The organism is Pseudorhodoplanes sp. (assembly GCF_050250235.1).
Lineage (GTDB): Bacteria > Pseudomonadota > Alphaproteobacteria > Rhizobiales > Xanthobacteraceae > Pseudorhodoplanes.
Genome location: NZ_JBFWPA010000001.1, coordinates 169,727 through 256,580, shown reverse-complemented (window position 1 = coordinate 256,580; position 86,854 = coordinate 169,727). Strand labels below are relative to the sequence as shown.

General features: G+C 61.9%; 80 protein-coding genes (1 of these 80 only partly in view). 40 read left to right on the top strand and 40 right to left on the bottom strand.

The features are described from left to right. From AB7F49_RS01220 to AB7F49_RS01205, 4 genes are all read right to left on the bottom strand, one after another. On the bottom strand, positions 1–355 hold a 355-nt coding region (locus AB7F49_RS01220; RefSeq protein WP_428519450.1), incomplete at its 3' end, for an ATP-binding cassette domain-containing protein. A gap of 52 nt (positions 356–407) precedes the next feature. Then, positions 408–1,490 carry a hypothetical protein gene (locus tag AB7F49_RS01215; protein WP_428519448.1) on the bottom strand — a complete coding sequence of 361 codons (1,083 nt, stop codon included), beginning with the start codon at positions 1,488–1,490 and terminating at the stop codon, positions 408–410. A 99-nt stretch (positions 1,491–1,589) separates the two neighbouring features. Beyond that, positions 1,590–2,267, bottom strand: coding sequence for a TetR/AcrR family transcriptional regulator (locus tag AB7F49_RS01210; protein WP_428519446.1), 678 nt, complete (start codon positions 2,265–2,267; stop codon positions 1,590–1,592). A gap of 190 nt (positions 2,268–2,457) precedes the next feature. Beyond that, complete coding sequence (locus AB7F49_RS01205) at positions 2,458–3,165, bottom strand: TetR/AcrR family transcriptional regulator (RefSeq protein ID WP_428519444.1); 708 nt, start codon at positions 3,163–3,165, stop codon at positions 2,458–2,460. 232 nt (positions 3,166–3,397) lie between these two features. Here AB7F49_RS01205 and AB7F49_RS01200 point away from each other — a divergent pair, with 232 nt between their 5' ends. The 6 genes from AB7F49_RS01200 (at position 3,398) to AB7F49_RS01175 (ending at position 9,228) form a co-directional block, all read left to right on the top strand. Beyond that, on the top strand, positions 3,398–3,904 hold the full coding sequence (locus AB7F49_RS01200) for a cupin domain-containing protein (protein WP_428519442.1): 507 nt from the start codon (positions 3,398–3,400) through the stop codon (positions 3,902–3,904). A 25-nt stretch (positions 3,905–3,929) separates the two neighbouring features. Then, the gene (locus AB7F49_RS01195) at positions 3,930–4,916 is read left to right on the top strand and encodes a Bug family tripartite tricarboxylate transporter substrate binding protein (RefSeq protein ID WP_428519440.1); all 987 of its coding nucleotides are present in this window, start codon (positions 3,930–3,932) and stop codon (positions 4,914–4,916) included. A 34-nt stretch (positions 4,917–4,950) separates the two neighbouring features. Next, positions 4,951–5,922 carry an NAD-dependent epimerase/dehydratase family protein gene (locus AB7F49_RS01190; RefSeq protein WP_428519438.1) on the top strand — a complete coding sequence of 324 codons (972 nt, stop codon included), beginning with the start codon at positions 4,951–4,953 and terminating at the stop codon, positions 5,920–5,922. Between the two features lie 19 nt (positions 5,923–5,941). Further along, entirely contained in the window at positions 5,942–7,174 is a 1,233-nt protein-coding gene (locus AB7F49_RS01185; RefSeq protein ID WP_428519436.1) for a M24 family metallopeptidase, read from the top strand. Between the two features lie 63 nt (positions 7,175–7,237). Then, positions 7,238–8,206, top strand: a complete 969-nt coding sequence (locus AB7F49_RS01180; RefSeq protein ID WP_428519434.1) for a Bug family tripartite tricarboxylate transporter substrate binding protein — start codon at positions 7,238–7,240, stop codon at positions 8,204–8,206. 62 nt (positions 8,207–8,268) lie between these two features. Then, positions 8,269–9,228, top strand: a complete 960-nt coding sequence (locus AB7F49_RS01175) for a hypothetical protein (RefSeq protein ID WP_428519432.1) — start codon at positions 8,269–8,271, stop codon at positions 9,226–9,228. Between the two features lie 99 nt (positions 9,229–9,327). On the opposite strand, the gene AB7F49_RS01170 is transcribed toward AB7F49_RS01175, so the two are convergent. After that, positions 9,328–9,990 (bottom strand): MarR family winged helix-turn-helix transcriptional regulator, encoded by a 663-nt coding sequence (locus AB7F49_RS01170; RefSeq protein WP_428519430.1) that lies wholly within the window; start codon positions 9,988–9,990, stop codon positions 9,328–9,330. A gap of 157 nt (positions 9,991–10,147) precedes the next feature. On the opposite strand from AB7F49_RS01170, the gene AB7F49_RS01165 reads away from it, so the two are divergent. The 3 genes from AB7F49_RS01165 to AB7F49_RS01155 all read left to right on the top strand — a co-directional run bounded on the left by AB7F49_RS01165 (position 10,148) and on the right by AB7F49_RS01155 (position 13,502). Further along, positions 10,148–11,764: an FAD-dependent oxidoreductase gene (locus AB7F49_RS01165; protein WP_428519428.1), complete on the top strand. Its 1,617-nt coding sequence runs from the start codon at positions 10,148–10,150 to the stop codon at positions 11,762–11,764. Then, complete coding sequence (locus AB7F49_RS01160) at positions 11,761–12,747, top strand: Bug family tripartite tricarboxylate transporter substrate binding protein (protein WP_428519426.1); 987 nt, start codon at positions 11,761–11,763, stop codon at positions 12,745–12,747. Before AB7F49_RS01165 ends, AB7F49_RS01160 begins: the two co-directional genes overlap by 4 nt. A gap of 119 nt (positions 12,748–12,866) precedes the next feature. Beyond that, on the top strand, positions 12,867–13,502 hold the full coding sequence (locus AB7F49_RS01155) for a histidine phosphatase family protein (RefSeq protein ID WP_428519424.1): 636 nt from the start codon (positions 12,867–12,869) through the stop codon (positions 13,500–13,502). Between the two features lie 133 nt (positions 13,503–13,635). Here AB7F49_RS01155 and AB7F49_RS01150 read toward each other — a convergent pair whose 3' ends face one another. Both AB7F49_RS01150 and AB7F49_RS01145 read right to left on the bottom strand, forming a co-directional pair. Next, positions 13,636–15,981, bottom strand: coding sequence for a xanthine dehydrogenase family protein molybdopterin-binding subunit (locus AB7F49_RS01150; protein WP_428519422.1), 2,346 nt, complete (start codon positions 15,979–15,981; stop codon positions 13,636–13,638). A gap of 16 nt (positions 15,982–15,997) precedes the next feature. After that, positions 15,998–16,696: a GntR family transcriptional regulator gene (locus AB7F49_RS01145; RefSeq protein ID WP_428519420.1), complete on the bottom strand. Its 699-nt coding sequence runs from the start codon at positions 16,694–16,696 to the stop codon at positions 15,998–16,000. A 187-nt stretch (positions 16,697–16,883) separates the two neighbouring features. Between AB7F49_RS01145 and AB7F49_RS01140 the strand changes: the two genes are divergently transcribed. From AB7F49_RS01140 to AB7F49_RS01110, 7 genes are all read left to right on the top strand, one after another. Further along, positions 16,884–18,128: an ABC transporter substrate-binding protein gene (locus tag AB7F49_RS01140; RefSeq protein ID WP_428519418.1), complete on the top strand. Its 1,245-nt coding sequence runs from the start codon at positions 16,884–16,886 to the stop codon at positions 18,126–18,128. Positions 18,129–18,203: 75 nt separating this feature from the next. Next, on the top strand, positions 18,204–19,064 hold the full coding sequence (locus AB7F49_RS01135) for a branched-chain amino acid ABC transporter permease (RefSeq protein WP_428519416.1): 861 nt from the start codon (positions 18,204–18,206) through the stop codon (positions 19,062–19,064). Between the two features lie 3 nt (positions 19,065–19,067). Further along, positions 19,068–20,000, top strand: a complete 933-nt coding sequence (locus AB7F49_RS01130; protein WP_428519414.1) for a branched-chain amino acid ABC transporter permease — start codon at positions 19,068–19,070, stop codon at positions 19,998–20,000. Then, positions 19,997–20,743 (top strand): ABC transporter ATP-binding protein, encoded by a 747-nt coding sequence (locus AB7F49_RS01125; RefSeq protein ID WP_428519412.1) that lies wholly within the window; start codon positions 19,997–19,999, stop codon positions 20,741–20,743. The genes AB7F49_RS01130 and AB7F49_RS01125 overlap by 4 nt, the downstream gene beginning before the upstream one ends. Then, entirely contained in the window at positions 20,730–21,482 is a 753-nt protein-coding gene (locus AB7F49_RS01120) for an ABC transporter ATP-binding protein (RefSeq protein ID WP_428519410.1), read from the top strand. Before AB7F49_RS01125 ends, AB7F49_RS01120 begins: the two co-directional genes overlap by 14 nt. Before the next feature lie 12 nt (positions 21,483–21,494). Beyond that, on the top strand, positions 21,495–22,259 hold the full coding sequence (locus AB7F49_RS01115; protein ID WP_428519408.1) for an SDR family NAD(P)-dependent oxidoreductase: 765 nt from the start codon (positions 21,495–21,497) through the stop codon (positions 22,257–22,259). 179 nt (positions 22,260–22,438) lie between these two features. Next, a complete protein-coding gene (locus AB7F49_RS01110) occupies positions 22,439–23,461 on the top strand; it encodes an LLM class flavin-dependent oxidoreductase (protein ID WP_428519406.1) in 1,023 nt (340 codons plus the stop codon). Between the two features lie 65 nt (positions 23,462–23,526). Here the strand turns inward: AB7F49_RS01110 and AB7F49_RS01105 are convergent, their stop codons facing one another. Beyond that, positions 23,527–23,991, bottom strand: a complete 465-nt coding sequence (locus tag AB7F49_RS01105; RefSeq protein ID WP_428519404.1) for a MaoC/PaaZ C-terminal domain-containing protein — start codon at positions 23,989–23,991, stop codon at positions 23,527–23,529. 461 nt (positions 23,992–24,452) lie between these two features. On the opposite strand from AB7F49_RS01105, the gene AB7F49_RS01100 reads away from it, so the two are divergent. Continuing rightward, complete coding sequence (locus tag AB7F49_RS01100; RefSeq protein ID WP_428519402.1) at positions 24,453–25,700, top strand: acyl-CoA dehydrogenase family protein; 1,248 nt, start codon at positions 24,453–24,455, stop codon at positions 25,698–25,700. A gap of 133 nt (positions 25,701–25,833) precedes the next feature. On the opposite strand, the gene AB7F49_RS01095 is transcribed toward AB7F49_RS01100, so the two are convergent. Beyond that, positions 25,834–27,057, bottom strand: coding sequence for a D-alanyl-D-alanine carboxypeptidase/D-alanyl-D-alanine-endopeptidase (locus AB7F49_RS01095; protein ID WP_428519400.1), 1,224 nt, complete (start codon positions 27,055–27,057; stop codon positions 25,834–25,836). A 182-nt stretch (positions 27,058–27,239) separates the two neighbouring features. After that, complete coding sequence (locus AB7F49_RS01090) at positions 27,240–27,422, bottom strand: hypothetical protein (protein ID WP_428519398.1); 183 nt, start codon at positions 27,420–27,422, stop codon at positions 27,240–27,242. Positions 27,423–27,765: 343 nt separating this feature from the next. Here AB7F49_RS01090 and AB7F49_RS01085 point away from each other — a divergent pair, with 343 nt between their 5' ends. The 19 genes from AB7F49_RS01085 (at position 27,766) to AB7F49_RS00995 (ending at position 49,866) form a co-directional block, all read left to right on the top strand. After that, the gene (locus tag AB7F49_RS01085) at positions 27,766–29,007 is read left to right on the top strand and encodes an ABC transporter substrate-binding protein (RefSeq protein ID WP_428519396.1); all 1,242 of its coding nucleotides are present in this window, start codon (positions 27,766–27,768) and stop codon (positions 29,005–29,007) included. 201 nt (positions 29,008–29,208) lie between these two features. Then, on the top strand, positions 29,209–30,342 hold the full coding sequence (locus AB7F49_RS01080; RefSeq protein WP_428519394.1) for an iron-containing alcohol dehydrogenase: 1,134 nt from the start codon (positions 29,209–29,211) through the stop codon (positions 30,340–30,342). A 131-nt stretch (positions 30,343–30,473) separates the two neighbouring features. Then, positions 30,474–31,310, top strand: a complete 837-nt coding sequence (locus AB7F49_RS01075) for a helix-turn-helix transcriptional regulator (RefSeq protein WP_428519392.1) — start codon at positions 30,474–30,476, stop codon at positions 31,308–31,310. Between the two features lie 170 nt (positions 31,311–31,480). Further along, positions 31,481–32,494, top strand: coding sequence for a branched-chain amino acid ABC transporter permease (locus AB7F49_RS01070; protein WP_428519390.1), 1,014 nt, complete (start codon positions 31,481–31,483; stop codon positions 32,492–32,494). A gap of 1 nt (position 32,495) precedes the next feature. Further along, a complete protein-coding gene (locus AB7F49_RS01065; RefSeq protein ID WP_428519388.1) occupies positions 32,496–33,581 on the top strand; it encodes a branched-chain amino acid ABC transporter permease in 1,086 nt (361 codons plus the stop codon). A gap of 2 nt (positions 33,582–33,583) precedes the next feature. Then, positions 33,584–34,369, top strand: a complete 786-nt coding sequence (locus AB7F49_RS01060) for an ABC transporter ATP-binding protein (protein ID WP_428519470.1) — start codon at positions 33,584–33,586, stop codon at positions 34,367–34,369. A gap of 7 nt (positions 34,370–34,376) precedes the next feature. Continuing rightward, entirely contained in the window at positions 34,377–36,590 is a 2,214-nt protein-coding gene (locus AB7F49_RS01055; RefSeq protein WP_428519386.1) for an ABC transporter permease, read from the top strand. Between the two features lie 3 nt (positions 36,591–36,593). Next, entirely contained in the window at positions 36,594–37,439 is an 846-nt protein-coding gene (locus AB7F49_RS01050; RefSeq protein ID WP_428519384.1) for a phosphoenolpyruvate hydrolase family protein, read from the top strand. A gap of 37 nt (positions 37,440–37,476) precedes the next feature. Beyond that, positions 37,477–40,410, top strand: a complete 2,934-nt coding sequence (locus AB7F49_RS01045) for a flotillin domain-containing protein (RefSeq protein WP_428519382.1) — start codon at positions 37,477–37,479, stop codon at positions 40,408–40,410. A gap of 4 nt (positions 40,411–40,414) precedes the next feature. After that, a complete protein-coding gene (locus AB7F49_RS01040; RefSeq protein ID WP_428519380.1) occupies positions 40,415–40,852 on the top strand; it encodes an SRPBCC family protein in 438 nt (145 codons plus the stop codon). 6 nt (positions 40,853–40,858) lie between these two features. Continuing rightward, positions 40,859–41,314, top strand: coding sequence for an SRPBCC family protein (locus AB7F49_RS01035; RefSeq protein WP_428519378.1), 456 nt, complete (start codon positions 40,859–40,861; stop codon positions 41,312–41,314). After that, positions 41,314–42,135, top strand: a complete 822-nt coding sequence (locus AB7F49_RS01030) for an FAD binding domain-containing protein (RefSeq protein WP_428519468.1) — start codon at positions 41,314–41,316, stop codon at positions 42,133–42,135. Before AB7F49_RS01035 ends, AB7F49_RS01030 begins: the two co-directional genes overlap by 1 nt. After that, positions 42,135–42,620, top strand: a complete 486-nt coding sequence (locus AB7F49_RS01025) for a (2Fe-2S)-binding protein (protein ID WP_428519376.1) — start codon at positions 42,135–42,137, stop codon at positions 42,618–42,620. The genes AB7F49_RS01030 and AB7F49_RS01025 overlap by 1 nt, the downstream gene beginning before the upstream one ends. A gap of 10 nt (positions 42,621–42,630) precedes the next feature. Beyond that, positions 42,631–44,322: a xanthine dehydrogenase family protein molybdopterin-binding subunit gene (locus AB7F49_RS01020; RefSeq protein ID WP_428519374.1), complete on the top strand. Its 1,692-nt coding sequence runs from the start codon at positions 42,631–42,633 to the stop codon at positions 44,320–44,322. After that, positions 44,322–45,344, top strand: coding sequence for a xanthine dehydrogenase family protein molybdopterin-binding subunit (locus AB7F49_RS01015; protein WP_428519372.1), 1,023 nt, complete (start codon positions 44,322–44,324; stop codon positions 45,342–45,344). The genes AB7F49_RS01020 and AB7F49_RS01015 overlap by 1 nt, the downstream gene beginning before the upstream one ends. A 5-nt stretch (positions 45,345–45,349) precedes the next feature. Next, positions 45,350–46,231, top strand: coding sequence for an AAA family ATPase (locus AB7F49_RS01010; RefSeq protein ID WP_428519370.1), 882 nt, complete (start codon positions 45,350–45,352; stop codon positions 46,229–46,231). Continuing rightward, complete coding sequence (locus tag AB7F49_RS01005) at positions 46,228–47,346, top strand: vWA domain-containing protein (protein ID WP_428519368.1); 1,119 nt, start codon at positions 46,228–46,230, stop codon at positions 47,344–47,346. Before AB7F49_RS01010 ends, AB7F49_RS01005 begins: the two co-directional genes overlap by 4 nt. A gap of 58 nt (positions 47,347–47,404) precedes the next feature. Further along, entirely contained in the window at positions 47,405–48,253 is an 849-nt protein-coding gene (locus tag AB7F49_RS01000) for an MBL fold metallo-hydrolase (RefSeq protein ID WP_428519366.1), read from the top strand. 26 nt (positions 48,254–48,279) lie between these two features. Then, entirely contained in the window at positions 48,280–49,866 is a 1,587-nt protein-coding gene (locus tag AB7F49_RS00995; RefSeq protein WP_428519364.1) for an isochorismatase family protein, read from the top strand. A gap of 19 nt (positions 49,867–49,885) precedes the next feature. On the opposite strand, the gene AB7F49_RS00990 is transcribed toward AB7F49_RS00995, so the two are convergent. From AB7F49_RS00990 to AB7F49_RS00965, 6 genes are all read right to left on the bottom strand, one after another. Further along, positions 49,886–50,626, bottom strand: a complete 741-nt coding sequence (locus tag AB7F49_RS00990) for an SDR family NAD(P)-dependent oxidoreductase (protein WP_428519362.1) — start codon at positions 50,624–50,626, stop codon at positions 49,886–49,888. Positions 50,627–50,917: 291 nt separating this feature from the next. Next, positions 50,918–51,676: a GntR family transcriptional regulator gene (locus AB7F49_RS00985; RefSeq protein WP_428519360.1), complete on the bottom strand. Its 759-nt coding sequence runs from the start codon at positions 51,674–51,676 to the stop codon at positions 50,918–50,920. Between the two features lie 108 nt (positions 51,677–51,784). Then, complete coding sequence (locus AB7F49_RS00980; protein ID WP_428519358.1) at positions 51,785–53,407, bottom strand: class I adenylate-forming enzyme family protein; 1,623 nt, start codon at positions 53,405–53,407, stop codon at positions 51,785–51,787. 15 nt (positions 53,408–53,422) lie between these two features. Continuing rightward, positions 53,423–54,319, bottom strand: a complete 897-nt coding sequence (locus AB7F49_RS00975) for an alpha/beta hydrolase (RefSeq protein ID WP_428519356.1) — start codon at positions 54,317–54,319, stop codon at positions 53,423–53,425. A 37-nt stretch (positions 54,320–54,356) separates the two neighbouring features. Then, complete coding sequence (locus AB7F49_RS00970; RefSeq protein WP_428519354.1) at positions 54,357–56,057, bottom strand: hydantoinase B/oxoprolinase family protein; 1,701 nt, start codon at positions 56,055–56,057, stop codon at positions 54,357–54,359. After that, positions 56,054–58,111: a hydantoinase/oxoprolinase family protein gene (locus AB7F49_RS00965; RefSeq protein ID WP_428519352.1), complete on the bottom strand. Its 2,058-nt coding sequence runs from the start codon at positions 58,109–58,111 to the stop codon at positions 56,054–56,056. The genes AB7F49_RS00970 and AB7F49_RS00965 overlap by 4 nt, the downstream gene beginning before the upstream one ends. Before the next feature lie 141 nt (positions 58,112–58,252). On the opposite strand from AB7F49_RS00965, the gene AB7F49_RS00960 reads away from it, so the two are divergent. From AB7F49_RS00960 to AB7F49_RS00945, 4 genes are read left to right on the top strand one after another with little or no spacing between them, the layout of a single operon-like run. Further along, positions 58,253–61,225, top strand: a complete 2,973-nt coding sequence (locus AB7F49_RS00960) for a xanthine dehydrogenase family protein molybdopterin-binding subunit (RefSeq protein WP_428519350.1) — start codon at positions 58,253–58,255, stop codon at positions 61,223–61,225. Continuing rightward, positions 61,222–62,049: an FAD binding domain-containing protein gene (locus AB7F49_RS00955; RefSeq protein WP_428519348.1), complete on the top strand. Its 828-nt coding sequence runs from the start codon at positions 61,222–61,224 to the stop codon at positions 62,047–62,049. The genes AB7F49_RS00960 and AB7F49_RS00955 overlap by 4 nt, the downstream gene beginning before the upstream one ends. Beyond that, the gene (locus tag AB7F49_RS00950) at positions 62,037–62,546 is read left to right on the top strand and encodes a (2Fe-2S)-binding protein (protein ID WP_428519346.1); all 510 of its coding nucleotides are present in this window, start codon (positions 62,037–62,039) and stop codon (positions 62,544–62,546) included. Before AB7F49_RS00955 ends, AB7F49_RS00950 begins: the two co-directional genes overlap by 13 nt. After that, positions 62,546–63,535, top strand: coding sequence for an NADPH:quinone oxidoreductase family protein (locus AB7F49_RS00945; RefSeq protein WP_428519344.1), 990 nt, complete (start codon positions 62,546–62,548; stop codon positions 63,533–63,535). The genes AB7F49_RS00950 and AB7F49_RS00945 overlap by 1 nt, the downstream gene beginning before the upstream one ends. Positions 63,536–63,551: 16 nt before the next feature. Here the strand turns inward: AB7F49_RS00945 and AB7F49_RS00940 are convergent, their stop codons facing one another. From AB7F49_RS00940 to AB7F49_RS00825, 24 genes are all read right to left on the bottom strand, one after another. Continuing rightward, positions 63,552–64,250 carry an ABC transporter ATP-binding protein gene (locus AB7F49_RS00940; RefSeq protein WP_428519466.1) on the bottom strand — a complete coding sequence of 233 codons (699 nt, stop codon included), beginning with the start codon at positions 64,248–64,250 and terminating at the stop codon, positions 63,552–63,554. Further along, positions 64,250–65,017 (bottom strand): ABC transporter ATP-binding protein, encoded by a 768-nt coding sequence (locus AB7F49_RS00935; RefSeq protein ID WP_428519342.1) that lies wholly within the window; start codon positions 65,015–65,017, stop codon positions 64,250–64,252. The genes AB7F49_RS00940 and AB7F49_RS00935 overlap by 1 nt, the downstream gene beginning before the upstream one ends. Next, on the bottom strand, positions 65,001–65,951 hold the full coding sequence (locus tag AB7F49_RS00930) for a branched-chain amino acid ABC transporter permease (protein ID WP_428519340.1): 951 nt from the start codon (positions 65,949–65,951) through the stop codon (positions 65,001–65,003). The genes AB7F49_RS00935 and AB7F49_RS00930 overlap by 17 nt, the downstream gene beginning before the upstream one ends. Positions 65,952–65,955: 4 nt before the next feature. Further along, complete coding sequence (locus AB7F49_RS00925) at positions 65,956–66,870, bottom strand: branched-chain amino acid ABC transporter permease (RefSeq protein ID WP_428519338.1); 915 nt, start codon at positions 66,868–66,870, stop codon at positions 65,956–65,958. A 56-nt stretch (positions 66,871–66,926) separates the two neighbouring features. Beyond that, positions 66,927–68,093 (bottom strand): ABC transporter substrate-binding protein, encoded by a 1,167-nt coding sequence (locus AB7F49_RS00920; protein ID WP_428519336.1) that lies wholly within the window; start codon positions 68,091–68,093, stop codon positions 66,927–66,929. Between the two features lie 605 nt (positions 68,094–68,698). Next, the gene (locus tag AB7F49_RS00915; protein ID WP_428519334.1) at positions 68,699–69,601 is read right to left on the bottom strand and encodes a DUF1989 domain-containing protein; all 903 of its coding nucleotides are present in this window, start codon (positions 69,599–69,601) and stop codon (positions 68,699–68,701) included. A 9-nt stretch (positions 69,602–69,610) separates the two neighbouring features. Beyond that, complete coding sequence (locus tag AB7F49_RS00910; protein ID WP_428519332.1) at positions 69,611–70,576, bottom strand: DUF1989 domain-containing protein; 966 nt, start codon at positions 70,574–70,576, stop codon at positions 69,611–69,613. Further along, on the bottom strand, positions 70,573–70,806 hold the full coding sequence (locus tag AB7F49_RS00905) for a hypothetical protein (protein ID WP_428519330.1): 234 nt from the start codon (positions 70,804–70,806) through the stop codon (positions 70,573–70,575). The genes AB7F49_RS00910 and AB7F49_RS00905 overlap by 4 nt, the downstream gene beginning before the upstream one ends. Beyond that, a complete protein-coding gene (locus AB7F49_RS00900) occupies positions 70,803–72,095 on the bottom strand; it encodes a Zn-dependent hydrolase (RefSeq protein WP_428519328.1) in 1,293 nt (430 codons plus the stop codon). Before AB7F49_RS00900 ends, AB7F49_RS00905 begins: the two co-directional genes overlap by 4 nt. 95 nt (positions 72,096–72,190) lie before the next feature. Next, entirely contained in the window at positions 72,191–73,096 is a 906-nt protein-coding gene (locus tag AB7F49_RS00895) for a LysR family transcriptional regulator (RefSeq protein ID WP_428519326.1), read from the bottom strand. Continuing rightward, positions 73,093–74,517 (bottom strand): dihydropyrimidinase, encoded by a 1,425-nt coding sequence (hydA, locus tag AB7F49_RS00890; protein WP_428519324.1) that lies wholly within the window; start codon positions 74,515–74,517, stop codon positions 73,093–73,095. The genes AB7F49_RS00895 and hydA overlap by 4 nt, the downstream gene beginning before the upstream one ends. Continuing rightward, positions 74,517–76,061 carry an amidohydrolase family protein gene (locus AB7F49_RS00885; protein ID WP_428519322.1) on the bottom strand — a complete coding sequence of 515 codons (1,545 nt, stop codon included), beginning with the start codon at positions 76,059–76,061 and terminating at the stop codon, positions 74,517–74,519. Before AB7F49_RS00885 ends, hydA begins: the two co-directional genes overlap by 1 nt. 36 nt (positions 76,062–76,097) lie before the next feature. Beyond that, a complete protein-coding gene (locus AB7F49_RS00880) occupies positions 76,098–77,522 on the bottom strand; it encodes an AtzE family amidohydrolase (RefSeq protein WP_428519320.1) in 1,425 nt (474 codons plus the stop codon). Continuing rightward, complete coding sequence (locus tag AB7F49_RS00875; protein ID WP_428519318.1) at positions 77,519–77,716, bottom strand: hypothetical protein; 198 nt, start codon at positions 77,714–77,716, stop codon at positions 77,519–77,521. Before AB7F49_RS00875 ends, AB7F49_RS00880 begins: the two co-directional genes overlap by 4 nt. Continuing rightward, positions 77,703–78,488, bottom strand: coding sequence for an ABC transporter permease (locus AB7F49_RS00870; protein WP_428519316.1), 786 nt, complete (start codon positions 78,486–78,488; stop codon positions 77,703–77,705). The genes AB7F49_RS00875 and AB7F49_RS00870 overlap by 14 nt, the downstream gene beginning before the upstream one ends. 5 nt (positions 78,489–78,493) lie before the next feature. After that, positions 78,494–79,291, bottom strand: coding sequence for an ABC transporter ATP-binding protein (locus tag AB7F49_RS00865; RefSeq protein WP_428519314.1), 798 nt, complete (start codon positions 79,289–79,291; stop codon positions 78,494–78,496). Next, positions 79,291–80,244 (bottom strand): ABC transporter substrate-binding protein, encoded by a 954-nt coding sequence (locus tag AB7F49_RS00860; RefSeq protein WP_428519312.1) that lies wholly within the window; start codon positions 80,242–80,244, stop codon positions 79,291–79,293. Before AB7F49_RS00860 ends, AB7F49_RS00865 begins: the two co-directional genes overlap by 1 nt. Before the next feature lie 264 nt (positions 80,245–80,508). After that, positions 80,509–81,168, bottom strand: a complete 660-nt coding sequence (locus tag AB7F49_RS00855) for a flavin reductase family protein (protein ID WP_428519310.1) — start codon at positions 81,166–81,168, stop codon at positions 80,509–80,511. A gap of 22 nt (positions 81,169–81,190) precedes the next feature. Beyond that, a complete protein-coding gene (locus AB7F49_RS00850) occupies positions 81,191–81,958 on the bottom strand; it encodes an aspartate/glutamate racemase family protein (protein WP_428519464.1) in 768 nt (255 codons plus the stop codon). Between the two features lie 498 nt (positions 81,959–82,456). After that, positions 82,457–82,882, bottom strand: a complete 426-nt coding sequence (locus tag AB7F49_RS00845) for a PaaI family thioesterase (protein WP_428519308.1) — start codon at positions 82,880–82,882, stop codon at positions 82,457–82,459. A 47-nt stretch (positions 82,883–82,929) separates the two neighbouring features. Then, complete coding sequence (locus AB7F49_RS00840) at positions 82,930–84,207, bottom strand: serine hydrolase domain-containing protein (protein WP_428519307.1); 1,278 nt, start codon at positions 84,205–84,207, stop codon at positions 82,930–82,932. A gap of 29 nt (positions 84,208–84,236) precedes the next feature. Next, positions 84,237–85,235 carry an MBL fold metallo-hydrolase gene (locus AB7F49_RS00835; protein WP_428519305.1) on the bottom strand — a complete coding sequence of 333 codons (999 nt, stop codon included), beginning with the start codon at positions 85,233–85,235 and terminating at the stop codon, positions 84,237–84,239. Between the two features lie 69 nt (positions 85,236–85,304). Further along, entirely contained in the window at positions 85,305–86,282 is a 978-nt protein-coding gene (locus AB7F49_RS00830; RefSeq protein ID WP_428519303.1) for a Bug family tripartite tricarboxylate transporter substrate binding protein, read from the bottom strand. A 59-nt stretch (positions 86,283–86,341) separates the two neighbouring features. Then, a protein-coding gene (locus AB7F49_RS00825; protein ID WP_428519301.1) for a D-2-hydroxyacid dehydrogenase crosses the window boundary here: on the bottom strand, positions 86,342–86,854 show its 3' portion. The gene runs 423 nt beyond the window's last position; only the last 513 of its 936 coding nucleotides appear in the window; the start codon falls outside the window, past its right edge; its stop codon occupies positions 86,342–86,344.

Below are 86,854 nucleotides of genomic sequence, written 5' to 3'. Positions count from 1 at the left end.
CGAACAGGCGTCGCACCGGCAGGCCGCCGAGCGCAATGTTCTCGGCGATCGAGAGTGCCGGGACCTTGCACAATTCCTGCGGGATGGTGTCGATTCCGGCGGAGATCGCATCGCGCGGATTGGCAAAGCTCCTCGGCTCGCCGGCTATCTCGATCCTGCCGGAATCCGCGCGATGAACGCCGCCAAGAATGCGGATCAGAGTCGACTTGCCGGCACCATTCTCGCCAACAAGCGCATGCATCTCGCCGAAGTCGAGCGAAAAGTCGACATCGTCAAGCGCTCTCGTCGCCCCGAAAGCCTTCGTCAGTCCTGTCACGGCGACGGCAGCCTGGGGCGTCTGCTGGTTCGGCGACACGCAACCCCTCTTTCTTTTGCGCGCCAGAAATCAGTCTTCGGTCGACCAGGCGTCAGGCAATCCGCACCCGTTCGACTTTCATTTTTGGATCAACGACACGGCCCTTGTCGATGATGACCTCGTTGTCGAGCATGACGGTACAGTCGCGCATCGGCACGTCGTAATGGCCGCGCGTGGTGCGTTTACCGCCGCCCTGCGAATTCGGCCCCGTCGAGAACAGGAAATTGCCGGCGAAGACCCGCGCGCCGGCGCGGTGCCGCTCCGGCTCGTCGCCGTTCATTGCAAGCGAATACCAGCGCGCCTGAGGATTGAGCCCCCATCCAAGATGAGAAAGGGCGTAGGGGTCGCGGTCGTTCTCGTCGGCCTTGCCCTCATCCAGCCAGTCCCGCATCAGCTTCGCGTCGAGCCCGCCTTCGAGACGGGTGATGAAACCATCCTGGATCTCGATACGGACCGGGTCCTGCACGTAGCGACAATAGGGAAGAATGATGATGTCGCCGGGCTGGATGACGACCGTACCGCGCGCCGAGCCCTCGTTCGGGAAAGTATGGATATGGCCGCCGCCCCAATGGTCGAAATGCCCGGGTTCGTCGGCATAGCCCCATTGCGTCATGACCGGATATTCGCCGCAGGAATACGTCAGATCGGTGCCGGCATCGGAGATGACGCGCACTTCACGAGTCTTCCGGTAGCGCTCCTCCGCATGCTTCAGCGCGTCCTTCAACCCAGGGGGCGACATGAGCTGCTCGAGATCGTCCGGTGCATCGATGATCATGAGCACGCGCGTTCCGCCGTCCATGACCTCCTTGAGCCATTTGGTGAACAGCGGCACATGGAAGATCACCAGGAGGTCGGCAGCCTTCACCGCTTCCAGCGTGCCCTTGCACTTTCCGATCGTGGGCACACCCACTTTGGTCCATGACGGAATGGAATTGACCCGCATCTCATAGATGTCGGCGCCGATCTCATCGGCCGCGGCAAAGGAAGCCTCGATATATTCGTGACGTGTGGCGAGATCCCCGACCAGAGCGACCGTCTCGCCCGGCTTCAGCTTGCACATCTCGAATTGCTTCTTGAACAGAAAGCCGAGCTTGCCCGGATTGATTTCGGTCGACCGGATCGACGATGCAATCATGTCCGCCTCCACGTCCGCGGCAAGAAGCGGCCGCCAAGCTGCGAAACCGGGAAATTGTCCGCAGGGCGGACAACGCTGTCAATAGTGAATGCTGTTCATTTATCCGGCGACCACGGCCTTGGTTTTGCGCCGCCGCGAAGCGCGGGCCGGAGCCGACCGGCGAGGCGGGGGCCGGCCTGTGGTCTTCTTCTGCAAGACAACCGCACCGCCGACGATCAGAAGCTTCATGATATTGGCGATTTCCTCCATGTCCGGACGGGTTCCGCCGACATGATGACGCACCACGAAACCGTCAAAGGCCATCAGCAGGATATGGGCGAGACGATCGTGCTCAATCACGACATGACGTCGGGCCGGCAACGCGCGCCGCAACAGTTCAGACAGGGCGCTTTCCGACCGCGACAACAGGTCGCTGCGATAGGGTTCGTCCCTGCCGGTCGTGGACACCGCCTGCATCAGATTGTTGGCGAACCCGTTATCCTCGACCGGAAGCTCGAGCCAGACCGTGCGCAGAATGTGCAGCAGCCGTCCGTCCGGATCGGGAATTTCGCTCAGCTGCCGCTCAAGCCTCGCGAACCGGCGTTTCAACCAGGGTTCGTATACCGCGTAGAAAATTTCGAATTTGGAGTTGAAGTAGACATATACATTGGAGGGCGCGATGCCGGCCGCTCGCCCAATCTGTGCGATCGAGGTGCCGAGATAGCTCTGCTTGCGAAACAGTCGATAGGCGCTCTCGATGATGGCGTCGCGTATCCGCGCCTTCTTGACTTGAGCCATGGATCCGGTTGCCGACGCCAACGATGTTGCTGGCCTTGCAGCACCATTCTCGATTTTCCAACTCTCGGCAATGCCCCCGCCCATTGCCAAGCATCGCCGCTCAAGCTGCAGGCGGGAGCGCCAGCTTTCGCGCCGGCCCCGCTCCGAAATCCGCAAAGCCGGTTCCCGGCCGCGGCGTTCCGCAGCCCGATCAGAAAACCAGCGCTTCGATCTCGGGGCGCGGTGTCTGAGAAGGAAGGGGCACTTTGCCGTTTGCAGGGTTCAAATATGACAGCACGAGGTCGATGATCGCCTCGCGTCTCTTCTTCAGGTTGTCTGGACTCATCAAATCCCTGTCGAAAATGACCTTCAGCGTGTGCTGATTGGCAAAATACATGAACCCGAGGGCGCAGATGGAAATATACAAGTCGATCGGGTCGATGCCACGCCGGAACGCACCGGCTTTCACGCCACGTTCCAGGATTCGAGAAATCGTGTGGGTCAACGGCGTCTTGAACTCATGAAGTCGTTTCGACTTTCGCAACGTCCGCGCCTTGTAGAGATTTTCCATGTTCAGGAAGGAGATGAAATGCGGGTTTGAAATGTAAAAGTCGATCTTGAGGTTGATCAGCCGCGCGATGGCCGCTTTCGGCTCCAGATGTTCGACATCGATCGCGCGTTCCAACTCGGTCAGATCGGCATAGGCCGTTTCGAGCGCGGCAAGATAAAGCCCCTCTTTCGTACCGAAATAGTAATAGACGAGCCGCTTGTCGACGCCGCAGCGAGCGGCAATGTCGTCGGTGCGCGCATCCGCCAGCCCGCGATTGGCGAACTCGTCGATGGCCGCCGCCAGAATCCTGGCGCGGGTCGCCTCGGCATTTCGCGACTTGCGCGGGCGCTTTCGCTTCACGGCTTTCATGGCGGCAACATGCATTTTTCTACCGGAATCGCAACGGCTCCGGCAATTCCTCGAACATGCCCGCAGCCTCGACGGAGCGATGGCAATGGCGCTCCATGCGGCGCGTTCATTACCGGCACGGCTGAATCAGCGACGCGGTCTCTTGACAGAGCCGCCTTCTTCTAATTCACTCACAGGAGAATTAGAGCGCCAACGCGCCGTTGCGAGGAAGCACAAGCCAAGGACTATCCGGGTGAGCGAAGCCGAATATCCCCCCGTGCGCCGCGTGGTCACGGGTCACGACGACAATCACATCGCCAGGGTCCTGATCGATGCTCCCGCCCTGAATGCGAAGCGTCCGAGCCCGGGGCTGGTCTCGACATTGATCTGGAGCACCGATGCCACGCCCGGCAAACTCCCGCTCGGCACCAGCATCGAGGACCACGGCGCCCGTGTCCTGGGCACTGCGCCGCCGAAGAACGGGTCACGCTTCGCGGTGATCGATTTCCCGCCCGGCAACAAGCCGCATATGCATCGAACCGACACGATCGACTACGTGATCGTGATCGAGGGCGAGATCGACATGCACATGGACGATTCGACCGTCACGCTGAAGCAGGGCGACGTGATGGTGCAGCGTGGCACCAATCACGCCTGGGCCAACCGCAGCGGGAAACGCGCCCGCCTTGCCTTCGTGCTGATTGATGCCGAGCCGCTCGGCGTCGGCCAGCCCGTGTCCGGCGCCGAAAATGCGCGGTGATCACGCTCAACCCGGGGAGACATTGATGCGACCTTCGATCGTCAAACGAGCATTCACAGCGTGCCTCGTAAGCTGTGCAATCGTGTTCTCCACGCCGGTTTGCGCCACCGCCGACAAATTCCCGGCCGGGCCGGTTCGATTCATCGTGCCGGTGCCCGCCGGCGGCGTGACGGACGCGATGGCACGCATCGTCGGCCAGCACCTGAGCGATATCTGGGGGCAGCCGGTGATCGTCGAGAACAGGCCGGGCGGAAACTATTCCGTCGCCGCGCAGGCGGTGGCCCGCGCCCCGGCCGATGGATACACCTTGCTGGTCGCGCCGGATTCGACCTTCACGGCCAATCCCTTCCTCTTCAGCAACCTCACCTACAAGACGAGCGAGTTCACGCCGATCATCGTGCTGAGCCGTGCAACGCCGATGCTGGTCGTGAACGCGTCACTCGGCGTCAACAGCGTGCCCGAACTTATCGCGCTCGCGAAGTCAAAGCCTGGAACGCTGAACTACGGCTCATACGGCAACGGGACCTATGCGCATCTCAGCATGGAGGACTTCAAGCAGCGGACCGGAACGCAGATCGTTCACATTCCGTATCGCGGGGCCGCACCGGCGGCGACCGGACTGCTCGGCGGCGAGGTTTCGATGCTGCTGCTCAACCTCTCGAGCATCGAAGCCCACGAAAGCGGAGGAAAGGTGAAAATCCTTGCATCCGCAGGAGACAAGCGGGCCGCAAAGCGACCGGACCTTCCCACGGTTGCGGAATCGGGTCTGCCCGGGTTTTCGACCTCGATCTGGTTTGCCTTGCTCGGTCCGGCGAACATGCCTCCGGAACTGGTCAAGAAAATTCACGCCGATGTGACCAGGGCGCTCAACACGCCGGAGGCTGTCCGCTTCTTCGACAAGAACAGCTTTGAGCGCGTCGATCTCTCGCCCGCCGAGTTCGGCCAGTTGATCGAGCGTGACTCCAGGCACTGGCAGGCGCTCATCAAATCTGTCGGCGTCAAGGCGCAATGACCGACAGGTCCGGACCAGGACAAGGGAGCATGGCATGAAGGTTCTGATCACCGGCGGCATGGGCGTGATCGGCGCCGAAGCCAGCCGGAGATTCGTCAAGGAAGGACACCGTCCGGTTCTGTTCGCGCGACACCGTGACGACAACCTGATCGGGGACCTCGCCGACAGGGTCGATATCGAGCTCGGCGACATCACCGACCTGCCGCGGCTGATGGACGTGATCAAACGCAACGCCATCACTCATATCGTTCATGCGGCCGCGTTTGTCGGTGCGGTATCGCAGGCCAATCCGGCGCTCAGCATCCAGGTGAACGTCAACGGCACCGTCAACGTGCTGGAGGCTGCACGGCTCTTCGAGATCAAGCGCGTCGTGTTCACAAGCGCGAAGGGCGTTTATGGCCCGCTCTCCGGCGAGTTTGGCTATCCCGAATACAGGCCGGTCCCGGAGGACATGCCGAAAAATCCAAAGCGCATCTACGATTCCGCCAAGCTGATGGGCGAACATCTCTGCGTCTACTACAACAACAACATGGGCGTCGACACCGTCGTGCTGCGCTTTGCGACGACCTACGGACCGGGAAAGACGGCGCGGCACGGCAAGATGGGCGTTACGAGCCAGATCGTCGAAGCGCCGGTGGCTGGCAAACCGTTTCGCATCGCTCAGGGCGGAGATGAAAAAGACGACTTCATTTACAATAAAGATTCGGCGCTCGGCATCTATCTCGCCACCATTGCGAGCGATCCGAAAAGCCGCATTTACAACATCGGGAGCGGCGTCGGCTCGACCCTGCGGGATTTCGAACGCGTTCTTCGAAAGCTCCTCCCGAACCCCGATATCGAGATCGGCCCGGGGCTGAACTTTCTCGGCATGCCCTACCCCGCGCATGGCGTCTATGACGTTTCGCGCGCCCGCGATGAACTCGGATTCCGTCCGGAATACGACATCGAAAGGGGCGTCGCCGACTATATCGAAAGCCTGCGAGGCATGAAGGCAAGGGCGGCCTGACCGGCCGGAGAACATCGGGATGAGAAGCACACTGGAACTGCCCCGCCTTTCGCTCTCCGAGCGTGACCGCCGCTGGGCCGCGGTCCGCAAGGAGATGGCGAAGCGGGACCTGGACGCAATCGTGCTGTGGGGCTGGCCGGTCATGTGGGACTTCTACACGGCCAATGCGCGCTATCTCTGCCCGATCGGCGGCAATGCCGAGTTCAACGTCCTGGTATTTCCGGCAACAGGAGAGCCCACGGCGTTCATTCAATTGCCGACCTTTCTGGAAGGCTGGCGAAACGCTCAGGATTGGGTGTCCGACATCCGGGTGCGCACCAAGACCTGGGCAGACACCGTCGCCATACGCCTGAAGGAACTCAAACTCGACAGCGCAAAGATCGGAATGGATGGGCTTGCGGCGCCACTCGACGCAGACGGCTGGCTGCCGCATGACGTCTACATCCGATTGAAAGAACTCGTTCCAAACGCCGCGATTGTCCCCCTCGACGACATGCTCGAGCAGATTCGCGCCGTCAAAAGTCCGGAAGAGATCGAGGCCCTGCGTCGCGCGGCCCGGCTCGGCGACCTGATGCTGGCCACATGCAGGGATACGGCGCGGCCCGGCGTGAGGGAATGCGAAGTCTACGCCAACATGATGCAGACGATGCTTGCCAATGGCGGCGAAGAACCGACGTTGTTTCTGTGGGCGTGCGACCCGCTTCCATACCCGCATCCATTCCGGTTGCCGACGATGCGGCCCATGCAGCGCGGCGACCTGATCATCTGTGAAATGCACCCCAAGATCGGCGGATACTTTACCCATGTCGAGCGGACGTTCTCGCTTGGCGATCCCGACGATCGGCAATTGAACATCTATGAGGGTTGCCTTGCCGCGTACCAGCGGGGCCTGCAAGGCTTCGGACCCGGGAAGACGATTTCGACCGCCATGGAAGCGGTAAAGGACGAAATCACGGCTCGCGGTCTCGGCATTTGCGAAGCCGGCATTCACGGCCATGGCCTCGCCTCGCTGGAATATCCGCGCTACCGCCATCACGCCATCGCGGCGGACCGCGACGCGGTGAAGGTGATCGGCGACAGATTTCAGGAAGGCATGGTCTTCGCCTTCAACATCGACCTTGTCGATCCGAACTGGCATGGCGGAAACACCGGATGCGTGTTCGCCGAAACAATCGAAATCACCGCGGCCGGGGCGCAGCGCATGCACAGCTACCCTATGGAGTTACAGCAAGTCGTTGTGACATCCGGATAGCTTCAAAAATCGCCAATACAAACGGGATTTTCCGACCCGTTACATAAGGGAGGAATACAAGCCATGACACGCCTGTCGCAATTGACCTTCAGTCTGCTCCTCGGGCTCATAGCCATGATGGGCCCCAGCGAGCAGGCGAAAGCCCAGGCCTTTCCGGAAAAACCGGTCCGCATCATCGTCCAGACCGCCGCCGGGTCTTCAATCGATGTGGCAGCACGGATCCTTGCCGACAATCTGACGCGCCGCTGGAATCAGCAGGTCATCATATTGAACCAGCCTGGCGCAGGCGGTGCGATTGCAACGCGCGCGCTCGCATCAGCACCGAACGACGGTTACACGCTTTTCTTCGCCGCTTCGTCGGTCTTTGTGGTGTTGCCCGAATTGCAGAAGGCCCTGGCGGCGGACGTCAATTCGTTCGTCCCCATTGCCTTCGTCGGCGAAACACCGATGGCGATTGCGGTTTCGAGCAAGACCCCGGCGAAGTCCCTGGCTGAGCTTGTCGCGCTGGCAAAACAGACTACAGGCGGATTGAATGTCGCGGTGTCGACCCGTGGCGGTCTCTCTCATCTGAGTGCGGAGGCGCTGCGCGAGCGCGCAAAGATGGAGATGACCTTTGTCCATTATCCCGGCACCGCGCAAGCGCTGACCGACGTGATCGCCGACCGCGTCCCGGTCATCGTCGACAGCATCTCGGCCATTGTCGGTCCGGCATCCGGCGGTCAGGTCCGGCTGCTGGCCGTTGCCGGGCCGTCGCGGCTCAAGTCCCTGCCCGATATCGCGACCGCATCAGAAGCGCTGCCGGGCTTCGAGGCGATGGCATGGTTTGCGCTTGTCGCTCCGAAGGGAACGAACGCCGACATCGTTCGACAGATCGGCAAGGATGTCGACGCGGTCCTGCAGGAGCCCGCGGTCGCGAAGCGACTGCAGGAACTGGGCGCCTTCCCTCGGCCGATGTCTCCCGAAGCACTCCAGGCCTTCATCGAGGCCCAAAAGAAACAATGGGCGCCAATCGTTCAACGGGCGGGCGGATAACCCGTCGCGTTTCTCCAGCCCGCGCCCGCAATGGTCAAAAAATATCGTCAAGGGAGGTTTCAATGCGAATGGGACTCACGGCGAGCATCGTTATGATCACCAGCACGGCATTGGGCGGAACGGCACTTGCGCAATGCAAGGTCGGTGAGCCCGGCTGTCCCAGGCACAGCGTTGTCGCAACGGCTCCGGTCGGCACATTCTTCGAAAACATTGCGCTCGGAGCGGATGGAGCGTTCTACATCACCGACTATACCGGAAAGCGCATCGTGCGGTTCACGGACGCGGGCGGATTGAAGCCGTTCGCCGAGGTGGACGCGCATCCTCTGGGCGTCGCGGTCGATACCGACAATACAGTCTATTTCACCGCGCAGGAGAAGACGCTCTTCGGAGGAGGCGGAACATTCCACAATGCAAATCGCATCTACCGGGTTCGCAACGGTGGCAAGCCCGAACTGTTCCTGCAACCCGCGGATGCCAAATTTCTCAATGGGATGACGCGACTCGCGCCAGGCCGTTTTCTGATTGCCGATTCACGCGGCGGCGTGATCTGGATGCTGGATGCCGCGAAGGCGCAGATATCAAAATTCCTCGCATCGCCCTTGCTCGACACCCCCGACGACAAAATTCCGACGCCGGGCGCGAACGGCGTCAAGATCCATGACGGCCATGTTTATGTGTCGAACACGGTACGCGGCACTTTCATACGCGCCAAGCTCGGCAGCGACATGACTCCCGGCGAACCGCAGGTCTGGCTTGAGAACACCCGCGCAGATGACTTCGATTTTTCGCCGTCGGGCGAACTTTATCTCACGACCCATCGCGACAAGGTGCTCAGGATTGTGGACGGCAAGGCTCAGGAATTCGCAGGAGCGGGCACGTCGATTGTCGGCAATACCGCGCTCGCCTGGAACGCGACCGGTGATGGACTGTACGTGATCGGTGACGGTGGCCTGGTTGGACACAAATCGTACAAGGGCCCGGAACCGCGCGAAGCTACTATCGTGCGGTTCGAAGCGAAATAGCGGAGCCGCTTGACGCCTCGATATCGATACGCTCGATTGCGCACCAACGGGGAAATCTCGATCCTGAATGCGTCTCGCAAAAACCTGGTGCAAGGTCGATCAGGATTTCTGTTTCGTACCCGCAGAGATCGGAGGCCCTTCGACATCAACCAAAAACGCCTCAGCGGTGGTTGCTTTTTCCAATGCCGGGGCGGGTTGAGGGTCCGGCAGCTTGCCCAGCCAGACAGCGATCTCGTACAGGGACGCACGCACGGCATCGAAGCGCTCTGCACCGATATGCGCTGCCCATTGCGCTTCTATTTCGGTCGCACATTGCCGCGTGGCCGAAAGCAGCTTCCAGCCTTTCGGAGTCAGGTAGATCGTCGTTGACCGTTGCCCCGGGGGCGACCTGCGCTCAATGTATCCTTTGGATTCAAATCCGGCCAACACGTAGTTCATTGCCTGTTTCGTCATGTTGCACCGTCGCGCCAGATCGATCGGCCGCAAACCGTGGGGCCCCGGGTAGCGCATTACGCTGAACTCCGTTTCGGTCATCTCGATTCCTTGCCTGCCCACCGCCTCGATAATCCCAAGTGTCAGGGCCTCGTGGGTGACGCGCAGCAATGCGCCGAGGAGCGGCGTAACCGAAAAGGGTGTTTCGGATTCTGCCGCGAGAGCCTCTGCGCCGTTTTTCTTTGTATTACCGGGCAAGCTCACTTTCTTTCGTCCCGGCATACTCGCGCTGTTTTTCCTGGCGGACACGTTCTTCTTCCTGGCGGACACGTTTCTCATCTCGTCCTGAGAGGGGTTGACTCAAGGTAAAAACCTTGTACTAATTTGGTAAAGATACTGGACCATATGGCCTACGAGCTTTCACCATATGGCGTGCGCTCATGCAAGTGCACCTCAAGCAAAAGAAACCATCAACACGGAGGAACGAATGTCTAGAACGTCCAAGCCGCCTCGAACCAGCGAGAAGTTCGATCTCGAATACGATGTCGTCGTCGTCGGCTACGGCTACGCTGGCGGCATTTCAGCACTGGTCGCGGCCGACAACGGCGCCAAGGTATTGCTGATCGAAAAATCATCGGTACCGGGTGGCATATCCATCTGCTCCTACGGAGCATTGCGGTGCGCCAACGATCGCGATCTGGCCTTTCAATACCTCAAGAAAACCAACGCCGGGCGAACGCCCGACGATGTCGTCCGCGCTCTTGCAGATGGCATGTGCGAGATGGAAGGCTACGTGCGCGAACTCGCAAAGGCGAGCGGTGCAGTGGTCACGACCACCGAAGACTACGGAAAGGGCGCCAACTATCCGCTCGAGGGATACAAGTCATTTTATCACACCAACATCGAGCTCCCGAATTTCAATGCGCGCGAAGCCTATCCCTGGGCTCACGGCGCTCCCGGCGGGCCGGTGACCTTCAAGGTTGTCGAGGACAATCTGAAGCTGCGCGACGTGACGGTGATGCTGGAGACCGAAGCGCTTCGGCTCATCTCGCGCAACGCGGGGGACACGCAGGAGGTTCTCGGAGTCACGATCCGCACCAAGGACAATGCCATCAAACGCGTCAAGGCGCGGCGCGGTGTCGTTCTCTGCACCGGAGGATTTGAAGGCAATCGAGAATATCGCGAGCAGTTCTGGGAAGGCGTGCCCATCAATCCGTGCTGCGGCCAGAACAATACCGGCGACGGCATTCGCATGGCGCAGGACGTGGGCGCGAAGCTGTGGCACATGTGGCATTTCCACGGCTGCTACGGCTTCACCTATCCGGATCCGAAATATCCCTACATGATCCGCGTGAAGCGTTTGCCGGACTGGACGCCAACTCACGAGGACCAGGCAAAGGTCAAGATGGCTTGGATCCTGCTGGACCAGACCGGGCGGCGCTACATGAACGAGTATCAGCCTTATACGCAGGACACGACGCACCGCCCGCTTCATTATTTTGATCCGGCGACCCAGACCTATCCGCGCAATCCGTCATTCCTGATTTGCGACGAGAATGGCCGAAAAATGTATGCGCTCGGCCGGCCGACTTCGAACGACGAAGGGGTTCGGGTCGACTGGAGCGAGGACAATCTGAAGGAGGTCGAACTCGGAATTCTGAAGAAGGCTGACACGATCGAGGAACTGGCCGCCGAGCTCGGGATCGACCCCAGTCTCGCCAAGCAGAGCATTGCAAGGTGGAACGAGCAATGCGCGAAGGGCTCCGACGACGATCATGGCCGTCCGGCGGGCACGATGACTCCGATCACGACGGGGCCGTTCTATGGCGCGCCGGTCGGCGCCATCGTCACCAATACGCAGGGGGGCCCAGCCCACAACGCCAGGCAGCAAATCGTCGACCATTTCGGAGATCCCATCCCGCGTCTGTATGCGGCAGGCGAAATGGGAAGCTCGTTCGGCCACCTTTACATGTCGGGCAGCAACATCACCGAATGCTTCGTGAACGGACGGATCGTCGGGCGCGAAATCATGAAACTCAAACCCTGGGATTCTGCTGATTCCGGCAAACGCAATCCGGCGCGCGAGATGGAGGTGGCGAAATGAGAACCCCAACCAACCGAAGGCTTCTGTGTGTCGCAGCATTCGGCATGTGGACGGCACTGACCGTTCACGCGAATGCAGATTCCTACCCCAACCGGACCGTGCGGATCGTGTTCGGTTTGAGCGCCGGATCCAGCACCGACGTCATGGCGCGCATCCTGGCGGAAAGGCTCAGTCAGAAATGGGGACAGGGCGTCATCATCGACAACCGTCCCGGCGCCGCAGGAAACATCGCTGCCGATGCGGTCGCGAAAGCCGACCCTGACGGCTATACGCTGCTGCTCTCCAATAACTCGATCTCCATCGCGCCGTCGTTCTACAAGAAGCTGAACTACGATCCAGTCAAGGATTTGATCCCCGTCACGCAGCTTGGGATGACACCACATGTGCTTTGCGTGAATCCGAAACTGCCGATCAAATCCGTCGAGGACCTCGTCGACATGGCCAAGAAAAAGCCCGGCGACATCATGTACTCGTCCGCCGGGATCGGTCAGACGGATCACATGGCGACCGCGCTGTTCGCAGAGATGGCGGGGATCAAGATGACCCACGTTCCCTATCGAGGCGGGCCGCCCGCGCTTCAGGCGGTCATGGCCGGAGAGGTGGCACTCGACTTTCCCGGCATCGCTGCGGCGCTGCCGTTCCTGAAGGACGGTACCATACGCTGCATCGCGGTTTCCTCAAACAAGCGGTCGCCGGCCGTTCCTGATCTGCCGACCCTGAATGAAGCAGGGATCAAGGGCTACGATCACAGTCTTTGGAACGGCCTGTTTGCCCCGGCAGGCACGCCTCCTGAGATTCTCAAGAAGATCAGCGCGGGTTTTTCGGAAGTGCTGCAGGACCCCGGGGTCGTCAAACGCCTGTCCGGTCTCGGAATCGAACCGGTCGGCAGCAGCCCTGACGCGTTCAACCGCTACTTTCAGGCCGAAGTCGCCAAATGGGCCGATGTGATCAAGAAGACCGGCATTCAAGCCGCGTCCAAATGATCCCAGGGCTTCATCCTGTAGCCCGGGTCACGAACGTCTGAGCGCATGACAACGTGTCGAGCCTCAGACGTTCGGATGCTCCGGAGCGCCCCCTAGCCAGCGCGGGAAACTTGGGCGTCATGCCTTTTCTTGTTCGGCACGGCGAATCCACCGGAAACCAGAACGCCTGTTTGCAGGGCGCCCGGATCGGCGGCACGCTGTCCGGGCGGGGCCGCCAGCAATCATTCGCGACGGCACTGTACCTGTTCGAAGCGTTTGAAGAGCTTCGGCGGGGCAATGTGCTGCTTGTATCGAGTCCGTCTACCCGGGCGCTCGAGACTGCCGCCCCCATCGCGAAGCGGTTGAACTGCGCGATCGAAACAGACCATGGTCTCGAGGAACTGGACTTCGGTGAATGGTCCGGCACGCTTGTGGCTGATCTCGAAAGCGACGCGGCTTATCAACGTTGGAAAGCCGACCCGTGGGCACGCTCTCCGCCCCAGGGCGAGACCCTTGCCCAGGTTCGCTCGCGGATGTGGGAGGCAACCTCGCGGTACGTAACCAGGGCTACCAGCGCAAATCGGCCGCTGGTTTTGGTCACGCATTTCTTTCCGCTCATGAGCCTGTTCGAAACGCTCAAGCCGGGCACGCCGGTGCGTTGCGACAACGCGTCCATTTCGCGCTTCGAGGTCACGGACACAGGGTGGGCCTTTAGCCTGGTCAACGAGGTACGCCACCTCAACCAGGCTGCTCCTGTTCCAGTACGATACGTGTAGCAACTTCCGTCGCTCGCATCGCCCGCAACCGATCTTCAAAGCACGCGACAAATTACGCCTGCCCTTCGGCGCGAAATCGTGTGACACAGTCCTTCGCAATTGCGCCAGCCGGCCTTGTCTGAGCGCGCCTCGATCATGCGACCGGCGACGCCACGTCCTGCAAGGCTTGCCAGACGCGCTGCGGTGATGCCGGCAAGTCGAAGTGATCGATCCCGCGCAATGCGAGAGCGTCGCCCACGGCATTCATCGCGGATGGCAGCGCTCCCGCGACGCCGGACTCGCCTGCCCCTTTGACGCCAAGCGGATTCGTTGTGCACGGCACGCTGTGATGGGCGGTCGCCATCACCGGCATCTCGGCGGCCCGCGGCAACGCGTAGTCCATCAGCGACGCATTCAGAAGCTGTCCGTCATCGCCATAGCGTACGTGTTCACCCAGCACCTGGCCCAGACCCTGCACGATTCCACCATGGGTCTGTCCGTCCACCACCGTCTCATGAACGATGTTTCCTACATCATCCACCGCGGTGTACCGGACGACGGAGACGACGCCTGTCTCCGGATCGACCTCGATTTCGCAGACGTGACAACCATTCGGAAACGACATCTGCGGCGAGGTGAACTCGCCGACCGTATCCAGACCGCCCCGGAGTTCTTCCGGCAGATCGGTCGCCTCCCGCGCGCGTTGCGCCAATTCGAGAATGGGTATTTTCAGGTCCGTCCCGGTCACCAGGAATGTTCCGTCGGAGAATTCGACATCATTCACGGATACCTCGAACAGGTGCGACGCCACACGGCGTCCCTTCTCGATCGCACCGTCGCAGGCGATTGCCGACGCGCTCCCGGCCATCATCAGCGAACGGGAAGCAACCGACGGCGTGCCGTCCGGCACCTCGTCACTGTCGCCCTCGATCAGCTTGACCTTGCGGATATCGATCCCGAGCCGCTTCGCGATAACGCGCGGGAAGGTCGTCAGGTGGCCCTGCCCCATCGCCTGTACGCCGACCCGGATCGCGGCGCTATCGTCCGCCTCGAACCGCAGATCGGCCTTTTCGTTCAGGATGCCGCCAGCGACTTCAAGAAAACAGCACATGCCGATTCCGCGCAGCAATCCCTTCTTCCGCGACTCGGCTCGCCGCTCGGGAAATCCGTTCCAGTCCGAGATCACAAGCGCCTTGTCCATCGACGCTTCGAACTCACCGCTGTCATAGATCGGTCCGATCGCGGTCTGATAGGGCATGGCAGACGACGAAATGAAATTGCGCCGACGCAGCGCGACGCGGTCGATACCAAGCTTGCGTGCGGCACCATCGATCAGCCGCTCGATCACATAGATCGCTTCGGGCCGACCGGCGCCGCGATACGGACCGAGCGGCGCTGCATTGGTGAAGACCAGTTTCACATCGATCTGGATCGCCGGGATCCGATAGACGCTGGAGAGGCAATTCTTGGTATTGGCAGTCCCGAAAATCGCGGTGTATTGCGTCGTATAAGGACCGATACCAACCCGATTGCACACCCGCAATGCGAGGATATTGCCGTCGGCGTCGAACGCCATCTCGCCTTCGAGTATGCCGTCGCGACCATGAGAGTCGGAAAGAAAGCTTTCAACGCGGCTGTTGCACCATTTCACCGGCCGGCCGGTCTTGCGCGCAGCGTAAAGAATCGCGCCATATTCGGGGTAGGTCTGCGCCTTCATGCCGAAGCCTCCGCCGATGTCGTAGGTCAGAACGCGGATGTCCGACAGCGGCACTTTGAAGACCCCTTCGGCGAGCAGCTTTCGCACCACGGCCACACCCTGCGTTGTGGCGATCAGGGTGTAGCGCCCGGTATTTTCGTCCCACAGCCCGATGCCCGCGCGTGGCTCGAGCGAAACCGCGGCAAGCCGCGTGTCATCGAGCCGCACGCGCTCGACATGCACGGCTCTGGCGAATGCCGCGTCGACCGCGGCAACGTTGCCGTCACGCCAGTCAAGCGCGATATTGCCCGGCGCATTGTCGTGCAGCGGCGCGGCGTCCTCCGCCATCGCGCTCTCGATATCGGAGGCACAACCAAGCTCCTCCAGGTCTAAAACGACCTGCTCGGCGGCATCCTGTGCCTGAAGGAGGGTTTCTGCCACGACAACAGCAACCGCCTCGCCGACAAAGCGAATGCGGTCGACCGCGAGCACCGGCATGGCAGCGGCAACCATCGGCCTGCCGTCACGCCCCACCGTCCCGGCAACCGGGGGAATGCCGCCGAGGCCGTCAGCGGCAAGGTCAGCCCCCGTGAAGACCGCGTTGACACCCGGCATGGCGCGGGCGCGCGTCACATCCACCTTGCGAATCCGTGCGTGAGCCGTAGTCGCGCGCACGAAGACGCCATAGGCCTGCCCCGGGACATGCAGGTCGTCCGTAAACTGGCCGCGCCCCGTGAGCAAAGGTTCATCCTCGCTGCGCAATGCCCCGTGGTCGCTGCCGAAGCGTACAGAGGTTCTGATCATGATTGGGTCCGTCTTGTCAGTCGGGCAGATTGCCAAGCTGCAGGATCAATTCGGCAGCGCCCGCGAGGTCGCTTTCAAGGGCGGCGCGTCCGAGCGCCCCGTCACTCTCGCGCATGGCCCGGATAATCTCCTTGTGCGAATCCGGCGCAAATTTGCGCGTCGCTTCGCGGCCGCGTACGCCGAGCGAAAAATGCAGGAACGGTCCGATCCGCAGCCATAGATTTTCGATGATTCCGAGCAGCACCGGCATGTGGGCGGCGCGGTAGATCGTAAAATGGAATTCCTTGTTGACCCGGAACAGCTGCGCTGAATCCTCGCGCGTTCGCATTTCCTGCGTGAACGCTGCGTTCAGTTCCTCCAGTTGCGCAATGGCTTCCGGCTGGATTCGGGCGGCCGCCTCTTCGACCGCCAACCCTTCAAGCATCAGCCGCACCTTGAGAATTTCGCGTACGCCGGCCTTGGTCGCAATGGGAACGCGGATCGCACGGTTTGGCAGCACTTCAAGCGCGCCCTCCGCCGCCAGCCGCTGGACCGCCTCCCGAACCGGCATCAGGCTCGTGCCGAACGCGCTGGTCAGTTGGCGCAGCGTGATCTTTTCGCCCGGCTTGACACCGCCAACCATCAGGAAATCGCGCAATTCGCTGTAGACGCGCTGACCGAGGGTGCCGCTTTCGACTGCGTGGAGACCGGAAAGATCGGGTGCTTCGATGCTCATGGATCGGGCGCGACGATGAACGGGCTTGACTCCGGCGTTGGAGCGATGAGACTGAATATATGTGATCACATTTCGGGTCACGAGAAAAGTTCGTTTCGCCTCGCCAGCCCGGCCCCTGCTCCGGAGGCGTCGCGAGACCTGTGTCAAACGCGCAATAACAAAGCCGCGCGACAAGAGGGAGGATGTCATGTCCACAACAAGGCTACTTACCGCCAGCGCATTCGCGCTTTTCGCTGCCCTGAGCGCGAGCATCGTGCTTCCCCAATCCGCCCAGGCGCAGGAGAAGGGACCAATCAAGATCGGATTGCTGGTACCGCTTACCGGTCCTCTCGCCTCGCCGGGCAATGACATGGTGAGCGGCTTCAAGCTGTTCTGGAATCAGGCCAACCAGATGGCGGGTGGCCGCAAGGTCGAGATCGTCACCGCTGACACGACCTGCAACCCCGATCAGGCACTGACCCAGGCCCGGCGGCTGGTGCTGCAAGAGAAGGTCAATATCCTCGTCGGACCGCTTTGCGGCCACGAAGGGCCGGCCGTAGCGCAGGTCAGCAAGGAGACGGGTGTTCCTCTGGTCATGGACACTGCCGGCGCCGATGACGTCACCAAGTGGAACCGCACGCCGACCGTGGTGCGCACCGCGGTGTCGTCGAGCCAGATCGGGCACCCGTTCGGTGAGTATCTTTACAAGGAACTCGGGCTCCGCAACGTCACCTTCATCGGTCAGGACTACACGTTCGGGCATGAAGTCACGCTGGGCGCGATCAAGACCTTTACCGATCTGGGCGGCAAGGTGGCCAAGCTGATCTGGAATCCGATCGGCACCAAGGATTACGGCACCACTATCAGCACCATACCGTCCAATTCGGACGGCGTGGCTGCCATCGTGGTGGGCGCCGACCGTATCCGTCTGTTCGAAGACTGGTTCAACTTCGGAATGGACAAGAAGATGAAGATCATCGGCGGCTACTGGTTGCAGGAAGACATGCTCTCGCAAGTCGATGACCGCGCCGTCGGCCTGGTGGCAAATTCCCTGCATTATGCCGCCGGAATCGACACCCCCGAAAACAAGGCGTTCGTCGACGCTTATGCAAAGGCCTACAAGCGGCTGCCCTCATGGTTCTCGGAGTCAGCCTACACCGCCGGCTTGTGGACCAAGACCGCGATCGATGCGATCAAGGGCAATGTCGAAGACAAGGACGCCTTCCTGAAGGCGATGCGCACGGTCGAAGTGAAGGCCCCGCGCGGACCGCTCAAGCTGGACGCTTTCGACAACCCGATCCAGAACGTCTACATCTCGAAAATCGAGAAGCGCAAACATCCGGTGCTCGGCGAGGTTCTGATCCCCGTTCCGGTGAAAACCTACGAGGCGGTGTCGCAATTCTGGACCTGGAAGCCGGAAGAATTCCTGGCCCGCGGTCCCTACAAGCGCTGATTTGATCCAGAACACCCGAGCGGCGGCCCCGCGCCGCCGCTCCCCTCCGCATGCCCCGGTCCGCCACATCACCCGATGCAAGCCGCGATCCTCCAGGCCATCAACGGCATTTCTCTCGGTGCGCTGCTGTTTCTGCTCGCCAGCGGATTCACGCTGACATTCGGCCTGATGCGCGTCGTCAATATGGCGTACGGCGCGTATTACCTGCTCGGCGGCTATATCGGGCTGTCCATTGTCCGCGCCGGCGGCAGCTTCGAACTCGCCGTTATTGGCGGCGGGCTAGCCATCGTGGTTGTCGGCTTTCTGGTTGACCGTTTTCTCATTCGGGCGACCGGCAACAATCATCTCGCGCAGGTGCTGCTCACCGTCGGAGTGGCCTTCGTGATTGGCGAAGTGTGCCTTGCCATCTGGGGCGGCGACAGCCTGAAGATACCGCTGCCAAGCTATCTGCGAGGTTCAGTTGTTCTGCCAGGCGACCTTTACTATCCAAAGTTCCGCTTCGCCCTCATCGTACTCGGCATGGCCGCCGCGCTGTCGCTCTGGCTGCTCTATCACAAGACGCAGATCGGCGCGGTGGTGCGAGCGGGCGTCGATGATCGCGAAATGGTCACCGCGACCGGCATCAACATCGATCTGCTGTTCGTGCTCGTCTCCGCGCTCGGCTCCTTCCTCGCCGGTGTCGCCGGCGTCGTCGGCGGCGCGTTCCTGACACTCAATCCCGGCGCGGAATGGGACATTCTGGTGTTCGCTCTTGTCGTCGTCATCATCGGGGGACTTGGCAGCCTTGAAGGCGCCATTCTCGGCAGCATCATCGTCGGATTGCTCGACGCCTATGGACGCTGGCTGCTGCCGGAATTCTCCTATTTCGTGCTGTTCGGCCCGATGGCCGTGCTCCTGCTGTTCCGCGTCACCGGCATCTTCGGCAGGGAGCATTGAGCGATGCGCTTCGCCGTAGCCCTTGCGATCATCGCCGCCGCAGCCCTCGCACCGCTGTTCGTCGGCGAATTCTGGGTCGGGCTGATGACCCAGATCATGATCTTCGGCTTGCTGGCGCTGTCGGCGGACCTGCTGCTTGGCAACGCCGGTCTGTTCTCGCTTTGCCATGCCTCATTCTTTGCAGTCGCGGCCTACGCGACCGCAATTCTGCAGGTGCGGCATGGCGTGCCGACCATTCTCGCGGCGCCGGCCGGCATTCTCGCCGGTACCCTGCTCTCAACGATCTTCGCCTTCTCGGTGCGCACCCGCGGCGTCTACTTCATTTTGATCACGCTCGCCTTCGGCTACATCGTCTGGGGCGTGGCCTATCGCTGGGCCTCGTTCACCGGCGGCGACAATGGCGTGACCAACGTGCCCTATCCCGCCGTCGGCGGATGGGCGATCTCCAACTCGTTCCAGTATTACTACCTCGTGCTTTTCGTGGTGCTGCTCTGTGTCTGGGCCTACAGCATTCTCATCGCCTCGCCATTCGGGCTGGCGATGCGCGGCATCAAGTCCAGCGAGCCGCGCGTGCGCAGTCTCGGCTTCGATGTCAGCCGTCATCTCTATGTCGCCTTCGTGCTCTCGGGCCTGCTCGCGAGCATCGCGGGCGTGCTCTACGTGTATTACAACCGTTTCATCAACCCGGCTGCCGCCTCGTTTCCGGTGTCGGTCGAGGCGGTCTTGATGGCCATTATCGGCGGCTCCGGCACCATTCTCGGGCCGATGATCGGCGCTGGTATCATTCTTCTGCTGCGCAACTGGGTCAGCGGCTATTTCCATTTCTATCACGGCATCCTTGGCGTCGTGTTCATCGCGACGGTGCTCTGGGCTCCCAAAGGCATCATGGGGCTGATCACGCGCTGGAAGTCGGGCGACCGCGGAGAAGGCGCATGAGCGCTTCCGCAATCCAGACCGAAAGCCTGTCCAAGTCGTTCGGCGGTCTGCACGCGGTCGTGGACGTCTCGCTGTCGATTGCGCCCGGCGAGCGCCGCGTCCTGATTGGCCCGAACGGCGCCGGCAAGACCACGCTGTTTCATTGCATTTCCGGCACGCATCGGCCGACATCGGGGCGGGTTCTCCTGTTCGACAAGGATATCTCGAACGTCGCCGAAAACCGGCGCACCGCGCTCGGCATGGGCCGGACGTTCCAGATATCCAACATCTGCACCGACCTCTCCGTTCGCGAAAACCTGCAGCTTGCCGCGTTCGGCAATGACCGCCGTAAATGGGTGATGACCCGGCCGGCGGGATCGTTTGCGGACATCGGCGATCGTGTGGAGCGAAGCCTTCAGAATATCGGGCTGGCGCCGCGGGCCGACGAGCTGGTCAAGTTTCTCTCCTACGGCGAACGGCGCCAGCTCGAGCTTGCGCTGGCGCTGAATTCCGATCCGAAGGTGCTTCTGCTCGACGAGCCGTGCGCGGGACTGTCACCCAGCGAACGGCAAGGCTTCTCGCGCATCATTTCGGCGCTGCCGCGGGACATCACCCTGCTCATGATCGAGCACGACATCGATATCGCGCTGGCGCTGGCAGACCGCGTCACGGTCCTGCACCGCGGCCGCGTGATTCTCGACGGGACGCCCGGTGAGGTACAGAAGGACGAGCAGGTGCGGGAGGTCTACTTTGGCCGGGTCTGACCACCTTCTCGCTATCCGCGATATCCATACCTATTACGGCGACAGTTACGTGCTGCACGGCCTGAGCCTGGAACTGTCGCAGGGACGCATCGTCGTCATTCTCGGCAGAAACGGCATGGGAAAGACCACGCTGATCCGTTCGATCGCAGGTCTGACACCGCCGCGCCGCGGCGACATCCTTTTCGAGGGCCATTCGCTCATCGGCAAGCCGCCCTATGAGATCGCACAATCCGGCATGGCTATCGTGCCGCAGGGCCGTCGCATCTTTCAGTCCTTGACGGTGCGCGAAAACCTGATGCTGCCGACCAGCGCACTCGCCGGCCGCCGCAAATCCGGCAATCCCGACCGAAAGCGGTGGGACCTCGCAAGTATCCTCGCCGAGTTTCCGCAACTTGCCGAGCGCATGGACAATACCGGCAACGCGCTCAGCGGCGGCGAGCAGCAAATGCTGGCGATCGGCCGCGCATTGATGGCAAACCCCTCTCTGATACTGATGGACGAACCTTCCGAAGGCCTGGCGCCGAAGCTCGTGCAAAAGATCGAGGAAATCATGCGCAACCTTCGCAACCATGGCCATGCGATCCTTCTGGTCGAACAAAATCTCGCGCTCGCGCTTTCGGTTGCCGACAGCATCTACGTCATCTCTTCGGGACGGTTCGTCTTTCATGGAACCGCGGAAGAGCTGTCGCGCAATGCCGAGATTCTCGACAGCCATGTCGGCGTGGCCGCCGCGCATTAACGGACTGGACGCATGAAACTGTTCAACCTGACCGGACGTGTCGCCATCGTCACCGGTGGAAATTCCGGGATCGGATTTGGGATTGCGGAAGGTCTCGCAGCGGCGGGGGCCACGCTGATCATAGCCGGGCGCCGCGCGGATGCGAACGCGGCAGCGGTGAAGGCACTCCGAGAAAGCGGCGCTCAGGCTTTTTCGATCGAGGCCGATATCGCGCAAGAGACCGATTGCACCAGATTGGTCGCACAGTCTGCCGAACGTGCCGGCCGAGTCGATATTCTGGTCAACAATGCCGGCATCGCAATTCGCAAGCAGCCGCAGGACTATTCGACGGCAGAATGGCGGCAGGTCATCGACGTCAATCTGTCATCGGCTTTCTACTGCGCGCAGGCGGCATACCCTCATATGTGCCGGGCCGGCGGCGGAAAGATCATCAATATCGGATCGATGATGTCGATTTTCGGTGCGGCTTTTGCCGTCGCCTATGGCGCAAGCAAGGGCGGCATCGTCCAGATGACCAAAGGCCTGGCCACGGCCTGGGCGAAGGACAACATTCAATCGAACGCCATATTGCCCGGCTGGATCGATACGCCGTTCACGCGCACGGCGCGGGAGCAGGTTGCGGGCCTGAACGAGCGCGTCCTCGCGCGTACCCCTGCCGGACGCTGGGGAAGTCCCGGGGACTTTGCAGGGGCGGCTGTCTTTCTCGCCAGCAGCGCCTCCGGCTTCGTCAATGGCGCATCTCTCGTCATCGACGGCGGCTATTCTTCGATGGGATGAGCCGGCCTTGCGCGGCCGGTGCTCGGTATGCAAATCAGGAAGGTCCGCTTCCAGGCGAGAAAATTCGGCGTACTTTTTCTCCGAAACAGGGTAGCGATCATCGGGGCAGGCACGAGGTCAGCCATTAGGGTTGGATGCTACGCTGCAGAGCATCCTGCATCGATCGATACGAGCCTGTTGTGAAGAAGATCGGCTTCCTTTCATTCGGACATTGGACACCTTCGCCTCAGTCGCAGACCCGGTCTGCGTCCGACGCCCTCCTGCAATCGATCGACCTCGCCGTCGCGGCCGAAGAGCTGGGCGCAGACGGGGCTTATTTCCGGGTACATCACTTCGCCCGCCAGCTTGCCTCCCCGTTTCCGCTTCTGGCCGCGGTCGGCGCACGGACCCGCCGCATCGAGATCGGGACCGCGGTCATCGACATGCGGTACGAGAACCCGCTCTACATGGCTGAAGACGCCGGCGCTGCCGACATCATCGCAGGCGGGCGACTGCAGCTTGGCATCAGTCGTGGATCGCCCGAGCAAGTCATCGATGGATGGCGCTATTTCGGTTACGAGCCAGCCGAGGGCCAGACGGACTCCGACATGGGACGACGGCACGCGGAGGTTCTGCTCGAAGTGCTGCGCGGTCAGGGATTCGCGCAGCCCAACCCTCGCCCGATGTTCCCGAACCCTCCAGGCCAGCTACGGATCGAACCCCATTCGGAGGGCCTGCGTGATCGCATCTGGTGGGGCGCCGCGTCCAACGCCACCGCGGTCTGGGCCGCCACACTCGGAATGAACCTTCAGAGTTCGACGCTCAAGAACGACGAGAGCGGGCTGCCGTTCCATATTCAGCAGGCGGAGCAGATTCGAGCCTTTCGTGACGCCTGGAAGTCGGCCGGCCACACTCGCGAGCCGCGCGTATCGGTCAGCCGAAGCATCTTCGCGCTAATAGACGATCGCGACCGCGCATATTTCGGTCGTGGCAACCAGAACGAGGACAATATCGGCTATATTGATGAGAAGACGCGCGCCATCTTCGGTCGCAGCTATGCCGCGGAGCCGGACATCCTCGTACAGGAGCTCATGAAGGACGAAGCGATCGCAGCAGCCGATACGCTGCTGCTAACGGTACCCAATCAGCTCGGCGTCGATTACAACGCCCACGTGATCGAAGCCATCCTCACCCACGTCGCCCCTGCGCTGGGCTGGCGCTGACCGCGCGGTCTGTCCGCGTTGGATATCGCGCTTCTCACCAAATCCGGTTGCCTTTTGTCGGTGCTTCACGCGCGATCAGGCGGGACGACTTTCGATGCAACCAGCCCCACCATGGTTCCGGCAACCCCCTCCTGAACAATCGCAGACCGATCATTGATCAGCGTGAGCGATCTTTCGACAATCGCGCGCCGGCCGTCGGACGTCATGCGTTTGCTCAGAATGACGGCCCTGACATGGACCGTATCGCCGACGAACAGCGGCAGGCGATAGGCCCATTCCCGAATTCCGGTGGCACCAATCACCTCGTCGCTGAATCGCGGCAGGGTCGTCGCAAGTCCCGTCGCGATGAGAATTCCGAACGAGCCGTGGAACAGCCGGCCCCGCAGTCCACGGCTCTTTGCAAAGACTTCGTCCGCGTGAATCGGGTGCCAGTCGCCGCTGCACATGCAGGCGATCGACAGATCCATGTCTGTCAAGGTGCGTCCCGGACCGACAAACTCCGCGCCGATGACGAGGTCATGAAAGAACACCAAGGGTCTCCGCCGCTGCTGTCAGACGACCGGCCAGGTCGGGCCCCGGGCTTCGTCGCTTGCCTTCACGCGCAGCGAGGCAGCAAACTCCGGGCGTTGCCTTCCCTTTTTGCGCTTGTCAGCACGCATTGCGTCTGTGCGCTTGTGCGGTTATCGCCCTATTGTGCTGTTATTGATGATCGCGTCAGAGGGGAATGCTGTCAATGCCGATATTGCGACGGCGGAGAAGTCTCCGGGGTACGGATACCGCTTGATCCGGCCAGCGATCCCGGCCGGGACAATCTACGCGGCGAAAGCATTGGTTTTCCCGGAGAGGCAGAACGGCGTATCTTTTCACACGAACAGCATCCGGCAATTCTCAAGGCATTCCGCCATACCGGACGCCCCCTGGGGATCATGATGACCATCCGCACATTCCTTTCACCGCGTCTCAGAAGTCTGGTCGGCGGGCGGGTGGCATCATGACCGGATCGGACGAGCCGTCCGGCACCGCCGGAACGCTGCCGCAATCGGTGCGACGCGACTTTTCCGCGATTGGATACAACGAGGCGATGCGGCGGGCGCGAGAGATCGTACCTGTTCTGCGAGAGCGCGCGCCGGCGTCCGAGGGCGCCCGCCGGTTGACCCGGGAAAACGAGCAACTCCTGCATGAAAGCGGGCTGTTCCGGTTTCATCAGCCAAAGAACTTCGGTGGCATGGAGCTCGACTTCGTCGCGGTCGTCGACATTCCGGCCGAGCTTGCACGCGGCTGCCCATCGACCGCGTGGAGTGTCGGCAACATGGCCTGTCACCACTGGATGCTGGGCTATTACGAGCCGGAAACCCAGCACGAAGTCTGGGACGCCAATCCGGATGCGCTGATCGCTTCATCGATCGCGCTCGCCGCCGGACGCGCGCGCAAGGTCGATGGCGGATTTCTGGTCAACGGCCGCTGGCCGTTCTCGTCAGTGGTCGACAATTCCGACTGGAACATGCTCGCCGTGTCGGTGTTCGGCGACGACGACAAGACGGCGGTCGATTGGCGGCTGTGCCTCGTGCCGAAATCAGACTACCAGATCATCGACACCTGGTACGCGATGGGCATGGCGGGCACCGGCAGCAAGGATGTTGCGGTCACCGATCTGTTCGTGCCGGAGCGCCGTGCGCTGGCGCTGCAGCTGACCCGCGGCGGCTATGCGCATCCGGGCGGCGCACTCAATCGCGGCCCGCTCTACGGAATTCCGCTGGTCGCCGCTTCGAGCCACCCGCTGGCGCCGGCCGCTCTCGGTGCCGCCGAGGGTGCCTACGACACCTTCGTGGGCGCGATGAGCAGGCGTGCGGGGACCTATACCGGCGCCAGGGTCGCGGATTTCCAGGCCGTGCAGATCAAGGTGGCGCGCGCGCGGTGCCTGATCGACTCCGCCCGCGCCTTCCTGCGCCGGTCGTCGATTGAATTCCACGACGCCGCGGCGCGCGATGAGCCGCCCGACCTGGAAACCAGGCTTCGCTTCCGCGCGCAATCCGCCTTTGCTGTCGGGCAGGCGCGCGAGGCGGTCGAGACGCTGTGGTCCTGCTACGGGGCGCAGGGGATCTACACGCACGATCCACTGCAGCGATATCTGCGCGACGTGCTCGCGATCAGCCAGCATTTCTCCTTCAACTTCGATATTGCCGGCTCGGCCTACGGAAGTCATGCACTCGGCGGTGCCTATTCAAGCCCGACGATGTGACCACCGGGACAGGCGCGCGCTCGCATGGGTCCATCGTGCGCCATTGCGATGGCGCTACGAACACCCGACCGGGATATGGCGCGCCTGCCGGCGCGCGTCTGTCCGTCATCCGGCGTTGCGCCTGTCCGCTTGACTACAGACCGGCCTCGATTGCGCGGAGCAGCCGGAAGCGCATCTGGCCATCGTTGCTTGCGAGCGAAATCACCACACGCACCCGACCGTGGTGCCTGGTATCGACATAGCCTGCGAGCGTACGGACTCCGTCCATGGTACCGGTCTTGCTCATGCCGCCATCCTGGCCGCGGAGCAGACCGGCATGGGGAGCAAAAAGCGCGAGCAATTTGGCAAGGCCGCGAGCGCCAAATCGGTTGTTGCGGCTGATGCCCGAGCCTTCTTCCAGATGGATATCCGCCGCAAGGCCCTGTGCGGCGAGCATCTCGTTCAGGACCTTGAGCGACTTGTCGAGACTGACCGGACCGCCCAGGCGTTTGGCGCCGACTTCCAGGAATACCTGGTTGGCAATGTAATTGTTCGAGGCGCGGAGCAGTTCGACGAGAATTTTCGATAGGGGACGGGACTGCCGGTGAACGTATATTGGCTTCAGGCCGGCGGGGACGGTTCCGGTCGATATCCCGCCCGTCACGCTGCCGCCGGCCCGCTTGATGAAAGCGGCGATCAACTCGCCGGCATATTGCAGGCTCACCGCGGGGTCCTGGCTCAGACTGATGCGCCCGCGTCCGTTCGGACCCCGCTCGCGGAATTGGGATATCGCGAGAGGCGTCATCGGGGTCTGTTTCTCGGCGGAGCGCACATTGTTGCCCTTGCGCACAGCGTTGACCGTGTTGAAGTTGACCGCCAGCGCGGAATTCAGCGCATTATAGGCTTCGTCGTTATCTTCGATGCCCGGGATTCGGAGGTCCGACGGGTAATAGCTCGCGTCCAGCACGATGCCGCTGATCGGCTTTGTCCCGATGATCGCGACCAGTTTCCTGGCAAGCGGTGCCAGTTCTTCGGAAATCAGGAAGGGATCGCCGCCGCCACGCACATACAGCACCCGGTTGTGGTCGAGGAAAAAGCCCGTCTCGAAGCGATAGTCGCCGCCGAGAACCTCCATCGCCAGCCATGCCGTCACGACCTTGGCGACCGAAGCCGGGACGAAGGGCTCATCAACGTTCTGAGCTATCAGTTCGTTGCCCCTGGCATCCGTCACGAGCACCAGGCCCGCCGGAGCCAGCCGCGCGATCGTCTGCTTGACGTCAGCCCGTGCCGAGACGGGCAGCAGCAACAAGACGAGGAGGATCGAGCGAACCCACATCGAGACTCCGGGGCGCACATGGGGGTTACGAGCTTCGGACATGGTCGTATCGCTCAGCGGTCAGGACGGCCGGAATGCCGGATTTTCGCCTTTTTGCACGCAGTGAACAATCAATCGATCGGACCGGACAGCCTAAGGCTCCCATCGTTCGCACAGACGTATACAGAAACCGTCATGAGATCGTAAACGGCGGTCCAACCGCTTTCGATCGGATCTACGCGGTTTCACCCCGCGGCCCCAGCGCGCGTTCTTCGGCGGCCTGCGCGGCGTCGATCGTTGGCGAGCCGCCAGTCGGTCAGCGCGACAATCCAGCGTGCAATATCGTCGCGGGCCGTCGCATTGATTTCGTCATCGTCGGTTCGCGGCCCAGGTAGATCGGCGCAGGCGCCATCGACGAGTGTCAGCATTCCTCGCATCGCGGCCGCGCCATAGGCATCCGCGTCGAGCCCCGGGAGGGGATGATCGGCGATACAGTCGAGACCGTCGGCGAAGGACGCCTCGAACGGCCGATCATCGAAATAGTATTGATCCGGCAGAACCTTGCGACGTCCGTGACGGATGTCTGATTTGTCTCGTTCGCAACAGCCATAAAATCAGACCCAGAGATATAATCACGCACAACCGGTGATCAGCCGCCTTCGATCCTTCGCTAACGTTCCACCTCGCATGCATTTGAGCGGTGATGAAGCCCGGGCACCGAAGGCAGGATCGCAAGCGGCGACAACGGGCTCAAGAGGGAGGAGCTTCACGATGCTTCGCATTTTGACGGGCATGCTGGCGGCGCTCGCAATCATGACATCGGGCGCGCTGGCCAAGGATACGATCAAGATCGGCCTGCTGGTGACTCAGGAAGGCGTGTTCACCGTTCCGGGGAACGACGTGATCCGGCTGTTCAAGATGGCACTTGCCGAACACAAGAACCAGGTTGCAGGCAAGAAGATCGAATGGGTACTGGGACCGAGCGACGCAACGCCCGATACCGCGGTGCGTCAGGCGCGCAAGCTGATCGAGCAGGATCAGGTCGACATCATCATCGGCCCGCTCTCCGGCTCCGAAGGCATCGCACTGCGCGACTATGCCAAGACCGTTCCCAACAAGACCATCGTCAACGGTACCTCGGCCGCGCTCGAAACCACCTGGGTGACGCCGGCGCCGAATTTCTTCCGTTTCAACACCGATGGCTCGCAATGGGGCTACGGCCTCGGCAAATACGTGGTCGACAAGAAAGGCTGGAAGAAGATCGCCACCGTGGCAGCCGATTATTCGTTCGGCTACACCAACTTCCTCGGCTTTGCGCTCGATTTCTGCAATGCCGGCGGTCAGATCGTCGCGCGTCACTGGACACCGCTCGGCAACTCGGATTTCGGCTCCGTGATTGCAGCTTTGCCGGACGACGTCGACGCGATCTATCTCGGCCTGGGCGCCACCGACGCGCTGAACTTCCTGAACCAGTATCAGCAGGCCGGCGGCAAGGCCAAGTTCATCGGCGGCTCGATCCTCGCCGACCAGAGCGTTCTGGCCGCCAAGGGACGCGCCAAGGAAATGCTGGTGGGCACGCCGATGTCCGGCTCACAGGCCGACGACTGGAACGATCCGAACTGGCAGGCCTTCGTGAAGCGCTACCGGGATGCCTATCCCGCCAGCGAGCGTTTCCCGTCTCCGTCGCTCTATGCCACCAACTACTATAATGCGACGAATGCGGTCATCAAGGCGCTCGATGCGGTCAAGGGCAATCTCGACGACAATCAGGTCGCCTTCCGCAAGGCGCTCTCCGAGGTCGTTCTCGATGCACCGAACGGGCGTATCAAGCTCGATCAGAACCGGCAGGCCATCGGTCCGACCTTCATCACCGAGGTGTCCGAAAACAACAAAGGAGAACTCTACAACAAGTTCGTGGGCAAGGTTGACGACGTCACCCAGACACTTGGCATGACGCCCGACCAGTTCAAGGCCATCGGACTTCCGGGACGCAATACGCCGGCCTGCAAGTAACGCGCGCGTCCTCGCTCCGGGGTTCGCGAGACGTCGCCACGCGCCGTGAGCGGAACTTCGGAAATCCCGGTGCGGGCCGACAACCCGCACGAAAGGATCGACTTCGCTGCTGGCTTGGCGGCCGGGGCTCCTGCGCGGAGCCCGGCCGCTTGGCAGGCCGCACGTACATTGAATAAGTCCCCGCCGGACGGGCATTCAGCGATGTCTCTGATCACTTATGTGACCAAGATCCACTTCGCCGACCACGTCCTGGAGGATGCTCTCGACGTTGAGATGGAACTGCTCGGCATATGTCGGCCACTTCTGATCGCCGACCGGTGCACGATGCAATCCGCGCAGGCCGGACGCTTGCACGCCGCCGTTCCGAAGCGCTGCCCGGCAACACTATTCATCTGCTCGGACTCCGATGCGACCGAGCCGGAATGCACCGAATTGACCGAGCTCTACCGCGCAGTCGAAGCCGACGGCCTGATCGGCATCGGCAGCGCCACGGCCATCGAGCTCGCAAAGGCAGCCGCGGTTCAGCTCACGCACGAAGGTCCGCTGCGCCAATACGCCGGTATAGAAGGTGGATTAACGCGCATCCGCAATGCGCTGCCGCCGATTATCGCGATACCCATCGCCGCCGGCGCGGGTTCGGAGGCCAGCGGAACCGCCGCCATCGTCATGAGCAGCGGTCCCAAAATGACGCTCGTAAGCCCGCTCCTGGTCCCCCGGGTGGCGATCTGCGATCCGACCCTGACATTGTCCCTGTCGCCCGCGGAAACAGCGTGCTCGGGCATGGACGCACTGACCCACTGCATCGAGACATTCATCACCACCAGTTACAACCCGCCGGCGGACGGCATTGCGCTGGACGGAGTCAGAAGGGCCGCTGCCAATCTCGAACGCGCTGTCTCCAACGGAATCGACATCAATGCGCGCCGCGAGATGATGGCAGCGGCGCTCAATGGCGCGCTTGCGCAGCAGAAGGGGCTCGGCGGCGTGCACGCCATGAGCTATGCGCTTGGCGGATTAAATGGCTACCAACTCGACCATGGCGCGGTGAATGGCATTCTGCTGCCGCATGTCCTCGAATTCAACGCGCCTGCCGTGGCTCATCGCTACGATGAACTGCGCAACGGAATGAATGCGCCGCGACGGATGAACCTGCCCGAGGCCGTGTTCCGCCTGCGGGAGCGCCTTGGTTTGCCGGCCACGCTCGGGGAGATCGGACTGAATTCCGGCGCTCTCTCACAGGCGGCTGACTACGCGGCTTGCGATTATGCAAACCGCACCAATCCGCGACGGGCCACCGCGTCCGACTATCTCAACATGATGACGGCTGCGCTCTGATCGTCAAATCGTGCCGATCCGATGCCGCATTGCAGCGAGACTCGACCAACAGAAGCGACCCTGTGCCGCTTGCGCATAAATTTGGCTCAGCTAGACTTCGGAAAAATTAGAAGAGTGCGGAAGGGAGGATCATGAGTACCGCACTCGCTGTGCATCACGGCGCGTTCGGTCGGGTTGCTTTGTACAAGCTCGACCGTTCGATGGCACTTCATGCCCATCGTGAGGGACACCTGATCTTCCATGTGGAAGGGCCGCCTGCCTCTGTCCGCATCGATGATGCGTTGGTCCCGCTCTCACCATCCTACGCTGCCGCGATCAGCCCATGGCAGCTCCATAACTATCAGTGCGAAGAACCGCGACACCCATCGGTCTCACTGGTGCTCTACATCAAGCCGGCCTGGTTTCTTGAGGCCAGCAGGCGGGCCAGCTCCTCGCTCCGCTTCGGACGCGGCGCGATCGAAGTTACCGAGCCGATCGGCAATCTGGTATGGCGCGTGACGGCTTGCATGCTCGACGACGTCGACGAAAACTATATTGCCGGTTATCTGTACGAACTGACTCAGCAATGCTTTGACCAGAGCTGGCAGTGGATCGACGATGGCATCCCCTCGGTTACGCGCGTACCGATGGTACGAGACTTCCGTGTGCGCAATTCGATCCGTCTGATGCAGCAGCGCGTTCAGGACGAGGTAGCACTCGACAAGATCGCACGCGATGCGGGCCTGTCGCGACCACATTTCTACAAGCTGTTTCGTCAGCAGGTTGGCATCACGCCCAACATCTATCTAAACACGCTGCGGATGGAGGCGGCGATCGCGCGTCTGACGACGAGCTTCGATCACGTCACTGAGATCGGGCTCGATCTCGGGTTTTCATCTCAGGCCAGCTTCACCCGATTCTTCATCGCGAATGTCGGGATCGCGCCCAGCGACTATCGGCGCGTCGTCCGGATTGCGGCTCCAAGCTGACTTATTGAGCCATTTCGCTACGGCAACAGACTGTCGGGTATGCGCGCGCGCAGCCGGGTAGCTAGGCTGCGAAGTCCTCAGCCGGCCGATTTCCGCTGCGGGCTGTTGCGGCTGCGTTGCAGGGCGCCACCACGCCGCATCGGATGGGTTGATCGCGCCGGGAGTGCCGAATGAGCAGCTTCGTTCAGCGCCATCCGGGCTGGACCGTGGCCGTGGCCGTGGCCGTGGCTGCCCTGCTCTGGGCGATCATTGCGCCGTGGTCGCCGGGCGTTGAGCAGGTGCTCGGCAGAAAGCGCATCTTCCTCAATGCGGTCTTTAACGGCATCACGCTGGGCGCTCTGTATTTTCTGGTCGCCAGCGGCTTCACGCTCATCTTCGGGCTGATGAAGAACGTCAACCTCGCGCATGGCTCGCTTTATCTTGTCGGCGGCTATATCGGCTACGAGTTCGCGGAAGCGACCGGGCAATGGCTGCTGGCTTTCATCGTGGTGTTCATCGCGGTGGCGCTGATGGGCATCATCCTGCAATACATCGTCTTCCGCCGGATGGAAGGCCAGGATCTGCGGCAGACCCTGGTCACCATCGGTCTGTCGGTGGTGCTCGCCGACATCATGCTCTGGATATGGGGCGGCCAATCTTATCAGATCCAGACGCCGCGGTGGCTCAGTGGCCCGACCACGCTTCCGATTGTCGCCGGAATGCGCAGTAACGGTGAGTTCGTGTATCTCACCTACCCGCTCGTACGGATCGCCATTCTGGTCGCGGCCATCGCGCTGGGAATACTGATGTGGGTGGCGCTCAACCGCACGCGCATCGGAATGCTCATTCGTGCGGGTGTCGACGATCGCGACATACTGGCGGCGTCCGGTGTACGGATCCAGTATGTCTTCATCGCGGTCTTCGCATTCGGAGCCGGGCTAGCCGGTGTTGCGGGAATCGTCGGCGGCACGTTCCAGTCGATCTCCCCCGGCGAGGATGTGCGCTTCCTGCTCGCCTCACTGGTGGTCGTGATCGTCGGCGGCATGGGCTCGATCCTTGGCGCCGCGCTTGGCGCTCTCATCATCGGCCTCGCCGAGCAACTCGGATCGGTCTATGCGCCGACCTATTCGGTGGTCTTCACCTTCCTGATCATGGCCTTCGTGCTGGCCTTCCGGCCGCAGGGCCTGCTTGGCAGCAGGCGCTGACATGACGATCGCGGAATCGAGGGAAACGCCGCTCGCAGCCGCGACGCCCCGTGTTTCGGGCGACACCTTCGCGTGGATACAGCAGGTTCCGCGCGCCTATTGGATCGTCGGTGCGCTGTTGCTGCTGATGCCGGCGATGGCCAGCGGCTTCGTGCTTTACCAGATCCTCGGCTGGGCGTTCATCCTCGGCATGATCGCACTCAGCCTGATGTTTCTGGGCGGGTATGGCGGCATGGTGAGCCTGGTGCAGATGTCGGTCGCCGCACTTGCGGGCTACATGGTGGCGATCCTCGGCACCAGCGGCATGCAGGCCATCAGCCTCGGTTGGCCGTGGTGGCTTTATATCCCGGTCGCGATCGTGATCGCAGCGCTGTTTGCAACGCTTGCCGGTGCGCTGGCGGTACGGACCGAAGGCATCTACACGATCATGATCACGCTCGCGATCGCGACGGCATTCTTCTATTTCACGCGTCAGAACTACACGATCTTCAACGGCTATAGCGGCTTCGCCAGCGTGGTGCCGCCACCATTGTTCGGCGTAGACTGGCGGCAACCGATCCCATTCTACTATTTGAGCCTGGCCTGCGCGACCGCCGCCTATTTTGCGGTCGTATACGTGTCGCGCTCGCCATTCGGTCTGGCGCTGCAGGGCATCCGCGACAACCCGCGCCGCATGGCCGCGCTCGGCTTCAATGTCGTCGCCCACCGCATTGCCGCCTACACCTTTGCAGGCGCAATCGCCGCGGTCGCGGGCATTCTGCTGGTCTGGCAGAACGCACAGATATCGCCGGGCACCGCCGGCATTGCCGCCGTCATCGACATTCTTGTCATCGCGATTGTCGGCGGCCTGAGCCGGCCGATCGGGCCTTTCATCGGCGCGCTCATCTACGTGATCGTGCGCACCTTTTCGCCGGACATCCTGGAAGGTGTCGGCCTTCCCGGTGAACGGTTCAAGACTCTGATCGGTCTCGTCTTCCTTGCTGTCGTTTTCTGGTCTCCGGACGGAGTGCTCGGCCTGTGGGACCGCTTCCGTAACCGGATGCGCAATCGCGCCAATCCCCTCCTTGGCAGCGGAGGCGGCACATGAGCATGCCCGCCGAGCGTCCGACCACGGACCGCCTGACCGGGACCGGGAGCGCACTGGAACTGCGTGGCGTGACCCGCATGTTCGGCGCCCTCGCTGCGCTTTCTGATGTCACACTAACCGTGAAGCCGGGTGAGCGGCGCGGCGTGCTTGGCTCCAACGGTGCGGGCAAGACCACGCTGTTCAACTGCGTGACAGGCGATTTCCTGCCGACCTCGGGCACGATCCGGCTGTTCGGCGAGGACGTCACCAACTTTCCACCGCACGAGCGCATCCGTCGTGGACTGCGAAGGACCTATCAGATTTCGCTCCTGTTCGGCGGTTTGAGGGTCCTCGACAATGTCTACCTTGCCTGCCGTGGTGTTTCGCGAGGACGCTTTTCGCTGCTGCGACCGCGCAGGAACGACGTTCTGATGCAATCCGCGGAGGAATTGGTCGCTGCCGTCCATCTCACTGCCGTGCGCGAAACCAGGGTCGCCGAACTCTCGCACGGCCAGCAGCGCCAGCTCGAGATCGCGCTCGCGCTCGCGGGTGCGCCTCGCCTGGTCCTGTTCGACGAACCGGCCGCGGGCCTGTCGCCAACGGAACGCTCCGAACTCGTCGAGATACTGACCAATCTTCCGCGCCACATCGGGTTCATCATCATCGAACACGACATGGATGTGGCGCTCCGCGTCGCCGAAAGCGTGTCGATGATGCATAACGGCCGCGTCTTCAAGGAAGGCCGGCCAGACGAGATCGAGAACGATCCGGAAGTGCAGGAGCTCTATCTGGGGACGGGCCATGGATAGACGTCACATGGCTGAACGCCGCCGCGTCGCCCCGGGCCTCGATATCGCAGGCCTCAACGTCTATTACGGTGCCTCACATGCGCTGCAGGGCGTCAACCTGACGCTCCAGACCGGCGTCCTGTCGGTCGTCGGCCGCAACGGCATGGGCAAGAGTACGCTGTGCAACGCGATCATGGGTCTCGTCCGGATCGAGAGCGGCTCCATCCGGTTCAACGGCGAGGAACTCGCCGGACGGACGCCGTCCGAGATTTCCCAGCTCGGCATCGGGTATGTGCCGCAGGGGCGGCGGCTGTGGCGTTCGCTCACCGTCGACGAGCATCTGCGGCTGGTCGGAGCCGGCCGCCGCGGTGCATGGACCATCGAGCGTATCTATTCAACCTTTCCGCGACTGGCGGAACGCAAGAACAACAGCGGCGGACAGCTGTCCGGCGGGGAGCAGCAGATGCTGGCGATCGGCCGCGCGCTGATCACCAATCCCAGGCTTCTCGTCATGGACGAGCCGACCGAAGGGCTCGCGCCCGTGATCGTGAGCCAGGTCGAGGACATGCTGCTTCGTATCGGCGAGCAGGGCGAAATCGACGTTCTTGTGATCGAGCAGAATATTCACGTCGCCACCACCGTGTCCGACCGCGTCGGCATCATGGTCAACGGACGCATCGGGCGGATGATCGATTCCGCACAATTGGCCGCGGACCGCGAATTGCAGCAGCGCCTGCTCGGTGTCGGCCGCCATGGCGAGGGCGAGCGCGCGGACGACAACACCGCAACCCTGGCGGCCGCCGATCCTGCGCCGCCGGCAGGTTTACCAACCAAGGTCTACATCGCCAATCCGGCAATCCCCAATCGCTGGACCAAGCCCGTGCCCGTTCGTCAGATCGAACAGGCGGCGCGAACCATCACCGGTGTGGTTTCCGGTGCGCGCGCGGTCGGACAGGAGTTGCATGCCCTCGCCTCCCCCGGCGAAAGCGTCGTCCTCGTCGTTGGCACGCTCGACACCAAGGGCGAAGAGCTTCGCTACATTCGCGACCTGATCCAGAAAGCCGAACTCGGCGTTCGCCTCGTGGACCTGTCGACGACCGGACGGCATACCGGTGCCGACGTTCCCGCGCATCAGGTCGCGGCCCATCATCCGCGCGGCGCAAGCGGCGTCTTCGTCGGAGATCGCGGCGAAGCCGTTGCAGCCATGACGCTGGCCTTCGAGCGCTGGATCGCGCGCCAGAGCGGCGTCGCCGGCGTGATCGCTGCCGGCGGATCGGGCGGCACGGCCATGGTCGCCCCCGGCATGCGGGCTCTCACCGTCGGCGTTCCGAAGCTCATCATCTCCACGATCGCGTCAGGCGATGTAAGCCGCTATGTCGGCCCTTCCGACATCATGATGATGCACTCGGTTGCCGACGTACAGGGGCTCAACTCGATCACCCGCGCGGTGTTGGCCAACGGCGCCAGTGCCATGGTCGGTATGGTGCAGGCGCGGCGAAACACGGCGGCCTCACGCATCAGAGCAGGTCGCCACGGCGGAACGGAGCATTTGCCCGCGGTCGGACTGACCATGTTCGGCGTCACCACGCCATGCGTGCAGCAGGTCACGGCCGCGCTGAAAGGCAAATATGACTGTCTCGTGTTCCATGCGACCGGCATCGGCGGCCAGTCCATGGAGAAGCTGGTCGACAGCGGGCTTGTGCAGGGCGTGATCGACATCAGCACCACCGAAGTCTGCGACCTCCTGATGGGCGGCAAGTTTCCGGCGACGGACGACCGCTTCGGCGCCATCATCCGTCAGCGCATGCCCTATGTCGGATCCTGCGGCGCGCTCGACATGGTGAATTTCGGTGCGCCGGACACGGTGCCGGAACGATACCGCGGCCGCCTGCTCTACCGTCATAACCCGCAGATCACGCTGATGCGGACCACGCCGGAGGAGAACGCGGCAATGGGCCGCTGGATCGGCGACAGGCTCAATCAGATGACCGCGCCGGTCCGCTTCTTCCTGCCCGAAGGCGGCGTCTCGATGCTGGATGCCCCGGGGCAGCCATTTCACGATCCGGCGGCGGACCAGGCACTGTTTTCAGCGCTGGAAGCCACGGTGCGGCAGACGCCAACGCGACAGCTCATTCGTCTGCCGCACCACATCAACGACACGGCATTCGCCGCCGAACTGGTGCGGGCCTTCCTCTCGCTGCATGGCGGCGGAAGACCGCAGCGCCGACAGGTCGTGAGGTAAGCCATGGCGATCGAACGGGCCGCCATCCTCGAACGGTTTCGCGACATGATCGATCGCGGTGTCCCGATCGTCGGCGGCGGCGCCGGAACCGGTTTGTCCGCGAAGTGCGAGGAAGACGGCGGCATCGATCTCATCGTGATCTACAATTCCGGACGCTACCGCATGGCCGGGCGCGGCTCGCTTGCCGGATTGCTGGCCTATGGCGACGCCAACCAGATCGTGCTCGACATGGCGCGCGAGGTGTTGCCGGTCGTCAAGCACACGCCGGTTCTTGCAGGAGTCAACGCAACCGACCCCTTCCGCCTCATGGATGTGTTTCTGGAGGAACTGAAACGCGTCGGATTCTCAGGCGTGCAGAACTTCCCGACCGTAGGGCTGATCGACGGCGTGTTCCGCGCGAACCTCGAAGAGACCGGCATGTCCTTCGGACTGGAAGTCGACATGATCGCGAAAGCGCGCGGCAGGGACATGCTGACGACGCCCTATGTCTTCAATGAGAATGAGGCCGCGGACATGGCGAAGGCCGGCGCCGACATCATCGTCTGTCATCTCGGTTTGACCACTGGCGGCACGATCGGCGCGCACACCGTGCTGAAGCTCGATCAATGTCCGGCGATGGTCGAGAGTTGGGCCGAGGCCGCCCTGAAGGTAAGGCGGGATGTCATCATTCTCGTTCACGGCGGTCCGGTCGCGATGCCTGCGGACGCCGAATTCATTCTGCGCAACACCGAAAACTGCCACGGCTTCTACGGCGCCTCCTCCATGGAGCGGCTGCCGACCGAGGTGGCGCTCACCGAACAAACCCGCACCTTCAAGCGGATCACAGGCAGGAAAGGAAGCCCGGCGTGACGCCCGACGGGGCGACGCCAAGCTGGGAGGACATCTCATGACAGGTCAGCTCATCGGCCAGATCATTCTGTGGCTCATCCTGGCGGTCATCGTCATCGCAATCATCTACTGGGTGATGACATACCTCTATCGCCGCTCGACCAAGGAAATCGCATTCGTCCGCACCGGTTTTCTCGGAGAGAAAGTGGTGATCGACGGGGGCGCGTTCGTGTGGCCGATCATTCACGACACCACGCCCGTCAACATGAACACGCTTCCTTTGCAGGTGATGCGAAGCAAGGACGAGGCACTGATTACGCGCGACCGCATCCGCGTCGATGTCGAAGCGGAGTTCTATGTCCGCGTGCGCCGAACCCGGGACGCCGTCTCAATCGCAGCCTCGACGCTTGGCCGGCGCACGCTCGAAGCCCAGAACCTGCATGTCCTGCTGTCGGGAAAATTCGAGTCGGCGCTGCGTGCGATCGCCGCCGAAATGACGATGGGGGAGATGCACGAGAAGCGCGGCGATTACGTCACGCGCGTGAAGGACATGGCGCAGGAGGACCTGAACCGGAACGGACTGGAGCTCGAATCCGTTGCGATCATGGATATCGATCAGACCGGTCTCGAATATTTCAATCCATCCAACCGCTTCGATGCGGAAGGCCTGACCTCGCTGATCAAGGACATCGAGGAACGCCGGAAATTGCGCAATGATATCGAGCAGGACTCGATCATCCGCATTCGCGCGCGCAACCTGGAGGCGGAGAAGGAGGCGCTCGCGATCGAGCGCGAGAGTGAAGAAGCCAGGCTCATGCAGGAGCGGGACATCGAATTTCGCCGCGCCCAGCAGCGCGCCGAACTGGCGCGCGAGCGCGCGGAGCGCGAGACCGAGGCGGAGAGCGCGCAGATCACGGCGAACGAGGCGATTGCCAAGGCCCGCATCGGAAACGAACGGGCGATCGCGGAAACCCGCATCACGTCGGAGCGCGAGATCCGCCGGCTTGAGATCGAGCGCCAGAAGGCCATCGATGCGGCCGAGATCGTCACCCGCGAGGAAATCGAGAAGGCGCGTATCTCCCAGGAACGCTCGGTGAGGGAAGCCCGCATCGTCAATGAGCAGGAAACCCAGACCCGCGATATCGTTCGTCAGCGCACCATCGAGGAGGCCGAGATCGCGGCCCGCGAAGCGACCGAAAAGGCCCGCATCGCTCAGGAACTGACGGTCGCCAGCGCCCGCATCGCAAACCAGGAAGAAATCAGCCGGCGCGAAATCGCACGTGGACGCGCGGTCGAAGAGGCCGAGATCGCGTCGCGCGAGGCGACCGAGAAACTGCGCATTCTGGAGGCGGCCCAGATCAATCAGGAGCGCATCCAGAACGACCGCAAGATCAGGTCGCTGGAGATCGAGCGGCAGAAAGCGATCGAGGAAGCGGAAATCGCGGCGCAGCAGGCCATCGAGGCGGCGCGTATCGCGCGCGAGCGCAAGATCTCGGCCGATCGCATCGCCGCCGAGGCGGATACCCGCAGCCGCGAGATCGAGCGCAACCAGGCCGTCGAGACCGCCGAAGTCACGTCGCGACGGACGCTGGACCAGCTTCGCATCGAGAAGGAGCGTGAGACCGCGCGCGATCGGGTCGAGCGCGACCGCGAGGTCCGCGATCTTGAAATCCAGCGCAACCGGGTCCTCGACGAGGCCCAGGTCGCTGCCGACGAAGCCGTGGAAGCTGCGCGGATCGCGCAGAAGAAAGCGCTCGACGCCGAGCGCATTGCCGCCGAACAGGATGTGCGGCAGCGCCAGATCAGCCGCGACGAGGCCGTCGAGGCAAGCGAAATCAAGCGCCGCGAGGCGGTCGAACGCCAGCGCATCCAGGTCGAACTCGAACTGGAACAGGAACGCATCGCCTCGCAGCGCGACCGCGAGGTCACGGATATAGTGCGGCGCCGGACGATCGAGGACGCGGAGGAGAACCGGATCATCGAATTGGCGGCGAAGAAAGCCGCGCGCGCCGAGGCCGATTCCCGGGTGCGTCAGGCCGAGATCACCGCGCAACGCGATATCGAAGCATCGGACATCGCGCGCGAACGTGTCCTCGACGCCGCCAGGCTCGAGCGCAAGCGCTCGCTGGAACAGCTTGAGATCGCTCGGGTCCAGGCCCTGCGCGAGGCCGAGATTGCCTCCAAGGAGGAGATCGAACGAGCCCGGATCGCCTCCGAGCGGGGGCTGGACGAAGCGCGCATCGGTCACGAGACCGAGCGCCGCAGGCTCGAAGTCGGGCGCGAGCGCGATGTCGAGTCGGCGCAGATGGAAAAGGCCATTACGCTCTACAAGAAATCGCTGGAGGAATCGGCGGCCCGGGCCGATGCCGATCAGGCTCGGGCACGCGCCGTCGAAGCCGAAGAACGCGTCAAGACCGCACGGGAGACCGAGGAAGCCAACCGGCGCCGCAGCATCGACCTGGTGATGGCGGACAAGGCGGCCGAGGAGGCCAAGCTGGCCGCCAGCGCCGAGAAGATCCGGCGTGCCGTGGAGGCCGAGGCACAGAAGCTGCTCAACGAGGCAGAAAATGTCCTCACCGATCCGGCACGGCAGTCCCTGTTCCGGCGCAAGCTGCTGGAGCATGTCGAAGGCATCGTGTCGGCTTCGGTCAAGCCGCTGGAGAAGATCCAGGACATCCGCATCATGCAGCTTGACGGCATTGGCAATGGCGGCGGCGGCGAACGCAGCAACATGACCGACGAGGTGATCAATTCGGCGCTGCGCTACCGGGTGCAGGCGCCGCTGGTGGACAGCCTGCTGGCGGATATCGGCATCGAAGGCGGCGGTCTCGCCAGACAAGGCGGCCTGATCCGCGAGGCGGCCGACATGCAGCGGATCGCCAACGACGCGAAGAAGGAAGCCCAGCGCCCGGCCGAAGGCGGCGGAGGTGACTCGTCCGCCGGCACACCGGCGGGCCGGCCGTCCGGTTCACGATCGAAGAAGCCGGAATAGACCCATGCCGCGTGTCTTCGTATCGAGTGTGATCGATGCCCCCGCCGCCCGGGTCTGGGAGCGGGTGCGCGACTTCAACGGCCTGCCGCGCTGGCATCCGCGCATTCGGGAAAGCCGCATCGAAAACGGAGAGCCGCCGGACAAAGTGGGCTGCGTGCGCGACTTCAATCTGCAGAACGGCGACCGCATCCGCGAGCGGCTGCTGGGGCTGTCCGACTACGACATGTTCTGCACCTACACGATCCTCGAAAGCCCGATGCCGATCACCGGCTATATCGCGACACTGAGGCTCACGCCGGTGAGCGACGGCAATCGCACCTTCATCGAATGGACGGCCGAGTTCGAGTGCGACGCGAGCGTCGCTGACGAACTCGTCACCGGTATCGGCACCAATGTGTTCCAGGCCGGCTTCGATGCTCTCAAACGGCATTTCGGGAAATAGACCGTCATGGTGAAAGTCGTGAAGAGCACCATCGTCGAAGCGCCGGTCGAATCGGTGTGGGCGGTGCTGCGTGACTTCAACGGTCACGACCAGTGGCACCCGGCGGTGGCCGACAGCCATATCGAGCGCGGATTTTCATCGGACAGGGTCGGCTGCGTGCGCCGCTTCCACCTCGCCGACGGTTCGGAGTTGCGCGAGCAGTTGCTGACCCTGTCCGACATCGACATGGCATTCAGCTATTGCCTGCTGGATACGCCGGTACCGCTCTTCAACTATGTCGCCCATGTGCGCCTTGCGCCGGTCACCGATGGCGACATGACGTTCTGGCATTGGGAGTCCCGCTTCGATACGCCCGCGGGACGCGATGCGGAGCTGGCGCGGATGGTCGGCGAGGACATCTATGAAGGCGGCTTCCGCGCCGTGCGCGCATTCATGGGGCTCACGCCACCGAGAGGCACATGATGCCGGTACGCGTCGAAACATTCGCCAGAATCGAAGAGGCCGCGCGCGCGCTTGCCGCGACTCGCAGTGCGCGTTTTCTGGGTGGCGGCACGATCGTGATGCGAAGCGTCAACGAGGGCGATCAGTCGTTCGATACCATCGTCCGCGCCACCGACCCGGCTTTCCGCGCGATCCGCAGCAGCGGCGACGGCTTCGTGCTCGGCGCTGGCGTCACCATGGCGATGATCGCGAGCAATCGCGATCTTGCGTTCCTGCATCCGGTGGCGCGAGCCGTCGGCGGACCGGCCGTGCGGACGATGGCGACAATCGGTGGCAATCTGTTCGCCGATGCGCCTTACGGCGACTTCGCAGCCGCATTGCTGGCGCTCGGCGCGCGCATCGATATCGCAGGTTCGGGGGGAGCCGGCACGACCATCGACGACCTGCTGCGCGACCGTGCGAGGTTTGGACAGTCGCTGGTCGCGTCGGTTTCGATCCCGCGACCGCGCGACCCGGACGCATTCCGCTTCCTCAAGGTCAGCCGCGTGAAGCCGAAGGGCGTGTCGGTGATGTCGATCGCGGCGCACCTGCCGCAATCCGGCGGTCGCATCCAGGGAGCGCGTATCGCCTACGGCGCGATGGGACCGGCGCCGCTTCGGGCGACGGCGGTCGAACGCGCGCTGGAAGGCCGGCCGCTCGATGCGGCAGCCATCGAACGGGCAGCCGCGGTGGCGACCGAGGGCATCGATCCGCCGACCGACGCCATCGCGTCGGGCTGGTATCGCCGCGAAGTGGCGGCTGTGCATCTGAAGCGCATGCTGGCGATGCAAGGGAGAGCGTGATGGCGCGCAAGCCGCTCGAGTTTCATCTCAACGGTGCGGAAAAGGCAGTGTTTGTCACAGAGGGGCAGAATCTGCTGGATGTCCTTCGCCGAGGTGTCGGCGATCTGACGCCAAAGTTCGGCTGCGGCCAGGGCACCTGTGGTACCTGCACGGTTCTTGTCGATGGCGAACCGTGTCTGTCATGTCTTGTGCTCGCCGAAACCGTTGCAGGTAGCCAGGTCACGACCGTGGCCGGTCTCGCCACCGGCAATAGCCTGCACCCGCTGCAGTCGGCATTCATGGAACACTTTGCCGCCCAATGCGGCTATTGCACGCCCGGCATGCTGATGGCCGCCAAGGCCCTGCTCGACCGCAACCCGGGCCCCTCGCGCGAGGAGGTGGTCGAGGCGATCTCCGGGAATATCTGCCGCTGTACCGGCTACGAGCCCATCATCGACGCCATTCTTGCCGCCGCACGCACCGGCGCCGCACGCCATTACGGATAGGGATGAAGCCGTGATCGAATTCCGCAAGGACCTGTTCGCCGACGAGCGCGACGACAATCTCAACGAGATCGGCAAGCCGACGCAGCGGCAGGACGCGCTCGGCCACGTCACAGGACGCTCGCCCTATTTCGACGATCATTTGTTCGACGGGCTGCTGCATATCAAATGCGTGCGGAGCCCGCATCATCATGCCCGCATCCGCCGCATCGACACAAGCGAGGCAGAGCGCATGCCAGGCGTGGTGCGCATCGTGCTGGGCAAAGACGTGCCGCGAAATCTCAACACTCTTCTGAGCCTGCTCGATTTCGGCCTGGACGACGAGCCGCTCATCTCGGACAAGAAGGTGAGCTACCGGGGCGAGCCGGTGGCGGCGGTCATTGCCGAGAGCGAGCGCATCGCGCTGGACGCGGTGGCGAAGGTTCGGGTTGACTGGGACGTGTTGCCACACGTGCTTGACGCCGAAGAGGCGATCAAGCCGGGTGCGCCGGCAGTCAACGAGGCCTATCCGAAGAATCTGTTCGTCTATCACGACAAGTACGATCACCAGAAGCTGCGGTTTGGCGATGTGGAGGCGGCCTTTTCCGGCGCCGATCATGTGCTCGAAGGCCGCTATCAGATGTCGCCGATCGAGCACGCCCCGACCGAACCGGCGGGCGCAATCGCGGCGCCTGAAACCAACGACCGCTTCGTCTGCTATACGGCGACGCAAGGATTGTTCTTTTCGCTCGGTACCGCGGCCAAGCTCCTGAACCTCGCATCCAACCGGTTGCATTTCATCGGTGGCACCGTAGGCGGCGGCTTCGGCGGCAAGGTCGACTCGCTGCACGAGCCGATGGCGATCCTCGGCGCGATGCTGACCGGTCGCCCCTGCAAGTATCAGTTCGGCCGCCAGGAGGAGATGCAGGCCGGGCCGCCCCGCGGCGCCGAACGCTGGTACATCAAGGACGGCGTGATGAGGGACGGGCGCATCGTCGCGCGCAAGTTCACCGGCTATTTCGACGGCGGCGCCTATACGCGGCTGACCAGCTACGCGGTGATCAAGGCGGTCGGCCACCTGCCCGGCCCTTACACCATCCCGAACGTGCATGCCGACGTCTATTGCGTCTACACCAACCGCACACCGGCCACCGCAATGCGCGGTTTCGGTATCACCGGGGTCGACTTCGCCATCGAAACCCATATGGACAAGGTGGCGCACCTCGTCGGCATGGATCCGATCGAATTACGCATCCTCAACGCCTATCGCGACGGCGACATGAAGGCGCACCGGCGGATCGCCAAGAACACCGCGGTGATCGAGTGCTGCCAGGTGGCGGCCGAAAAGGCCAAGTGGTCAATCAGCCCGACCGCGCGGGAGGCATCTTCGTTGCGCGGCGGTGGAGGTACGCGCGCCGAACTGCCGGCGCGTACAGCAACGGACGAGAACGGTCGCGTGACAGGAGGGCGCACCGGCAGTTATGCGCGCAAGACCAAGCGGCAGGAGCAACCTTCGGCACCGCATCCCACACCTGCGTTTACGCAACCCGTTGCGCCGACGCAGCAGCCATCCGCAGGCCAACCGGGGCCCACTCAACATCAGTCCCGGATTGGGGCGCGACCGGAGCCCCCTGCCCCGCCGTCCGCACCGTCCCCTCCGGCTGCTCCCGATCAACGCCGCACACCAATCCGCTTTTCATCCATCTCCGGACTGAGGAGGCGTTGATGGCCCTGCATCGCGGACGCGGCTTCGCTGCCATCAATTATCCGATCGGGATGAATCTCGGTGGCGATCCGAGCCAGGCACTGGTCCATTCCAATCCGGACGGCAAGTTCATGGTCGCGCTGTCATCCATCGATCTCGGCCAGGGCATGAAATCGGTGACGCGGCAGATCGCCGCCGAGACTCTCGGCATCCCGGTTGAGGACGTCTATGTCGATACTGCCGATTCCGATACCGGGCCGCATTGCATGGGCTCATTCGCCTCGCGCGGCACGCATCGCGTCGGCAATGCCGTCATCCAGGCCGCGCGAGAGGCACGCGCGGTGATGCTGGAAGCGGCCGCCGAGGAACTGGAGGTCGATGCCAGCGATCTCGTCACCGACGGCAAAGGCAAGATTCATGTCAAGGGCGCGCCGTCACGCTCGATCACCACCGCGGAAGCCTGCGGCGCGGCGCAGTTCAAGCAGGGACGCACGGTCTCGGGACGCGGCATCTTCCTCATTCCCATGTCCGAGGTCGATCCTGAAACCGGCGAGCAGACGCCAGTCTCCTGCTTTGCCCATGCAGCGATGATCGTCGAAGTCGAAGTCGATGACGAGACCGGCGAGGTCCGCGTCGTTGAGATGAACAGCGCCTATGAGCTCGGTCGCGCGCTGAATCCAAAGCTCGTCGAGCAGCAACTGATCGGCGGCGCGTGGATGGGGATGAGTCATGTGCTCTGGGAAACCACCGAGCCTTATTATCCCGATCGCAGCCACGCACCGACAGACTTCAACAATTACGTGATGCCGGGACCTGGCGACATCGCTCCGCACAACGTCGCGATTCTCGAACGTCCGGCGCCCGACGGACCATTCGGCGGCAAGGGACCTGGCGAAATGTGCGCCAACCCGGTCCTCCCGGCCGTCGCCAATGCGGTGTTCAACGCGGTCGGCGTGCGCATCGACGAGTTGCCGATCACGCCCGAAAAGGTTCTTCGCGGCATCAGAAGCAATGGCGGCGCGCGGCCGCAGACGAAGCGGTAGCAATAGTGGCAATCAGGCGTTCCATCGTTGGTATCGACAGCCCGGACCGGCTGGCCTCAGCCTTGCGCGACGCCCAATATCTCGCCGATGAGGGCCTCGCGACCGCGGCCTATCTGGCGCTCGCGCTGGGCAAGCCGCTGCTTCTGGAAGGGGCGCCGGGCGTCGGCAAGACCGAGGGCGCGAAGGCGCTCGCCTCCGTGCTCGGGCGCCAGCTCTTGCGGCTGCAATGCTATGAGGGAATCGACGCGGCGCACGCGCTCTACGAATGGAATTATCCGCGCCAGATGCTCTCGATCCGTCAGGCCGGAGACGCATACATCAACATCTACGCCGACGAGTTCCTGGTCGCGCGGCCGATGCTGGAAGCGCTGCGGCATCCGCGCGACACCGTGCTGCTGATCGACGAGATCGACCGCGCCGACCATGAGTTCGAAGCCTTCCTGCTGGAATTTCTCTCCGACTTCTCGATCTCGATTCCGGAACGCGGCACGATCCGCGCCGAAGAACATCCGGTCGTGGTCCTGACCTCCAACCGGACCCGCGAACTGCACGAGGCGCTGCGGCGACGCTGCGTCTATCACTGGATCTCCTATCCCGATCCGGCGCTCGAAGCGCAGATCGTGATGATGCGCGCAAGTCAGGTGGCGCGCGACACGGCCAATCGCGTGGTTGCGGCGGTCGGAGCGTTGCGGCGCGAGCCGCTGGCCAAGCCGCCGGGCGTCGCCGAAACGGTGGAGTGGGCCGAAGCAGCGACCTTGCTCAACGAACAGGGCGCGCCATGGCCGGCCGCCTTCAAGCGCGCCATCGGCGTGGCGCTGAAGGATCAGGACGATATCGCCTTCATGGCGCCGCGGCTCGATGGCATGCTGCAGGAGGCCGCTGCATGAACGCGAGCCCGCTTCCCCGCCCTCTCCTACCGTTCATGGACTTTGCCGCATCGCTGCGGGCCAACGACTTTTCGTTGGCGCCGGAACAGACCGAGAGCTTTGTTGCCGGTGTCGGCCTGCTCGGCCCGCGCTCAATCAGCGACGTGCATCGCGCGGCGATCGCCACGCTCGCGCCGCCACCGGAGCGTCGCGACGAATTCGACGCACTCTTCCGTTTGGTGTTTCTCGGACAGACTGTTGCCGCGCCTGCGGCGGCAAAGGCCGACGACGACGATGAGATACAGGCCTTCGACGACCGCGATGGCGGCAATGAGCCGCCTGAAAGCGCCGAGCCCGAACAGTCCGGGAGCGCGCCGACCGGCGCGGAACGGCTGTTCGCGCGCCATTTCGGCGAAGCGACGGAGAATGAGATCCTGCGCCGGTTCCAGCGCGCGGCGCCAGTCGCTTTGCCGCAGCGCCGTTCGCGCCGTCTCATTAGTTCAAAGGCTCGCGGACAGCTCGATATGCGCCGTGCGTTGCGCGAGGCGGTACGGCGGGATGGGGAGGTGGTCCGCCTTCCTGTCTTGCAGCGACGCCCGGTGCAACGTCGTGTTCTGCTGCTGATCGATGTGTCCGGCTCGATGAAGGATCGCACCGACGCGCAACTACGCTTCGCGCACGCGCTGGCGCGCGCCACGAGCCGGCTGGAGGTCTTCACGCTCGGAACGCGACTTACGCGCATCACCCGAGCCATGAAAAGAAGCAGCCGTGACCAGGCCCTCGCCATGGCCTCGACTCTGGTCGCGGATTGGGATGGCGGCACACGGCTGGGCGATGCGCTGCAGGCCTTTCTTGCGGTGCCGCGATTTGCCGGCTTCGCACGCGGCGCGTTTTGCATCGTGCTCTCGGACGGTCTGGAGCGCGGCGACCCGTCTGCGATGACGGACGCAGTGGCGCGGATGTCGCAGCTCGCCTGGGCGATTGCGTGGCTGACGCCACTCGCGGGCGACGACGGATATGCGGTCGAAACATCGGCGCTCAAGGCGGCGCTGCCCTATCTCGACCGCCTGGGCAACGCATCAAGTCCGGAGCGCCTCTGCGGGGAAATTCTGCGTTTCCAGCGCAAGGCGGGTTGACAAAGATATCTGCGAAGCGGGCTTACCGCTCCAGAACAGGCAAGTGGGAGGGACGGAAATGCCGCTCGAGATCAAGGTTCTGGACTATGGCGACATCGAGCTTGAGTCGAGCTTTCTGGTGCTTGGCCGCGGCTGCGGGCGCGTCAAGCGAGTCTATACCTACGGGTTCCTGATCCTCGGCGGTCAATATCCAATCGTAGTGGACACCGGCTATCGCGACAATGCGATCATGGAATCGCTTGGCATGCGCGGGCTGCAATTTCACGAGAACATGATCGAGAACCAACTCGCACGCCATGGCGTGAGAATGGGCGACGTTCGTTTCGTCTGCCATACCCACCTGCATATCGACCATGCCGGCAAGGACGATCATTTCCCGATGAACACCACGGTCGTGCTCAACCGGCGCGAGATGGAATGCTCGGTCTCCGGCCTGATGCATCCACAATATCCGAAGCCTGATATCATGCATCTGGTCGAGCGGCTGCATACGCCGGGCGCGCTGCGCTTCGAGGACCTCGAATTGTCCGGCCCGATCGAACTGATGCCCGGCGTCGTGCTGGAAGCCGCGAACGCGCACACCGACGGCTCGATGAACGTGCATGTCGAGACCGCCGAGGGCCGTGCCACGATCTGCGGCGACGTGATCTACGACTTTCAGGACCAGATCATCGAGCCCTATCACATCACCTTCGCGAGCGAAGTGCAGGTGACCGGCAACCATATCGGCTCGAAGCGGGGCGAGAAGGCGGCAATCAAGAAGCTGCTCAATTCGTCGAAATTCCTGCTTCCCGTCCATGACAAGCCGGCCAAGGTCGAGCAGGGCCAGATCGTCGGACGCCTCGACATGGCGGTCCCCGGACCGATCTCGCAGACCGTGCACCGGCGCAACTGGTTCCCGGCCTGAACGCGACAATTCGGGAGGTTCGAGCGATGACACACGAGGCACTGCGCCCGGAATTTCGCAGGCTGATCGACGAGCACGCGCCGGTGCGCCAGCTCGGCACCGGCTTCACCTTCACCGAAGGGCCGATCTGGCATCCGGCCGACCAGTATCTCTTGTTTTCCGACATGCCCGGCGATGTCCGGCGGCGCTGGGACAAGTCGGGCGTGCGTGAGATCACGCGGCCGTCGAACAAGGGCAACGGACTGACCTATGATCCCGATCTGAACCTGATCATTTGCGAGCATGCGACATCCTCCTTGGTGCGCCTGCGGCCGGACGGCCGGCGCGAGGTGCTCGCCTCGCATTTCGAAGGCCGCGAGCTCAACAGCCCGAACGACGTCTGCGTGCGCTCGGACGGCTCGATCTATTTTTCCGATCCCTTCTACGGCCGTGTGCCGCATTACGGGGTCGAGCGGCCGCGTCAGCTCGGCTGGCAGGGTGTGTTCCGGCTGCGCCCCGGTCAGGTCGGCGGCGACCCGCAGCTGCTCGTAGAACGCTATCTGTTCTCGATGCCAAACGGGCTGTGCTTCTCGCCCGACGAAACGCGGCTGTATGTCAACGACACCGAGCAATGCAACATCAGGGTCTTCGACGTGAAGAACGACGGCACCCTTGGCAACGGCCGCCTGTTCGCGTCGGGGATCCGGGACATGCTCAAGCCCGGCGTACCGGACGGGATGAAGTGCGATGCAGAAGGCAATGTCTGGCTCACGGCGCCGGGCGGTCTGTGGGTCTACAATGCTGCGGGGCAGTTGATCGGCAAGGTGTCCATTCCGGAGTTGCCGGCAGCAAACCTGCATTGGGGCGGCAGCGACTGGCGCACGCTGTTCGTGTGCGCCTGCACGTCGCTTTATGCCGTCGAGACCAAGGTCGGACCGCGCAACGAGCCGTTCATGCGGGCGCAGGCCATACCGACACGCCAGGTTTCGGATAGGAACGCAACACCGCGCAACGGCAACGATTCGCTCACGCTCGAGCCTTCGCGCTGCGCGCTCGTCATTCAGGACATGCAGAACGATGTGGTGATGGACGGCGGCGCATTTGCGAGCTCCGGATCACCGCAACATTGCCGCGAACAGAATGCCATCGAGAATGTCAAACGGCTCGCGGAGCGCTGCCGCGCGCTGGGCATTCCGGTAATCCATGTCTGGTTCCAGGTACCGGATGGCGCGCGGGGGATGACGCAGAACGCGCCTCTGTTCGAGGGCGTGCTGGACGCGCGCGCGATGGTGGCCGGGACCTGGGGGGCCGAGCCTGTGCCAGGCCTGGAAGCCAAGCCCGGCGACCACGTTGTCTCGAAGATGCGCATGAGCGCCTGGGAGGGCACCAATCTCGAAACCATCCTCAAGGCGGAGGGGCGCGACGTCATCATAGAGACCGGCGCCTGGACCAACATGTCGATCGAGCACACCGCACGCACCGGCGCGGACAAGGGCTACGTGATGGTGATCCCTGAGGACGGCTGCTCAACCATGAACGCCGACTGGCATCGCGCCTCGATCGACTATGCAATGCGGAATGTCGCCGCGGTCACGACCACTGCCGAAGTGCTGCGGGCGCTGGACCGCCGCTGAAAGTCTTGACCGTCAGCATTCAATAGGTCGACCGTCCTCCCGAGAGGTCGAACACCGCGCCGGTGCTGAAGGAACATTCCTCCGAGCATAGCCAGGCCACCATCGCGGCCACCTCCTCGACCAGCCCGAACCGCCCCATCGGAATCTTGGAGAGCATGAAATCGATATGCGACTTCGTCATCTGCGCGAAGATCGGCGTTTCAACGGCGGCCGGTGTGACGCAATTTACGCGAATGTTGGTGTCGGCCAACTCCTTGCCCAGCGACTTCGTCATCGCGATCAATCCGGCCTTGCTTGCGCTGTAGGCGGAGGCGTTCGGGTTGCCGTCCTTCCCGGCAACGGACGCGATATTCACGATCCGTCCGTAACCGCGCGCACGCATCGAAGGCACGACGGCTTTCGAGCAGAGGAACGGTCCATCCAGATTCACTGCCATCACGCCGCGCCAGTCATCGAGCGGATAGTCCCACAGCTTCACATTGGGGCCGGTAATGCCGGCATTGTTGACGAGAATGTCGATACTGGACAATCTTTGCTCGGTCTCGACCAGTGCGCGCTCCACGGACTGCGGCTCGCGCACATCGACTTGAATGAGTTCGACCCGGTCCGGATTGGCTGTTTCTGAGCTCAATGACGGACTAAGGTCCCAGATCGCTACGCGGGCGCCGGATGCGAGCAGGCGCTGCGAGATGGCGAAGCCCAGTCCGGACGCACCGCCGGTCACAACCGCGGTCCGGCCTTCCAGATCGATCGTGTTCATCCTGCAATCCGGCTCATGTCCCCTGATCGTTATTGTAGCGATCCCGGCGGGATTTTGCAGTACTTGCGAGATGCAGAGCGGACGGACTGAAACCTGGCCCGAGCTGGCATGATGGCATGCAATCAGGCAGCCAAACAGTTTAAGACCAGTATCCGAACGGCGAACAAAAACTCGCATTATTCAACTTGCGAGCCGCGCCTATCGGATTTTGCCTCATGCTGCGCCACGGGCTTGCTGGTCACTTCCGGATTTTCGATTCATACAGCTTCGCTTCTGAGTTGTTCGCGATGCTTACACCTCGACCTCGCTCGCTTTGCTTTCGGTCAGATAAGCGACCACGCGTTCGCGAAAAAGGATTGTGTGTTGACGTGCGAGCTTTTCGGCTGTTTCAGCATCGCGCGCCCGGATCGCCTGGGCCATCGCAGCATGCTCCGCGTCAACGCGTGCATAATATTCCTTGTAGGTCTTGCTGTGCAGCGGGGCGGCCGCATAGGCCGCGCGCGCCAAACGCATACTCGCATTGAGCAGGCTTTCGTACCAGCTTTCCAGATGCTGATTTCCGCAGGCGCGGCCGATCGCAGTGTGAAATTGCTTGTTCGCCTCGCTCATTCCGGCGGCGTCGTTTTCCCGTACCCTGCGGGAAAACTCGTCGCACCGCGCTTCGATCTCGGCAAGGTCGACGGCCGTGCGCCGGATCGCCGCCCATTTGGTAACGGCGCGTTGGGCCAGATCGAGTGCCTCGAGAATGACCGGCACGTCCCTCGCATCCAGCGACACCACGCGAGGACCCTTGTTTGGCAGCAACTCCACCAATCCCTCGGAAGCAAGTCGGATCAGCGCCTCTCGAATTGGGGTGCGAGAGACCTTGAACTCCTTGACCAAAGTGAGTTCGTCGATATCGGCGTGCGGCGGCAATTCGAGACTGAGAATCCGCTCGCGCAGACTTTCGAACACCGTACTCGCGCCGGTGCCGCGAGGGCGCCCGACGCCAGCCCGCTTAGGCTGCTTTTTTCCGGCCGCGCGTGCGGCGGCAAGCCTGGTCACGTTCATATCGGCCGTTCCGGCATCCTGGATGGAATGCGGACAAAACGATTCGCCCGCAGCTCATTCCATAGCATCCCGGCGGCTCCGCAACCAAATCGCAACCCGGCAGCGCGTTCAGGGTCCCGCGCGCAGGCGCTCCGCCAGTTTGCCCTTCACGATCTTGCGGGTCGGCGTCATCGGCATTTCGTCGATGATCTCGATATGCTCGGGCCATCGCATTTTGGCGACACCGTGATCGCTCAGGTAGGCATTGACCTCCGCCAGCGTAATCGAACAGCCGGATTGCGGAACCACGAACAGGCAGGCGCGCTCGCCATAGACATCGTCGGGCATGGGCACCACGGCGGATTGCAGCACTTTCTCGTGAGAATCGACGAGATTTTCGATATCCGTCGGGTTGATCTTGATGCCGCCGCGGTTGATCAGATCCTTAACGCGCCCGCAGATTGCGATGTTGCCATCCACGTCGATGGTCGCGAGATCCCCGGTTCGAAACCAGCCATCCGCCGTGAACGATGCCTGATTGGCAACCTCATTGTCGTGGTATCCGGGCAGCAGCGAATAGCCGGACAGTTGCAATTCGCCTTCCGCACCGGCCGCCAGCACATTGCCGTCGAGATCGGCTACCCGCGCTTCGATGCCGCGCGTCGCGCGCCCGACCGAGTAATGGCGCACCTCCGGACCGGCATCGATCGGGGTCTGTGCCACAAGAACGCATTCGGTCATCCCGAACAGGCCACCGGCGCGTCCGTTGGGCATCCGATCCTCGAACGCCTTTGCGACTTCGGGCGGACAGACCGATCCCGCAATGACAACCTCGCGGATGCTCGACAGATCGACACCGTCCAGCAATCCGCCCTTCAGCGCCGCAGCGACATGAGCGGGCGCGGTAAAGATCACGCTCGGCTTTCCCTCTGCGATGGTTCGCACATATTCGTGCGGAGTGTAGAGAGGCAGCAGTACGATGGGCGCCCCGTGATATATCGCATTCGCGACGCAGCACAGGCCGAAGACGTGCGTGAAGGGTGGCGCGATCATTACCTTGTCTTGCGGGGTGAGCCGGATGGTCTCGCTATAGATCCGCGCATTCGCGGTAATCGTTTCCGAAGTGCGGATCACGCCTTTCGGCGAGGCCGAAGTGCCCGACGTGAAGCACAGCAGCGCCGGATCGCAAGCTGCCACCGTGTAGGGAATCGGAGCTTCGATCGCGTCCGACATCATCTTTTGCATGGAGTGGCATTGTGGAGGCGCGTCACCGGTTGCGACGATCACATGCTTAAGCGTTGGCACCTCGCTCATGAGGCCGCGCATGGTCGATGGCGCATCGTACTTATCGTTGGCGGCGCCACAGATGACGGCAGCCGCCGAAGCGAATTGCATCAGTGGGCGCATTTCGGCCGCCCTGTAAGGCATGTGCAAGGTACACAGAATGCCCCCCATCATGTTCACGCCGAAATACGCGATCAGAAATTCGGGCTGGCTGGGCAACTGGATCGCGACGGTGTCGCCTTTTTTCAGACCGAGTGCGACCAGCGCATTGGCGAAGCGGCGCGCCTGGGACAAGGTCTCGCCGTAGGAAAGTGCGGTTCCGCCCGGAACCAGCATGGCGATGCTCTCGGCGCGCTCCCTCGCGTATTTCTCGACATAATCGACCAGCCTGTCGTCGTTCCAATGGCCTTCTTCGCGGAACTTGCGGCGCAGCGACTCGGCATGAGGACGATATTGAAGGGCTGACATGTTCGACCCCTTACGTTAAAGGCTCGCGATAAAGCGTTCGACTGCCGTAACGCATTCCGCGGGGCGCTCGATCTGAAGAAAATGCGTGGAGTCGGCCACGGCCTCGAAGCCGAATCCGCCGTCCTGTGCTATGCGGCACGCGACCGTCGCCAGACACTGGTTCTCGTCAGACGAAGGATTGCCGGCGACGACATGCACGGGCAGCGATGCCGCGCCGACTCTTCCCCAGGCATCGCCGAGATTGCGCAGGCGGAAGGTCTCGGATTCGAATTCGCGCGCGCAGGCAAGATCGTACCGCCCGCTCTGCGCATTGCGGCGCAGGGTGGCCGCAGACAATCGCTGCAGATCCTGCGGATCAATCCTCTTGAACGAAGGCCGGCTGCCGAAGCTCGTCGCCAGGCGCTCCGGGCTTTCGAACGACACGCGCCGGCGGGCCGCGCCTTCAGCAAGATCGCGATGCAGCGAGAAAAACGGTTCAAAATCCTCATGCTCCGGCCGCGGCGGAACGGGGGGCTCGAAGGCGACGATGCCGCGCCAGGTCGTCGGGTATTCGGACGCATGGATCAGCGCGGTCAGCGCACTCATCGAGTGAAATATCCCGACGGCTTCGGCAGGACCGAGCTCGCACTGAATTGCCGTGGTGACCACATCGAAATCGCGAATGAATTGTGGCCAGTTCTGCAGCGGCTCTCGGTATGCGGTGCTCAGGCCATGATGGCGGAAGTCGAACATCACAACTTCATAGCGGCCGGTCAGACGCTGCCAGAAGGTTTCGTAGGCATCGATCGCCAGACCGTTGCCATGGCTGAGGACCAGACGTGGACCCTTGCCATAGACACGTGCCACGACCTCGGCGCCGTCCTCGAGCGCAATCACGAAGCGACGGCGAGGCGCCGCTGCTTCGATCTTCATCTCCGTTGCACTCGGCAAGGTCATGGGTCCGCGCTGTCTATTCGGCCATCCGGTAGTGCGGATAATTTTTCCGCACGAAATCCGGAGTGAATTTCCCCATCAGCAAGTCATGTGCCAGCGCTTCGCGGGAGCGCTCGGCAGCGCGCCCATAGCCTCCGGCGCCCGGCGTCTCGACAACGATACTTTCGCCCGCACGCACGGTGACATCGTTGACCTTGCCCGGGAGCTTTGTCGCCTCGCCCCGCGCATCGATTTTCAAAAATTGACCCGATGCTCCATCGCCCGCATCGAAAATTCCCCAAGGCCTGCGCAAAAAGCGTTCACCGGCCCCATTGAAAGTGCAATCGTGCCCGACAGGGCGAATAATGCGCCGCAAACCGAGACCGCCGCGATAGCGACCGGCGCCGCCCGAGTCGGGTATGAGCTCATAAGCTTCGACCTCGAGCGGAAACTCCATCTCGATCGCTTCAACCGGAAGATTCGACGTGTTGGTGATGTGGACCTGAACGCCGTCCGTGCCGTCATGCGAGGCGCGGCCGCCGAAGCCGCCACCAAGCGTTTCGATATATACGTAATCGCGAAGCGTCCGCGGATCCTTGCCGGCAAACACCGCAGTGGTGTTGGCGCCGTTGGCGGCGCCGACCACTTCCTGCGGCAGAGCTTCGGCCAACGCGCCGATCACCACGTCCACGACACGCTGGCAGGTATGGGCGCGGCCTGCGACCGGGGCCGGAAACACTGCATCCAGAACGCTGCCCTCCGGAATGCGGATGTTCACAACGTTGAGAACGCCCTGGTTATTCGGGACCTCGGGATCGAGCAGCGCCTTCAGGGAATAATAGACCGCGGCCTCGGTGGCATTGCGCGTCGCATTGATGTTGCCCTTCACCTGAGGCGACGTGCCGGCAAAGTCGAAAAGGATGATCTCACCCTTGACCGTCACCGACAGGCGAATCGGGATGTCCTTGGTGCCGAGGCCGTCATCGTCCATGAAGTCCTCGAAGCGGTACACCCCGTCCGAAAGCGACCTGATGGCCTTGCGTAGCCGCATTTCTGTGCGCGCGATGATGTTGTCAAAGCTCGCCACGACCTGGGCAAGCCCATGCTTGCGGCACAATTCCTGAATCCTCCTTTCGCCGAGCCGGCACGACGCCACTTGCGCAAAATAGTCACCGCGGCGTTCGTCCGGCATGCGGACATTGAGCAGGATCATGCGGAACAAATCCTGATTGAGTTCCCCGTGCGCGAACAGCCGGATCACCGGGATACGCAGACCCTCCTGAAATATCTCCGAAAGCCCGCCCGCCATGCTGCCCGGCGCCGAGCCGCCCACATCGGCGTGATGCGCGATATTGCACATGAAGCCAATCAACTCGTCGTCGATGAAGACCGGCAGGGCCATGCCGATATCCGGCAGATGCGTTCCACCGGCCGCATGCGGGTCGTTGGCGATGAAGATGTCGCCACTGCGGATATCGGCGCCGTATTGTGCGCGCAGATGGCGTATCATGCCGCTCATTGAGGCAATGTGAATTGGCAGCGATGCAGCGGCCTGTACAATCAATCGGCCCTTGATGTCGAGGAACGCGGTCGAATGGTCGCGTCGTTCCTTGATATTGGTCGAATAGGCGCTGCGCATCAGCGCGATGAAGGTCTCGTCCGCAATCGAACGCAGGGCGTTGGACAAAATCTCAAGCTTGATCAGATCGAGAGCGGGAACGGATGTAGCGATATTCATTGCTGGACCCGCACGATCAAGTTGAGGCTGTCATCTACGCTGACCGCGTCGCCAGGGAAAACCAGGGTTGTGCTGTCGAATTGCGAGACAATCGCCGGCCCCTGGAAGGTGAAACCGGGCGTGAAGGTCGCCCGGTCATAGATTGGCGTGTCGAGGGCCTGGGTCTCTGTGAAATACACCTCCTGCCGCCCGATGATCTGCGGCTTGTCGCTCGACCGGACTTCGCTGCCGATCCGGACCGGACTCAGCGCACAGCCAGCCGACAAACGCACATTGACGATCTCGATCTGTGCATCGGCATTATGGAAGCCGTACGCCTTGTCATGCGCCTGAAAGAAAAGGGCGCGCAGCGCATCGCGATCGGGAAGCCTCAGGTCTCGGCCGCGCTGAAAATGGCCGACTTGAACCGGGAGTTCGAAATTCTGTCCGACAAAGCGCATGTCGAGCGTCACTTCGTCATAACGGCTGTCATTGTCGACACCCTCGCGGACCGCCCATGCGCCGGCATCGGCGGCGAGTTCGCCGACACAGGCACGCACCTCTGCGAGACCCTGCTCATCGAGAACGACGCGCATGGTGCGAACGAAATCCTCCTTCAGGTCGGAGACCAGCAACCCGAGCGCACAGAGAATGCCGGGTGCCGGCGGCACCACGATCTCTTCCATTCCGAGACTGCGGGCAACTTCGGCAGCGTGCAACGGTCCGGCTCCGCCGAACGGCATCAGACCGAAATCTCGAGGATCGTTTCCGCGCTCGACCGATACGGCGCGGATCGCGCCGACCATGTTGGCGGTAACAATGCCCAGAACGCCAAGCGCCGTGTGCTCGATGCTCATGCCCAGACGTTCGGCGAGCGGGGCGAAGACTTGCCGCGCGGCCGCGATATCCATCGTCATTCGTCCGCCGATGAGGCCGCCGGGCGCAAGGCGTCCGAGAATGCAATTGGCATCGCTCACGGTCGGGCGGTCGCCACCATGACCGTAACAGGCCGGTCCGGGAACGGCGCCGGCGCTGATCGGTCCTACCTTCATCAGCCCGTCGCGGTCGAACCACGCCACCGAGCCGCCGCCGGCGCCGATGGTGTTGATGTCGACCATCGGCAAGCGTATCGGAAAGCCGGCGACGTCGCGTTCATGGCTGATCGGCAAGGTGTAATCGCGGATCAGGCACACATCGGTGCTGGTGCCGCCCATATCGAAGGTGATGATATTCGGCCGGCTGGCGGTACGTCCAACATGCACGGCGCCGACGACACCCGCCGCCGGCCCCGACAGCGCCGTGCGCACCGGCAATGCCCGCGCGCGCTGCACCGACATCAGACCTCCACTGGACTGATAGATGCCGACGGCGGCATTTCTGTAGACCTTGCCGAGTTCGGCCCCGACCTCGGTGATATAGGCATCCATCACCGGCTGCAGGTAGGCGTTGAGCACCGTAGTCGAAAAGCGTTCGAATTCGCGAAATTCCGGCTGGACGTCGGAAGAAAGCGAGATGTAAATCTGCGGCAGTGCCTTGGCGAGAACCTCGCGCACGTCGCGCTCGTGTTTCGGATTGAGGAAGGCGAACAGAAATGCGACCGCGCAGGATTGCGCGTCGGAGCGCGCGATCTGCGATATCGCCTCCTGCAGCGACGGCATCGAGAGAGGTCGACGTACCTCGCCGCGCGGGCCGACCCGTTCGGCCACCTCGTAACGCCAGGCGCGGTCGACCAGCGCCCGAGGATTATCCTGTTGAAGACTGAAGAGATGCGGGCGGGTCTGGCGGCCGATTTCGAGAAGATCCCGGAATCCCTCGGTAGTGAGCAAGGCCACCCGCCCCCCGCGCCGTTGAATCAGGGCGTTGGTGGCGACCGTAGTACCGTGACAGATACGACTGACGAGATCCGGGTCGATATCGAAGGCCGCGCACATTTCCTGCATGCCTTCGACAATGGCGGCTGCCGGATTTTGCGGCGTGGAAGGCCTTTTGTAGACACGAATTCCGCCGTCCGCGAGGCTTAGCGCGAAAAAGTCCGTGAAAGTGCCACCGACGTCGACGCCTATGATCCAAGACACGCTGAGAAACCTCTGTTGCGTTAATTAAATACAGCATGTATCAAACTAAGATGCAAGCTGCAGCCCGCGGTTCGAGAGCGGGCCTTGACAAGAGCATAATAAGATACTCACTGTATTTAACTCATTGGAACAGGCCTCAAAGTGGTGAAACTGCCGGAAAAACAGGCGCGTTACGTTGGCCGTTCCGTCCTGCGGGTCGAAGATCCACCGCTGTTGAAGGGACAAGGGCGCTTCGTCGACGATCTGCCCGTCCGCAAAGATACGTTGATCATCGCGATCCTGCGCTCGCCCCACGCACATGCGCGCATCCGCTCCATCGATGTCTCCGAAGCGCTCCGCCAGCCGGGCGTACATGCCGTGATCACCGGCAAGGAGGTCTGGGAACTAACCACCACGCTGATCGTCGGATTCGAAAATCCGATGGATTACCGCTGCATCGCCAACGACAAGGTCCGCTTCGTGGGCGAACCGGTCGCGGTCGTCTGCGCAATCGACCGATACAAGGCAGAAGATGCCCTGGAATACATCAAGGTCGATTACGAGTTGCTGCCGGCGGTCGTCGACACGCTGGATGCCACCGCCCAAAGCGCGCCGATCCTGCACGAAAACGCTTCGTCAAATGTCGTTTCGCGACGCCTTTTCAAGCACGGCCATACCCAGGAGGCATTTGCCGCAGCGGAACGAACCTGCGAACTGACCATTACCTATCCGCGAAACTCGATACCACCGATGGAGACTTATGCCATCGTCGCCGAATACCTCCCGGACAGCGATTCCTACGATGTATTGTCAAATTTCCAGGGCCCGTTCTCGCTGCACACCGTGATGGCGATCGCGCTCAAGGTGAAGTCCAGCAAGCTTCGCCACCGCAGTCCACCAAATTCGGGCGGCAGCTTTGGCGTCAAGCTGGCGATGTTTCCCTATATCGTGCTGTTATGCGTGTGTTCGCGGCTCGCGGGCCGGCCCGTCAAATGGATCGAAGACCGCCTCGAGCATCTGTCGGCCGCAAGCTCGGCGCCCAACCGAGTGACAAAAATCGAAGCCGCGTATTCTTCCGATGGAATCGTAAGCGCGCTGCGTCTGGAGCATTGGGACGATCACGGCGCCTATCTGCGGGCGCCGATGCCGGCACCGATCTATCGCATGCACGGCCTGTCGACCAATTGCTATGGCATTCGCAATGTGGACGTCATCAACAATATCGTGATGACGAACAAATGTCCGACCGGCGCCGTGCGGGGCTTCGGCGGTCCGCAGCTTTATTTCGCAATCGAACGCATGATGCAGAAGATCGCAACCGAGTTGAACATTGACCCCCTCGAATTGATGCAGCGCAATCTGATCCCAAGCGACTCCTTCCCCTACCGCGCACCGGCAGGAGCGCTGATCGATTCCGGCAATTTCCAGCAGACCATCGACGATTGCGTCGCCGACGGACAACTCGAGGAACTGAAACGGCGGCGCGATGCCGCGCGCAAGGATGGCCGCCTCTACGGCATCGGCTATGCCGCGGCCGTCGAGCCGAGCCAATCGAATATGGGCTACATCTCCACCTTGAAAAGCATGGCGGAGCGTGAAAGGGCCGGCCCCAAGGACGGTGCCGTAGCTTCCGCGACCGTGGTTGTGGACGCTCTCGGATCGGTCAGCGTGGTTGGCGATTCCACGCCGCAGGGTCAGGGCCACCAGACCGCAATCGCGCAGATCGTGGCGGACGAACTCGGCCTGAAAATCGAGGATATCGCCGTCAATCTCGAACTCGATACTCAGAAGGACAATTGGTCTCTCGCCGCCGGCAATTATTCATGCCGTTTCGCGCCTGCCGCAACGAGCTCGATTGTGATCGCGGCGCGCCAGGTTCGCGACAAGATGGCGCGCATCGCGAGTCAGACGCTGAACACGGCACCCGAGGACCTGGTCTTCGAGGATGGCTATATCCGCTCGCGCTCAAATCCGGAGAACAAGCTTGAATTCCGGCGTGTCGGAGGACTTGCGCATTGGTCGCCGTCGAGTCTTCCCGACGGCATGACACCCGGCATCCGCGAAGCCGTGCAATGGAGCGCCCCGGAACTCACGCCGACCACCGCAAATGACGAGATCAACACGTCGCTCGCCTACGGCTTCGCATTTGACTTCTGCGGAATCGAGATCGACCGCGACACCGGTCAGGTGCGGATCGACAAATACGTGACGACGCATGACTGCGGCACCATCCTCAATCCCGGCCTCGCCGAAGGGCAGATGCGCGGATCATTCGCCGCCGGCCTGAGCGCTACGCTTTACGAGTGCTTTTCCTACGGCAAGGACGGCGCATTGCTGAGCGGAACGTTCGCCGATTATCTCGTTGGCACAGCGCACGAGATTCCCGACGCTCATCTCGTTCATGCAAGGCCGTCGCCCTCTCCCTTCACCCGCCTGGGCGCCAAGGGCATCGGCGAAGGCAATCAGTACACCACGCCGGTTTGCGTGGCGAATGCCGTCGCCGATGCAATCGGCCGCGAGGACATCACGTTGCCGCTGGTCCCCGCCAAGGTATTCGAATGGATCAGCGGCGAGGAGCCCGCGCGCCCAGCGAGCCATGAATTGCCCGGATCGGGCAACGGTCTTTCGGGACACGACACGGCATTCTTCCCGGCAAGCCCCGAGGCCGTCTGGAAGACGCTGCTTGACCCGGCGAAAATGGCGAAAGCCATTCCCGGATGCGAAGCGCTGTCCGTGATCGGCAGGAACAATTACATCGGCAAATTGCGGATCGGCGTCGGTCCGGTGCGCGGGGTATTCGACGCAAGGGTTCGTCTGACCGATCTCGAGGAGCCGAAATCGATCACGATGAACGGCGATCTGGTCGGCTCGCTCGGTTCCTCGCAGGGCCGCGCGCTCATTCAGCTCAGACCGGAGAATGGCGGTACCCGCCTGAGCTATGACTTCGAAATCCATCTCGCCGGCAAGATTGCCGCGGTCGGCGGACGCATGCTCTCCGGTGCCGCAAAGATGCTGATCGCACAGTTCATAAAGGCGCTGCTCGTGCAAGTGTCACCTGAGTCTGCCGCAGCGTCCGCGCCGGAGCGGAGATCGCTATGGTCCGTGCTCAAGAACAAGCTGAGTGACCGCCCGTGAAGCCCGCTGCTTTCGATTATGTTGTGGCTGAAAGCCTGCAGGAGGCGTTGGCAGCGCTTTCGGATGCTGGCGAAGGCGGCCGGGTCATCGCCGGCGGCCAGTCGCTTATGGCGATCCTCAACATGCGGCTCGCGCGGCCCGATGTCCTTGTGGACATCAGCCGGATTGAAGGCCTGAATGAAATCCGGCACAATCGCGACTTCGTCGAGGTCGGTGCCGCAGTCACGCAGGCACAATTGCTGGATTGGCCGCACCTCGAAGCTACCTTGCCGCTTTTGGCCAAAGCACTGCCCCATGTCGGTCATATCCAGACGCGAAATCGCGGCACGATCTGCGGCTCGCTGTGCCACGCCGATCCGAGTTCGGAAATTCCGCTTGTGCTCGCATTGCTCAGCGGCGACATCGTCCTGCAAAGCAGATCAGGCATCCGGACCCTGCAGGCTTCGTCGTTCCAGGTCGGTATGCTGACCACTGCGAAGCGCCACGATGAGATCGCCATAGCAGCACGCTTTCCGGTGCGCCGACCCGGCCATGGATACGCCTTCGCCGAATTCAACCGACGGCACGGCGATTTTGCCATCGTCGCGCTGGCAGCGATCGCCGACGGGAAATCGGTGCGGCTGGGGGTCGGCGGCGTCGCCGATGTACCGACCTGTCGCGATTTTGCGTCCCTGTCCGGTGAGCCGCTTGACGCCGCGCTGAACGATTTTGCCTGGGAGTGCGGCGGCTATGACGACATTCATGCCACCTCAAGACACCGCCGCGAGTTGGTGAGGCGTCTGGGTCGCAAGGTCATCGAGGAGGCTGTTCGATGCCGCGCATGAATCGTGACAAGAAGCACGTCGTTACGCTGACCCTGAACAGTCGCGAGGTCAGCGGCATCGCCGAACCGCGGACTTTGTTGGTGGACTTCATCCGGCACGAGATTGGCGCGACCGGCACTCACGTCGGCTGCGAGCATGGAATCTGCGGCGCCTGCAATATCATGCTTGACGGCCATGTCGTGCGCGCCTGCCTGATGCTCGCTGTTCAGGCCGATGGTCGCCGCATCGATACGGTCGAAAGCCTGGCCGACAAGAGCGGCGCGCTGAACCCGCTGCAAGAAGCCTTCCATCGCAATTTCGCACTGCAATGCGGCTTCTGCACACCGGGCATGCTGATGACCCTGACTGAGCTGGAACGGCATGGCGGACCTTATACCGAAGAACAGGTCCGCGAGGCGCTCAGCGGCAACATCTGCCGCTGCACCGGCTATACGGAGATCGTGCGCGCGGCGATGGAGGTCCTCGGCGAGCGGACCAAGGTGAAGGAGCCGACGTAATGCGTGCGCTGGTCATCGAAGAATATGGCCCGATCGCGAGCCACCGTTTCCAGACACTCCCGGATCCATCATTCGCAGCCGATGAAGTGCTGATCGACGTCAAGGCTATTGGGCTCAATTTTCCCGATGCTTTGATGCTCCAGGGCAAATACCAGAAAAAGCCGCAAACGCCTTTCGTGCCGGGACGAGACGCCGCGGGCGTGGTCCGGGCCGTCGGCAGCGGGGTCTCGCGGTTCAAGCCGGGCGACAGGGTCATCTGTCAGGTCCTCACCGGCGCTTTCGCGGAAGCCGTGGCGGCGCCGCAGAAACGGTGCTTTCATATGGTGGACGGCGTCGATTTCGAATCTGCTGCAGCCATGATCACCGTATTCAACACCGCTTATGTCGCGGTCCATCTCCGTGCCAAGGCTCAGGCCGGTCAGACCGCGATCGTCACCGGCGCCGCTGGCGGCGTCGGACTTGCGGCGTTGCAAATGCTGAAGGCGCTTGGAGCTCGAACGATCGCGATCGTTTCCTCGGAGCAGAAGGCGGCTCTGGCACGCGAGAATGGCGCCGATCATGTGATCCTGAGCAACGGCTCTGACGTCAAGGAACGTATCCACAGGGAAGTGATGACGCGGACCGACAATCATGGTGCGGATCTGGTGTTCGACACGGTCGGCGGCGATATGTTCGCGAATACGCTTCGCGTACTCGGCTTCGACGGCAAATTGGTCATCATTGGCTTCGCCAGCGGCGACATCCCGTCGGCCAAGGCAAATTATCTGCTATACAAAAATCTCGCGGTTATCGGCGCGCCACTCGATATCCAGTTCGACCATGAATACGACAAAATGGTCGAAGGCGTGCGGCTTACGCAAGACCTGTATTTGAAAGGCAAGGTCAAGCCGAACATCATGACCACACTTCCGCTGGAAAATCTCGCAGAGGCCTTTGCGCTCATCACCGGGCGCGAGGTGCGCGGCAAGGTCGTTCTAACGGTCGGCTGATCACTCCGCCGCGCGTTCAGACCGCAAGCAGTCGCCGCTGCGCGTCGTCGTCGGGACGCAGATCAGCAGCGGCGCCGCTCCATGCGACGCGGCCTTTCTCCAGGATATAGGCATAGTCGGCGAGCGCCATCACGTCGGCGACGTTCTTGTCGACGACAAGGATGGCGAGACCCCGGCTCTTCAGCTCGGAGAGAACGGACCAGATTCGCTCGCGTACCAGTGGCGCGAGACCTTCGGTTGCCTCGTCGAGAATGACAAGCTTTGGCGATGTCACGAGCGCGCGGCCGATTGCCAGCATCTGCTGTTCGCCACCCGACAGCAAACCACCGGGGCTGGCTCTGCGTTCCGCGAGTCCGGGGAACAGGCGATAGACGTCGTCCGGCGTGCATTGCTGCTTGCCATCGCGCATCCGCCCGAATGCCACGAGCTGCTCATGCACGGTGAGATGCTTGAATATCCGGCGGCCTTCAGGGACATAGCCGAAACCAAGACGGCAGATTTCGTAGTCGCGAAGCCTGTCGATTCTCGTGCCCTCGAAATGGATCGCCCCGGATGATGGCCGCAGCGCCCCCATCATGGCCCGGATGGTCGTTGTCTTGCCCATGCCATTGCGGCCGAGCAAGGCAACCGCCTGCCCCACCGCGACTTCGAGCGATACGCCGAACAGTATCTGGCTGACGCCGTAGGAGGCGGTAATATTGTCGACCCTGAGCATCACGCGACGGCCTTCGTACCGAAATAGGCAGCGCGCACCTCGGCGCTTTTCCGGATCGCGTCGGGCCGGTCCGTGGCAATCGGACTTCCCATGACCATGACCGTGAGATGATCCACCAGCGAAAACACCGCATCAAGATCGTGCTCGATCAGAAGTATGGCTTGCTGACCTTTGATTTTACGCAGCCGTCCGACCATCTCGTGCGTCTCCTCCGCACCCATTCCGGCAAAGGGCTCGTCAAGGAGCAGAAGCCGCGGCTGGCCCACCAGCACCATCGCAAGCTCGAGATGGCGGCGTTCACCGTGCGAGAGTTCGGAGGCGACCTTGTATGCGAGATGGTCGATGCCGACGAGTTCCAGCGCCTGCGCCGCTTCCTCGCGAAGACCGCGGTCCAAAGCGATGGGACGCCAAAGGCGGAATCCTCCGCCGCGGATGGCCTGGCAGGCGAGAATGACGTTTTCGATCATCGTCAGACCCATGAAAACCGATGTGATCTGGAACGAGCGGCGGATTCCGAGCTTCGCCCGCTTCGGAGCGTTGAGACCCGTGATGTCGGAACCATCGAGCAGGACGTGTCCCTGATCCGGTCTCACTTCGCCGCTGAGGATGGATACCAGCGTCGTCTTGCCGGCACCATTGGGACCGATCAGACCGTGCACTTCTCCCGGCTCGATCGCGAGGGAGACGTCGCGGTTGGCGATGACGCCGCCATAGGCCTTGGAAATGCCCTCGACCGCGAGGACTGGAATATCAGCCGTTTTGCGCACGGGGCTTCCAGACTTTGAGGGCGCGCAGGCCGTTCGGGAGATAGATCGCGACCAGAATCAGGATCGGTCCAAGGATCAACGACCAATGCGTGGTCTTTTCGCTGATAATGGTTTCCAGACCTAGCAGCGCAATCGCACCAAGCAGCGGTCCATAAAGTGTCCCCATGCCGCCGAGAATGACCATGACCAGAAGCTCGCCCGACCGCTGCCAGCTTCCATATTCCGGACTGACAAAACCCGTGACATTGGCGAGTAGCGCGCCGGACAGCCCACATACCGCACCGGCGATGACGAAAGCCAGCAGCTTGTAGCGGAAGGTTTCGTAGCCGAGCGCGCGCATCCGCGCCTCGTTCTGGCGGCAGCCCTGGAGCACGAGCCCGAACGGCGAATCCACGACCCGCTTCAACACGAAGAAGCCGGCACAGACCGCAAGCAACACCACGATGTAGACATGATCCGGGTTGGTGAGATCAATCGGTCCGAAGAATTGCGACCGCGGAAAGACCGGCAGACCCTCGTCACCGCCATAGCTGCTGAGGCCGGTAAAGACATAGAATAGCATTTGCGAGAAAGCCAGGGTAAGCAGGATGAAGTATATGCCGCCGGTCCTGAGAGCCACCATCCCCACGACAGCGGCGACGAGCGCGGAAAATCCGATCGCCACCGGCCATTGGAGCAGCCCGGATACGATTTCCTCTCTCGCGAGGATGCCGACACTGTAGCCCCCGCAAAGCAGGAACATGGCGTGGCCGAAGCTGACCATACCGGTATAGCCCACCAGAAGATCGAGACTCGCGGCCGCCAAGGCGTAGGCCAGCAAACGCGAAGCGATTTCGATCCAGAGCGGCTGTCCAACCAGATGAGCGCCGGCAAAAAACGCCAACCCAGCGAGCAGAATGACGAAAGTGTACCGCTGCTGCATGAGCCAGGTCATCACTTCATCGCTCCCGGCGCGCGAACAGACCGCGCGGCTTGAGGATCAGAACCGTGGCCATGATCAGGAATATCAAGGTGGAAGACAGCGCACTCGATACCGTGGACACGGTTCGCGGCGACATCACCGTCGACAGAAGATCGGCGAGATAGGCTCGCCCAAGCGTATCGGCGAAACCGATCACCAGCGCACCGATGAAGGCACCCTGGATCGAACCAAGTCCGCCGATCACAATCACCACGAAGGTGAGAATGAGGATCTGTTCGCCCATGCCGGGACGCACGGACAGGAGCGGTCCGGCCATTATACCGGCAAGTCCGGCAAGTACCGCGCCCATCCCGAACACCACGGTGTAGAGGACGGCAATATTGATTCCGAGATGCCCGACCATGGCTCGATCATCGGCGCCGGCGCGGATCAGCATGCCGAGCTTGGTCTTCTGCACGACGATGAACAGCCCGAGCGCGGTGAGAAGCGCCACGACGATCACCGCGATCCGATAGGATGGATAGGCGATTCCCGCGACCTGAACCGTCCCCTCGAGGCCTGGCGGAAACGGAGAATATTGCGGTGCCACTCCCCAGAGGACACGCACGGCTTCGTTGAAAATCAAGATCAGACCGAAAGTCGCGACCACCTGAAGCAGGTGATCGCGACCATAGAGCCTGCGAAAGACCGTGAATTCGAGAATGACCCCGACCACAAAGGTCGCAACGAGCGCCAGAAAAATCGCAGGGACGAAAGAGCCTGTCAACTTTTGGAAGAAGATTGAGAAGTAGGCGCCCAGCATGAACAGCGAGCCGTGCGCCAGATTGATCTGCTCCATGATTCCGAAGATCAGGGTCAGCCCGCTCGCCATGAGAAACAGAAGCAGAGCAAACTGGATGCTGTTCAGACATTGCTCGATAAACAGCATCATGATGTCTTCGGCACCCCTTGAACTTCAGGACGTCATCTCGTCTTCTGCAGTACGGCTTATTTCATCGGGCACTCGGCTGCATAAACGTCTTTCGCCTTCTCAACCGCCTTGCTGACGGTATTCAAGACCAGTTCATCGCCCCGCTTCTCGACGTTGGTCAGATAGAAGTCCTGAATCGGGAAATTGTTTGTATTGTACGAGTACGGTCCACGAACGCTCGAATACTTGGCCTCGCGGAGCGCGGCCTTGATCTTGTTCTTGTCCGAAAGATCGCCTTTTAATGCATCGGCAGCGGCGCCAATCAGCTGAATGCTGTCATAGCCCTGTGCCGCATAAGCCGATGGCGCGCGGCCATACTTGGCGCGGAAATCCTTGACGAATTTCGCATTTGTTGGATTGTTGATGTCCCCGACCCAATGCGCGGTGGCAAACATGCCGAGCGAGGCGTCGCCGATCGCCTGGATGCTGACTTCGTCGAGCGTGAAGGATGAATAGAGCGGGATCTTCTTCTGCAGACCCGCTTGGCTATATTGCTTGACCCATTGAACGCCCCATGCACCCGGATAGAACACAAAAACAGCCTTGGGATTGGCGGCGCGGACACGGCTGATCTCCGCCGAAAAATCGGTTTGCGACAGCGGCGTATAGACCTCGCCGGAAATCTTGCCCTTGAATGTGCGCTTGAAGCCCGCCAGCAGGTCCTTCCCGGCCTGATAGTTCGGCGCGAGGATGAACACGTCATCGACGCCCTTTTTGGTCAGATATTCACCCATCACTTCCGCCGGCTGATCGTTCTGCCAGGACGCGCTGATGAAATAGGGAGAGCAGTCCTTTCCAGCGACAGGCGCCGGTCCGGAATTGGTGCCGATGAGGAATGTCTCGGTCGATGTAATCGGCCTATAGACCGCCATCATGATGTTTGACAGACCGGCTCCTGTGATGAAGTCGACGCGATCACCGCGGATCAGGCGATTGGCTGCTTCCACGGCCAGCTCAGGTTTCGCCTGATCGTCGCGCAAGATCAGCGTCGCCGCGCGGCCGCCCATCTTGTTATCACGGTGGTCCAGTGCGAGCTGCATCCCGTCCAACATGTCTTTCGAGGGGCTCGCGAACGGACCTGAAATTGACAGAAGCGCGCCGATCTTCACCGGCTCCTGGGCAGCAGCAGGCAAAGTGCATGCAAGGGCAGCTATGACAGCAATCAGCGAAGAACGTGCGCACATGACAAAATCTCCTGTCCCGAGGCGAGTAAAATACACGGTGTATCAAACTGGTCAAGTCGTGACCGCGCACAAGGCTTGGGCGTTACGCCCGTTTTTTGGCCCCAACGTTGTGATTTTCAGGAGCTGCGGCGAATTATCCAAGAAACCAGTCGCAATAGGTCCGCTGGACTTCGCTGCCGCGGAGGGTGTGTGGTCGCCACAGGAACTGCCAACGGTGGAGGCGAAACGAAGGAAGCTGCGCTGACGCGCAGATGTCCGGGAATCGGGCTGGGCTTGACGAGAGCATCGGATCGCCGACGCGGCCATATGAGCGCTTGCGTTGAAGCAAGCTTCATCTCCAGAGCTGCTGAGACGTGCTCGACGTCGCGCAACCAGAGTCGGAGCTCATTGATTGCGCCTGAAGCGGCAATCCAGATTTTATGTGCTCCTGATCGTCTTCAGCCGCCGGATCTTGAAAGATGGCTGGAAGGTCGGAGGTGGACTTTCAGCACACGTCCCTCTCCAATATCCTGCAGAATCGGTTCTGCGCCCGTGCCTCAGGATCCTCCAGGCAGGCACCGCTCTCGTGCGCCGCGGAAACCGTCGGAATACACTCCGAGTCGCATCTAACTGCGACTCAAGCGATTAGACTGATACCAAAGCATGAATGCCATACGAGCGCGGTCGCCCACATCGCCCGCGCGGGCGATCTGCGGAGCATTTTTCAAACGATCAATCTCACCATCCGCGAATTCGACTTCGACATCGGTGTAGCTTACGGGAAAGCGCCGCGACTTATAGTTCGAATCCCTGACAAGCTCGCGCTGTGTGAGAATCCGGCGCCGATCCAACTTTGTAACCTCGCTCCCTGCCAGGCCGCTACGCTCAAGACATTGCTTTGCAGACTCTTTGGATTCTTCCGACGCCTCAAATATCTTCACTTCGATCGGGCTGAAATTGAAATTACTGACTTGTCCAAGATCGCCCGACCCGCAAATGATTGGCACGGCCAGCACATCCATAAGAGCCAGCAGATCGACATGGTCGCCGGCCGGTGCCACATTTGGCAGGATGCGGAAACTGTCGCCCCAGCATGTATGCATCCACATATTCAGAGAATCGTGCACGTCATCGGGTGAGAGCCCGAACTCGCGCACCGCTTCGGAAAAAGTGTCTTGGCAGTTGGTCCGTGGCACCAGATTGAATTCCCGCTCACCCATCGTGGCGTCGCAACGGGCCGCGAGAAGGTCGGTCACGCAGGTTTCCGACATGCTGGAAATCAACATCATGGGCCGGCAGTGCGGCGCCGCGCTGAGGACCAAATGTCCCTGTTTGACGCGAAAACCCTGCGCACGCATATGGCTGACCGACATGCGCTCCTTGTAGTCATGCAAGTTGAAGCAATTGAAATCGACGCATTGCTCGCCCCGCGTCTGTAGAATGCGAAGCGTCTCCCCGCGGTAAACTGGGATCGCCTTCCCGGATACCGGCGCAATCGTCAACTCGTAGCGGCAGGCTCCAAGTTTCATCGGCTTTTCTTACTCGTGCAATTGTTTCGGCGAGTACCGCCGCAAGCCGTGCTTCTTGCGGTGTTCGGTGTACCAGTGGAAGAACATCGTGCGGATCACCGCCTCGTCGGTTGCGCCGAGGCGGCCGCGATAAGTCCAGATTCTCTGGATTTCCGCGCTCGTGAAACACACCTCGATGTCCTTCCACTCGATCGGAAAGTTGACGAAGTCCGGCGCGTATGTCGGATCGGCCACCAGTTCGCGGTCGCCGCGAATGGTCTTCACGCGGTAGTCATCGAGGCTTCTCTGCGTCTTGAGGGCACAGTTTTCCTTCCATTCACGCTCCGCCCAGGCGAGGGTCCCTGCGTTAGCCTCGAAGACCTGCACGGTAACTGGCTTGTAGGAGAAGTTGCCGCTGTAAGACAGATTGGCGGCCCCGCATGTCGCCGGCACGGCCAGCACGTCCATCAGCGCCACGATCTCGACCTTGTCGCCCGCGCGGCCGGTATTCGGGACGAGATAAGCGCCTATATGATCCCATTCAGTATTGAGCCAGAAGTTCAACGGATCGTGCGTGTCATCGGGCATGAGCCCGAATTCCGCAATCGCGTCGGCCATTGTGTCCTGACAATTGGGATGATCGGTCAGCCCGTATAGGCGATCTAGACCGCCGTGCCAGCAGCCGGCGACAAGCAGATCGCTGCAGCAGCTATCCGGCATCGCTGTGATCTTCATCATCGGCTGGTAGCGTGGGGAATTGCTCCATATCATTCGGCCCGCGCCCATGTGGAAGGCCTCGCGCCTCATATGGCCAACCGACATACGCTCCTTGTGGTCGTGGAGATTGAAGCAGTTGAATTCGACGCGCTGGCCGTCGCCGAGCTGGGTCAGCGTGAGGATTTCACCCATCCTTACAGGAATGGCCCGGCCCGCCACAGGCTCGAGCACAAGATCGAGACGTAACGGTCCAGGCCGCGGCGCGGGCGTCTCCGTCATTTTGTCGCCTGCCTCTTGAGCCAGTCGAGCACGACGTTGCGGATGATCTCGCCGTCTTCGGTTCCAAACGTCTTTTCCGCGCGCAGGAAATCGAGCAGCTTGCGCTGCTGTTGATCGAAGCGAACCACGACCTTTGCCATGCGCTTCGTGTTACCGTCTTTCTCCTCTGCCATTCCGGGTATCCCGCTTCTGCCGAACTTCGCCGCCGCGATGGGTGCGGGGCGGATCATGATAGCTCTTTCCGCAGCCATTCGGCCATCACAGCGGTTCCGTCGAGCAAATCGGTGATCTCCATATGCTCCTGCGGATTGTGACTGCCGTTTTCGTTGCGGACGAAAATCATTCCGATCGGGACGCCTGCCTGAGCAAACGCTGCCGCGTCATGCGACGCCGGACTGACGATTCGATCAAAGGCGATGCCAAGCTTCGCCGCGGCATCGGCAAGACCGTCGCAAATCTTCGGCGAACACGGACCGATTGGCGCCTCGGCGCGGGTCCCGAACTCGATACGCACGCGGTAGCGTTCCTCCACCTGCTTTGCGACCTCCACGATATCCGCTTCAAGGCTCGCAAGCTCAAGCGGGTCATAGGCGCGAACGTCCAGACTGAGTTCGAGCTTGCCCGGCACGATCGTCAGTCCATGTGCGGACGGATCGGTCATGCAGCGGCCGACCGTGATGGCCATCGATATTCCGCGCGCATCGCGCTCCGCCCAGAGGCGATCCATTGCCGAGATGAGCTCGCTACCGGCAGCAACCGCATCGTGGCGGAAGCGGCGAGGCATACCGACATGATCGTGACGTCCGTGGATTCGGATATGCGGATAGCGAAAGTTCCCGGGAATGCAGGTGCCGACGGCGATGGGCTGGCCGGCCTCGACCAATGTGGGAGCCTGCTCAATATGCAACTCGATGAATGACCTGATCTTCTTTGGATCGAGCGCTGCGATCCCCTTTTCGATCGCGCGCGGATCGCCGCCGCATTCGGCGACGTACGCGGACAATGGCCGACCGGTGTCGAACCGCTTCGCGTCAAGCGCGCCAATGGGCAGCATGCCCAGCGCGGCACGACTACCGATATAAGAAACTTGGAACCAGATGCTCTCCTCCGCGCGGATCGCCATCACGGTAATGTCGCAGGCGGGCCGGATTCCGAGCTTCTTGAAAACGCTGACCGCCAACAGCCCTGCAACCACGCCCGCGGCGCCATCGTAATTTCCGCCATTGGGAACGCTGTCGAGATGAGAGCCGACGATGATTTTGGGCGCGTCGCGGTTCCGGCCGGGTAACGTCATGTAGGTGTTGGCCGCAGCATCCTTCGCGATCTCGAGGCCGAGCTGCCGAGCATAGTTGACGACCACGTCGTGGCCGCGCGTCTCACCGGCGCCATAGGTATCGCGCGTTATTCCTGCGCCCGGCAGACGGCCGTTCGCCAGCTGCGCGAACAGGCTGACCGCGACACCCTTCAGTTCAGTCACCGCTTCCGTGATCGGCGGCGACGTGAGAGCCTTCATATTCATCGCTGTACCCGTCTTTTGCGATGAACCTAGCTCCAGGTCCGTGGCTTTCATAATCATGTGGTCACTGCTGCAATAAGTCCTGATTATACCGGTCGTTATCGGTGCGTACGGTTGTGCTGGAACTCGTTCGCTGCCGTTTTCGTGACTTCGACGAAGCGACGCGCGAGCCTCGACAACGGCCGGTCCACGACACTGATGATCGAGGCGACAACAATGATGGCGGGCTCAAGCGGCACCGCAACGAGATTGCGATCCGACCATTGCATCGCCGAAAATTCATCGACGATGGCTACTCCCAAGTCGTTTGCAACCAGCGAGCAGGCGACTACACCCTGCAGCACCGACACGTTAGGCGCGTAGGGCACCGAACGATCGTGAAACGCCTTCGCGACAGCGGATCCAAGGCGGGTGAGCGGCTCCGACGAGATGATCCGGAGCCCGGTGAGATCCTCGGGCCTCAGGAAATTGCGTTTCGCCAGCGGGTGCTTGGGCTGGAACAGGCACACCATCCGGCCTTTGGCAAGTGTCTTGATGTCGAGGGTGGGCCGGGGCGGCGGCTCTAGAGCAATGCCGATCTCGGCGAACCCGCTCTCCACCGCTTCGATCACCCCGTCCAGATGTTGCACATCGTAATAGACATGCACGTCGTCGCGCCCCTTTGCGAATCTCTTGATCACGCGGGGCAGGAAGACATCGCCAAGCGGCCGCGTCGCAAGTACGCGCAGATGCCCGCGCTTGGTGTCCCGCAAATCAGAAAGACGCTGCAGCAGCCCCTCGGCCATGGTCTGCAATGGCTGCACGTCCTGATAGACGGCCTTGCCTTCCGCTGTCGGAATCAGGCGGTTTCCAATCCGGTCGAACAGCGAAAAGCCGAGGTTGTCTTCCAGATGCTTGATGGCGTTCGAGACAGCGGGCTGCGATATGCCCAGCTCGAAGGCGGCGGCCACGGTGGTCCGCGATCGCATGACCGCACAGAAGATTTCGAGCTGCCGAATGTTCATACCACGGCCCGATGATCCCTCAGACCGGAGCCGCAGCGATCCTGCACCAGGAATTGCCCGGAGCCCTGCTGCCCCGTGACCGAACCTTGCCGGACGATCACTTCGCCGCGCAGCAACACGGTTTCAGGCCAGCCGTTCAGAATGCGATCCTGATACGGACTATAGCCAGTGCGATCCAGGATGATATCGTGCCCGACGCGCCGCCGAGCCTTCGGATTCCAGATCGCAATGTCGGCATCGGCGCCGACCACAATCGAGCCCTTGCGCGGATAAAGTCCGTAGAGCTTCGCCGGAGCCGCCGACGTCCATTCGACGAATTTCTCAAGCGGCAGACCGCGCCGCACCATTTCGTCGAACATCAACGGCAGTCGCAGCCCGATCCCTGGCAGCCCCCCTGGAATCTGATCGAAGCGCGGCATCGGTCCCGCGCGCAGTTTCCCCGACGAGTCGTAGGCGTAGGGCGCATGATCCGACGACACCATTTGCAGCACGCCGCCGGCCAATGCGGCCCACAGCGCTTCCCCGTCGGATTCCCTGCGCAAGGGAGGCGAGCACATCCACATCGCACCCTCGGGCATCGGACGGTCCATTGCCGCCTCCGTCAGCAACAGATAATGCGGACAGGTCTCCGCATGGACGGACTGGCCGCGACTGCGGGCCTGCCGAACGATCTCTGCCCCTTCGGCGGTCGAGACATGAAAGATCATGATCGGCTGACCGGTCAGTGCCGCCATGCGGATCACGCGGTCGATGGCATCGATTTCGGCCTCGCGGGGATGAGCCATGGCATGCGCGAGGGGCGCGGTGTGGCCGGAGGCTACCAGGCTTTTTGTCCGCCACTTGATCATGCCGTGGTTCTCGGCATGCACCGACACGAGGCCGCCGCGTGTTCCGGTGATCTGCAAGATGTCGAGAAAGCTCTCGTCATCGATCTTCAGCTTGTCGTAGGTCGTAAACAGCTTCACCGACTGATAGCCTCGGTCCAGCAGGGCCGGCAGATCATGACCGAGCGTCTGCGAATTCGGGTCTGCGATGATGAGATGGAAAGAATAGTCGATGACCGCGCCCTTGCGGGCGAGCGCGTGATAATCGTCGACGACCTTGCACAGGTTCATGCCAGCATGCTGCGCAGCGAAGGCAATCACGGTCGTGTTTCCGCCAAATGCGGCCGCCCTCGTCGCACTCTCCCAGTCATCTGCATTCAGGAGGCCCGAAGCCGATATCTGCTCGATATGTACGTGATTGTCGACGCCGCCAGGCAATACCAGCCGTCCGGAGGCATCAATGTCCTGTTTGCCGGACGTGATCCCGCTCCCGATCGCCGCGACAACGCCATCCTTGATTCCAATATCGGCGACGAACTGATCACCGCTGGTCACAACGCGGCCGGACCGGATCACAATATCGAATTCCGCGGCCATCACACGGGCTCCGCCTGAAACACTGCTGGCCGTGCCGGGTCAGCACAGCCGCATAGTCGCGCGATGTGGTACGGCTCGCGCAGCGAGCCTGCACAGAAACTGGAAATGTACTGCCCGATGCCGTCGGCAAGCATCTGCAATCTGTGCGACTGCTCCCGCAACCGCTCGACCGACGCGGACACACGCGCGCGCAACCGCGCAATATCGATAGTCTGAAATTCGCGATGCCGCAGCACCCATTTCCCGCCGATCATGACGCTGTCCACGGCGCTGCCATTCTCGCTGTAGACAAGCTGGTTCAATGGATTGTTGAAGGGCACGAAATTGAGATTGCCGAGGTCGAGGAAGACGATGTCTGCCGGCGCCCCGACCTCAAGGCGAGGTCCTTTTCGCGACAGGTGCATCGCCTTGGCGCTTCCGGCGAGCGCCATGCTCGCAACGTCACTCGCACCGAGCCATTGCTCCGACGGCATTCCCTGGACGCGCGACACGAAGGCGGCGAGCCGCATCGACTCGAACATGTTCTGATGATCGGAGCAGTTCGATCCGTCCGTGCCGATTCCCACATGGATTCCGCGGTCGAGCATCTTGCGAACGGGCGCGAGCCCCGATCCCAACCGCAGGTTACTTCCCGGATTATGCGCGACGGAGCATCCATGCGCGGCGAGGCGCGCAATGTCGTCGTCATCCAGCCAGACACAATGCGCGGCCATGAGGTTCGGACCGAGAAAGCCGATCTCTTCGAGATGGGCCGTCAGCGTTTTCCCATATCGCTTGATGCCGGACACCGCCTGCGCCCGCGATTCGGCAAGATGGGTCTGCATGCCGAGGTCGAATTCCAGCGCCAGGCGCTGACAGTCGCGGATGAAGCCGATCGAACAATGCAGGGGAATGGTCGGAGCGATCGCGGGGCGTATCCAGTCGCGGTCGAACGGCCAGGACTTGAACACCGACTCGCAACCCGAGATCACAGCCTCACGCGGCGAAGCCTGAACCGGGATGAGGCCGTCCCGCAGATCCTCGGGAATGCTGTCAATCAGTCCCTGGATGGCCTGAAACAGGTTGCGGTCCGCGACCATCGGCGCTACGACCGCGCGCATTCCGACGTCGTTATAGGCGCGTCCGATCGCCTCGAAGCCCTCCGGCGTCGGCACTGGAAACTCGCCATAAAGGTCGTAGACGGCGGTACATCCCCTGCTGACCAACTCCGCGGCATTCAGCAGCCCGCAAAGATACTTGTCCTCTGTCACCAGCCCGTGGTTCATCCACCGGCCAGCATTGAGCAGGTGCTCAAGCGTCCATTTGTCGCCGAGCCCCTTCGCCAGCGCTCCGTGTGCATGCGAATGTGCATTCACGAGGCCCGGAATCACCATGCGGTCGGTCGCATCGAAGACCTGCGCGAACTCCGACGAAATCACCCCAGGCTCCGCGATATCGGCAACCAAGCCATCGACAACAAGCAGATCGCGATGCGGAGCGCTGCCCGTGACGACGTCGAGCAGTCTTGCGCCCCTGATCAGATGCGATCGTGCTGACTGACTCATCCGGACCTGCCGAGTCGTCTCCTGTGCGCGTTGCTGCTATACGGCCACGCGTCGGGCCACATCCGCCGCCGGCTGGTCTGGCGGCGCGACAAAGCCCGCCGCGCCAATCCGCTCGAGATGAGCCGCAACGCGGAAAATGTGCCGTTCCATGTAGGGCGCGGCCACGAGTTGAACGCCCCGCGGCAGGCCAGGAACGCGGGCTGGTACACTTATGACCGGCAATCCTATGATCGAAAATGGGATGACGCAGCGGCCGACATGGCCGCGCGATGGAAAGGTGTTGCCGCCGATCTCAATAACATCCTGCCCGATCAGGGGCGCTGCTGCGGGGGTGCAGGGCGCGATCAGAACGTCTGTTCTCTGGAAGACCTCCCTGACGGCATCCCGGTAGAAGCGCCGCGACGCCTGGGCGCGCTGATAAACGGAACCCGGCAGCAGCGCGCCCGCCAGAAAGCGGTCGCGGGTCATCGGGTCGAAATCCTGCGGACGCCTGCGCAGGCTTTCGAGATGCTGGCTCGCCCCTTCCACCGCCGTGATCACGGTCGCACAGGAGCGCCCGGCATCGACATGCGGGAGGCATACGCGCTCCCGCACGCCAAGTGCGTCGGAAATCGACATGACCGCATCATGGGTCTCGCGCTCGATATGCTCCAGAAAATAGGCGTCGGCGATCGCGATCCGCAGGCCGCCAATCCCCTGATCGAGCTCCGGCAACACCGGATCGGGATCTCGTGTGCTGCAGAACTCGTCCGATGGATCCGGGCCTTCGATCGCGTCATACATGGCGGCAAGGTCCGCGGTCGTTCGTGCCATGGCCCCTACGTGATCGACACTCGGTGCGAACAGGACAGTTCCACGGCGCGAGATGCGTCCGAAGGTCGGCTTGACGCCGAACAATCCGCAGAACGACGCCGGCACGCGCACCGAACCTCCGGTATCTGTGCCAAGCGATAACGGCACCATGCCCGCGGCGACTGCCGCGCCCGATCCGCCCGACGAGCCGCCGGCAGAGCGTTGAAGATCATAAGGATTGCGCGTCGGTCCGAAATGCGTGTTCTCGGTCGTATAGCCGTAGGCATATTCGTCCATGTTCAGGGTGCCGACAAGAATGGCACCTGCCTTCGACAACGACCGAACAACTGCCGCATCCGTGCCGGCGGGCGCATGATCCCGGTTGATCTTCGCCCCCGCCAGCGTGCGGAGGCCTTCGACATCGAACAGATTCTTGACCGCGAACGGCACGCCCGCCAGCGGACCGGCCTCGCGCCCCTCCGCAAGATCGCGATCAAGTTGAGCCGCCTCGCGGCGTGCGCGCTCGGCCAAAACATCGGTGAAGGCGTTGATGGAAGGGTCGCGCATGCCGATGACGCCAAGCGCCGCCTCGACAACTTTCGCGGCGCTGATCTCGCGTCCGCGCACAGCGGCTGCGATCGCGAGCGCATTCTCGTCGGAGTAATTCACGGCTCGAACCTCTGCCCCACATCGATTCGCTCGGAGCCGGGAACCTGGGTGACGCGCGCCGCATTCAACAGCAATTCGATATTGCGGACGATCCCCGGCAACCAGGCGGGGTCGAGGCGGATCTCCATCATCTCGGCAGCCGCCCGCACGAAGCATTCCTGCGGCGTCGTGCCGTCATCCTCAGGTAGAGGCATTCCAACCCTCATTCCAGGCCAGCAATTTGTTCTCGATCGCGACGAACCCCTTGTTCAGGCCGAAGCCCACAAGCGCGAGCGCTATCACGCCCGCATACATCTCAGGCATCAGAAACGAGCGCTGAGCGCTGAGGATGTAGAAGCCGATGCCGCTATTGCCTGCGACCATCTCGGCGATCACCGTGACGATCAGCGCCACCGCAAGGCTGATGCGCATGCCGGTGAGAATATAGGACGACGCCGCGGGAATAATGATGCGCCATGTGATCTGGGCCTTGCTGAGACCGAAGGTGCGTCCGGTATCGAGGAGGACCGAATCGACGTTGCGGACGCCCGTTACCGTGTTGAGAAGAATCGGGAAGAAGGATGCGAAGGCGACCATGAATACCTTCATGGTGTCGTCGATCCCCAGGAAAATGATGGCCATCGGTAGATAGGCCGGGCTCGGGATCGGACGCAAAAGCTCGATCAGCGGCTCGAAGGTCGCGTAGACGCGCGGCCAGATTCCCATCGCGATGCCGAAGGATATCGCAAGTACGCTGGCAATTACATAGCCGAGCGCCAGCCGCTTCAGACTTGGACCAAAGGTGTTGAAATAGACGCCATTGACCAGTTCGTCCCAAAAGGTGCGAAAGACAGTGGTCACCGCGGGCCAGGTCGGTGTATTGACCCATCCGAGCCGCACACTGGCTTCCCACAGCACCAGCAACCCGACCACAAGCGCGATCCCGGACAGCCTTCCATCACCGATAACTTTTTTGATGGTGTCCATCGCGTTCAATGCGTTCCGACAACAACGTCGTACAGAGAGCGCCGAAGCGATAGAAATTCTGGCAATTCGCGCGTCGCCAATTGCTCGCGCGGACGCGGAATATCCACGTCGACCTCGGTCAGGATCGTCGAAGGCGCACGCGACAGCACGTAGATCTTGTCGGAAAGATAAATCGCTTCGGCGATGTCATGCGTCACGAAGACCACGGTCAGCTTCAGATCCTGCCAGATGCGAACCAGTAGATCCTGCAAGCTCTCGCGCGACAGCGCGTCGAGCGCACTGAAGGGCTCGTCCATCAGCAGCACTTCCGGGCGAGCGACAAGGGCGCGCGCGATCGCGACGCGCTGCTGCATGCCGCCGGAGAGCTGCCAGGGATATTTCTCGGCATGCTCATCGAGTCCCACCATACGCAGCATCTCCATGCATTCGGCGCGGCCGCCCGTCTTGCCACGCCGTCTCGCATGCGGGCTGGTCGCACCGAATTCCAGATTGCCCATCACCGTCAGCCAGGGGAACAACGACTTGGTGTATTGCTGAAACACGTAGACGATGCCGGCCGGCGGCGCGGTGAGCTGCTGCCCCTTGAAGGAGATGATCCCCTGGGTCGGCGGCAGCAGGCCCGCAACCATGCGCAAGATTGTCGATTTGCCGCAGCCCGAGGGCCCGAGCAGGCTTACAAACTGCCCGCGCCGGACCTGGAAATCGACGCTTGCGATCGCGGCATGGTCGCCGAACCATTTGCTGGTATCTGCGACCCTGATCTCCACATCTTGCGCGCGGGCCAAATCGACTCTTGCGTGCATCAAAGCAGGCTTTCCGCTTCGATCGGCTTCTTCAGCACGCCTTCCTGACGCATCAATTCAAGTTGCTTGGCAAGATCGCCGACGGAAATCTTGGTCGACCAGTCATCGATCGGAACCTGTTTCACGAGTTCAGGTTTCGCCTTGGTGAATTCCGCGATCAGGGTCTTGGCCTGTTCCGGATTTTTCTCAAGATAGTCGATAGCGCGCGCCATCGCGTCGGTGAATGCCTTCACGGTTCTCGGATTGGCCTTGATCCAAGCGCCGTCCCCCGCATAGGACGCGATATGAATGCCGGGCTGGACGTCGGCAAACGGGTAGCCAAGCGCCTTCATCTTGCCCGAGCTGACGCCGATATGGTGAAAGGGCTGAACCTGAATGATGCCGTCGACGCTGCCGCGCAGCAGTGCGTCGTTCATTGAGGGGAACGGCAGCTCCACGAAGGTGACGGCAGCCGGATCGAGGCCGCCCTTGCGCAGGAGCGCGCGGGCATAGAGCCAGTTCACGCTGTTGATCGTGTTGACCGCAACGCGCTTGCCCTTGAGGTCCTGAATGCTGCCGACGCCGCCGTCGCTTCGAACCAGGAGAACGGTTTGTCCGGGGGCCTTTTTCTTGTCGTCGAGCGTCGGGGGGACGAGTTTCAGGTTGAATCCCTGCTGGTTGGCGAGTGCGGCTGACGTGATTGGGGTGACGGCCAGTTGGAGCGAGCCCTGCACGAGCAGCGGAACGGATTGCGCACCGCCGTCAGCAAACGTGATGTCCACATCAAGGCCGGCATCTTTGAAATAGCCGAGCTTCTGCGCAGTATAGATCGGCACCTGACCCGCGATGGGCAACGTGCTCACTCGTATTTTGGGAGTTTCCGGCGCCTGGGCGAGGACCAGCCCCGGAAACAGAGCCGAGATCGAAATCGAGGCCGAAACCACAAAAGTCAGAAAGCCTATCCGCAAGCGCATATGTTCCTCCTTGCAATCGCACGTGCCGCAGGCGGGCGGCAATCCTGCCTGTCAGAACTCCGGCATCGTTCATCGGGCGCAACGGCAATCTTTCCTCGCGCCTTCCCGGCTGTCTAATGGCAAAGCGGAGGGCGACTATAAGCGCTTGTTATTGATGCGGCCAAGGCCGGCGTTTCGGAAGGCGCTCAAGCTAAGAAATAAGCAGTCTTTCCGGCCAGAAAGCGTGCAAATAGTCAAAATATATGCAGCGCGACAAAGCGCAGGCTAAGAGCCCGAACAGCCGGAAAATCGCTTCGCGGCGAGCGCATTGTCCAGGCTGTGCGGCGGCATACTGAAACGGTCGCGAACCGTCGCGTAGTTCGTCCCTTCGATACGCGCGATAGGATCGAGAGCCTGCGCATCCACATAGTAATTCTCGATGTCGATGACATCGGCGCGATAATGGGCGCCGACGATGCGGCCGAGTACGATGTCGCGGGTGCGGCTGACCGCGACCGACACGATCCGACGGCATTCGAATGATGCCGGCGATTCCTTGATCCGTGGCGACTTCACGGCCGTGCCCGGCACAGGCGTCAACGTGGCACGTTCCAGTTCGTCAACGCCGCGCTCAAAAGAATAGGCGCAAACGTTCATCTGCTTTGCCATTGTCATCGACACGATATTGACGGTGAACTCTTCGGTATCCCGAATATTCACTGTCGTATCCTTCAAACTGCCGTCCTTGTTCAATTCGAGGCCCAGCGCCACGACGCCCGGATCCGACGACAGAACGTTGAAGAAGCTGAAGGGCGCCGCATTGGTGGACCCATCCAGCGACACCGTCGTGACGAGCGCGATCGGCCTTGGAATGATCGTCCCGGACAGGAGCTTGTAGCGCTGACGTTCCGTCAGGCGATCCAGATCGACAAAGACATGGTCCATCAGCCCGGCCCCGGTAAGCAATTCATGCACTTGTCCCGCATTGCGCGGACGCGGCGGGCTGTTTCTCCATGCTGTGCAGATGCCCGCGCTCGCCAATCCACCAGTTCACGCAATGATAGGCAAGGGCCTCGGTCGCGTCGATGAGAAGGCCTGGTGCCGCAGTTACAGGCAACGCGATCGGAATTTCTGTGCAGCCCAGGATGATCCGGTCGGCGCCCCTTGCAACCAGACGGTCACGGGCCTTGTCGAGGAGCGGAACCGCGGCGGCCACGTTGCCCGCCTTAACCTGGTAAATCGCCGGCATTATGAGGGTATTGAGATCGTCCGGCTCCGGTTCCAGGCACTTGAAGCCCCGCGCCTCTATTGACTGCTGGTAGACGCGCGACTGCACGGCACCGGCCGTTGCCAGCACTCCGATATTTGCACCCGGCCGCACCTGCTGTCCGGCGCGCTCACAGGCGGCCTCTGCAATGTGGAAAATCGGTACCAGCGAACATTGCTTGAGCTGATCGTACCAGAAGTGAGCGGTATTGCAGGGGATCGCTATGCAAGAAGCACCCGATCGCGCAAGGATATCGAGGCCAGACAGCATTTCCGGAAGTGGTGACGGTCCGTGACCCTGGATGCTTGCGGTGCGGTCGGGAATGTAGGAAGCCGAATAAGTGATCGTCGGCATATGATCCTGGTCAGAGACTGCCGGCGTAGCGGCAACAAGCTTTCTGAGAAAATCGACCGTTGCGAGCGGCCCCATGCCGCCGAGTATCCCAAGCTTAGGCCTTCTTGAGTTCATCGCATCCCCGGTGTCGATATCCTTTTCTTGAATCACGAGCACAATGGTGACGACATCGTCCAATAAGATCGGCGGCACGAGCGATCAGTAATGCAAATAGTCGACGATGGCTGCTTCACGCCCAGGGTCGGACGTCTCCAAAACTTGCGTATTCCTGCACATTATGGAGCGCAGCCTCGGAGCCGGAGCATTCTGACTGATTGATCATTGTCTACCAAACGATCGAAAATGGTCGCTCTTTGCTTCACGTTGCCACGAAGCAGAGCCTGCATGGCGGCCCAAAGGCATTGCCGCATGGCCGCGCAATCCAGGAAGGGCACCATGCCCGCATCCCGGAGATCCTTCACCGCGACGGCGTCAAACGCGACCTTGTCCCGTTCGCACTTAACGCGCAATCAATCCCCGCGGACGATAATCACCGGCGGCACGCCGCGGCATTCACGGGACCAGCAGCAAACAGCGTGTGCAACTTTCGCGGACCAATGCTGCTTTTTTCAATCATCCGTCAGAACGCGGCGGTTTCCAGGTCGCAGTCGCGTAAGCGATCAGCCTGCCGTCGTCTGCACTTGCTCTGGATTGCAGGAACGAAATGCTGCGGCCGCGTCGCAGGAAGCCGCCCTCGCACCGGACGCGTCCCGAACTCACGGCCGAAAGATACTGCACCTTCATCTCCAGCGTCGCACCCGGCCCGTCGTTCCGATTCAGCAAATGTCCCATCGAGATGTCCATGGCGGTCGCCAGGATGCCGCCATGCAACGTGCCCTGAGGATTGAATAGTCCCGGCATCACATCGAAGGCAACGATGCACATTTCGTCCGTATAGCTCACCTCGAATCCGAGCAGCCGCGACAAGAAGAACGAGCCGAAGACCTGTTGGCCGTCCCCCACAGCGCGCTCACCCATGAGACGGGCGAGTTGCGTCATTTCTTCAGGTGACACTGCGACCATTGAGCTATGCGGGCTTGGCCGGCTCAATGCCGAGCTTTGCTGCTGGTCATTGCACCGTACACCATCGCCCGCAATTCGGCGTGGTAGGCCGCGCGGATTGACGGGCCCTGCATGAAAACGATCCCGATGAGCTTTTCCTTCGGATCGACAAAATATCGTGGACCGGTGATCCCGCCCCAGAACAGGTCGCCTGGATTGCCTTGGAACGGCGCGCCGCCTTCGCTCACTCGTACAGGATTGAACAGACTCCACGAATACCCGTCGCCGGGATGAGCGGCGCCGCGCATCGTTCCAATTTGGTCTGCCATCGCATATCGGACACTTGACGGCGAAAGCAGCCGGACGCCGTTATAGGTGCCCTCGTTCAGCAGGAGTTGCAGCACACGATAGTAATTCTCGGTGGTCGATGCCATCCCGGCGCCGCCGGAGAACCGCTTCGGCGCCCGCGTCACATCGAGCCATTCGAACACCCACATGTCCTTGTCGGCTGGCAGCGGCCGCGCATAGCGCGACACGTCCTGTCCTTTCACATGGAAGGTCGTGTCGGTCATCTTGAGCGGCGTCAGCACCAATTCATTCAGCGCCACGTCCAGTGGCTTCCCGGTGACCCGCTCGATAATGTGCCCGAGCACATCGGTCGCAATCGAATACTCGAACGACATGCCGGGAGCAAAGGCGAGCGGCAATGTTGCGAGTTTCTGCAACATTTCATCGGCTGACATATTGTCGACCCGGTCGATGCCAAGCTCCCGGTACTTGCTGCGCAACGGATTCGCCGGAAAGAAGAAATAGGTGAAGCCGGCGCGATGCGTCATCAGGTCATGTACGGTCGGCTGGCGGCCCGGGACGGCAAGCTCAGCGTTGACTGTCCCGCTTGCATCCTTTTTCTCCACCGCGACCTTCAAGTCTTTCAGTTCCGGCAGGTAGACGGCGATTGGCGTCATCAGTTGCAGTTTGTTCTGCTCGAACAGGCGCAATGCCGCGATGGATGTTATCAACTTGGTGGATGATGCGACGGGATGGATGGTATTCAGCTGCATGCGGATGTTCTTCGCCTTGTCCGCCCAGCCGACCGCTTCATGCAGCACGATCTGGCCGTCGCGTGCCACCAGGACGACCGCGCCAGGACTGCGGCCTTTTTCAACGTCCGCCTTCAGCCAGTCGACAATGGCATTCAGCCGGGCGCCGTCGAAGCCCGCGCGTGTCGCCGCGACCTTCTGATTGTCACGAGCGGCGGCTGGCGCATGGAGCGACAAAATGAGCGCGAGACCCAAGGCAATGGCGGAGATGACTTTTCGCATTGGCTTTCCCCCTATTCGTTGTCGCAGAATTAAATCGTCGGGTTCCACAGAACCGGAACCTCGCGATAGCCATCACCGCTCTTTTCGATCCGAGCGACCGCGGGGAAAGGAAAATGAAAGCCCTGCATCAACATCTTCTCCGCGACCAGCATGTCGTAGACCTTGCGGCGTGTTGCCTCCGCCATCGCGGCATCCTGGTCGAACCAGACATGCCAGCCGGGATTGCGGACGAACAGCATGGGGAAATGCGCAACGTCGCCTTGCAGGAACATCTTGTCTGAGCCCGAGGCAATGATCAGCGAATTGTGCCCGATGGTATGACCGTTGGTCGCGACCGAGGTCACACCCGGCACGACCTCCTTGCCCGGCTCGTAAGCCGCGGTGCGCTTCAATACCTCGCCCGCAAAAACTCTTCGAACATTCTTGAATACCGCTTCGATCAAGCCCTTCGGGGCGCGTGACATCTCGCCATCGTCGAGCCAGTAAGAGCGTTCGAGGGCTGGGATCAACACCTCGGCATTCGGAAAGGCGAGCGACCCATCGGCCAACAGCAGCCCATTGATGTGATCTGGATGCAGGTGCGTGATGATGACGCCGTCGACCGACTTGGGGTCGATACCCGCTGCTCCCATATTGCCCAAAAGCTGGCCCCCCAGACCCTTGGTGCTGACATTGGCAGCCTGGCCGAGTCCAGGGTCGATCACATAGACCTTGCCGCCACTATTCACGACCGTCGGGTTGTAAGGCGTGACCATCTGGTTGCGATCCATGAAGATGGTCGCGAGCGCCGCGTCCACGACCTCTGGCTTGACATTCGCGACGTAGTTTTCGGCCATCTTGAAACGAGCAATGCCATCGGTGACCACCGTCACCTCAATGTCGCCGATCTTGTAGCGATACCATCCGGTATTCTGCTTGCCCTGCGGTGCAGCGGCGGCATGTACAGACGGCATCCCGCCGCTTGCGATAGAGCCCGCCGAAACGGCTGCGGCGGCAGACAGAATAGCACGACGTGTCAGCTTGCTCATGATCGAGCCCTCCCAGACAGCGATGTGAAACGGAGCGTGAAGCCGCCGGCTCATGCCGGCGGCGAGCGTTCAGCCAGCCGTGATCTTGTGATCACGGGCGACCTTGCCCCACGTATTCATTTCGCGCTGGAAGAAAGCCTTGAAGTCATCGGGCTTGGAAAGGACCACCTTGATCTGATAGGCATCGATCACCTTGCGGCTCGCCGGCAAGGTGAAAATCTTCTCAAGCTCGGCGTGAAATGCCTCGATGACCGGGCGTGGCGTGCCGCCCGGCGCGAAAATGCCCCACCAGGCGTCCGCATCGATGTCGGTGAAGCCGAGTTCTTTCGCGGTTGGGACGTTCGGCAGATGCGCCTGCCGCGTGGCGCTGGTCTGCAGAATAGGGCGAGCGGTACCCGCCGCGATGTGTTGCGCGACAATCGAAGACGACCCGATGAAACCATCGATATGACCGGCCAGCGCATCGTTAAGCGCAGGTGTGCCACCCCGGTAGTTGACATGGGTCATCGGCACCTTGGCCCGCTCGGAGATCATGGTCATGGTGAGATGACCGAGCGTGCCGGCGCTCCCTGAGCCGTAGTTCAATCCGCCCTTCGACTTGCCGTAAGCCACCATTTCCTGGAAAGTCTTGAAAGGGCTCTTTGCGCCGGTGACGAACACCATCGGCGAGGTACCGATCAGCGTGACCGGAACCAGATCCTTGTCATTGTCATAGGGTAGATTGGGGATCAGAGTCGGCAACACCGCGTGAATGTCGAAGGTTAGCAACCAGGTCTCGCCATCCGGCGCCGACTTCGCCACAGTCGCGGCGCCGACACTGCCGGAGGCACCGGTCTTGTTCTCGACGACGAAGGTGCCGTTGCGGCCCTGCTTCAGCCCGTCCGCAACCATGCGTCCGAGCGCATCGACCGAACCGCCCGCCGCGAACGGGACAACGACCCGAACATTGCTCGGGTTCCAGGTTTGCGCGCAAGCGACTTTCGGTATCGCAACGCCGGCCGCGATTGCGGCAGAACCTGCAAGCATGTACCTCCGCGATATTGTCATCTCCATTCCTCCCATCATGATGCCGGTCGTGCCGGCTTGTGTTTATCGTTGGTCGAGTGTCACGCCTGTACGATGTTGACGAGCGGCCTCCCTTGTGTGAAGCGGACAAGATTGTCGGCGAAGAGCTGCGTCAGTCGCTCCCAATACCGCGCTGAATTCATCGCCTTGTGCTGCGTCAGCAATACCTTCGGATGTTTCCAGAACGGATGTCCTGCCGGCAACGGTTCGACATCGGTGACATCAAGACCGGCGCCTGCGATGTGATCGCTATCGAGTGCAGAAAGGAGGGCTGTTTCGTCGACCGCGTTACCGCGCCCTACATTGTAGAAATACGCGCCGGACTTCATGTGCGAGAACCATTCGGCATCGAATGCTCGTGCATTGGACTCGTGCCCAGGCACGCAGACAACGACGTGATCGGCCTTGCCGATTGCTTCGGCGGTGTTCTTGACGGCGAATGTCCGCTCGAAGCCATCGACCGCGCGGCCATCCCTGTTAATGCCAAAAGCGCGCATGCCGAGGGCACGGGCGCGCCTGGCGATTTCGGTGCCGATAGAACCGGCGCCCACGAC

Coding starts and splice junctions, on each gene's coding strand:
- AB7F49_RS01215 (WP_428519448.1), bottom strand. CDS start 1,490: ATGATTGCATCGTCGATCCGGTCGACCGAAATCAATCCGGGCAAGCTC.
- AB7F49_RS01210 (WP_428519446.1), bottom strand. CDS start 2,267: ATGGCTCAAGTCAAGAAGGCGCGGATACGCGACGCCATCATCGAGAGC.
- AB7F49_RS01205 (WP_428519444.1), bottom strand. CDS start 3,165: ATGAAAGCCGTGAAGCGAAAGCGCCCGCGCAAGTCGCGAAATGCCGAG.
- AB7F49_RS01195 (WP_428519440.1), top strand. CDS start 3,930: ATGCGACCTTCGATCGTCAAACGAGCATTCACAGCGTGCCTCGTAAGC.
- AB7F49_RS01190 (WP_428519438.1), top strand. CDS start 4,951: ATGAAGGTTCTGATCACCGGCGGCATGGGCGTGATCGGCGCCGAAGCC.
- AB7F49_RS01185 (WP_428519436.1), top strand. CDS start 5,942: ATGAGAAGCACACTGGAACTGCCCCGCCTTTCGCTCTCCGAGCGTGAC.
- AB7F49_RS01180 (WP_428519434.1), top strand. CDS start 7,238: ATGACACGCCTGTCGCAATTGACCTTCAGTCTGCTCCTCGGGCTCATA.
- AB7F49_RS01175 (WP_428519432.1), top strand. CDS start 8,269: ATGCGAATGGGACTCACGGCGAGCATCGTTATGATCACCAGCACGGCA.
- AB7F49_RS01165 (WP_428519428.1), top strand. CDS start 10,148: ATGTCTAGAACGTCCAAGCCGCCTCGAACCAGCGAGAAGTTCGATCTC.
- AB7F49_RS01160 (WP_428519426.1), top strand. CDS start 11,761: ATGAGAACCCCAACCAACCGAAGGCTTCTGTGTGTCGCAGCATTCGGC.
- AB7F49_RS01155 (WP_428519424.1), top strand. CDS start 12,867: ATGCCTTTTCTTGTTCGGCACGGCGAATCCACCGGAAACCAGAACGCC.
- AB7F49_RS01150 (WP_428519422.1), bottom strand. CDS start 15,981: ATGATCAGAACCTCTGTACGCTTCGGCAGCGACCACGGGGCATTGCGC.
- AB7F49_RS01145 (WP_428519420.1), bottom strand. CDS start 16,696: ATGAGCATCGAAGCACCCGATCTTTCCGGTCTCCACGCAGTCGAAAGC.
- AB7F49_RS01140 (WP_428519418.1), top strand. CDS start 16,884: ATGTCCACAACAAGGCTACTTACCGCCAGCGCATTCGCGCTTTTCGCT.
- AB7F49_RS01135 (WP_428519416.1), top strand. CDS start 18,204: ATGCAAGCCGCGATCCTCCAGGCCATCAACGGCATTTCTCTCGGTGCG.
- AB7F49_RS01130 (WP_428519414.1), top strand. CDS start 19,068: ATGCGCTTCGCCGTAGCCCTTGCGATCATCGCCGCCGCAGCCCTCGCA.
- AB7F49_RS01125 (WP_428519412.1), top strand. CDS start 19,997: ATGAGCGCTTCCGCAATCCAGACCGAAAGCCTGTCCAAGTCGTTCGGC.
- AB7F49_RS01115 (WP_428519408.1), top strand. CDS start 21,495: ATGAAACTGTTCAACCTGACCGGACGTGTCGCCATCGTCACCGGTGGA.
- AB7F49_RS01100 (WP_428519402.1), top strand. CDS start 24,453: ATGACCGGATCGGACGAGCCGTCCGGCACCGCCGGAACGCTGCCGCAA.
- AB7F49_RS01095 (WP_428519400.1), bottom strand. CDS start 27,057: ATGTCCGAAGCTCGTAACCCCCATGTGCGCCCCGGAGTCTCGATGTGG.
- AB7F49_RS01090 (WP_428519398.1), bottom strand. CDS start 27,422: ATGCTGACACTCGTCGATGGCGCCTGCGCCGATCTACCTGGGCCGCGA.
- AB7F49_RS01085 (WP_428519396.1), top strand. CDS start 27,766: ATGCTTCGCATTTTGACGGGCATGCTGGCGGCGCTCGCAATCATGACA.
- AB7F49_RS01080 (WP_428519394.1), top strand. CDS start 29,209: ATGTCTCTGATCACTTATGTGACCAAGATCCACTTCGCCGACCACGTC.
- AB7F49_RS01075 (WP_428519392.1), top strand. CDS start 30,474: ATGAGTACCGCACTCGCTGTGCATCACGGCGCGTTCGGTCGGGTTGCT.
- AB7F49_RS01070 (WP_428519390.1), top strand. CDS start 31,481: ATGAGCAGCTTCGTTCAGCGCCATCCGGGCTGGACCGTGGCCGTGGCC.
- AB7F49_RS01065 (WP_428519388.1), top strand. CDS start 32,496: ATGACGATCGCGGAATCGAGGGAAACGCCGCTCGCAGCCGCGACGCCC.
- AB7F49_RS01060 (WP_428519470.1), top strand. CDS start 33,584: ATGCCCGCCGAGCGTCCGACCACGGACCGCCTGACCGGGACCGGGAGC.
- AB7F49_RS01055 (WP_428519386.1), top strand. CDS start 34,377: ATGGCTGAACGCCGCCGCGTCGCCCCGGGCCTCGATATCGCAGGCCTC.
- AB7F49_RS01050 (WP_428519384.1), top strand. CDS start 36,594: ATGGCGATCGAACGGGCCGCCATCCTCGAACGGTTTCGCGACATGATC.
- AB7F49_RS01045 (WP_428519382.1), top strand. CDS start 37,477: ATGACAGGTCAGCTCATCGGCCAGATCATTCTGTGGCTCATCCTGGCG.
- AB7F49_RS01040 (WP_428519380.1), top strand. CDS start 40,415: ATGCCGCGTGTCTTCGTATCGAGTGTGATCGATGCCCCCGCCGCCCGG.
- AB7F49_RS01035 (WP_428519378.1), top strand. CDS start 40,859: ATGGTGAAAGTCGTGAAGAGCACCATCGTCGAAGCGCCGGTCGAATCG.
- AB7F49_RS01030 (WP_428519468.1), top strand. CDS start 41,314: ATGCCGGTACGCGTCGAAACATTCGCCAGAATCGAAGAGGCCGCGCGC.
- AB7F49_RS01025 (WP_428519376.1), top strand. CDS start 42,135: ATGGCGCGCAAGCCGCTCGAGTTTCATCTCAACGGTGCGGAAAAGGCA.
- AB7F49_RS01015 (WP_428519372.1), top strand. CDS start 44,322: ATGGCCCTGCATCGCGGACGCGGCTTCGCTGCCATCAATTATCCGATC.
- AB7F49_RS01005 (WP_428519368.1), top strand. CDS start 46,228: ATGAACGCGAGCCCGCTTCCCCGCCCTCTCCTACCGTTCATGGACTTT.
- AB7F49_RS01000 (WP_428519366.1), top strand. CDS start 47,405: ATGCCGCTCGAGATCAAGGTTCTGGACTATGGCGACATCGAGCTTGAG.
- AB7F49_RS00995 (WP_428519364.1), top strand. CDS start 48,280: ATGACACACGAGGCACTGCGCCCGGAATTTCGCAGGCTGATCGACGAG.
- AB7F49_RS00990 (WP_428519362.1), bottom strand. CDS start 50,626: ATGAACACGATCGATCTGGAAGGCCGGACCGCGGTTGTGACCGGCGGT.
- AB7F49_RS00985 (WP_428519360.1), bottom strand. CDS start 51,676: ATGAACGTGACCAGGCTTGCCGCCGCACGCGCGGCCGGAAAAAAGCAG.
- AB7F49_RS00980 (WP_428519358.1), bottom strand. CDS start 53,407: ATGTCAGCCCTTCAATATCGTCCTCATGCCGAGTCGCTGCGCCGCAAG.
- AB7F49_RS00975 (WP_428519356.1), bottom strand. CDS start 54,319: ATGAAGATCGAAGCAGCGGCGCCTCGCCGTCGCTTCGTGATTGCGCTC.
- AB7F49_RS00970 (WP_428519354.1), bottom strand. CDS start 56,057: ATGAATATCGCTACATCCGTTCCCGCTCTCGATCTGATCAAGCTTGAG.
- AB7F49_RS00950 (WP_428519346.1), top strand. CDS start 62,037: ATGCCGCGCATGAATCGTGACAAGAAGCACGTCGTTACGCTGACCCTG.
- AB7F49_RS00945 (WP_428519344.1), top strand. CDS start 62,546: ATGCGTGCGCTGGTCATCGAAGAATATGGCCCGATCGCGAGCCACCGT.
- AB7F49_RS00940 (WP_428519466.1), bottom strand. CDS start 64,250: ATGCTCAGGGTCGACAATATTACCGCCTCCTACGGCGTCAGCCAGATA.
- AB7F49_RS00930 (WP_428519340.1), bottom strand. CDS start 65,951: ATGACCTGGCTCATGCAGCAGCGGTACACTTTCGTCATTCTGCTCGCT.
- AB7F49_RS00925 (WP_428519338.1), bottom strand. CDS start 66,870: ATGATGCTGTTTATCGAGCAATGTCTGAACAGCATCCAGTTTGCTCTG.
- AB7F49_RS00920 (WP_428519336.1), bottom strand. CDS start 68,093: ATGTGCGCACGTTCTTCGCTGATTGCTGTCATAGCTGCCCTTGCATGC.
- AB7F49_RS00915 (WP_428519334.1), bottom strand. CDS start 69,601: ATGAAACTTGGAGCCTGCCGCTACGAGTTGACGATTGCGCCGGTATCC.
- AB7F49_RS00910 (WP_428519332.1), bottom strand. CDS start 70,576: ATGACGGAGACGCCCGCGCCGCGGCCTGGACCGTTACGTCTCGATCTT.
- AB7F49_RS00905 (WP_428519330.1), bottom strand. CDS start 70,806: ATGATCCGCCCCGCACCCATCGCGGCGGCGAAGTTCGGCAGAAGCGGG.
- AB7F49_RS00900 (WP_428519328.1), bottom strand. CDS start 72,095: ATGAATATGAAGGCTCTCACGTCGCCGCCGATCACGGAAGCGGTGACT.
- AB7F49_RS00895 (WP_428519326.1), bottom strand. CDS start 73,096: ATGAACATTCGGCAGCTCGAAATCTTCTGTGCGGTCATGCGATCGCGG.
- hydA (WP_428519324.1), bottom strand. CDS start 74,517: ATGGCCGCGGAATTCGATATTGTGATCCGGTCCGGCCGCGTTGTGACC.
- AB7F49_RS00885 (WP_428519322.1), bottom strand. CDS start 76,061: ATGAGTCAGTCAGCACGATCGCATCTGATCAGGGGCGCAAGACTGCTC.
- AB7F49_RS00875 (WP_428519318.1), bottom strand. CDS start 77,716: ATGCCTCTACCTGAGGATGACGGCACGACGCCGCAGGAATGCTTCGTG.
- AB7F49_RS00870 (WP_428519316.1), bottom strand. CDS start 78,488: ATGGACACCATCAAAAAAGTTATCGGTGATGGAAGGCTGTCCGGGATC.
- AB7F49_RS00865 (WP_428519314.1), bottom strand. CDS start 79,291: ATGCACGCAAGAGTCGATTTGGCCCGCGCGCAAGATGTGGAGATCAGG.
- AB7F49_RS00860 (WP_428519312.1), bottom strand. CDS start 80,244: ATGCGCTTGCGGATAGGCTTTCTGACTTTTGTGGTTTCGGCCTCGATT.
- AB7F49_RS00855 (WP_428519310.1), bottom strand. CDS start 81,168: ATGGACCATGTCTTTGTCGATCTGGATCGCCTGACGGAACGTCAGCGC.
- AB7F49_RS00850 (WP_428519464.1), bottom strand. CDS start 81,958: ATGAACTCAAGAAGGCCTAAGCTTGGGATACTCGGCGGCATGGGGCCG.
- AB7F49_RS00845 (WP_428519308.1), bottom strand. CDS start 82,882: ATGACGCAACTCGCCCGTCTCATGGGTGAGCGCGCTGTGGGGGACGGC.
- AB7F49_RS00840 (WP_428519307.1), bottom strand. CDS start 84,207: ATGCGAAAAGTCATCTCCGCCATTGCCTTGGGTCTCGCGCTCATTTTG.
- AB7F49_RS00835 (WP_428519305.1), bottom strand. CDS start 85,235: ATGAGCAAGCTGACACGTCGTGCTATTCTGTCTGCCGCCGCAGCCGTT.
- AB7F49_RS00830 (WP_428519303.1), bottom strand. CDS start 86,282: ATGACAATATCGCGGAGGTACATGCTTGCAGGTTCTGCCGCAATCGCG.